Origin of the sequence: Pseudofrankia sp. EUN1h, assembly GCF_001854645.1 — a bacterium.
In the GTDB taxonomy this organism is placed as follows: Bacteria; Actinomycetota; Actinomycetes; order Frankiales; family Frankiaceae; genus Pseudofrankia; species Pseudofrankia saprophytica.
In genome coordinates, this window is the sequence record NZ_MBLN01000058.1 from 172688 (window position 1) to 288030 (window position 115343).

The following is a 115343-nucleotide window of genomic DNA, read 5'->3' on the forward strand; positions in this document are numbered from 1 at the left end:
GATGGCCGACTTCCTCGACGCGCTGCGCGCCGACCGCGCGGCCCCCGAGCAGATCGGCGACGTGCTGCGCGGCCTGCTCGACGATCCGGGCCTGGACCTGCTGTTCTTTCAGACGGAGAGCGCGGCATACGTGGACGCCGACGGCGAGCCGGTCGCGGACGTCGCCGCGGCCGCGGCCGGCCGGGCGCGGCTGCCGATCAGCCGCCGTGACGAGCCAGTCGCGTTGGTGCTGCACCGCCCGCGGCCCGACCCCCTGCCCCGGGACGTCGTCCAGGCCGGCGGGCTGGCGATCGAGATCGCCCGGCTGCGGGTCGAGCTGCGCCGCCAGCTCGCCGAGGTGCGCGGCTCCCGGGCGCGGATCGTCGCCGCGGCCAACGAGGAACGCCGCCGGATCGAGCGGGATTTGCACGACGGGGCGCAACAACGGCTCGTCTCGATCGGCCTGGCGCTGCGGCACGCGCAGCACCAGCTCGGCGGCACCGCCGGGCCGGAGCGGGCGAGCCGCACTCTCGACGACGCGGTCACGCAGCTGGGCAGCGCCATCGACGAGCTGCGCGAGCTCGCCCGCGGCCTGCCCCCGGCGCAACTCGGCGGCGGCCTCACCCCCGCCTTCACCGAACTCGCCCGCCAGTCCCCCGTCCCGGTCACGGTGCGCGTGAACCTGGTGCCCTCCGCCGCGGAGACGTCCACGCCCACCGCGATGCCGCCGACATCGGTGGCGTCGGCGGCCACCGCGACGATCACGGCTCCCGCCGCCGCGCCGTCGGCCGGGGCCGCGATGGCCGCGGCCGACGGTGACGCGACGGGTCGGACAGCGGGCGCCGGGCCTGCCGGCGCGGTCCGCGGAGACGGACCGAAGGGCGCGGGCGTCGGGCGACTGGACCGCCGAGTCGAGGTCGCCGCCTACTTCGTCGGAAGCGAGGGGGTCACGAACGCCGTGAAGCACGCGCAGGCCCGCCGGATCGAGCTGAGCGCCGAGGTCCGCGACGGCCGGCTCGTCGTCGCCGTGGCGGACGACGGGGTCGGCGGCGCCACGCCGGCAGGCGGGACGGGGCTGCGCGGGCTCGCCGAGCGGGTCGCCGCCCTGGGCGGGACTCTGCGGATCGCGAGCGGCCCGGGCGCCGGCACCGTGCTCACGGCGGAGCTGCCGTGCGGCTCGTGAGCCGTGCCGCGCAGCCGGCCGCGGCGGCTGGGCGCGAGGGCTCCCATCACCTCGGGCGGCACCAGGCGAACGCGGGAGGGGTGGCCTGCGCATGCGGGTGGTGATCGCCGAGGACCAGGTGCTGCTGCGCGAAGGGCTCGGCCGACTGTTCGAGGACGCCGAGCACGAGATCGTCGCCTCCGTCGGCGACGCGGATCGGCTGCTCGCCGCCGTCGACCAGCACCGTCCCGACCTCGCCGTCGTCGACGTCCGCATGCCGCCGACGTTCACCGACGAGGGCACGGTCGCGGCCGGCGAGATCAAGCGACGCCACCCCGCGGTCGGGGTGCTCGTGCTCTCACAGCACGTCGAGACCACGCACGCCGTCCAGCTCGTCCCCCTCGGCGGGTTCGGCTACCTGCTCAAGGACCGGGTCCTGGACGTGAGCGAGTTCCTCGCCGCGGCCGAACGGGTCGCCCGCGGCGGCTCGGCGCTGGACCCGAAGGTGGTCGCAAGCCTGCTCGCCTCCCAGCGGACCGACGACCCGCTCGCCGGGCTCACCGAGCGGGAACGTGAGGTCCTGCGGCTGATGGCCGAGGGAATGACGAACGTCGGCATCGCGCGCCGGCTCGTGCTGTCCGAGCGAACCGTCGAGGCGCACGTCCGCCACGTCCTGATCAAGCTCGACGTCCCCGATCACGCTGACGCCCACCGCCGGGTCCTGGCCGTCMTCACCCACCTCTCCCTGTCCGCGTGAACGGCTGGCCGACGGGCACCACGCCCCCGCGCTGATCGTCGCCACCGGCGGCTGCCGCAACCCCTCCGCACCGAACTCGCGTTCACGGGCTCCGCCAGCGGCGGCAACGGCGGCACGGTCCAGCTGTGGAACGTCGCCGAGCCGGACCACCCGCTGCCCGGCAGGACGCTGCGATGCGACACCACGAGGGTGTACGCGGTGGCGTTCTTCCCGGACGGGAAGACCCTGGCCACCGGCGGCGGCGACGCGACGGTCCGGCTGTGGGCGATGCCCTGACCCGATCGATCTCCGTTCCCCGGTCCCGGCGCTCGATGCCGGCCGCGCCGCGGTCAGCCGGCGGTGACGCGGCGCGGGCCGGGGCGGRCCGGCGGGGGCGCGGTCATCGGGCGCAGGCTCGCGGGTGGGTCGCCTACGGTGAGCCAGATCGGGTTCGTCAGGCATTCCATGTCGCCCTCGGTGGCGAGCGGCAGGCCCTCATGGGTGTGGCCGCCGCCCCGGACCTCGACGCGGACGTAGCCACCGCCCGGCGGGATCGGGATCGTCGCCTCGATGGTCTGGTCGTCGGACGTGACCGCCGTGGTGGACAGCGTCCCGGCCTGGGTGATGACCGTCGCGCGCATGCCGCCGGCGCGGCGGACGCGGACCTGTACGCCGACGGGGTCACCGCTGGCGCCGAAGACCTCGCCGCCGACGATCGCCCGCTGGCGCTCGCGGCTCGCCGTCAGGTAGCACTCGACGCCGTCGGGGCGGCGGGTGACGAAGCTGCGCCCGGCGCGCAGCGCGGCGATGACCGCCTTCGTCTCCAGCGCGTCGGCGTAGACGACGGTCGTCGGGGTGCCGGCCCTGAAGCCCTGCTTGGCGCCGCTCTCGACGCCGTGCAGGTCGCTGCCGCCGTTCGCGCAGACCCGCCAGCCCTTGCGCAGCATCCCGTCCCAGGCCTGCACGGACTGCTCGTCGTCCGGTCCGTACGACCCGGTCCACAGCTCGTACCCGACCGGTCGCCCGGCCGGGCGTTCCATCTCGGCACCGAACTGCCACTTCAGCCCCGGGAACGACGGGTGCGCCGCCGCGACGTAGGCACCCAGGTCACGGGCCGTCGCCAGGAACTTGTCGATACGAGCGCCGTTCTCCGGCAGAGGCGTGCCTTCCGGCGTCTGGCGGAAGTCCAGCCAGTCACCGACGTCGATCCCCGACACGGTCGCGTGGCCGAAGCTCCAGTTCGTCATCTCCTCTCCGGGCATCAGCAGGACGTCGGAGCCGGCGTCGCGGGCGAGGAAGAGGTTCTGGGAGACGACGTTGTGGTCGGTCATCGCGACGAAGTCGAGGCCGAGCTGGCGACAGGTGTTCGCCCACGCGGCCGGGGTGAGCGCCGTCTTCTGGTTCCAGGCGTCCGACGACTCGGGGGTGTGGCAGTGCAGGTCGCCGCGGTACCAGCCGGGCCGGGCCAGCACGGTACCGACCGTCGCGCCTGGAGTGAACGGCTTCGCCGGGGCCGGGCCGCCGGAGAGGGTGACCGTCACGGTGACCTGCGACGGCGCCTGGACGGCGAAGACCGGGACGATCACGGTCCAGCGGCCCGGCTCGACCGGCCCGGGCAGGAAGCTCTGCGAGGCGCTGTCGGCGGCGACGAAGAACGACGACCGCTCCTCGCCGTAGATGCCGCGGAACCCGGGCGAGCCGTAGGCCGGGCCGCGGTGGTCGAACAGGCCGATGCCGAGCTTCGCCGTGGGGTCGGCCTTGGCCATGGACACCTGGACGCGGTTGACCCCGGGGCCGACGTCGAACGGAAGGTAGACGTACTCCCCCCGGCTGGCGACCGTGCCCGTGAGGACGACCGTCCTGGTCGGCGGGAAGCTGGTGACGGTCGCCCGCGGCGTGGGACCGCCGGCGCCTGCGTCGTCCGAGCAGGCCGCGAGCCCGAACGCCGACGCACCACCGGCGAGCAGCGCCCCACCGCCGAGCCCGGCGACCGTCAGCACCCGCCGCCGGCTCGGCCCGGCCGGCGCCACCGGGCGCGCCGCGAGCGGACCGCCGGTATGCGGGCGGTCGGCGTCCGGGCGGTCGGCGTCGGGGTACCGCTCGGCGACGTACCTACGCTCGTCGGCCTTGACCGCTTCCGGGGCCAGGTCCTGGCAGGGCGAGTCGATGCCGTGATGCCCGCACATGGCATCGCAGTCTGCTCCACATCGGCCGCCGGGTCAGGCCCGCTCGGGCGGTTTGCGCGTCGCGTGGGCCGCCGTCCGCGACCCGTCCCCCTCCCGGCCACGCCCGCGCCACCCGCGTACGGCGCCCGGGCCGCCCGGGCCATACCGGAACAAGGGTGACGCCCGGGTCGTCGGCCTTGCGGCGGCGGCCCACCTGAGCGAGACAATCGTCGGGCCGAGAGCACACGTCCTGGGCGGGAGGTCGAGCCCGTCCTCGCGGCGAGGGGGGATCGTGCTCGTGAAAGGCGGTACGGAACCGGTCCGCGGCGAGCTGGCGCGGCGGACGCGCGGCGCCGCCGGGGCGGCGGTGCTGGGCGTCGCCGTGGTGGGTTACGGGTGTCCCGCGGTCACGTCCTGGCCGGCCCTGCGGGCGCGGCTGACGCCCAGGCTCGCCGGTCTCGGCCGCCGGGACCATGTGGCCCTGACGTTCGACGACGGGCCGGACCCCGCCTCGACGCCGCAGTTCCTGGAGGTCCTGGCCGCGGCGGGTGCCCGGGCGACGTTCTTCCTGCTCGGCTCGATGCTCGCCCGCTCGCCGTCGCTGGGCCGGGAGCTGACCGCCGCCGGTCACGAGGTGGCCGTGCACGGCTGGCTGCACCGCTACACCCTGCTGCGCACCCCGTCGGCGCTCTACGACGACCTCGCCCGGACCAGGGATCTCATCGAGAACGTCACCGAGCGCCAGCCGGTCTTCTTCCGGCCGCCGTACGGGGTGCTCAGCACGGGCGCGCTCGCCGCGGCACGACGGCTGGGGCTGCGGCCCGTGCTGTGGACCGCGTGGGGCCGGGACTGGAGCCCCGGGGCGACCCCGGAGTCGGTGCTGGCCACCATCCGCGGGGGCCTGGCGGGCGGCGGCACCGTGCTGCTGCACGACTCCGACTGCACGTCCGCCCCCCAGGCCTGGCGCTCGGCGCTGGGGGCACTGCCCGGCCTGCTCGGCGAGTGCGCCGGGCGCGGACTGCTCGTCGGACCGCTCAACGAGCACTTCGGGCCCGGGCCGACACCCGCCGAGCCGAGGACGCTGGCCGCGGCCTGAGGGCGGCTCCGGCCGGCGGACGGTCCGATCAGGCGGCGGCGCGCTCCAGGATGTGGACGCCGCAGGCGTTGCCGAGGCCGATGACGTGCGCGAGCCCGACCTTCGCGTTCGGGAGCTGGCGGTCGCCGGCCTCGCCGCGCAGGTGGGTGGCGACCTCCCAGACGTTGGCGATGCCGGTCGCCGCGATCGGGTGGCCCTTCGACTCCAGGCCGCCGGAGACGTTGACCGGGGTCTTGCCGTCACGCCAGGTGGCGCCGGAGTTGAAGAAGTCGACCGCGCCGCCCTCCGGGCACAACATCAGATTGTCGTAGTGCACCAGCTCGGCGGTGGCGAAGCAGTCGTGCAGCTCCACCAGGTCGAGGTCCTCGGGGCCGATGCCGGCCTTCTCGTAGGCCTGCGTCGCGGCCTGCCGGGTCAGCGTGTTCACGTTCGGCAGCACCTGGCAGGCCTCCTCCCACGGGTCGGTGGTGAGGACGGAGGCGGAGACCTTCACGGCGCGGCGCTGCTGCTCCAGGGAGAGCGTCTTCAGCTTGGCGTCGGACACCAGGACGGCGGCCGCCGCGCCGTCGCAGTTCGCGGAGCACATCGGCCGGGTGTTCGGGTAGGCGATCATGACGTCATTCATGATCTGGTCGAGGGTGAACCGCTTCGAGTAGGCGGCCAGCGGGTTCAGCGTCGAGTGGGCGTGGTTCTTCTCGGAGATCTTGGCGAACAGCTCGAAGCTGGTGCCGCCGTACTTGTGCCCGTACTCGAGCCCGATCTGGGCGAACACCCCGGGCATCGTCTCGGTGCCGATCCGGCCGTCGATCGGGCCGACGGCGCCGAACCGGCCGCTGGGCGTCCAGTCCTTCGCGTCGCCGCCGCGGCTGCCGCCGGCGAGCAGGCCCGCGCCCGCGAGCTTCTCCACGCCGACGGCCAGGCCGAAGTCGGCGTCGCCGGCGCGGATCGCCATGTGGCAGACGCGCAGCGCGGTGGCGCCGGTCGCGCAGGCGTTCGACACGTTGTAGACCGGGATGCCGGTCTGGCCGACCTGCTTCTGCAGCATCTGCCCGGAGGCCCGGCCCATGAGGCTGCCGAAGGCCAGCAGGCCCATCTCGCGCATGGTGACGCCAGCGTCGGCGAGCGCGCCCATGGTCGCCTCGGCCGCGAGGTCGATGACGTCCTTGGTGGGGTGCTTGCCGAACTTGGTCATGGTGATGCCGAGGATCCAGACGTCGTCGCTGGCCATGTCCGCCGCTCCGCTTCTTCGTGGTGTGTGGAAGGTCTGTGGGGAGCGCCGGTCAGCGCTGGGGCTCGAAGCCGAAGTTGACGGCCTCGGTGCCGGACTCGTCGGCGCCGACCGGCTGCAGCGCGAGGCGCACCTTCATGCCGACGTGCACGGCCTCGGGGGTCGGGGCGACGTTGATCAGGTTGGCGCGGACGCTGGTCCCGGCGCAGTCGACCGTCGCGGAGACGAACGGCACCGGGATGCCGGGCGCGGCCAGCGAGACGATCGTGAACGCCCGCACCTCGCCCTCGGTGGCGACGTCGGCCTTGCGGAACTCGGTGGCGAAGCAGCTCGCGCAGGCGTTGCGCCGGTCGAAGAACCGCGCCCCGCAGGCGACGCACTCGTTCGCGACCAGGTGCGGGTTGTCGCCGAGAACCAGGTAATCGACGAAGGGGATCGACTGCGGCACGGTCGGTGCTCCTAGGCGGTACGGCCCCGACGGGGCGGACAGCGAGCCGGCCCCGGGCGGGGCGAGCGGCGAGACGACGAACGGACGGTCGGACGAACGGTCGGTCGGACGGTCGGTGACGCGGGCGCGGGGCCGGGGCGTCGTGACCGGTGCCGGCCTCGCGCGGCGGCGCGACCGACCCCCGCCCGCAGAGGACGACCGAGAAACCTGGTTCTAATCCCGGCATACCACCCATCCCCGTCCCCAGCAACCACTAGGGCCGGGCGCRCGACGCCCACACCGTCGTTCCACCGAGGGGGCCGGCCTGGGCCACGGGAGGGACTCACGGCGTTCGCCGCGTCACCAGGGCCCCTCACGGCTGCGCGCCACCACCAACGTCACATCAAAGTTCATATATCGAACTCAGTGGCGAGACAAGCGAACCGAACCGCGGCCGGGAAGACCTCCACCGCGGCCATCACCCCGCGAACGCCACCCCTGGACGCGGGCGGCATGATCGGCAACATCGCCACCGCCCCCGTCCCGCGGTGGTGGCCCGCCTACCCCGCACCACCCGGCCCCGCACGCCACCAATCAGACCGACGGTAAGCGATCTGCCACGAAGGGTAAATGTTCGAAAGCTGGGTGCCGTCAGGAGGAGAGGCKATGATGGTCGGAGTCGACGAACGGCCGAGAGTGTCCGCACCGACCCGGGCGGCGAACGAGGCGACGGCCCGGGCGCTGCCCTTCGGCGACGAGGCCGACTTCGCCGACGCCCGGCGCGGGCTGATCGAGGAGGTCCCCGACCTGGTCATCAGGGACCCGTCGGGCTTCACCTCCTGGGACTCCCGGCCGTACGGGTTCCTCCGCGACGGCGCCGCCACCCCGGAGACCGTCAACCCGAGCCTGTGGCGCTACGCCCGCCTGATGGCCACCACGGGGCTGTTCGAGGTGACCAAGGGGATCTACCAGGTCCGCGGGATGGACATCTCGATCATCACGTTCATCGAGGGCGGCACCGGCGTGATCGTCGTCGACCCGCTGGTGACCGTCGGCGCGGCCCGCGCCGCCCTGGCGCTCTACCGTCGCCACCGCGGCGACCGGCCGGTCGTCGCCGTCATCCACAGCCACAGCCACGCGGACCACTACGGCGGCGTCGTGGGTGTCGTCGACCCGGCCGACGTGGCGGCGGGCCGGGTGGCGATCATCGCCCCGGAGGGGTTCCTGGAGCACGCCGTCACCGAGAACGTGTTCGCCGGGACGGCGATGAGCCGCCGCGCGATCAACATGTACGGCGCGCTGCTGCCCAAGGGGCCGGCGGGCCAGGTCTCCGCGGGGCAGGGGCTGACGAACTCCCTCGGCCCGCCGACCCTGATCCCGCCGACCCGCACCATCCGGGCGACCGGCGAGCGGGCCGAGCTCGACGGCGTGCGGCTGGTGTTCCAGCTGGTGCCGGACACCGAGGCTCCGGCCGAGATGAACATGTACCTGCCGGACCGCCGGGCGCTGTTCGTCGCCGAGACGGCGAACGCGACCATGCACCAGCTCTACACGCTGCGGGGCGCCCAGGTGCGCGACGCCCGGGCCTGGGCGCGCTACCTGCGCGAGACCGCAACGATGTTCGCCGCCGACTCGGACGTCCTGTTCTCGACGCACTCCTGGCCGCGCTGGGGCACCGACGCCCTCACCGAATACCTGACCGACCAGGCGGACGTCTACCAGTACCTGCACGACCAGACGCTGCGGCTGGCGAACGCCGGCTACACGATGCTCGAGTGCGCGGAGATGATCGAGCTGCCGCCGCGGCTCGCCGCCAAGTGGTACAACCGCGGCTACTACGGCTCGGTCAGCCACAACGTGAAGGCCGTCTGGCAGCGCTATCTCGGCTGGTTCGACGGCAACCCGGCGAACCTGCACCCGCTGCCCCCTGAGCCTGCGGGGCGGCACTACACCGAGATGATGGGCGGGCCGGACGCCGTCGTCGCGAAGGCACAGCAGTACTTCGACCGCGGCGACTACCGGTGGGTGCTCCAGGTACTCAACCACGTCGTGTTCGGCCATCCCGGCCACCACCCGGCCCGCGAGCTCGCCGCCCGGGCCTGCGACCAGCTCGCGTACCAGACCGAGAACGCGCCGTGGCGGAACTTCTACCTCGCCGGGGCCACCGAGCTGCGCGGCGGCATTCCCCCCGGCCTGCCCGCCACCAGCACGGCGAGCGCCGACACGGCGCGGGCCATGCCGGTCGACACGCTGCTCGACTACGCCGGTACCCGTCTGGACGGCCCACGCGCCTCCGAGGAGGACCCGTTCACCGTCGACCTCGAGGTGGACGGCGTGGCGGCCGGCCGCCGGCGCCTCGAGGTGCGCAACGGCGTGCTGCGCCACCGCGCGCTCGGCGACCAGGAGCCGGCCGGCGGGAGCGTGCTGCGGCTCGCCCGGCCGGACCTCGCCACGCTGCTGTCCGGCGAGGCCGCGCTCGCCGACCTGTGCGGCGACGGGCGGGCCGTCGTCCAGGGCGATTCCGGGCCGCCGGAACGGCTGTTCGGACTTCTGGTCGGCAGCTCGTTCTGGTGGGCGATAGCCACGCCCTGACGCACCAGCCGGCGCGGCCGTCGTGGCCGGCGCTGGCGAGCCCGGACGGCGCCGCGGTCCCGAGCCAGCCGGCAGGTGACGCGTCGCTGTCCGGCCGCCGCGAAACGCCCGACGCGGGCCATTACCGAGCGTGGTCGCGCCGGGGCGTGAGGATGACCACCTGACGGCGCGGGCGGGACCGCGGAACGCAGGGACGGGTGGGCGGATGGCGGGCGGCGACGGGCGCGGCGGGCGTTGCCGCCGCGCCGCGAGCCCGCCGCCGTAGCCGGCGGGCCGCCGCCGATGCCCGTCGCCGTCGCCGCGCACCTGGGGGTCGCGGCGCTGCTGCCGTTCCTCGCCCGCCGGCTGGGTGCCCGGATATACCTGCTCGCCGCCGTCGTGCCGGCCGCCGTCTTCTGCTGGCTGCTGATCGCGCGGCTCGGCGACGTGACGTCCGGCGGGCGGCCGGCGACGGTCCTGCGCTGGGCGCCGGGGCTGCGCCTGGAGATGGCGTTCCGGCTGGACCCGCTCGCGCTGCTGATGGCGCTGCTCGTGACCGGCGTCGGCGCGCTCGTCCTGTGCTACGCCCGCTGGTACCACGCGCACGACGCCGCCGGGTTCGGCCGGTCGGCGAGCGCGCTGCTCGCCTTCGCCGGCTCGATGCTCKGCCTGGTGATCGCCGACGACCTGCTCACGCTGTACGTCTTCTGGGAGCTGACGACCGTCTTCTCGTTCGTCCTGATCGGCGGGGACGGGGTGGCGCCGGCGGCGCGGCGCGCGGCGGTGCAGGCGCTGCTGGTCACGACCCTCGGCGGGCTGGCGATGCTGTTCGGCTTCGTCCTGCTCGGCGAGGCGGCGGGGACGTACCGGATCTCGGGCATCCTCGCCGATGCGCCGCCGGCCGGCGGGCTCGCGGCCGCGGCGGCGCCGCTGATCCTGCTCGGGGCGGCGACGAAGTCGGCGCAGGCGCCGTTCCACCCGTGGCTGCCAGCCGCGATGGTCGCGCCGACGCCGGTGAGCGCCTACCTGCACGCGGCCGCGATGGTGAAGGCCGGCGTGTTCCTCGTCGCGACCCTCACGCCCGCCTTCGCCGCCGCCGGCGGGTACACGCGGGTCTGGACGGTTCCGGCGGCGGCGCTCGGCGCCGTGACCATGCTGATCGGCGGGCTGCGGGCGCTGGCGGCGACCGACCTCAAACGGCTGCTCGCGTTCGGGACCGTCAGCCAGCTCGGGATGCTCACCACGCTCGTCGGCCTCGGCGGGCGGACCGTGGCGCTCGCCGGCGCGACGCTGATCCTCGCGCACGCGCTGTTCAAGGCGGCGCTGTTCATGGTCGTCGGCGTCGTCGACCACCGGGCCGGCGGGCGTGACCTGCGGACGCTGTCCGGCGTCGGCAGGCAGGCGCCGGTGCTGCTGACGGCGGCGGTGCTGGCCGGGGCGTCGATGGCGGCGCTCCCGCCGACGGTGGGTTTCCTCGGCAAGGAGGCGGCGCTCGAGGGGCTCTGGCACGGCCGGGGCGCCGGCCAGGCGGTGCTGCTCGCGGTCATGGTCGTCGGCGCCTCGCTCACGATGGGCTACACGATCCGCTTCCTGTGGGGGGCGTTCGCGACCAAGCGGGACGTGGCACCGAGCGGTTGGCGACCGGCGAGCCCGGCGTTCACCGGCCCCGTCGTCGTGCTCGCCGCCGCCGGGCTCGGCCTCGGCCTCGCGGCGCCCGCCGTGGACGCGTTCGTCGCCGGCTACGCGGACACCGTGGCACCGGACGACGGGACCGCTGCCTATCACCTGGCGCTGTGGCATGGAGTGGGCGCGGCCCTGCTGCTGACCGCGCTCGCCGTCGCGGCCGGTGTAGCCATCGTCATCGCCGAGGCACGGCTGGCGGCGGCCAGGACCAGATCGGTGGCGCCCGAGCACCAGCATCCGGCGGAGGCGGGGGGGTCGGCGTCGCCGGCCACGGCCCCCTGGAAGCAGGCAAGGCGAGCGAAGGGCCTGTTCGACGCGCAGCGGGGCTACGAATGGACGGTCACGGCCGTCGGGCGACTCGCGCTCGCGGTCACGGCGCGCACGCAGGTCGGGTCGCTGCCGATGTACCTGGCCACGGTCCTGATGGTGGCGCTGCTCGTGCCGGGGGCGGCGCTGGTGCGCGGTCTCGTGTGGCCGACGGGCCTGCCGCGCTGGGACTATCCCATCCAGCCGGCGCTGGCCGTCGTCGTGCTCGCCTCGGCCGCGACCGTGGTGCGCGCCCGGCGGCGGCTGACGACGGCGGTGCTCCTCGGTGGCGTCGGGTACGGGTGCGGCGCGCTGTTCCTCGTCGAGGGCGCGCCCGACCTGGCGCTCGCCCAGTTCCTCGTCGAGTCGCTGTCGCTGATCGCGTTCGTCTTCGTGCTGCGCCGCATGCCGGACCGGTTCGCCACCATGGCCAGGACGGGGGTGCCGCGCTGGCCACGGCTCCTGATCGCGGTGGCGGTCGGCCTGTTCGTCGGCGCCTTCGCGATCACTGTCGCCGACGTGCACCCCCAGTGGGGCCTCGCGAGCCAGGAGTACGTCGCCCGGTCGCCGTCGCAGACCGGGGCGACGAACGTCGTCAACGCGATCATCGTCGACTTCCGCGCGCTCGACACGCTGGGCGAGAGCACGGTGCTGGCGGTCGCCGCGCTCGGCGTCGCCGGTCTGCTGCTGGCCCGCGCCCCCGGCGTCCGCTCCCCGCGTGGGGGCGTCCGAGAACCGGCTGGCCCGGCCGGGGGCGGGTTGGAGGCCGCCGGCCCAGGCACGAGTGGACCGGCCGACGACGGACCCGACGAACGGTGGCTGGACGGCGCGGGCGAGCTCGGCTGGGTCTACCAGCCGGGCGGCGGCCGCACGTCGACCCGGTCGGTCCTCATGGAGGTGACGGCCAGGGCGGTGTTCCCCGTCGTGCTGGTCTTCTCGGTCTACCTGCTGTTCGCCGGGCACTCCAGGACCGGCGGCGGTTTCGCCGGCGGCCTGGTCGCAGGCCTCGCCTTCGTGCTGCGCTACGTCGCCGGCAGCCGCGACCGGGTCGGCGCGGCGGTGCCGGTCCAGCCCTCCCTGGTGATCGGCGCGGGCCTCGCCGTCGCCACCTGCGTGGCGCTCGCGCCGGTGCCGTTCGGCGGTGCCGTGCTGCGAAGCTACGTCGCCGAGGCGCACCTGCCGGTCCTCGGGCACGTGGAGCTGGCGACGAGCCTGTTCTTCGATGTCGGCGTCTACCTGGTCGTCGTGGGCGTGGTGCTCGAGCTGCTGCGCACGCTGGGCATCGGGATCGAGAAGGAGAGCGGGTCCGCTCCCGGCCCGGCCGCCGGGGACCTGAGCGTCGGGTCCGACCCCGCCCGCCGCCCGCGGCCGGGCCGCTCGCCGGGAGCTCCACCCGACGCCGCGCCGGGCCCGGGCGAGGCACGGTGACGCTGGCAGCAGCAGCCGCGGCGGCCGCGGTGACCGGGCCGGCGGGCCACGGCGTGCTGAACCTGACGTCGGTGGCCGTCGTCTCCGGCCTCTACATGGCCGGGACGTTCCTGCTGCTGCAGCGCGGGCTGTTGCGCGTGCTCGTCGGCATCGTGCTGCTCGGCCACGCGACCAATCTGCTCCTGCTGCTGGTCGGCGGGAAGAGCGGCCGACCCGCCATGTCCGGCTCGGTGCCGCCCGACCAGATGTCCGACCCACTGCCGCAGGCCATGGCGCTCACGTCGATCGTCATCACGTTCGCGCTGACGACGTTCCTGCTGACGCTCGCCTACCGGGCCTGGACCCTGCTCGGCAACACCGAGGTCCGCGACGACGTCGAGGACCACCGGATCACCGCACTGGAGGAGCGCCTGGAGGCCCAGTTCGCGTACCACTTCCCGCATCTCTCCCTGCCGCACCCGCACGCCCCGCGCCATCGCCACCCCGATGACGACCACCGACGAACGGGCCGCCCGGACGGCTCGGACGGTTCCGAGTCGGACGGTCCGGGCGGAGAGCCGCCGGGCGGAGAGCCGCCGGGCGGGGAGCGGCGGTGACGGCGCCGGAGGTGCTGGTCGTGCTACCGGTGGTCGGGCCGCTGCTCGCCGCGGGCGGAACGCTGCTGCTGCGCTTTCGCCTCCGGGCGCAGCGGATGCTGGCGCTCGCCGTCGTCGCGGCGGTCGCGGCCGACGCGGCCGTGCTGCTCGCCGCCGCCGACACCACCGGCCCGACGGTCGCGCACCTGGGCGACTGGCCGGCGCAGATCGGGATCACCCTGGTCGCCGACCGGCTCGCGGCCCTGCTCCTGCTCACCTCGGCGGTGGTGACGCTGGCGGTGCTCGGCTACGCCGTCGGCCAGGGCGTCGTCGACGAGCGGGCGGAGGGCAACAGCACGATCTTCAACGCCTGTTACCTGACGCTGGTCGCCGGCGTGGCGCTCGCCTACCTGACCGCCGACCTGTTCAACCTGTTCGTCGCGTTCGAGGTCATGCTCGTCTCGTCCTACGTCCTGATCACGCTGGACACGACCGCGGAACGGGTCCAGGCGGGCATGACGTACGTGATCGTCAGCCTGACCTCCTCGCTGCTGTTCCTGACCACGCTGGCGCTGGTGTACGCGTCGACGGGAACGGTCAGCTTCGCGGGGCTGGCCGCGACGGTGTCGGGTCTGCCGGCGGCGCTGCGGGCGGCACTCGGCCTCCTGGTCCTGGTCGTGTTCGCCRTCAAGGCGGCGGTGGTGCCGCTGCACTTCTGGCTGCCGGACAGCTACCCGACCGCGCCGGCGCCGATCACCGCCGTGCTCGCCGCGCTGCTGACCAAGGTGGGCGTCTACGCGATCGTGCGCACCCACACCCTGGTGTTCCCGCACAGCGGGACCTGGCCGCTGCTGCTGGCGGCCGCGGTCGCCACGCTGCTGGTGGGCGCGCTCGGGGCGCTGGCCCAGGAGAACCTGAACCGGGTGCTGTCGTTCCTGCTGGTCAGCCACATCGGGTTCATGCTGTTCGGGCTGTCGCTGTTCACCGTCATCGGCCTGTCCGGCGTGATCCTCTACATGGTCCATCACATCGTCGTGCAGGCCACGCTGTTCCTCGCGAGCGGGCTGATCACCCGGTACGCCGGCACGTCGATGCCGAGGCGCACCGGCGGCCTGGCCGCCGTCGTACCGGTCGTCGCGGCGCTGTTCGCCATCCCGGCACTGAGCCTGTCCGGCGTGCCACCGCTGTCCGGCTTCATCGCCAAGCTCGCGCTCCTGCAGGCCGGCTCCCGGGCGGGCGCCGCGTCGGGCCCAGGAGCCGGCGCGTTCCGGACCGGGGTGTACGTGGCAGTCGCCGCGATGCTCGTCACCAGCCTGCTGACGCTCTACGTGATGGCGCGGGTCTGGGTGAGCGCGTTCTGGCGACGCCCCCGGCCGGCGCACCCCGACCCGGATCCCGGCGACCTCCTCGTCGTCGGCACCGAGACGGTCAGCCGCCCGATGATCGCCGCCACCGCCGGCCTGGTCGCCGCGGGCCTGGTGATCCCCGTACTCGCCGGGCCCCTGTCCGGCCTGACCGCCCGCGCCGCCGCCGACCTGCTCACCCCGGCGGTCTACGAGCAGGCCGTGCTCGGTGGCAACCAGGGCCGGGAGCCCGACGGGCACGGCACGGCCAGCGGACGGGTCGGCGGCCGGTGAGCGCCGGCCCGCCCGTGGCCAGGTCCACCGGGCCGAGCCCCCGCCCACGCCCGTCGCGGCGGCGGCCGGGGGCCGCGGTCGTGACGGCCGCCCGGCGGCCGGGGCAGGTCGCCTGGCTGTGGCTGGTTTGGATGCTGTTGTGGGGGCGCCTCAGCGTGCTCGCCGCGCTCAGCGGGCTGCTCGTCGCCGTCGCCGTGCTCGCGACGTTCCCGTCGCCGTCGCCCGAGGACGCGGACGAGGACCAGGACGGCGCCGCGGCCGGGCATCGGCGGCCGCGGCCGGTCGCGGCCGGAATGCTGGCCGCCCGGCTGTTGGCCGGGCTGCTGCCGGCGAGCGTCACCGTCGCGGCGCAGCTGGTCCGCTACGGCCCCGCCATGCCGTCGGCGATCGTCGCGGTCCCGCTGCGGACCCGATCCGAGGTGGTCGCGGCCATCGTGGCCAACGCCGTCTCCCTCGCCCCCGGCTCGGCGGTCATCCAGGTCGACCGTGACAACGGCATCTTCTACGTCCACGCCCTCGTCGCCCCGGCCCCCGGCGCCGTCGAGACCGTCCGCGCGCACGCCGACGCGCTGCAGCGGCGGGTGATCCTCGCCCTGGGCCACGATCTGGTCCCACCGGGGCCGGAGCCGCGCCCGGCGCCGGGGCCACGGCCCTCAGGGAGGCAGTGATGCAGGTCGTCTACGCCATCACGCTGGGGTTGGTCACCCTCGCGGGCCTGCTGACCCTCGTCCGGGTGGTGCGCGGCCCGACAGAGCTGGACCGCGTCCTCGCCCTCGACGTCCTGGTGGTCCTGATCGTCACCGCGGTCACGGTCGAGGTCGCGCGGCTCCAGGAGGGCTTCAACCTGGCCCTGCTCGGCTCGGTGGCGCTTCTCGGGTTTCTGGGCGCGGCGGCGGCGGCCCGCCTCGTCGAGCTGCGCGGCCCGCCGGGCCCCCGCCCGCCGCGATCGGGGCAGGACCCGTGAGGGGCCTCGTCGCCGACGTCGCGACCAGTGTGCTGATGCTCGGCGGCGCGGCGTTCTGTGTGCTCGGCGCGTGGGGGCTGCTGCGCTTCCCGGACGTCCCGGCCAGGCTGCAGGCCGCGACCAAGCCGCAGACGATCGGCCTGCTCGCGATCCTCACCGGCGCCGCCCTGCAGGTCGACCTCCGGTACGGCTCCGGCCTCGTCCTGGTCGGCCTGTTCCAGTTGGTCACCGCCCCCGTCCTCGCCCAGCGGATCAGCCGCGCCGCCTACCGCACCGGCCAGCTGCGCCGCGACCTGCTGCTCACCGACGAGCTCGCGGACGGGTCCCCCGACGCGGGGCCGGGCGCGACGGGCCATTAGCTGGCTAGGATTGCGGCGGCGCCAAAGCTCCTGGAGGCCCACAGGAGGTGCGAAAACGCTCCTCCTTCGCACCTCTGGAGGCCCCGTCCCCAGAAGCACCAAGGAGGCACCGGTGAAGACGACTCTTGACTGCCCCTGCGGCACGCGCATCCAGGGCGAGAACGAGGACGACCTCGTCGAGAAGGCCCAGGCCCACCTCGCAGAGAAGCACCCCCACCTGGAGTACGACCGCGACGCCATTCTCTTCATGGCTTTCTGACCGGGCGTGCCGAGCCTGCGGGCGAGGCTCACCCAGTCGGTCGCACTGCCGCTGCGCGGCGGGGACCGGGAGTGGACGGCCGAGGCGATCCGGGCGCGTCTCGCGGCCCAGGGGACGAGCCCCACCGCCGCCCGGGCGCCGCGCTGGCTCGGCCATCTCACCCGGCACACCGTCGCCGACCGCGCCGGCTGGGCCGTCCACGAGCTCTCCCCCAAGGGCCCGCCGGCCCGGGCGGTGGACGGCGGGCCTGGCACCGACGTGACGGTGCTCTACCTGCACGGCGGCGGCTACGTGAACGAGATGCTGCGCTGGCACTGGTACCTGCTCGCGCGGCTCACCCGCGCCGTCCCCGCGCGCTTCGTGGTTCCGATGTACCCGGTGGCACCGCGCGGCGCCGCCGCGGACGTCGTCCCCGCCGTCACCGACCTGCTGTCCGACCTGGTGACCAGGGCGCGGGCCGGCGAGTCCGGCCAGGCGGGCCGGGCCGGCGCGGCGCGGGTCGTGCTGATGGGCGACTCCGCCGGTGGTGGCCTCGCGCTCGCCGCCGCGCAGGTCGCGCGCGACCGCGGCGCACCCCAGCCGGACCGGACCGTGCTCGTCTCGCCCTGGCTCGACGTGACGATGACCGACCCCGACCAGCCCGCGCTCGCCGCGAAGGACCGGATACTCGCCGTTCCCGGCCTCGCCGAGGCCGGCCGGTGCTGGGCCGGGGCCCTCGACCCGGCAGACCCGCTGGCCAGCCCGCTGTACGGCGACCTGACCGGTCTCGCGCCGCTCACCGTCCTGTGCGGCACCCACGACGTGCTGCTTCCCGACAGCCGCCGCCTCGCCGCCCGGGCGACCGCCACCGGCCTGGAGATCGACTACCACGAGGCCGCTGGCCTCCCGCACGGCTATCCCCTGTTCCCCATCCCCGAGGCCCGCGCCGCCCGCACGATCCTCGCCGCGGCGCTGCGAGGCCCGGCCCGCGGTCGGTGACCGCCGCTCCGCCGGGACCTGGCTAGGACGCCAGCACGGGGATCTCGGCGTGGACCTCGCCACCGGCCGGGCCGGGGCCCGCGGTCAGGGTGCCGCCGACCTGCTCGGCCCGCTCCCGCATCGACTGGAGACCGACGCCGGGCCGCCAGTTCGCGGCGGCCCCGCGGCCACCGTCGCGCACGGCGAGCACCAGGCGGTCCGTGCGCGCCTCGACCGTCAGCCAGACATCCGCCGACCCGGAGTGCCGGGCCGCGTTGGTCACGGCCTCCAGGACGATCCGGTAGGCGGCGACCTCGACGGCGGCCGGCAGCGGTGGCAGCTCCCCCGGCGCCTCGACCGCGACGGCCAGCGCCCGCCCGTCCGCTGCGCGCAGCCGGTTGCAGCCCTGGCGAATGGCCGCGACCAGGCCCAGCTCGTCGAGCGCGGGCGGGCGCAGGCCGTACACGATCCGGCGGATCTCGGTGATCGCCGCCGCCGTGTCGGCGCGCAGGTCCGCGAGCACGGTCTGCGCCCGGTCCGGGTCGACGGGAACGAGGTTGCGCGCGGCGTCGGCGCTGTAGGCGACGCCGGTCATGATCGGGCCGAGGCCGTCGTGCAGGTCCCGGCGCAGCCGGCGGCGTTCCTCCTCCAGCGCCTCGACCAGCTGGCCGCGCGAGACCCGCAGCTGTTCGGCCAGGGCAGCGGCGCGCAGGGCCTGGGCCAGCGGCGGCGCCACCAGGCGCAGCACGCTGCGGGTCGCCGGCGGCAGCGCGTGGACCTGCGGTGGAAGGCCGACGACCAGCGCGCCGACCCGCTCGTCGCCGACGACGAGCGGCACGGTGGTAGTGGTCATCACGTCCGGCGGGTGGGCGTGCCCGAACCGATCCGCCGCCGCGGCGGCCTCGGCCTCGGAGGCGGGGGCGGGGGCGGGGGCGGGTGACGGAACCGGGCTCGGCGGCGCGCCCGCGGAGGCGACCCGCTCGTCCTCGCTCCACAGCTCCACGTAGGGCAGCGCCAGCCCGGCGCGCAGCGCCGGCAGCCACGACGCGGGGTCGCCACCCGCGTCGAACCGCTCGCCGAGGCCCGCCAGCGCCTGCACGGGGTCGGCCCGACCGCCGAACAGCACGTCGTCGACGAGGTCCTCGATCGCGCGCAGCGCCGGCTGGAACAGCACCGCGATCATGACGCAGAGCACAGTGACGCCGCTGCGCCCTGGCGGGTGGCCGGTGATGAGCTCCAGGGCGGCGTATGTGCCGGCGGTGGTCGCGAACGCGCACTCCAGCGTCACCGTCCACGCCGACGACTTCCTGATCAGCCAGCGGATGTCCAGCAGATCCGGGTCGACGATCCCGATCACGGCACATACCGGAGGCGGCAGCGCCGCGAGCGCGAACGTGATCACGTAGAAGGCGCGTGGCAGGTCGACCGCGAACGCCTCGCCGACGAACATGACGTGCAGCACGAGAAGCGTCGTCTGCGAGAAACTCCACGCCAGCCACTGCAGCGCCCGGCGGTGCTGCCCAGCCGCTGTCACGAACCGCGCCCAGCCGGCCGACAGCAGCAGGACGACGGCGACGGCGCCGAGCGGGACGGTGGTGTTCTCGTCCACCCGTGCCAGGGCCGCGGCCAGGGCGGCGGCGACGATCCCGGATCCGGCACACGACCGCGTGATCCACCCTGGCAGCCGGCCGTCCGGGTACAGCGCCGCCGAGACCGGGGCCACGACGCCGACGGCGACGAGGTACAGAACCTCGGATACCTGGTCCGCGCCGGGCAGGCCCCAGCCCGCCAGCGTCTGCGCCGCGGCACTGGCCAGGACGAGGCCCGCGAGCGCGGCCATCGCCAGCCCGCAGCGGTTGCGGGGATCCGGGCCGAAGGCCAGGACCGCCCACGCCGTCGCCGCGCACACCGTCCCGAAGATCAGTGCGCCCACCCCGCGCCAGCCCACGCCGCCGGGAGCCCACAGGCCGAGGACGGCGAGGACGACGAGCACGGCCGCCACCCCGACGGGGCCTTTCGGCAACACCCGCCGCGCGCTTGGCCCGACCCACGCCCCGGTCCGGCGCGGGGCGCCACCGGGAACCGTCCCGGCCAGCCTGGTGCCCGCGGCGGCGGGTGGTGGCACGCCGGGACCCGAAGCCAGGGGCTCGGTGTCGGCGTGCGAGGCGTCCGGCGCCAGGGCGTCCGCGGGCCTGGGCTCGGGCGGCACGGGTTTCGGCGGCGCGGGTTCCCCGGACACGGATTCCGGCGGCGCGGATTCCGACGGCGCCCTGCTCATCGATGCGGACCGGGCGGAGTCGGCGCCGACGGGCTCCGTGAGCGCCGGTTGGCCGGTCATGCCCGGGTCACCGGCCAAGGCCCGCTTCCCGGGCCCGCACGATCGCCTCCGCGCGGGTCGCCAGCCGCAGCTTGGCGAAGATCGCCGACACGTGGTTGACCACCGTCTTCGTGGCCACGCCGAGCTCGGTGGCGATCGTGCCGTTGCTGCGCCCGGCGGCGATGAGGTCGAGGATCTGYCGCTCCCGGGCGGTGAGCTCGGGGAACGGGTCCGGTGCCGGGCCACGCGGCTCGGCGGCCTGGTCGAGCAGCCGGCGAGCGATTCCCGGGCCGAGCACCACGTGCCCGGCGGCGACCGAACGGATCGCGTGCAAGATGTCGTCCTGGGCGGCGCCCTTGAGCAGGTATCCGCGGGCGCCGGCGCGCATCGCGGCGAACACGGTCTCGTCGTCGTCGAACATCGTCAGCATCAGCACCGCGCACTCCGGGAGCGCGTCCGCGAGGCCGCGGGTCGCCTCGACCCCGTCCATGTCCGGCATCCGCACGTCCATGACCACCACGTCCGGCCGGGTCAGCTGGGCCTCGCGGATCGCCTCCGCACCCGTCGCCGCCTCGCCGGCCACCTCGATGCCGCCCACGGACGACAGCAGGGCCGCGATCCCGCGGCGGACCACGGCATGGTCGTCGGCGAGGAGCACCCGCAGCGGGGCCGTGGCAGAGATGGTCATGCCTGATGATGACGCCGGCGCGCTCCCGTTGTCCCTGGGAACCTACCCACCCGTCTGGGAGCCTGCCCCCAGACGGGTCGGGCGAAATCCGGGACGGCTGGGAGTCGGGACGGCTGACACCCGCGCCCAGGCGGCCGACCATGGACCGGTGTCGCCCAGCGGACCGGTGTCGCCCAGCGGCAATGGAACCCTGTCCACGCGCCCGCCCCTGTCGCGGCTCAACCGGGCCGGGCTCGGCCTCGCGACCGCCCTCGGCGTCCTGAACCTCGCCGGCCCCGCGCTGCCCCTGCCGAGCTTCGCCGCGAGCGGACCGGTCGCGGCCACCCTCGCTTTCTCCGTGCTGATGGGCGTCATCACCGTGGTGAGCGTCGTCATCCTGCTGACCACCAGGTCGCGGACCGCCTTCCGGGTCGTCGCGGCGAGCAGGATGTTCTCGGTGCTCACCGCGATCCCGGCGTTCTTCCGTGACGTCGTCCCCTCGGGGCTCGTCGTGTCCGCCGCGCTGTGGGTCCTGGTCAACGTGGTCGCGGTCGAGCTGATGGTGGAGCCGGGCAGAGCGCCGCTGCGGCTCCGGCGGAGCTGACGGACCGGCGACCGGCGATGACACCCGGCGAACCGGCTCGAACAGACGGACCACCGGCCGGCCCGCGGCCCGGTTCCGGTGGAGCATCGATCGTGAGCCCAGGGCTCCGCCGGCGAGCCAGGGCCGGGCTGGCCGTCGCGGCCGTGCTCGGCGTGGCGGACCTGCTGGTCCTCGGCCTGCCCGGTTCCGCGGTGGACGGCGACAAGCCCCCAGCGAGCGTGCTGGTGTTCGGCGCCCTGATGGGCGTGGTGACGCTTGGCTGCCTGGTCGTCGCGCCTGCTCGCCGCTCACTGGTCGCTGTGTGGGTCGTCGCGGCGAGCCGGGTCCTGTCGGGACTGGGCGCCGTTCCCGCCCTGTTCACGGCCGGCGTCCAGCCAGGACTGATGGCGCTCGCCGCGGCCTGGGTCGTGCTGAACCTGCTGACGGTCTGCCTGCTGGTGGCGCCGTTGCCGGGCCGGTCCGGCGTCCCCTGATCGGCGCCGTCCCACCGGGCCGGTAGCCGGTGTCGCCGGACGCCAGGCGGGCGGGCGGCCCGCCAGACGCCGGGCCGACGTCTGGCGGGCCGACGTTTGGCGCGCTGGCATCCGGCGCGATGTCGTCCAGGCGACGTCGGGGCGCGGAACCGGTGGCCACGGGCATCCGTTGGGCCTGGTGCGGGTTCGCCCACGACCCTGTGCCCCCGGGTCGGCCGGGGTCCTCCCTCCCGGAGAGCGCGCTCGGCTCGCCGCCTGCGTATTCCCCCACCGCGACGGCGAGCCGAGCGCCCGAGAAGGGCCCGCTGGCGGCCCGGCCAACCCCTCGGTGATCGCAGTTTGTGCCCTGCCGCTAGAAGACGCCGGGCCAGATCGTGACCGCCGAAAGGCGCAGACGGCGATCAATCAGGAGGATGGGGAGGCCACGGGCAGCGGGGGTGTGGTGTTCGGAGCGCCGGCGGGGGTGACCGGGGCGGACCAGTCGATGTGGTGGCGCACCGGCCAGGCGAACGACTCCGGGTTCATGAGCTTCATGGCGACGGGCATCATCAGGTCACGCAGGACGCGGGCGGCCGGGCCGGCCGCCTTGTCGCTGTTGGTGCGCTGCGCCATCTTGATGATCCGTTCCACGCGGTCGCGGCGCATTCCCTCGTAGGTCGCGAACGCCTCCCGATACGGCAGGTCGCGCAGACAGCGGGCCAGTTCGACGGCGCTCTCGATCGCCAGCGAGGCACCCTGGCCCGAGCTCGGTGACGTCGCGTGCGCGGCGTCCCCGATGAGGACGACGCGGCCGTGGTGCCAGACCGGAACCGAGGGGATGTCTTCCATCCCACCAACGGTGACGAGTTCGGCGGGGTCGGTCCGGCTGATGAGGTCGATCGCGCGCAGCCGGTCGTCGGCGAACGTCTCGCGCAGGACCCGCAGCCACTCGACGGCGCCGACCGCGCGCGCCTCGGACGCCGTCATCGACGCCGCCCGCGGCAGGTTCGCGAACCAGCCACCGGAGCCGTCCGCCGCCAGGACGTAACCGAAGAACGCCCGCCTGCCGAAGACGAAGTGCATCTCGCTGCCGGTCGGGTCGATCCGTGCCGGGTCGACGGGCCCGGCGGACAGGCGGGCGCCGAAGCCGAGCAGGCCGACGTAGCGCGGCGACGGCGCCACCGGGTCGATCAGCGAGCGGACGGCCGAGCGGATTCCGTCCGCGCCGATGAGGATGTCGGCGCTGGCCCGGTTCCCGTCGGAGAACACCGCCGTCACGCCGCCGGCGACGTCCGTGCCCGTGTCGTGCTGCTCGATGGCGACCAACTTCCTGCCGTGCTCGATCCGGGCGCCGTGGTGGGCCGCCGCGTCGTGCAGCGCCCGGTACAGCTCCGGGCGCCAGACCAGCAGCTGGTCCGGCAGGCCCGCCGGCGAGCCGAGCGAGGCGAGCCGGCGGCCCTTGCCGTTGCGCATCACCATGGCGGTGATCGGCGTGCCGACGGGTTCGACGATTCCGCCGAGACCCGCGGCGGCGAGCGCGTCGACCCCGTTCGGCGCGATGCTCAACGTTCCGCCGACGCCGTCCGCCATGGTCTCGTACGCCTCGTACACCGTCGCCTCGATGCCGGCCTTTCCGAGGGCGACGGCCGCGACGGGACCCGCGATCCCGCCGCCGATGACGATGGCGCTCCGAATTCTGGACATGGCAAGTTCCGCCTTTCAGGCGTTGAGGGTGCCGAGGAGGTCTTGCGCGGCAGCGGGCAGCGCCGCGGCGGGTGCGGCCGGACGGCCCGGCCCGGCCGGTCAGGGTTTGGCCAAGCGCCGCACCGGCCCACGGGCGCCTCGCGGATCTCCGCTGGGCGGACAGCCGGGCTGGACACCCACCGTGATCGAGCGTGCGCGGCTGAACGGGTCGTGGAGGGCCGAACGCCAGCCGGCTGGAGTGAGGGGGCGTCCCACCCGGCAGGCCCGAGCGGTGGGCATCCGCCCAGGGGATCCCGCAGGTGCGAACCGTGGCGGATCAGCGACCCTATAGCGCCAATGATCTGACGCGGTCCGGTGGTGCGGGTTCAGACTGTGGCAGATCAGCGACCGTATAGGGTCGCCCAGCTGCCACGGAACGGACGTTCCGAGCGACTATGCGGGACCAGCCGGGCCCGTGGTGGGCGCGGCGGGCGTGGTCGGCGTCGGCGCCCCGCCCGCGGCCATGGCCTCGTGGAACTGGGCCCAGGCGGAGGCCCAGCCGGTCTCGGGGTCGGCGATGCGAGCGACGAGACGCTCGACGAACCCCGCCTCGGTGTCAACCTGGGCGAGGCGGTACTCCTCCTCGATCAGGAACAGCTCCGGGACGCCGGCCACCAGCGCGTCGTCGACCATCTTCTGGATCTCGGCCCGCCGCTCGGCGAGACGAGCCAGCCGCGCCTGGAGCAGGCCCGTCACGTCGATCGGGTGCAGTGCGCCGATCAGCGACAGCGCCGAGACGAAGCTCGGGTACTCGTGCTCGGGCTCCGCCACCAGCTCGCGCAGCCAGTCACGCAGCTCGGCGCGGCCGGCGTCGGTGAGGGCGTAGACGGTGCGCTCAGGGCGCTGGCCCGCGCGGGTCGTCTCCACCTCGGTGATGAAGCCGGCCTTCGCCAGCTGCTGGACGACCATGTACAGCGAGCCATGGTTGAACTTGATGCTGCGGGCGTCGCCGTTGTCCCGCAGCATGCGGGAGAGCTCGTAGGGGTGCATCGGGCCCTGGACCAGGTAGGCCAGGACGGCCAGCCCCAGCAGATTGCCGACCTTGCGCCGCGCCGCCACCCGGTTCTCCTCCCGCCACCTTCGCCACCTCCATCCTGCCCTGCCGGCCGACGCGACCCCGACTGTTCGATTTCAACTATCCAGTTCTGACTAGTCGGTGTCAACTAATTTTGAGAGCGTCAGCCATCCAAGGCGGAACGACGCAGGACCACGCATGACGAGGCACGACGAGGCACGACGGCGCCGGGCAAGGCCGTACGGACGAGCCGGCGCCGCGGACGCCGACGCGGCCTCGCGTCAGCGCAGGGCGTCGTCGAGGAAGGCGAGGATGCCGGGGAGACGATCGGCGAGTGGGAAGTCGGGGCCGTGGCCGGCACCGTCGACGATGCGCAGGTCGGCGGCGCCGCCGGCCGCGCGCAGCGCGCCGGCGAACGCGACGGACTGCTGGTAGGGCACGGTGCAGTCGGCGGTGCCGTGCTCGAGGAGGAACCGTGGCGGGGTCCGGCCGGCACCCAGGTGCGTGGCCGGGCTCGCCGCGCGGACGAGGTCGGGCACGGTGGTGATCTGGTGGCCGAGAAACCGCGACTCGGGCGAGCCGGCGGCGTCGTGGACGGCGGCGCCCGCCCCGCACCGGGGGTTGGCGGTCAGCTGGCCGTCCATGGTGGGAAAGTCGACCGGCCCGTACAGGTCGACGACGGCGCGCACCGCGCTCGGGACGTCGACGTTGCCGAGGGCCTCGTCCCCGGGGAACGGGAGGTCACCGGAGGTGCCGAGCATGGCGGCGAGGTACGCCCCGGCGGACTCGCCGAAGGCGGCGAACCGGCCGGCGTCGAGGCCGAGGCGGGGGGCGCCGGCCCGCAGCCAGCGGACCGCGGCGCGCACGTCGTCCACCGCCGCCGGGTACGTCGCCTCCGGGACCATCCGGTAGTTCAGGCTCGCGACCGCGTATCCGTGCCCGACGAGCGCCCGCACGTGGACGTCCATCTCACCCTTGTCCCCGAACGCGAACGCCCCGCCGTGGATCAGCACCACCAGCGGCACCGGGCCGCCGTCCGCGGCCGGCGCCGGCCGGTACAGGTCGAGCCGCTGCGCCGGCGACTGCGACGCGTACGCCACGTCCAGGTCCTGCCGCATGCTGGGATTCTCTCCCGCTGATCCTCCGGCCGAGGCCGAGCCGGCCGGCACGGGGCCGAGCGGCGCGGCGTCGCCCGGCCCGCCGCCGCCGGCCGTCCCGTCGCAGGCCGCCATCGCGACGGCGACCAGCGCGCACGCCGCCGCCAGCAGACGCGCCGTGAGCGCCGTGACGGCGCGGTCCCGGCTCAGCCGGCCCTCTCGGCGAGACGCTGGGCGTGCGCGCGGTGGTGGAGGCGGACGAGGTCCTCGACCTGGGAGCGCAGGGCGAGGAAGGCGGAGCCGCGGCGGGTCGCGAGATCGCGGTCGCCCGGGAGCCGGACGGGGATGTCCGCGACGACCCGGCCCGGGTCGCTTGCCAGGACGACGACCCGCTGGCCGAGGAAGACCGCCTCCTCGACGTCGTGGGTGACCATGAGGACGGTCGTGCCGGTGTCGGCCCAGACCCCGCGCAGGAACAGCTGCATGTCCTCCTTGGTCTGCACGTCGAGCGCGCCGAACGGCTCGTCGAGCAGGACGACCCGCGGCTCGCAGGCGAGCGCCCGCGCGATGGCGACCCGCTGGCGCTGGCCGCCCGACAACTGCCCGGGCAACCGGTCGGCAAAGGGCTCCAGGCCGACCTCGCGCAGGTACCAGGCGACGCGGCGGCTCCGGTCGGCGCGGGAGAGCGGCAGCAGTTCGAGGCCGAACGCGACGTTGGCCGCCGTCGTGCGCCAGGGGAACAGCGCGCCGGTCTGGCAGACGAGGCCGCGGTCCGGGCCGGGGCCGTCGACGGGCCTGCCGTCCAGGGTGACCTCGCCGGTGGTCGGGCGCAGCAGGCCAGCGGCCAGGCGCAGCAGCGTCGACTTGCCCGAGCCGCTGGCGCCGACGATGCAGACGAACTCACCGGGCTCGACGGCCAGGTCGACGTCGGCGAGCGTCGGGACCGCCGTCCCGGCGGACGCGTCCCCTCGCCCGCGACGGGGGCGGCGGCCCTTGCCGGCGTGGAAGTCCATGCCGACGCCGCGCAGCCGCAGCGCGCCGCCCGCCGCACCGGTGGCGGAACCGCCGCTGGCACCCGCCACCGCCGGGTCCACGACAACGGCAACGGACTCGGATACCGCGTCGGCGGCCTTGACCAGACTCGGGGACGCGGACGGCCCGGCGGGCGCGGTCGGCCCCGCGGGGGCGACCCGGTCGAGGGGTCCGGGCGGGGCAGCGGTCTTCGCGCGGTCGCCGCCCGCCTGCTGGGGTACACCGGTCACGTCGCCCACCTTCCGACCCGGTCGCGCAGGATGCGCAGCAGGATGTCGATCGCGAGGCCGATCACGCCGATGACGACGAGCACGGCGAAGATCTTGTCTGTCTGCAGGAAGCGCTGGGCCCGGGTGATGCGGTAGCCGAGGCCCGAGGTGGCCGCGACGAGCTCGGCGACGACGACGAAGTTCCAGGCCGCGGCGGCGTTCACCCGCATCGCGTCGATCATCCCGGGCAGCGCGTACGGCAGGATCACCTTCCAGGCGATCTCGTGCTGGCGTGCCCCGAGCGTCGCCGACACCTCCAGCAGGTCACTCGGGATCCGGCGGACGACGTCGGCCGTCATCAGCGTGTTGAAGAAGACCACGCCGATCACCAGCAGCGCGATCTTCGACGACTCGCCCAGGCCCAGCCAGATGATCAGCAGCGGGATGAAGGCGCTCGCCGGCATGTAGCGCAACAGGCCGATGACCGGTTCGAACAACGCCTGGGCCCAGCCCATCGACCCCATCGCGAACCCCAGCGGCACCGAGATCGCCACCGCGATGAGGAAGCCGAGGCCGACCCGGCGCACGCTCGCGGCCACGTCGGAGGACAGCTCGCCGGAGCGGGCCATGTCGATCCCGGCGTTCCACACCGCCAACGGCGACGGCAGGAACGTGTCGTCGACGGCGCCCGAGGCGGACAGCACCAGCCACACCGCCAGCGGCACGACGACCGACAGCACCCGCAGCACCCACCGCGTCGACGGCGACACGTCCTCGCCCAGCTTGGGCAGGCGGCCCGGCCGCGCCGCCCGCCGCCGCGGCGGCGGCCCCCAGTCCCGACCAGCCGCCGCGGGCCGGGCGGGGAGACCTTCTGGGGGCGCGGCAGCGGGGGCTGGCGCCACCGCCGGCGGCGCCTCGGCGCCGCTCACGAGGCTCGCCCCGGGCGGCGGTTCACGTCACTCACGTCGGACCTGACTTTCTCTCCCTTGTCGGCCACCGCCGCCGTTCGCCACCGTCGCCCGCGGGGACGGCACGGGCACGCGGCGCGCGCCCGTGCCGTCCCCGCGGGTTTCCGGCGGTCACCACGAGCCTGGCGGCCTACTTCACGGCCTTGATGAACGTGTCGTCGAGCAGGCCGTCGAGCGAGGGCGCCTCGTCGACCAGCTTGGTGCTGACCAGGAAGTCGGAGATCTTCTTGGCCTGGTAGTCGAGGTTCGCGTCCGTCGAGCCGGGGGCGAACGCCGCCACGTTCTGGTCGAGGGTGAAGATCGTGGTGCCCTTGTCGTACGACTCGTAGTCCGCGACCGAGACGCCGGCGCGCTTGGCCATGATCCCGTAGGCCTCGGTCTTGTTCGCCTGGATCCACTCGATGGTCTGGAACCAGGCGTTGACGAGGCCCTGCACGCCCTGCGGGTTGTCGGACACCAGCTTCTTCGAGACGACCAGGTGGTCGGGAATGGCGCCGGGGAAGTCCGCGGAGGTGGCGATCGCCTTGCTGCCGGCGAGGCCGAGCGCGGTGGTGGTGAACGGCGCGAACACGCCGACCGCGTCGACCTGGCCGGCGACGAACGCCGCCGCGGCCGYGTCGGTCAGCAGCGGCTTGAAGGTGACGTCCTTCTCGGTGAGGCCCGCCTTCGCCAGCGCGAGCAGCAGCAGGTAGTGGTCGACGGTGCCCTGCTCGGCGGCGACCGTCTTGCCCTTCAGGTCGGCGACGCTGTTGATACCGGGCTTGGCGATGATCTGGTCGTTGCCGGTGGAGTTGTCGTTCGTGAGGACGATGGTCTCGTCGGCGCCGCCGGCGACAGAGGCGAGCGTGTCGTTGAGGGTCTGGCTGTTCGCGTCGACGTTGCCGGTCGCGAGCGCGTTCAGGCTGTCGGTGTAGCTGTCGAAGTACTTCAGGTCGACCTTGACGCCGTTCTTCTCGAAGAAGCCCTTCTCCTGCGCCACCTGCCAGGGGAACCAGCCCGGCCAGGCGCTGAACGCGAGAGTGATCGGCTTGGCCGCCGAGCCGCCGGCGGGGGCGTCGGAGCTGTCGTCGGAGCCGCCGCAAGCGGCGGCGACCAGCGCCACCGACAGCATCGCGGCGCCGACGCCGAGTGCCCGCCCGCGGCGGGGCCGGGCGGCGGAGACTGTCGAGACGGTGGAGCCGGCCGGGCGGCCGGAAACGGAATGGTTGCGCCTACCCTGACCCTGCAGGCCGCGCAGGACGTTGCGAAACACGGACCGGTGTCCTTTCGAAGCAAGCCGACGTGCGGATACGAATCTGTTGCCGGGCCGGGCCACCCGCGGCCGCGCGACGGTGGCGGGGCCGCGCGCGGCCGGAGGGTGGAGGGCCAAGAGGTCGAGGCCGTGGGGTCGAGGGGCGGAGGGCAGGAGCGGGGTCAGGCGGTCGCGGGGCGCTTGGGCAGGTGGCCGGCGCGCACCAGGCAGCCGAGGGTGTCGCAGATGACGCGGGTCGCGATCAGTGCGGTGATCTCGGCGTTGTCGTACGGCGGTGAGCACTCGACGACCTCGATGCCGGCGAGCGGTTTCGCGTCCGCGATGATCTGGATGAACTTGAGGACCTCGCGCGGCAGGAAACCGCCGGGCTCCGGCCAGCCGGTGCCGGGGACGAACGCGGCGTCGAGGCAGTCGACGTCGAACGACAGCCAGACCGCGTCGGTGCCGTTCCAGGCGACCTCGAGCGCCCGCTCGGCGGCGRCCTCGATGCCCATCTCCACGCAGTCGGTGACCGTCATGATCGTGGTGCCGCGCTCGCGGCCGACCTTCACACCGGGCCGGGGTGCCTGCCAGCCGCCGATGCCGATCTGCACGAGGTTCTCCGCCGGCACGTTCGGCAGGTCGGTGGCGTGGAACCAGGGCGTCGTGTGCATCCGCTCGTCGAGATCGGTCTCCTGCGTGTCGACGTGGCGGTCGAAGTGGATGATCCCGAGCTTGCCGCCGTCCAGGTTCTCGGCGACGCCCTTGGTCGTCGGGTAGCCGATCGAGTGGTCGCCGCCGAGGACCACCGGGAAGGCGCCGGAGGCGTAGACGTGCGAGACGGCCTTCGTGATCTGGTCGAAGGTCTTCTCGATGTTGGCCGGAATGGTGAACACGTCGCCGACGTCGGCGATGGTGATGGACTCGCGCAGGTCGACGCCGAGCTCGAAGCTGTACGGGCCGTAGAGCGCGGAGATCTTCCGGATGCCCTGCGGGCCGAACCGGGTGCCGGGGCGGTAGGTCGTGCCGCCGTCGAAGGGCGCGCCGAGCACGACGACGTCGTACTCGCCGCACCTGCGCACATCCTCCACGTAGGGCGCCTTCAGGAACGTGTTGATGCCGGCGAAGTGCGGCAGCTCTCCCCGGGAGAACGTCGGGATACGCCGGTCGACGATGGAGTCGGCGCCGGGCAGGCCGAACTCCAGGCCGCGGGCGATCTCCTCGTCCCATTTCGTCGTCGGCAGCGCCTGTTCGGCCGCGACGGCGTAACGGGCCTCAGGGCCGTAGTTCTCGTGCAGCGCGTCGGTCGAGAAGCCCTCCGGAAGATGGCGGTGCGGACGGCCGTGACCATGGGAGTGGGAATGCGGATCGCCCACGGAACTCCTTATGGCGGAGCCCGGCTGGAGGCAGCCAGGCCTGGCTGGCCTCCCGGGCTTTTGTCCCGCCGTGGAACGGCGCGACCGCGTCGGCGTGCCCTTTCCCGCCCGGACGCCGACTGGCCGCCCCGTCTCGCCTCTCGGTCCAGGCTCGCTCTCGCGACGGAACCCTAGGCGCGCCCCACCCGTGGTGAGTCGAGATCAGCAAAGCCCTCCGGTGTCACCGAATCCGAACACCGGTGTTGCGACTTCGTGAACATCCGGGCCGTCGGCGCCGTACGAGGCTCCCGGACCGGCCTGGGAGGGCAGGCGGAGCAAGCCAGTCCGCCCAGGCCGGGTCAGGCCAGCCTGGTCGCCGGGCCAGGCCGGCCCTCGCCCGGCCTGGCCGGCGCGGCCTTAGGCGTAGGGCGGGCGCAGGTCGAAGATGGTGCGGCGGACCTCGTCGATGGTCTGGTCGAGATCGGCGATCGCTGCGGACAGCCGGCCGGTGCCCGGCTCGGCGACCAGGCGGACCAGCGACTGCAGCCGCAGGCCCACTGAGAACAGCCGCTGGATGACGAGGTCGTGCAGCTCGCAGGCGATCCGGTCGCGGTCCTCGAAGACCGCGAGGCGGGCGCGGTCCTCCTGCATCTGGGCGAGCTCGACGGACGCGGCGACGATGTTGGCGACCGACTGGACGAAATGCGCCTCGTCCTTGGTGAAGTATCGGCGGGCGCCGCTGTGCGCCGCCAGCACGCCGAACGCCCGGCTGCCGACGCCGATCGGCGCACCGACCGTGGCCACCGTGCCATCGCCCTGCAGCCAGCCCTCCGGGGCGATGTCCGCGTGGCCGGACAGGTCGTCGATGACGAGGGGCTGGCGGGAGGAGAGCACCTTCGAGACGTACGAGCCGGGGGCGGCGGAGACCGCGCCGGCGGCCCAGGCCCCGCCGACGCGGCCATAGCAGGCGCGCACATGCGCGTGGACGTCGCCCGTCAGCCGGGTGCCGGGGCCCACGTCGGCGTCGGCGTCGGTGGCCTTGGTGACCACGACGCCACCCGAGCCGGCCGCGGCCTGCTCCTGGGTGTCGCCGAACGGGCCGCCGCGGGCCCGGCCGCTGGCGGACGAGGCCGCCTCGAGGCACTCGATCAGGTCGCAGCGCTCGACCGCGAGCGTGGAGGCGACCAGTTCGACGGCCTCGTTCAGCAGGGCGGGCACGTCGAGCGTGGTCAGCGCACGCTGGCCGAGATAGGCCAGCGCCGCCTGCTGGCGCTCGGCGCGGCGCAGGTCGGTGATGTCGGAGAACACGACGGCGACCCGGGTGCCGCCCTCGTCGCGCAACGGGATCACGGTGGCGCGCAGCGAGCGCACCGGGCCCGCGGAGGTCAGCTGCGCATCCCCCGTGGCCGGCTGTCCGGCTGTTGGCTGTCCCGCTGTTGGCTGTCCCGCGCCGGCGTCCTCGGCGGCGGTCGCGGAATCGTCGCCACCGGCGACGTCCGCGCGCCCAGCGAGCACGTCGAGCACGTCGAGGTCGCCGATCTGGGCCTGCTGGGTGCGCCGGGCCGTGGCGACCAGGCCCCACTCGCCACCGAGCGCGGGCCCGCCGGCCGCGGCAGGGCGCAGCTGGGTGGACAGCACGTCGACGGGGTCGCCGGCCTGGGTGCGGGTGCCGACGAGCCGGTCGACCACCTGGGACGCCCGGAGCACCGTCAGGTCGGGGTCGTAGATGACGACACCGACAGGCAGATCGTCGATCTTGCCGCCGGTCGGCACGAGCTCCAGCAGCGCGCTCTGCTCGCCGGCCATCTCCGCCCCGAAGCGGGCGTCGGTGACGTCGATGATCGTGCCCATGTTGCCGACGACCTCGCCGGCGTCGTCGCGCAGCACCTTCGCGCGGATCTGCACGCGGCGGTAGGTGCCGTCGACGATGCGGTAACGGGTCTCGTGGTGACAGTGGTCCGCGCCGCCGACGACGACCGCCATGAACAGGGCGATGGTGTGCTCGATCTCCTCGGGGTGGACATAGGAGATGAACTGACTTCCGAGGCTCTCGGCGATGCTGAACCCGGTGAGCCGGGTCCAGGCGGGGTTCAGGTAGGTCCAGCACCCTTCGGCGTCCGTACGGAACACGACCTCGGAGAGGCTGTCGAGCAGGTTCAGCGCGTCCAGCCCGGCCGCCATCGACGTGCGGGCGGGCGGCGGCGTCGGGCCGTCCGGCACCGGATACCCGGCCGTCGGCGCCGGCGCGGCGGGCGCGGCCGTCGGTCCCGGCGGTGGCACCGGCCGCAGTGAGGTGCTGGGGGCGGCGGGCGCGGCGCCGGCCGCGTCGGCCATGGTGGCCTGCCAGGCGCCGAATCCGCTGGCGACGTTCGGTCCGGTGGCGTCCGGGCCCCCCGCGGGCGTGTCCTGCGCCGTGCTGGCCGCGTCGGCCGGCTGGTCCGTCGTTTCGCCCGTCCGCCCGGCCCCGGCACGCACCGCGTCCGTCATGCCCACGCCATCCCCAGACTCCCCCGGCCCCGGCAAGGTCTCGGTCAGCACCCAGCGGTTCATCCCCAGCTAGACGCCGCACTCAACAGTGCGTGTCTCGATACCGTTCGACACCGTACGCGCCCACACCCCGCCCGTCACGACACGGGTCCGGATCCGTGCAGTCCCACACCCGTTTCGCACCTTAGGGCYGACGCGCCGGGACTTATCCCGGGCCGGCGCCGGCGACGTACCACGACGGGCCACACGGCCGCGGCTGATTCGATCAAAGGCACGACACCCCCCGGGCGCGGCTCTCCCACCGGCCGGGCGGCCGGAATATCCCCGCACACGRCATTTCCCGGAGATCAGATCTCCTTACAGATTATTGTTTTCACCATCCCGGTCCCGACCCCTCACACACCTTGGTGCCAGGGACTGGTGGAAATCACCCAGCCCATTTTGGGGGACGTTTACCTGTCCCGCGAACAAACGCGGGACAATGGGTGGAGTAGTCCACGGGTGGTCCCCCTCGCGGCGCATTACCGCCATGGATTTCCGGCCCTAACGTTGGCGCCATGTMATTTTCGACCAGGCGTGAGCGGCACATTCCCAGGCACCGGGCGCCGGCGCGCCGGTCCGGCGCGCGAACGTCGGCGGCCCTCGTCCTCGGGGTCGCCGTGGCTGCGACGGCGACCCTCGGTGGCGGGGCGGCGCGGGCGGACACGCCCGTGGCGCTCACCGGCATCCCCGCCTACCAGCCGTCGCTGTCGGCCTGGTACACCCCGGACCAGATCAACCACTGCCTGGGTGGGAATCCCGACTGCGTCTCCGTGACGATCGCCCGGATGAACGAGATGCTGGGCGGGCTCGCGGCGACCTGCGACCACCGGGCACCCTTCGCGCTGGCCTACCTGCGCACGACCCAGCAATACCAGCGGGCCGCCTCGACGCCCGGGTTCTTTCAGGACCCGGCGTTCGTCAACGTCGAGGACGTGTTCTTCGCTTCCTATTTCTTCAACGCCTACGACAACTGGAACGCGGGCAACACGTCCGCCGTGCCGCGGGCCTGGCAGGTGGCGTTCTCGGCTGCCCAGAACAAGAGCGTCTCCGGGCTCGGCGACATCCTGCTCGGCATGAACGGCCATATCAACCGGGACCTGCCCTATGTGCTGGCCGGCCTCGGCCTGGTGGCGCCGGACGGGACGAGCCGCCACGAGGACCATGAGCGGGTCAACATCTTCCTCAACCAGGTCGCCGAGTCCATGCTCGACGAGGCCGCCACCCGGTTCGATCCGACAATCAATGATCTGAAAAGCCCCTACGGCATCACCTACACGGTGTTCATGCAGATCATCGCCGGCTGGCGGGAGGTCGCCTGGCTGAACSCCCGCCGGCTGGTCGGCGCGTCGACTCCKGGGCAACGTGCCCTCGTCGAGGCGTCCATCGAGCAGACCGCCGCCGTCACCGCCATCGCGCTGCGCACGGCGTTCACCTACCTGCCGCCGCTGACCGCCCTCCGCGACGACTACTGCGCCAGCCACCACGGCTGACACGCCCCGCCGAGATGGCCCGCCGGACAGCCCGCGACGAGGCAGGACGGGTGAGTCGTTGGGCACACGCCTGTCCGGCGGGCCCGGGCGCGGGAGACGATCGCGGATGGCGTGAAATGCGCCGTGTACGGCCCGGTCTGGAGGTCGCCGGGCCGGGTGGGTGTGAGGTGGGAGGAGAGCCACGGTGAGGGCACCGGCCCGGGAGTACCCGGAGACGCGGATGCGGGTGGGGCCGATCGACCGGGGCAACGGCATGCGGGTGCCGATGCCGGTCGGGCCCTGGATGCTGGCCCCCAGTGGTGACCAGACCGTCGCCGCGCTCGGCGTCATCGTCGACGACGCGATCGGGATCGAGGTCCACCACCAGCGGCCGGCCGGCACCCACTCGGTCACCACGGAGCTGTCGGTGGACGTCGTGCTGCCGCCGCCGTGGGCGGGCCCGGAGCTCGTGGCCACGTCGCGGCTGGTGGGCGCCGGGTCGGCGGACGGGGTGTCACGCGGCGAKGTCCGCGACGGCGACGGGCGGGTGGTGGCGATCGCGAGCGGCCGCAGCCGGTTCGTGCCCGCGACGGGCATCCACGCCGACGTCGCCGAGGTGGAGCGCGAGCCACCGGACCGGATCGAGCCGGCGGACCACCGCTCCATCCTCGAGGTGCTCGACATCGCCGACCTGGAGCGCTCGCTGACGTTCGACTTCACTGGGGGCGCCGACACAGGCATTCGTCTCCCGTCGCCGGTGGACCGCCAGGGCGCCGACACCCGGGTCCCCGCCCCGCGTCCGACCGCCGACGACGACCGGCCGGTACAGGTCGCCGCGGCCGCCTCCCACAGCGGGAAGGCCGCGGGCGCCACGCTGGCCGAAGGGCCGGCGCTGTCGGCACCGTCGGCGCGGCCGGCGGCGCCGATGGCGGCTCGGCTGGTCGTGCCACCGGTGGAGGCGTTCGGCAACGCGAGCGGAACGATGCACGGCGGCCTGCTGTTCGCCTGCACGGACCTGGCCGCGGCGGGGCTCGCCGGCGCGCTGGGCTCACTGCCGGCGACGGACTACACGACGTCGCTGCGGCTGAACCTGCTGCGCCCGGCCCTGCTCAGCGAGCCGGTGGTCTTCACCGCCCGCGTCGTCAACCGCGGCCGCTCGGTGAGCGTCTACCGCGTCACCTCCCACGGCGCCGCCGGCCGGCCGTACACCGTCGCCACCGTCACCCGCTCCAGCCGGCCATGAGCGCGGGCGCCCCGGCTCCCGGCTAGGTGAGTGGGGCGATCACGAGGTTCTTGACGCCGCCGGTGAGGGCCAGCTCGTAGCGGTCCTTGCCCGACGCGCGGCCGGAGGGCCAGCTTCCCTGGGGGCCGAGGTGCTCGCCGTCGACGACGACCTGGCTCGCGCCGCCGCGCAGCCGCAGGTCGACGGGCACGCCGGCCGGCCGCTCGATGCGCAGCCCCTTCGCCCCGCCCGTCACCGAGATCCGGGCGGGCGGGTGCGGCGGGCCGAGGCGCAGCGCCAGGTGGTTGACGCCCCCGGTCAGCGAGAACGACGTCATGGCGAGCCCGGCGGTGTCGACGGCGAGGTTCTCGGCGCCGCCACGGACGTAGATGGACCAGGAGACGCGTGGGCTGAGCGTCAGCGTCGACGCCCGGCTTCCCGGGCGCCACAGTGACCGGTTGCGGCCGAACTGGATCCGCACCTCGGTCTCGTCCGGGCGGGTGGTGACCTGGCTGGTCGGCGCCCCGCCCAGGAAGCTGCCCTGGTAGAGGCTGTCGCCGGGAAGGTCCGCGTCGCCGGCCACGATCGCCAGGTGCCTGGCCCCGCCGGCCAGGAGCAGCCGGGCCCGCGGGGCCGCGCCCAGCGGCGCACCCAGCGTGACGGGCGAGGCCGTGGTGGCCGGGCCGTCGCGCAACGACTGCGTCTGGTCGCGCAGCATCTCGGTGGTCGCGGCCAGGAAGCGCGCGATGGTGCGCTGGTCGGCGGGGCTGAACGTCGTCTGGATGGTCGCGGCGGCGTCGGTCATGGGGCCGAGGAGCACGTCGAGCGCGGCGACCCGCTCGGCGACCGCCGTCACGATGACTCGCCTGCGGTCGCCGGGGTCGGGCGCGCGGGTGAGGAAGCCGCGCTGTTCCAGGCCGTCGAGCACCTTGGTGATCGCGCCGGTGGTGAGCCGGGTGGCCGCGGAGAGCTGGCCGGCCAGCCGCGGGCTGGACCGCAGGATCGTGAGCACGGCGAGCTCGGTCGGTGTGAGCCGGGCGCGCACGCCGGCGGCCGCCTGGAACAGCTGCGCCGCGGACACCAGCTCGCGCAGCAGCGCCTCCAGGTCGACGTCGCCGTCCCGCGCCGGGCCGGCTGTCACCGCCGGCTCCCGACAGACCTTGACATCTTGACTGGCACTCTCCCACTATCGCATTGTCTCACTCGCTCAGACAAGTTCTTGCTCAGACAAGTCTCGCTCACAGGTACTCGCTCACCCGGGTACTCGCGCAGAGAAGACTCCACGCTGGCCCACGGCCAGGCAGGAGGACCCGGCCGCCTCACGCCGCTGCGCACGCTCGGCAGGGTCCGAAACCGTCGGTGGCAGTGGTCACGATGGCGTCCAGAGCCTGGAGAGCGGCTGGGTCCTCCGCCCCCCGACGAACGGACGTCACATGATCGCCACCCACGCGCTGCGCCGGGAGTTCCGCCGGTCGAAGCGCGCCGAACCTGTCGTCGCCGTCGACGGGATCGACCTGTTGGTCGACCCGGGCGAGGTCTTCGGGCTGCTCGGCCCGAACGGTGCCGGCAAGTCGACCACGATGCGCATGCTCACGACGCTGCTGCCGCCGACCTCCGGCACCGCGATCGTCGCCGGCCACGACGTGGCGCGCGAGCGAGCCGCGGTACGCCGGCGGATCGGGTTCGTCGCCCAGGGCGGCGGCACCGACTCGGCCGAGACCGCGCGCGCCGAGCTCGTCATGCAGGGACGCGTGTTCGGCCTGTCGAAGGCCGACGCGCTCGCGCGGGCGAATGAGCTGCTCGGCCGGTTCAGCCTGACCGACGCGGCCGACCGGCGCCTCGGCACCTGGTCGGGCGGCATGCGCCGCCGGCTCGACATCGCCATCGGGCTGGTCAACTCCCCCGAGCTGCTGCTGCTCGACGAGCCGACCACCGGGCTGGACCCGGCGAGCCGCGCCGAGGTGTGGGCCGAGATCCGGGCGGTCCGGGAGGCGGGCACGACGATCCTGCTCACCACGCACTACCTGGAGGAGGCCGACGAGCTCTGCGACCGGGTGGCGATCATCCACAAGGGCCAGGTCGCGCGGACCGGCAGCCCGGACGAGCTGAAGAGCCAGGTCGCCGGCGACAGCATCGTCGTGACCCTTCCCGCTGGCGGCCCCGAGGCCGTCGCCCCCGCGGTGCGCGATCAGCCCTGGTGCCACGGTGCCGACCAGGTCGACGAGAAGACGCTGCGCGTCTTCGTCGACGACGGCTCCCGCGCCGTCACCGACCTGCTGCGCCTGCTCGACGGCCTGTCGACCCCGGTCATCACGCTGACGCTGACCCGCCCGAGCCTCGACGACGTCTTCCTCACCGCCACCGGCCACCCACTGGCCACCGCCGGCGTCTGAACCTGTCCAACGGCTGCCGGCCACGCGAGGCTCCGCCATCATCGCGTGGCCTTTGGCCTGACCGCCGCCCTCGCCCCTGAAAGGGAAGCCGCCTCATGCGCTTCTTCTCCGACGTCCGGCTCACCTATGCCCGCGCATGCCGCGCGGTACTGCGAGAGCCGAGCTGGATCATCATCGGTCTTGCCCAGCCCCTGTTCTACCTCTACCTGTTCGGCCCGATGCTCGACAACAGCGGGGTCACCCGCGGCTGGCCGGCGGGGACCAGCAGCTGGGACGTGTTCATCCCCGGCCTGCTGGTGCAGCTCGTCCTCTTCAACTGCGCGTTCAACGGGTTCGCGCTGCTGTCCGAGATGCGCCAGGGCGTGCTGGAGCGGCTCTCGGTGACACCGATCAGCCGGCTCGCGCTGCTGCTCGGCCGCGCCGGCCGGGACGCGACGCTGGTCATCATCCAGGGCGGGATCCTCGTCGGCCTCGCCGTCCCGCTCGGGCTGCACGTCCACACCGGACTGATCGTCGCCGCCCTGGTTCTGCTGGCGCTCGGCGTCGGCCTGTCCTGCCTCGGCTACGGCCTCGCGCTCATCCTGCGCAGCGAGGACGCCCTCGCCCCCGTGGTCCAGGGCGTGTCGCTGCCGGTACTGCTGCTGTCCGGGGTGCTGCTGCCGCTCACGCTCGCGCCGGGCTGGCTGGACGACACCGCCGAGGCCAACCCGCTGCGGCACACCGTCGACGCCGTCCGCGCCCTGATGCTCGGCTCCGGCCGCGCCTGGCTCGGCATCGTCGTCACCCTGGCACTCAGCGTCCTGCTCGTGGTCTTCGGCACGCGCCGCTTCAACACCACCGAGGACATGCGCATCACCTGATCCCTTCAGGGCAACTGCAGGGTCAGTGTGGGTGGGGCGTCGGCTGGACGACAGTCCGGGGCCGGCGGGGCGAGCGACGATGGGCAGGTGGACATCAGGGTGCGCCCGCCTGCGGCCCGGCCGGCCAGGCTCACGCGCAGGCTCGCGTGGGCGAGGCTCGCGGCCGTCGGGCTGGTGCTGGCCGCGCTGGCGGTCGTCGTGGCGGGGTGTGGTGGGGGCGGCGCGTCCGCGTCCGCCGGCACCGGCCGGGCTGGCGAGGGCCCGGTGCCCGCGCAGCTGCGGTTCGACGCCGCGACGGTCGACGGTGGCCGGATCTCCGGGGCCTCCCTCGCAGGGCGGCCGGCGGTGCTGTGGTTCTGGGCGCCGTGGTGCCCGATCTGCCATGGCGAGGCGCCGGAGATCGCGCGGGTGGAGAAGAAGTTCGGCGACAAGGTCCAGTTCGTCGGCGTCGCCGGGCTCGGGACCGTCGGTGAGATGCGGACGTTCGTCGCCGACACCGGCCTCGGCACGTTCCCGCACGCCGTCGACGCCGACGGCAGGCTGTGGGCCTCCTTCGGCGTCGACGAGCAGCCCGCGCTGTCGTTCATCACGGCCGATGGCAAGGTCAAGACCCTGCAGGGCCTGCTGTCCGAAGCCGAGCTGAACATGTACACCGAGCAGCTGGTGACGAGCTGACAGGCGCCGGCCGACGACCGCCCGCCTCGCGCTCGGGCTCGCGCGGCGAGCGCGGGTCGACGGGCGCGGGCTGATGGCCGGGACGCCGTACGCGCTGGCGTTGACGGCCGGGATGGTGGCCGCGGTGAACCCGTGCGGCTTCGCGCTGCTGCCCGGCTACGTCTCGCTGGTCGTCGTCGACCAGGCTCCGCCCGCCCGTCTGGGGGCGCTGCGGCGGGCCGCCGGGATGACGGCGGCGATGACCGGCGGGTTCGTCCTGGTGTTCGGCCTGTTCGGGCTGGTCGTCACGCCGCTGGCGTTGTCGGTCGGGCGATGGCTGCCATGGGTGACCCTCGTCGTCGGTGTCGGGCTGATCGTGCCCGGCATCGCGATGGCCGCCGGGCACGAGGCCTGGGTACGGCTGCCGAAGCCACGGTCGGCGCGGGTCGACGGGACCGTCTGGTCGACCGCGCTGTACGGGGTGTCGTACGCGCTCGCGTCGTTGTCCTGCACCGTCGGGCCGTTCCTCGCGGTGACGACGTCGACCTTCTCGTCGGCGAGTCTCGCCGCGGGGGTGGCCGTGTTCGTCGTGTACGCCGCCGGGATGGGCCTGGTCGTCGGTGTCGTCACGGTCGCCGCCGCGCTCGCCCGCGACGGCGTCACCCGCCGGCTGCGCCGCGCCCAGGCCTACGCCGGCCGGGCCGGCGGCGCGCTGCTCGTCGCCGCCGGTTGCTACGTCGTCTACTACGGCGTCTACGAGCTGCGGGTGTTCGGCGGCGCGGACGCCACCGACCCCGTCGTCCACGCCGCGACCCGCCTGCAGGGCACCCTCGCGGACTGGGTCCGCGCCGCCGGCGCCACCACCCTGCTCGTCGCCCTGATCGCCCTGGTGACGCTCGCCATCGGCCTGGCCGTCGCGGCCCGGCGCCCCTGGACCCGGGTCCGCCGCGCCGACTCCCCACCGGCATCTGAGCCCGACGCCCCGATCCGGGTGTCGGATCGTGGCCAGCGGTGGTGAGGCAGTCGAGATTGGGGTGGAATCGGCGTCCTCGGCCCCGATATCGCCTGCCTCGTCGTCTGATCGGATGGATGTTGGCCTGCTCGCGCACATCGGAGGCGACCTCCGCGGGACGAGGCTGACTGCCGCGGAGAGTCCCAGTCGCGTTCAGGTCGGTCGCACCGTCTGACAGGGCGCCTCCGGCGACCTAACGTCTGATGGACACAGCCGGGGCGGGGAGGGGCGGGCGTGGGCGTGGGCGTGGGCGTGACGGTTGCTCAGCTCGCCGAGCTCGTGGACGCGCTGCCGGCCGGTGTGGTGGCCACGGAGCCCGACCTGCTGGACAAGTACCGGCGGGACCGGGCGGCCGACCCGGACGCCGGGACGCCGCTCGCCGCGGTGCGGGCGGAATCGACCGAGCAGGTGCAGGTGGCGGTCCGCTGGGCGGCGCGCCACCGGGTGCCGGTCGTGCCCCGCGGCGCCGGCACCGGCCTGTCCGGCGGCTCGTCGGCCGTGGACGGCGGCATCGTGCTCTCGACGGAGCGGATGCGGGCCGTCCGCGTCGACCCGGCGACGAGGATCGCGGTCGCCCAGCCGGGGGCACTGAACGCCGAGGTGAAGGGCGCGGCCGCCGAGCACGGGCTGTGGTACCCGCCGGACCCGTCGTCGTTCGAGATCTGCTCGATCGGCGGCAACGTGGCGACCAACGCCGGCGGGCTGTGCTGCGTGAAGTACGGGGTGACGACGGACTACGTGCTCGGCCTGCAGGTGGTGCTCGCCGACGGCACGGCCGTCCGGCTCGGTGGGCCACGGCTCAAGGACGTCGCCGGCCTGTCGCTGACCAAGCTGTTCGTCGGCAGCGAGGGCACCCTCGGGATCGTGACCGAGGCGACCCTGCGGCTGCTGCCCGCCCAGCCGCCGACCAGCACGCTGGTCGCGAGTTTCCCGACCATGGCGGCGGCCACGGCCGCGATCCTGTCGATCACCTCGGCGATGCGCCCAGCGATGCTCGAGCTCATGGACCGGACGTCCATCAACGCCGTCGAGGACATGCTGATGATGGGCCTGGACCGCGCCGCCGCGGCGCTGCTGCTCGCCCGCACCGACGCCCCCTACCGGGCGGGTGAGCAGGAGCTGCGCGCCATGGCCGCCGCGTGCGAGGCGGCCGGTGCCAGTGAGGTGCTCGCCACCGACGACCTGGACGAGGGCGAGGCGTTCGTCGTCGCCCGCCGCGCCGCGATCACGGCGGTCGAGCGGCTCGGCCTGGTACTGCTGGAGGACGTGGGTGTCCCGCTGCCCCGGCTGCCGGAGCTGGTCACGGGCATCGAGGCGATCGCCGCCGCCCGCGACGTCACGATCGCGGTGATCGCGCACGCCGGCGACGGCAACACCCACCCGCTGATCGTCGTCGACCCCGGCGACGCCGCCGCGGCCGAGCGGGCCCGGCTCGCGTTCGGCGAGGTGATGGACCTGGCGATCGGCCTCGACGGCACCATCACCGGCGAGCACGGCGTCGGCCGGCTCAAGCGACCCTGGCTGCTCCCCCAGGTCGGCCAGGACGTCCTCGACCTGTCCCTGCGCATCAAGCAGGCCCTCGACCCGCTCGGCATCCTCAACCCCGGCGCCGTCTTCGCGCCCCGACCGGATTCGCTGGCCGGCGGGGTGTCCAGCCGGCAGACTTCCTAGCTGGCAAGGTTTTTGGTCGGCCGGGTTCCTAGGCGGCGCGGTCTCCTGGTCGGCGCGGTTTCTGGTCGGCAGAGCTCCTCGTCGCGCCTCGTCGGCGGAGCTCCTCGTCGGCAGGGTTCCTAGGTCGGCGGGTTCCTCGCCGGACGAGAGGTGGGCACGTGGCCGAGGTGGAAACGCAGCTGCCGTTCATCGACGAGCACACGACGGTCGTCGACGCCACCCCCGAGGACGTCTGGCTGGCCCTCACCGACCGGCTGGACCGGTCCTTCCGCGGCGCGGGCGCGCAGCGCTACGCCCGCGCGGTCGGCTGCGCCAACTGGGCGCCGTCCGGGCCGCGACCACTCGCCGTCGGCTCGACGATCGTCGGCTTCCGGGTCGCCGCGGCGGTGCCCGGCTCCTACCTGACCCTCGCCGGGCGGCACCGCTTCGCCGACTACACCCTCGCCTTCCGGCTCGACGACGCCGGCGCGGGCCGTATCCGGCTGCGCGCCGAGAGCAGGGCCGCCTTCCCCGGCGTGCCTGGCCGGACCTACCGGCTCCTCGTCATCGGCTCGCGCGGCCACGTCGTCGGCCTGCGCCGCCTGCTCGCGGCCACCCGCCGCCAGGCCGAACGACCCGGCCCGGCGGGCGCTCCCACCTCGCAGATCGACTAGCGCCGGTGGCCCACACGACGACGCGCCCCCCGCCAGCCGAGGCTGGCGGGGGGCGCGTCGCGTGAAGCCGGATGCGACCGGTGCTCAGGCGTCGAGGCTGATGCCCAGCGCCGTCTCCATGCTGGCGTGGCGGTGGTGCAGACCAGGCTCGTTGCGGCCGAAGACGAGCTGGGAACGCCCGCCGGAGGCCATGCTGGCCTGGACCTTCGCGGCCAGCGGGTAGTCCTCGTCGCGGACGCTGGCGTGGGCGTAGGCGAAGATGTCGTCCGCGCCCGCCCGGCCCGCCTCGTCGGAGGTGTCCAGGGTGGTGGCATTCTGGTGAACGGTCACCGAGTTGCCGGCCCCGCTACCCGGGTAGACGCGGAAGATCTCACCGTTGATGAACGTCACCGACATGACGATGTTCGGGAAGATCGCATAGATAACCACGAAGTAGTGCAGTGGCTCCCATTCGCTCTCCGGCTTGTCCGCGAGCTCGGTGATGTTCTGCATCGGGAAGATCAGCCGGTGATGCGGACCATAGGTGTCGAACAGCGCGCAGTTGCCGCGGACCAGCAGCGCGAACGTGTTCTTGTGCACCGTCGGGAAATGGTAGTTCTCGCCGAACGTGTCCAGCGCGAGCTTCCAGTTCACCGGCGCGTCGAGGACCTTCTCGCCGACCGAGTTCCAGTCGCCGATTCCCCAGGACGCCAGCTCGGGGCCGAGCTCGCCGAGGTGGCCCTCGATGTCCAGCGGGCCGCCATCCGGGTCGAGTCCGACCCACAGGAAGCCGGCGTGGTCGGCGGCCGGCAGCTCGGTGAGGCCGGGCTTGTTGGCCATCGTCTGCGGAAAGCCGTCCCGGCCGGGGCAGGTGACCAGCGCGCCCTTGTTGTTGTAGCTCCAGGCGTGGTACGGGCAGGTGAACCGCTCGGCCTCGCCGTCGCCCTCGGCGACCTGGGCCTGCCGGTGCGCGCAGATGTTCTGGAACGCGCGGACGGTGCCGTCGTCGTCGCGGGTGAGCAGCACCGGGACGTCCATGACCGTCTTGGTGGTGTACGTCCCCGGACCGGGCAGCTCGGAGCGGTAGCCGACCAGCTGAGGAGAGCTGCGCACGAACTCGCGCTCGCGCTCGAACAGCTCCTCGCTGGTATAGATCGCGGCCGGAATGATGCGCTCGCCGGGCGTCATGTCCGTCGTCTTGTCATTTGCGATCTTCAGCGCTCGCCGCGTGATGTCAATGAGCTCGTTGCGGTCGATCGGAAGCCTCCCTGGCGCGGCGATGATGAATTCGTGATCAGCGAGCGATCATGACCGCCGACGCCGTCGGCGAGCCTGCTGGCGTTTCGCGGCGGCACCTTTGCCCCCCTACGCCCTACCTTAACGCCAGGTCATACGCCCAGCTTGACCGGCATCTGACATATCCGTCCCGGCGCATCCGCCCTTCCCGGCCGGGCCATCCGACCCGTCCCGCCCAGCCCAGGTGGCCCAGCCACGCGACCAGGGCACCTGCCCTCCCGGCGAACCCGCTCCGGCAGACGGCCTCCAGACCCCGGCTCACCGCCGTGTCGGACAGCTGACATGACCACCCGATGCGCCACGAGTTCCGTGTCCGAGCGCGAGGAAAGTCACCTCCCGACCGCGTGGTCGCCGGCGGAGCGCGAACGATCCCGGCCAGCGGCCGCCACGCCCGGGCACAGGGCTGCCCAGAGGGCCCGCGAGCTGTGCGCGACCGCTTCGTTGCTCTGGGCACGATCGGGGCAGACTCCGCATGTGAACCACACGCGACACGATGAAGAGGTCGTCAGATGGGTGCCCAGCGAGCGACGTCAGGTCGGGATCCGCCGGAGGTGGAGCGGGTCGAGCTGCTTCATGCGTCGGAGCGGACCCGGGTGACGCGGCTGGTGTTCCCGACCGGGAGTGTGATCCGCAAGGAGCCGCTGGGGCCGGACGCCCGGCAACGGCTGCGGCACGAGGTGGCCATCCTGGAGCGGCTGTCGGGAGTCGAGGGGGTCGCGCAGCTGGCGCACGGAACGCCGCCGTACCCGGGATCGATCCTGCTGGCCGACGTCCGCGGCACGGCTCTGTCCGAGCGGGTGACTCCCCTGGACATGGCCACGCTGGTCGATCTGGCCGAATCGCTCGCGCGCGCCGTGGCAGAGATGCACCGCCGGGGCGTCGTCCACCGGAACATCCATCCGGCGAACATCGTGGTGGGTGACGACCTGCGTATGCCATGCCTGATCGATTTTGCATTGGCTACCACATTTGGGGCGGTCCAGGGCGGGTTCGTCCATCCCAACGAGATCGTCGGGACGGTGCCCTATCTGGCGCCGGAGCAGACTGGCCGGACCGCCCGCCCGGTCGACCAGCGGGCAGACCTGTACACGGTCGGCGCGACCCTGTACGAGCTGGCCACCGGCACGCCGCCGTTCGGCACCGGCGACCCGCTGCGCATCGTTCATGACCACCTGGCGCGGAGGCCGGCGCCGCCGACGACGGTAAACCCCGCGGTGCCGGCCCCGGTGTCGGCGATCATCATGCATCTGCTGGAGAAGGAACCGGATGATCGGTACCAGGGCGCCGACGGCCTGACGCACGATCTCGCCCTGGTGCGCCGCGGCGCCGCGCCCGCGCGTCCTGGCGAATGCGATTTTCCGGCGCGGCCGCTGATGCCGTCCCGACTGTCCGGGCGCGCGGAGGAGATCGGGAAGCTGGCAGCGGTGTTCGCCGAGGCGATGGCGGGCCGCTGCACCGGGCTCCTCGTCTGCGGCGCGCCGGGGGTGGGCAAGACGTCACTGGCGAACGAGCTGCGGCCGATCGTGGCCGGCAGTGACGGCTGGTTCGTGTCGGGCAAGTTCGACCAGTATCGCCGCGACCAGGACTACGACGGGGTCCGGCAGGCGTTCCGGGCGCTGGGCCGGCTGTTGCTCGCCGAGCCGGAGGACCAGGTGGCGGTCGTACGGGACCGGATGCTGCGGGCGTTGGGACCGAACGCCGGACTGGCCGTCGCCGTCGTGCCGGAGCTGGCGGCGCTGCTCGGGGTCCTCCCGAAGCTGGGGGACCCGATGACCGCGCAGGCGCGAGCGGTACGCACGTCTCTCGAGATCCTCCGCGCCGTCGCTTCTCGCAAACGGCCGGTGGTGTTCTTCGTCGACGACCTGCAGTGGGCCGGCCGGACCCCGCTGGGCCTGTTCGACCTGGTGCTCGGCGGCGAGGAACAGGTCGAGGGGGTGTTGCTGGTAGCCGCCTACCGGGAGGGCGACGTGGACGCCGCTCATCCGCTGGCGCCCATGATCGCCCGCTGGCGCCGCCAGCCGGCCGGTCCGCGTCAGCTGCGGCTGGACAACCTTCCCCCTGAGGGCCAGGCGGCCCTGGTGGCCGACCTGCTGCACCTGGAGCCCGCGGCCGCCACGAAGCTGGCTGAGATGATCGTGCCAGCCACGGGCGGCAATCCGTACGAGACGGTGGAGCTGCTCAACGCGTTGCGCCACGACGGCGTGCTTGCCGGCGGCGAGGGCGGCTGGCGATGGGACCGGACCAGACTGCGCCGCAGGCTGGCGCGCGCGGACGTGACCGGGCTGCTGGCCGCCTGCCTGGCCGCGTCGCCGCCGGCGACCAGGGACATGCTGGCGGCGATGGCCTGCCTGGCCGGCCGGGTGGAGTTGGACCTCCTCGAGGCCGCGACCGGGCTGACGGCGGGCGAGGTCTCCGGGCGGCTCGCCCCCGCGTTCGCCGACGGCCTGCTGGTGCTGGAGACCGAGGACCCCCAGAGCATGCGGTTTCGCCACGACCGGACGCAGGAGGCCGTCCTGGGCGACCTCACCCCGCGGGAGCGGCAGACCATACGGCTGCGCACGGCCCGGTGTCTGGCCAACCGGCCCGAGTTCTTCGCCGTCGCCGCCGAGCAGTACCTGCACGTGGCCGACGCCGTGCACGCACCCCGGGAACGGCGGCTGGTGGTCCGGCTGTTCCGGCGGGCCGCCGACCAGGCGCGGTTGCTGAGCAACTACCCGCTGGTGGAGCGGTTCCTGACCGCGGCGGTCAGGTTCATCGACCCGGCCGACACCGACCAGCTGATCGCGGTCCGCACCGACCGGCACGCCGCCCTGTACAGCCTCGGCCGGCTGGAGGAGACGAACGAGGAGTACCAGGCCATCAGCCGGCTGTGTACCCACCCGGCGCAGCGCACCGCCGCCACGGTGGCGCAGGTCAGCAGCCTCACCAACCAGGGCCAGTTCAGCGAGGCGATGCGCCTCGGCCTGGACCAGCTGCGGCAGCTCGGCCTCACGGTCCCGGACCGGGACCACCTGGAGGAGGAGGTCGACCGCGGGCTCGACGCGCTCTACCAGTGGATCGACCAGACCACCGAATCCGATGACCTCTGCCGACCGCCCATCACCGACCGTTCGCTGCTCGGTCTCCTCAGGCTGGTCAACCGGATCATGCCCGTGGCGTTCTTCTGGGACCAGCCGATGATGGCCTGGCTGACCGTGACGACGCTGACGATGTGGGCACGGTACGGCCCGGATCCCAGCATGCTCGGCCCAGCCGGCCATATCGCCAATTTGATCATCCCCCGCAGGCACGACTACCGCGTCGCGCACCGCGTGATGCGACGGATCATCACGGTCGGCCTGGACCGCGGCTACGAGCCGGAGGTGTGGCACGCGCAGTTTCTGTACACCGTGAGTACCGGCCACTGGTTCGGATCACTCGAGGACAACGTGTCCGTGACACGGCGGGCGTCGGAGGGCCTCGTCCAGGGTGGTGACCTGCAGAACGCATGCTGGACGCACTACGCGCTGCTGTACGACCTGCTGGACTGCGCACCATCGCTCGAGATCTTCGCCGCCGAGCTCGACGAGGCCCTGGCCATCGCCGCGCGCACCGGAAACGGATACGCCGAACAGATGTTCGGACCATGCCGCTGGCTGACCCGGGTGCTGCGCGGCGAGGCCGTGGGATCAGCGGCTGACGAGACGGCCCAGCTGAGCATGCTCGCGGACAACTCCTTCATCGTCCTGCACCTCCACGTCAGCCGGGCGATCGCCGCGGCCATCCTCGATCGTCCGGAGGAGCTGGCCCGGCACACGACCGCGGTCGCTCCGTTGCTGCCAGCCTTCGAGGCGCAGTATCAGGTGGCGGTGGCGCGCGTGCTGCGGGCTCTCGCGCTGGCCGCGCGGGCCCACGCCGCCCAGGCGGACCAGCGCGGCGCCGAGCTGGCCGAGATGGACGAGTCGATCGCCTGGCTGGCCACGCGCGCGGCCGACGCCCCGGTCAACTTCCTGCACCTGCTGCGCCTGATCGAAGCGGAGCGGGCCTGGGCAGCCGGCGACCTCCGCGAGGCGATCTACACCTTCGACCTGGCGCAGCGCGAAGCCTTCACGCGCGCACGCCCCTGGCATCGCGCACTCATCGCGGAACGTGCCGCCCGGTTCTACCTGGCCCACGGCGTACGGCACGTCGGCCACGCGCTGCTCGCCGAGGCTCGCCGCCACTACGCGGACTGGGGTGCCACTGCCAAGATCAGCCAACTCGACTGGGCCTACCCGGAGTTACGAGCCGAACCCGGCGGCGCGTGGCCGGCCACGCAACCACCGGTCGAACCCACGGCCACCCGATCCGTCGTCACCGCCGGGACCCTCGACCTGCTCGGCATCGTCGCCGCCTCTCGGGCCCTCAGTTCCGAAACCACCGCCAACGGCCTTCGGGCCAAGGTCGTGGGAATCCTGTCGGCGATGACTGGCGCCACCGGCGTCCACCTGCTCCTGCGCGACGACGAGCGGGAGGGTCACTGGTCAGTGCCCGTCGGAGACAACGAAGCCGTCTCGCTCGACGGGGCCGGCTACCGGCGCATGCTGCCGCCCTCGGCCATCCGGTACGCCGAACGCACCCACGAACCGCTCGTCAGCACCGACGCGACGCGCGACGACCGGTTCACCCGCGACCCCTACTTCGCCGGCCTGGACCGCTGTTCGCTCCTGGCCATACCCATCATGATCCGCGGCGAGCTGCGCGCCATGCTGCTGCTGGAGAATCGGATGATCCGCGGAGCGTTCACCACGGAGCGACTCGAAGGGATCATGCTCATTGCCGGGCAACTGGCCGTCTCTCTCGACAACGTCATGATCTACGCATCGTTGGAGCGCAAGGTCGCCGAGCGCACCCGGCAACTCGCCGCCGCCAACCGGCGCCTGGAACAGCTCTCCGTCACCGACCCGCTCACGGGGCTGGCCAACCGTCGACGTCTCGACGAGATCCTGGACGCCGAGTGGTGCCGAGCCAGGCACCAGGCAACGCCCGTCGCGCTCGCCATGGTCGACATCGATTACTTCAAGGCCTACAACGACCATTGCGGGCATCCCGCCGGCGACCGCTGCCTCCAACGCATCGCCGCCTGCCTCGCCCGCAGCACTCGCGACACCGACCTGGCCGCCCGCTACGGCGGCGAGGAGTTCGCCGTGGTGATGCCAGGCGCGGACCTCGACACCGCCGAGCGCATCGCGGAGCGACTCCGCGCCGCCATCCATGAACTGGCCGAGCCGCACCCGACGCCACCGGGCGGGATCATCACCGTCAGCATCGGGGTCGCGGCGACCACGCCAGCGTCCGACGACGACGTGAAAGCGTTCGTCGACCTCGCCGACAACGCTCTGTACCAGGCCAAGGATGGCGGGCGCAACCGGGTGGAAACGGCACTTCCTGGCCCCGCAGCCCGGTAGGACACACAAAGTCGCGGGGCCCCGGTGATCGTCTCCCGGGCAGCCCCCGCGACCCGCGGGGCATTGCGCGGCGACAAAGAAGACGGCCGTGCTGGCGCGGTACGGGGGGATCCGCGCCAGCACGGCCGGCAGTGCCACCATCATGCCGGAAGCTCGGCCGAATGTCGATACCTTCAACATTTTTGCCGCCAAGCAAGCCCGAGGGCGTAGTCAGCCGGGCCACGCCCGCGGCGCCCGGGCGCAGCTAGCCGACGGCCTGGATGATGGGCTCGATGGCGGGCTCGGGGACCATCTCGAGGGCTGGCGGCGAGGACGGGAACGGGCGGCGGGGCTCGCGGACACCGGCCGAGCCGTCGCCGCGGCCACCGATCCACAGGCGTATCGGCGTGCCGGACGCGACCCTGGCGCCAGCCTCCGGGGCCTGGCCGGTGACGAGCGCGCCGGAGTCCGGCTCGACCTCGACCAGCCCGATGCCAGGCTCCGTCGACAGGCCCACGGCGACGGAGGGGAAGCTCCAGCCCGCCAGCACCGAACGGGCGTCCTCCCACGTCCGGCCGACCACGTTGGGCACCACGATCGTCTTGCCCGACCGACGCCGTGACCTGCGACTGGAGCCGCCCGCCTCGTCCTCGCCGGCGCCGGCGGTCGAGGCCGGCTCGGCTCCCGCCGCGGGCGGGGCCTCGGTCGCGTCCATGTCCGTCATGATCTGCCGGGCAAGGTCGCGCGCCAGCCCGATCTGATCCGCGACCGCGGCGTCGATGGGCCCCGGGAGCCCGGCGGGGTCCACGGCCGGTTCTGGGGCCGGCTCGGAGGTGAGGGGCGGGAGGTTCTCGTCGAGGTCACGCCAGCGCTCCCAGGCCGACTGCCGGGTGACGCCGAGCCGGGTGGCGATCTCCGCCCACGACTTGCGGTGGAAGCGGGCGGCGCGGACCGCCTCCAGCTCGGTCTGGTCCAGCAGCCGCCGCAGGGTGCCGATGTCGGTCAGCGCGCCGAGCGCCGCCTCCCCGTGGTCGGTGCTCCCGGGGCGGCCGAACACGCGGTCGCGCCAGGTGTCCAGCCGCTCCCACGCCCGGCGGCCCTCGTGCCACGGACCGCTCCTACCCTTGGCCATGCATGTCAGGATAGCCTGACAATCGCGACCTGGGTAGGGGTTCAGGGGTCGAGCGCGGGGCCGCCGCCATACGGGCGCGTCAGAATCTCCATGCCGTGGCCGGAGGGATCCAGGAAGTACAGGCCGCGGCCGCCGTCGTTGTGGTTGATCTGATTCCGCAGCCGTCCGTGCGGGTCGGCGTAGTAGACGACCCCGGCTCGCTGGATTCGCGCGAAGGCCGCGTCGAACTCCGGCTCCGACACCTGGAAGGCGTAGTGCTGGGTGGTGATGTTCTCCGCCGGAGCCGTCGCGAAGTCCAGCGTGACGCCGTTGCTGGTGGCGACCGGGATGAACGGGCCCCATTCCGGGCCTACCTCGAGGCCGAGGATGCCGGCGAGGAACTCGGCGGACTCCCGGTTGTCTCGGGAATGCACGATCGTGTGGTTCAGGAGGACAGGCATGCGCAGGTCTCCGTGGGCGTTCCGGCGCCTCCATGCCTCACCCGGCCGGTGACCGGCACGCGGCGCCAGAATCGAGCCTATGCGCGACCGGGCCCGCGCACCCGCGGCACGGCGGAGCGTTCGGCGCGGGTAGGGTAGCCTGCGGCGCGGGACGAGTCGTCCGCTCTCGGGCGGCTTGCCCGGTCCTGGTCGGACCCGTGTTTGGTTGGACTCGGTGCTGGTCGGAATGGTGGCCCATGACATCTTCCGTTGGGCGCCTGCGTGCCCCGGGGCCCCGAGATCCCACGACGATCGGTCCATACCGAGTCCGCGCCCTGATCGGCGAGGGCGGCATGGGCCGGGTCTACCTCGCGAGCTCACCCGCCGGCCGGCTCGCGGCGGTCAAGGTGATCAGCCCGGCCGTCGCCGGTGACCCCGTGTTCCGGGAGCGGTTCCGCCGGGAGGTCGCGGCGGCGCGCAGGATCGCCGGCGCGTTCACCGCGCCCGTGGCGGACGCCGACCCGGACGGCCGACAGCCCTGGCTCGCCACCCAGTACGTGCCCGGGCCTTCGCTGCGCGACGCCGTCGAGGTGCTCGGCCCGCTGGAGCTGGAGACCTGCTTCATGCTGGGCGCCCGCATGCTTGAGGCACTCATGGCCGTCCACCGGGACGGCCTCGCCCACCGGGACCTGAAGCCCAGCAATGTCCTGCTCGCCGCCGACGGCCCGCGGCTCATCGACTTCGGGATCGCCCGGGCCGCCGACCAGACGACGCTCACCCGCACCGGCGAGGTGTTCGGCACCGCCGCCTACATGTCGCCCGAGCAGGCGATGGGCGACGAGGTCGGCCCCGCCTGCGACGTGTTCGCGTTCGCGCTCGTCCTGATCTTCGCGTCCACCGGCCGCGATCCGTACGGGTCCGGCGACCCGGCGGCATTGCTGTTCCGGATCGTGCACGACCTGCCGGACCTGCGCGACGTGCCCGCGGCGCTGCGGGAACGCCTGCGGCCCTGCCTGGCCAAGGATCCGGCGGTCCGCCCGGCCCCGGCCACGCTGCTGAAGCTGTTCGCCGCCGATCTCGGCCCGTCGCCGGCCTGGCCGCCCGGGGTGGCCCGGCTGATCCGGGAGCGGGAGGCCGAGATCGCGGCCTGGCTGCCGGCCGCGCCCCGCTCCCCCGCGCCCGCCGGCGCGGCAAGGCCCGCGCTCCCGCCCGCACCCGCCTCCCAGCCCGACGCGGCCCCGGGACCGGGACCACGACCTCCGGTTCCGCCCGGCCCGGCACCGCTCAAGCCGACCCGGCGTGAATCGCCACCGCCGGGCGCGGCGGAGCGGCAGGTCGCGGTCCGCCCGGTGCCGGCACTGCCAGCGCCACCAGCCCCGCGGGCACTGCCGGCACCCCAGCTACCACGTGCACCCCAGCTACCGCAGGCACCGCAGGCACCGGCCAGGCTGGCGCCGTCAGCCGGACCGGCTGTCCTCGTGGGGCCGGGCGCCCAGCGCCCGCCGGTACCGGCGCCGGGTTACCCGCCAGTCGCGCCGACGAGGGTCGCCCTGTCCGAGAACGGCTCGGACGAATCCTGCGTCTTCACCGGCAGACGGTGGCCCAACGTGGTCGCCGGAGTCTCGGCACTCCTGGCCGTCGTGCTCGCGCTGATCACGGTTCTGGTCTGCCTCGGCACCCTGGGCAGCAAGGACCCCGCCGTCGGGGCCGGGGCCAGGCTGGTCGGCACGATCCTCGGCGCGGGTGCCCTGTTCTTCGCCGTCACAAGCCTGCGGCGCGCGGTGTGGCGGCTTCACCTGGCGTTCCGTCCACCCTGCCTCTCCGTCACGCCGGGCGGCATCCAGGCGCGGGCGGGCGGGCGCCACTACGACATCCCGTGGTCGCAGGCACGCGGCGCCCGGGTCATCCGCCTGGGCCAGCGCGAGGTGGTCGCGGTCTGGCCGACGCCGGAGTGGGCGCTGCGCACACCCCACGTCGACCGCCCCGCCCGGTGGATCCCGCGCAACCGCAGCCTGTGCATCTGGCGAAGCCCGGCGATGAACTGCGACCTGCTCCTCGACGTCCGCCTGCTCTACCCGGCCACCGCCCAACGCCTGACCACAGCCATCGCCGTCCTGGCCAGCCGCTACGCCCCCCACCGCTAGGCCGTCCCGGGCCTCCAGGCCCGCCCCGAGGCCGCCTGACCTGGGCCGGCGGTCCGATCATTCGCTGTCCGGTACGCGACCCGAGCCGGGAAGGCTCGGGGAAGAGGCGCGAGCGACAGTGGGCGGCATGGATCGACTGCGTATTGCTGACCTTGGGACCGTCCTGTCGGTGTGGGCGCATCCCGATGACGAGACCTATCTGGCGGGCGGGCTGATGGCCGCCGCCGCGGCGAACGGCCAACGGGTGGTGTGCGTCGCCCTGACCGCTGGCGAGCACGGCACCGACGACCCCGCGACCTGGCCACCGGAGCGCCTCGGCGCGGTGCGCCGGCTCGAGGCGGACGCCGCGATGGCCGTGCTCGGAGTCCGGGAGCACCGGATCGTCGGGATGCCCGACGGCGGGCTGGCGGGCTGGGGCCCGGTCGGGGCGCGGCTGGTCGCCCAGGTGATCGACGAGGTGCGTCCCGACACCGTCGTGACCTTTGGACCGGACGGGACGACCTTCCACCCCGACCATGTCGCCGTGCATCGCTGGGTACGCCACGCCTGGGAGGAGAGCGGTCGTGGTTTCCGACTGCTGGAGGCGGCGTGGACGACGGAGGCACTCGAACGCTTCGCGGACCTGCACGACGAGTTTCGGGTGTTCATGACCGACGGCCGCCCGGCCGGAGTGCCCGCGGAGGCGCTGTCCGTGCGCGTCGCGCTCGACGGGCCCGAACTCGACCGCAAGGTGGCGGCACTGCGGGCGATGGCGAGCCAGATCGGACCGACCGTCGACGCGTTCGGCCTGGCCCGGTTCACCGACTGGGTGGCCGAGGAACGCTTCGTAGACGTGGCCGTCACCGCCGACGAACCGGCCATGGCGTCGGCGTCGGCGGGCAGCGAGGCGCCGGCGGAACCGGAACTGGCAGCGGTCGGCTAGGGATAGCCGGATGGTTGGACGGCGGTCAGGAGGGCGGCAGCGTAGGAGAAGCGGGCGCTTTCCGGGGAGCAGACGAGGATCTTGTCGCCGGAGGTGAGCCGGCCGGACCTGACCAGCTCGTCGAGCATCAGGTAGACCGACGCCGAACCGACGTTGCCGACCCGGTCGAGGTTGGTGAACCAGGCGTCCGCGGCAATGCCGATGCCGGCCGCCGAGAGGCCTTCCCGGATCTTTTCCGCGAAGAAGGCCGACGACAGGTGCGGCAGAAACCAGGTGACGGCGGCCGGGTCGAAGGCCCCCCGGTCGACGAGACCGGTGACGAATTCCACGGCCTTCGGGACAATGTGGCGTTCGAGCAGCTTCACGTCCTGCCGGATCGCGAATACGCTTTCGGCCATCCACCCCGCCGGGTCGAGGTCGTGGTAGCCGATCAGTGTCGATCCTGACTTCACCCCGCCGGCGTACATGCAGGGCTCCAGCTCGCCGGCGAAGGAGACCATCTCGACCCACTCGACCTTCAGAGAGGTCCTCGCGGGATCCGGTGCCGGCTCCATCAGGACGGCGCCCGCACCGTCGCTGAGCATCCAGCGCAGGAAGTCCTTCTCGAAGGCGAGGTAGCCGTTCTTCCGAACCTCCTGAATCCTCTCCAGCTCGGCCGCGAACTTGTCCGCCGTCAGCTGCGCCGAGATGCGCTCGGACCCGGTCGCGACCGCGTTGGTCGCGCTGCCGGACCCGACCGAGAGAAACGCGGTCTTCAACGACTGCATGCCGGCATTGCACGCGCCGGAGAACGAGTAGGTCTCGACCGGTCCGATACCGAGCTCGCCGTGCACCATCGACGCGTGGCCCGGGAGGATCTGGTCGGGCGAGGTCGTTCCGCAGGCGAGCAGCCGCAGCTTGGCCAGGTCGTCGCCCGGGAGAAGGGCCCGGACCGCCCGGGCCACGAGCGCCGCGTTGGTCAGCCGCTCCCGCCCAGGCCCCAGTGCGTAGTGCCGGCTGGTGATGCCGTTGCGGCCCAGGATGATCCGCCGGATGCGCGACGGCCGTCCGCCGACCATGCCAAGGTAGGCCTCGATGTCGTCGTTGGCCACGGGATCGTGGGGAAGGAAGCTCGCCGTCCGGGTGATGTAGACGTCGTCCACCTGGCTCCGATCAGGGACTCGTCATGCCGTCGCCATACCGGCAAAAGCGCGGGAACGGGCCGAGTGACGGGGAATTGAACGACTCGAAGGATCCGGCGGCCACGAAATACGGCGCCGTCGGCGAACAAAAAGCTAGGTGCGAGCGTCGAGGCGGTCAATCTGGTTGACCACGCCGTGAGCCAGGTCATAACCACTCCGCCGCCCGAAGCCCGGCCCGGGCGGCGACCGGGGTCTTTCCTGAGATGCGGAGCGCCCGCCTCCGGAGAGTGAAAACGATGCGACCACGACGGTCGATCCGTACGCTTCGCATTTGTTCACCAACGCCCGCTGCCCACCAGCGGGCCACATTCACCGTTCGCCACCGGCGCCCGGTGCGGGCGGCCGCCCAGTGCGGCTGGCGAGGCCCAGGCGTCCGGCGGGGTGACTACCGGCGGGGTGGCGGCAGCAGCCCGAGGCGGGCGGTGATGGCGCCCAGCTGGAAGCGGCTGGTCACGCCGTGCTGGACATAGAGGTCGGCGACGTCGCGCCGGACGGTGCGTGGGGTGATCCCGAGGCGGTCGGCGACGGCCTGGTCGGTGTGCCCCTGGGCCAGCAGCGCCAGCACCGCCCCGCGGCGTGCCTGCTCGGAGCCGTCGGCCGGCGGCCGCGGACCGTTCAGCGGCTGCGCGTCCTTGTGCACCCGCTCGACCAGGTCACTGATCACCGCCAGCGGGCCAGGCGCGCGCACCAGCAGCGCACCCTGACCAAGGTCGTCCGGGTCGACGGGCAGGACGGCCTCCCGCCCGTCGACGATCATCACCCGCATCGGCACGAGGGCGCTCTGGCGCACCCAGCCGACCGCCGGCAGCCGCCCACCGCCCAGCGCCCTGGCCGCCGCCACCTGGTCGGGCGTCCACACCGAGGCGACCCGCACCCCCCGGCCGGCCGCCCTCGCCAGTCCCTGCAGCATGTCCACCGCGGCCGGTCGCGGCGGGGTCGGCCCGGACAGCAGGAAGCCGATCTGGGTGGTCGCGTTCTCGACCAGCTCGGCGATCTGCACCCACACCTGGTGCGGGTCGAGGATCGCGGCCACCCCGTCGGCGTTGTCGGGGCGGCGACGGCCGCCGACGTAGTCCGACAGCAGCCGGCTGCGGTACAGCGCGGTCCGCTGCGCGACCAGCGCCGCCTCCCGCGCCTCCAGGGCACGCTCCCGCGTCGCGTGCTCGACATACAGCGCTATGGAGGGGTCCTGCGCCTCCCAGCCCTCGTCGATCTTGCGCAGCAGCCCACGCCCCGCGAGCCGGTCGACCTCGGCCGTCACCTTCTCCACCGGGAGGCCGGCCCGGTCCGCGAGCATCTCGATGGTGGCCCGGTGGTGGCCGGCGGCGGCGCGGAAGACTGCCAGGCCCGTCTCATCCAGCCCGAACAGCGCCTGCTCGTCCCCCGGCACCACGATCCCCCACTCCCCAGCCGTCACGGAAGGGAACCGCCGCCCCCACCCGCCGCACCACAGCCGACGGCGGGCGTAGCGAACTGACGACGCCTGGTCGCACGATGGCGTGGCGGGCAGGTTAACGCAGGAAACGTGGGCGAACGATCCAAATCGGAAGCCATATGCGCTCACCGCGACTGGATGACCGTTTTGCCGTGAATAAACCACTATGCCCCGGGCAGGAAACGTCGACGATCACCCGCGTGACGGCGCCGCGGCGGCGCCCGGGAGGCGCCTCGAGCGTCACGCGCGGGACGCCGCCAGGCGGGCGAAGGCCGCGCCGAGATGAGGGCCGGCGCGGCCACGAGACACGGCCGCGGGCGGCCCGAAGTTGCGCCGCCGCGGCCGCCAATGCCGGTGTCATCTTGCTCACAGGATGGCTTGCGACCCAAGATCGAAACGATACCCAAACGACCAGAATGCCGGAGAAAACCATCGGCGCAGAAGCCGACGGCAATCCCGGCGGCACCAGCGGTAAAGTCCCCACCAAATAGGGGTCTCGACCGCCCCCTCCCAATGTGCTAACGGAAGCCGTCGAACAGTCCGTGCTGAGGACGAGAAACCCCCGATGGCAATGCACCGGAGACCACCTCTCCCCCATTGACGTTCGGCTATCGTGACCAACAGGACCACACGGTGGTATCGATCGGGAGTCGGCGCGTCACCGGCCGCTACCTGAATTCGCGCTGGTAGACCGACTTCGATGCCGCTCCCATGCCGTTGGTCACTCGCACGGGGGGCTGGATGGACGGTGCACGAAGCACCGATGAACTAGGGCACCTTCTTGGCATCGTCGCCGCCTACGCCACCGACTATCTGACCCGCACGGCGCACGACCCGGTCGCTATCCGCGCCACTACCGCGCAGTTGCGCGAGTGGTTTGGTGGGGAGCTGCCGGCCGCCGGCGCGGATCCGGCCCAGCTCCTGCATTCCTTCATCGCGGCCGCGGAGCCCGGGATCTCACCGTCGACGTCCGGGCGGTTCTTCGGTTTCGTGACGGGTGGCGCGTACCCGGTGGCGGTCGCGACGGAGTGGCTCACCACCGCGTGGGACCAGACTCCGGTGCTGCACACATCCAGCCCGACCGCGTCCGTGGTCGAGGAGACGGTCGCCGGCTGGCTGGTCGGGCTGTTCGGGCTGCCGGCCGCGACCTCCGTCGGGATCACGTCGGGATGCTCGACGGCGAACCTGACCGGCCTGGCCGCCGCCCGTCACCAGGTCCTCGCGGACGCCGGGTGGGACGTCGGGCACCAGGGGCTGTTCGGCGCGCCGACTCCCCGGGTGCTTACGAGCCGGGGCTGCCACGTCACCGTCTCGCGGGCGCTGCGGCTGCTCGGCCTCGGTGGGCAGATCCACCTCGTCGACACCGACGACCAGGGCCGGATGCGTCTCGACCATCTCGCCGACCTGCTCGCCGCGACGACCGGGCCGCTGATCGTCTGCGCCCAGCTGGGCAACGTGGACACCGGGGCGGTCGACGCGCTGGCGGAGATCTGCGCGATGACCCATGCGCACGGCGGCTGGGTCCACGTCGACGCGGCCTTCGGCATGTGGGCCGCGGCGAGCTCGCGCCTGCGCGCCGAGCTGCCCGCCCTCGCCGGGCTCGCGCGGGCGGACTCGTGGGCGACCGACGCGCACAAGTGGCTCAACGTGCCGTACGACTGCGGCGTCGTGCTGTGCGCCCACCCGGAAGCGCACCAGGCCGCCATGCGCGCCCGGGCGGACTATCTGCCGGCCGGGCCGGCCGGGTCGCGGGACCCGGTGGACTACACCCCGGAGATGTCCCGGCGCGCCAGAGCGCTCGTGCTGTGGACGACGCTGCGCCACCTCGGCGCGGACGGGGTGGCCGAGCTGATCGAGCGGTCCTGCCTGCTCGCCCGGCGGATGGCCGGGCGGCTCGCCACCGTCGACGGCGTCACCGTGGCCAACGAGGTCTCGCTGAACCAGGTGCTCGTGCGGTTCACCACGCGCCCCGGCGCGGCGACGGGTGGGACCGGCATCGTGACCGACCCGGCCGCCGACCCGGCCGCCGAGGCGGCGGATGACGCCCACACCGAGGCGGTCGTCGACGCGTTCCAGCGGGGCGGGGTCGGCTGGGCGAGCCCGACCCGCTGGCAGGGACGAACCATGCTGCGGCTGTCGGTGTGCAACTGGCAGACCGACACGGCCGCGGTCGACGCCGCGGTGAGCGCCCTCGTGGATGCCCACCTGCGCCTGCGGTCCCGCCACCAGCCCGACGCCGCGCGGACGCTCGCGCGGCCACCCTCCCAGCCCGGCTCGCCCGACCAGGATCTCGTCACGGAAGGAACGGCATGACGTCGCCGGAGATCGTGCACACCTCGGACCCGGACCTGCCCGCGGTCGTCGAGACGCTGTGCCTCGCCTTCGACACCGACCCGGTGACGGAGTGGAACTTCCCACGGGACCTGGCGAACCGGGCCGCGCTGATCGAGGGCTTCTTCCGGGTCACCGTCGGGATGATCCTCGACCACGGCGGCACCGTCGCGACGACGACGGACCATGTGGCGATCGGGGTCTGGTCGCCACCCGGCGAACCCACGCTCACCGAGGCCGAGGCCGCCGACTACGCGGACGCCCTGTTCAAGGCATGCGGCGAGGGCGGCGAGCGGGCGGCGATCATCATGCAGGCGCTGGACGCCGCCCATCCGGCCGACCTGCCGCCGCATTACCACGTGTTCTTCGCCGGGGTCCGTCCCGGGCACCAGGCGCGCGGCCATGCCCTGGCGGTGACCCGGACCCTGGCCGCGGTCACGAACGCGGCCGGGGCCGGGGTCTACGCGGAGGCGTCCAACCTGCGCAGCCTCGCCCTGTGGGAACGGCTCGGGCTGCGCCGAATCGGCCCGGAGATCACCCTGCCCGACGGCGGCCCGTCGCTCTACCCGATCTGGGGCGACCCCGGCACCTGGTTCACGTAGACCGCGGAGCCCCCGCAGCCCCGATCACTCACTCGGCGGGCCCCGATCGCTAAAGGGAGACGGTCAGCCTGGAGAAGCCGCGCAACGTGAGGTTGGGTCGGAACTCCGGCTCCTCGTCGGTGAGCGCGATGTTCGGGAAGCGCTCGAAGAGCCGCCGGACGGCGGTCTGGGCCTCCATCCGTGCCAGCGCCGCGCCGACGCAGAAGTGGTGCCCCAGACCGAAGCTGAGGTTGCGGTTCACCCTGCGCCGCACGTCGAACGTCTCGGCGTCCTCGAACTCCGAAGGGTCGCGGTTGGCCGCCGCGATCAGCGGCACGACGCCCTCCCCCGGTCGCAGCACCACGTCGCCGAGCCGCATCTCGCTGGTGATGGGCCGCGCCCGCATCATGTGCACCGGCGGGTCGAACCGCAGCACCTCCTCGATCGTCGTGCGGATGAGCGACGGGTCGGCGCGCAGCAGGGCGAGCTGGTCCGGGTGGCGCAGGAGCTGGTAGACCGCGTTGGTGATCAGGTTGGTGGTCGCCTCGAAGCCGGCGATGAGCAGCACGCCGGTGTTCGTGAGCAGCTCGTCCTCGCTGGCGAGCCGGCCGTCCTCGCCCGCCTCGATGAGCCTGGTGATCAGGTCGTCGCCCGGGTCCCGGCGGCGCCGCTCCAGCAGGCCCGCGATGTACCCGCGCATCCGGTGGACGGCGGCGAGGCGCTGGTCGGCGGGAACGCCCGGGTCGACGGAGCGGGCGATCTCGTTGCCTATGTCGATGAACTGTTCCCGGTCCTCCGGCGGGGCACCGAGCATGTCGCAGATGACGAGGATCGGCAGCAGCGAGGCGTACTGGGCGACGACGTCCACGGTCGGGCCGTCGAAGTCGTCCATCAGCTGCTCGACGAGGTCGTTGATCGCCTGGCGGCTGCGCTCGACGCTCGGAGCGGTGAACGCATAGCTGATCAGCCCGCGCAGCCGGGTGTGCTCCGGCGGGTCGGTGTCGAGCAGCGACCTGGTACGCCGGATCGCCTCGAGTTGCTCCGCGCGCTCGCCCGGGTCGGGCGAGAGGGTCTGCTGGACGCTCGGGGACGCCGTCACGTCGTAGCTCAGCGCCGCGCTGCGGAACATCGTGAAGCAGTCGGCGTACCGCGAGAGGTACCAGACCCTGTCGGGCGATCGCCACGCGGGCGCCTGCTCCCGCATCCTCCTGTAGACCGGGTACGGGTCCCGGCGTAACTCCGGGCTCGACGGGTCGAACAGGATCTCTGCGCTGGTGGTCATCGCGGCGGCTCCTTGACGTGGTCGAACGCCGGGCCGGCGGGCACCGGCGCCAGCGGACCGAGGCAGCCGCAACGTAACAGAGTGAGCGGTCACTCGTTCGAGAGTCTGAGCGAGTGCCCGATGCCGGCGCGCACGGCTGGCGGAAATTCAGCGGCGGTGTGCCGCGGCCGGTGATAACGTGCCGCTCGGACGATGTAGTGCCCGGGCCTGGTCGCAGCTGGCGATCGTCCCGGGCCGGACGGTGCGGAGGTGGGGTATGGCCGCCACGGTGGCTGTCGCGTTCGCGCGCCCTCACTCCTTCCGACCGTCCACCGTCACCGGCTGACCACCACGCCGCGCCCGGACCTGGCTGTTCGCCCGTCCGCCGCCGGTCGCCGGGGCATTCCCCGAGGGGTTTCCTCCGTTGCTCGCGTTTCCCGCTGATGGTCGTGCCTCCCTGCCCGACCGTCCGCACCCGAACCACGCCCGTACCGACATCAACACCGATACCGATACCGATACCGATCACCCGCGGCCCGGCCTCGATCTCGGCCTCGGCGGCGAGGGCCTCACCGCCTATGGCTGGGACGCGGGCTGGGAGGACGTGTTCGCGTCCTACCGTGCCGCCGGCCTCGTCCCGGGCCGGGTCACCCGCGTCGACCGGGGAGCCTGCGAGGTGGTCACGGCGGACGGCCGCTCGTGGCCGGCGACGGCGCCCACCGGGCCGGACGGCCCCCGGCCACCGTGCACCGGGGACTGGGTGGCGCTGCGTCCCGACCCGGGCCCCGTCGCTGGTCCGGCCGGGCGCGAGGCCCTGGCCGTCGCCGCGCTGCTCCCCCGGCGGACCGCGCTGGTCCGCGCGTCCTCGTCCCGGCGGTCCGACCCGCAGCCGCTCGCCGCGAACGTCGACGTCGTCGCCGTGGCCGTGCCGCTGACCGCCCCGGTGAACCTCGGCCGGCTCGAACGGCTGGTCACGCTCGCCTGGGAGAGCGGCGCCCGCCCGCTGGTGGTGCTGACCAAGGCCGACCAGGCGGGCGGCGCCGGGTCCGAGACCGCCCGAACGGCCGAGGCCGACGCCACCGCGGCGGCACCCGGTGTCACGGTCGTCATCACCAGTGCGACCGACGGGACCGGGCTGGACGTCCTGGCCGCCGTCCTCACCGGCACCTCGGTGCTGATCGGCACGTCCGGGGCCGGCAAGTCGACGCTGACCAACGCGCTGCTGGGCGTCGACGCCCAGCGGGTCAGCGCGGTGCGGTCCGCCGACGGCAAGGGCCGGCACACCACGGTCCGCCGCGAGCTGCTACCGCTGCCCGGCGGCGGGGTGCTGATCGACACTCCCGGGCTACGCGGGGTCGGGCTGTGGGCCGTCGAGGACGGGTTGAGCCAGGCCTTCGCCGAGGTCGAGGATCTCGCCGCCGACTGCCGGTTCGGCGACTGCGAGCACCAGACGGAACCCGGCTGCGCGGTGCTCGCCGCGATCGACGACGGGGTGCTGCCGGCCCGGCGCCTGGCGAGCTACCGCCGGCTGCTGCGGGAGAACGCCTACATGGCGGCTCGTGGCGACGCCCGGCTGCGCGCCGAGCAGGAGCGCCAGTGGAGATCGATCAGCAAGGAGCAGCGGCGCATGTACCGGGAACGCGGCCGCTAGGAAGATCGCCAGGACTGTACCCGGATCCGAACTCCGAGCCGCCGCCAGTTCGGATCCGGGTACGGAACTGCTGATCAAGCTCGCGAGCATAACGTGGGAGGTCAGGCGCCAAGGTGTATTCGCCCCGGTGGGAGCCCACGGGAGGCGGCGGGAGGCAGAGCGTCGACGCTCCGTCCGCGGGTCGGCGGGAGCGGTGGCCTGCCGAGGCGGATCGCGGGGCGAACGAAGTGCCGACGTCGAGAAAACGGAGCGTGCTGTGGCATTACAGCGGGTCGAGATCGGGCTGGTCAGCACGGACGAGGCGTTGGTCGACTTCTTCGCGGACGTGTTCGAGCTGGAACGGCTGCCGCCGATCGGGTCCAGCTCCGGCATCGTGCATCGCGTCCAGGCACCAGGCGTGGCGCTGAAGGTAATGGTGCCGTCCGTCCCACCCAGCCCCGCCGAACCTGTCGGCTTCTTCCTCGGCGCCACGGGTCTGCGCTACCTGACGATGTACGTCACCGACCTCGACGGAACCCTCGAACGCGTCGCGGCCCGCAAGGGCCAGGTCCTGCACGGCCCCATGGACATCGGTCCCGGCGTGCGTATCGCCGTCATCCATGATCCCGACGGCAACACCATCGAAGTGGTCGAAGGCGCCCCACCGCCCGACGGCGCCGCCGCGCCGCGAGATGATCGCGGCGAGGCGTGACCGCGGCGTCTCGATCTCGCTCGGCGAGGCATGTCGATCCGCGGCCGCGCCGTTCGACCTGTGGGTGAGAGGGGTCGAGAAGCGGCCCCCGGACCAGGGAGACCGAAGATGGCCAAGTACATGTTGATCATGCGAGGCACCGACGAGTCCATGGCGAAGATGATGGACACGCCGTTCGAGCAGATGCTCGAGACGATAGGTCGCTTCAACGAGGAGCTGATCCGGGCCGGCGTGCTCGTCGCGGCCGAAGGGCTGGACGACCCGAACCAGGGTGTGGTGGTCGACTTCAGCGGCGAGACGCCGGTGGTGACAGACGGTCCGTACGGCGAGACGAAGGAGCTGTTCGGCGGCTACTACATCCTCGACGTCGCCTCGAAGGAGGAGGCGGTCGAATGGGCCAAGCGGATGCCGGCGATGTCCGGCTCGAAGTGCGAGATCCGCCGCGTGCCGGGCATCGACGAGTTCCCGCAGGACAACGAGTGGATCGTCATGGAGCGGGCGTGGCGGGAGCGGACCGGCCAGCTCTGATCGCCGAGGCTTCCGGATGACCGAGGCTTGCGACGGCCCGCCGGGCGCCGCGTCGGCGAGTGCCGACGCGGCGCGGCGGGCCGTCGAGGCCGTCTGGCGGATCGAGTCGGCGCGGATCGTCGGCGCGCTGGCCCGGCACACCAAGGACTTCACGCTCGCCGAGGACGTCGCGCAGGAGGCGGTGGCGGAGGCGCTCGTCACCTGGACACGGGACGGCACACCCGCGAACCCGGTGGGCTGGCTGCTCACGACCGCCAGACGGCGCGCCATCGACAGCTTCCGCCGCCGGTCGGCGCTCGACGAGCGGTACGCGACCCTCGCCGGCCAGCTCGGCGAGGGCGAGGCGAGCTCGGGCGCGGCCCCGCGGAGGCGGGCGGACGAGGACCTTCCGTGGGATCCGGACCGGGTCGACGACGACGTCCTCGCGCTGATGTTCGTGGCCTGCCATCCGGTGCTCTCACCGGAGGCCCGGGTGGCCCTGACGCTGCGCGTCGTCGGGGGGCTCGGGAGCGAGGAGATCGCCCGCGCGTTCCTGGTGCCCGTGCCGACCGTCCAGGCCCGGATCACCCGGGCGAAGAAGACGATCGCGGCCGCGGGTGTGCCGTTCGAGCTGCCACCGGTCGAGGACCGGCGCGAGCGGCTCGGCGGTGTGCTCAGCGTCCTCTACGTGATCTTCACCGAGGGCTCGACCGCGACGTCCGGCGACCGCCTGTTGCGCCCCGACGTCGCGTACGAGGCGATCCGGCTGGCCCGGATGCTGGCCGCGCTGCTGCCCGACGAGCCGGAGGTGCACGGGCTGCTCGCCCTCGTCGAGCTCACGGCCGCCCGGTTCCCCGCGCGCGTCGGGCCTGACGGCGAGCCGGTGCTCCTGGAGGACCAGGACCGGCGGCTGTGGGACCGCTCCGCGATCCGCCGTGGCCGGGCCGCCCTCGACCGGGCCTCGACGCTGGGGCGCGGGCTCGGTCCGTATGGCCTGCAGGCGGCGATCGCCGCCTGCCACGCGTCGGCGCCCTCCGTCGCGGCGACGGACTGGGAGCGTGTCGTGCTGCTCTACGAGGCGCTCGGCCGGGTGGCCCCGTCCCCGATCGTCGAGCTCAACCGTGCCGTCGCCGTCGCGATGGCGCACGGACCGCGTGAGGCGCTGGTCCTGGTAGACGAGCTGGTCGCCTCCGACCGTCTGTCCGGGTCGTACCTGGTCCCGAGCGTGCGCGGCGAGCTGCTGCGCCGGCTCGGCCGGACCGCGGAGGCGCGCGCCGAGCTGGAACTCGCCGCCCGGCTGTGCCGCAACACCCGCGAGCGGTCGGTCCTGCTGCGCAAGGCGGCCGCGCTGTCGTGACGTGACGTGACGTCCGTCGACAGCCTCGCTGGCTCCGCCGAAACGGGGCTGGCTTTGGTTCTGGTCGTCGGTTCACGACCCGGTACAGTGCCCCCACGGCGGTACGTCACCGGTCAGGCTGCCGCGCGAGGGAACGGACGTATGAACGACCCTGCCAAGCGGCGCTCCGAACCCGACACCAGACAGCGGCTGATCGACGGCGCGCTGGAGGCAGTCCGCACGCGCGGCATCGCGGGAATCTCGGCGCGGACCGTCGCCGCGACAGCTGGTGTGAACCAGGCGTTGGTCTTCTACCACTTCGGAACGGTGGACGGCCTGCTCTCCGCCGCGTGCCAGTCCGCGACCGCCGAACGGGTCGAGTTCTACCGCGAGCGGCTGGCTGCCGTCGGCTCGGCCCAGGAACTGCTGCGGCTCGGCCAGGAGCTGCACGAGATCGAGCGTGGCCATGGGCATGTCACGGTGCTCGCCCAGCTTCTCGCCGGGGCGCAGGTCGACGCCCGGCTCGCGGACGCCGTGCGCGCGGCGCTCGGGCTGTGGACCACGGAGATCGAGGCAGTGCTCCGCCGCCTGTTCGGACAGTCCGCGCTTGCCGACGTCACCGACTTCGCGGGCCTCGCCCGCGCGGTCTCGGCCTCGTTCATCGGCCTGGAGCTGTATGAGGGGGTCGACCCGGACGGCGCCTCGGCCGCCACCAGCTCGCTCAACAGCCTCGCCGCGCTGCTTGACCTCCTCGACAGCTTCGGCCCAGTGGCGCGACGGGCGCTACGAAACCGCACCCGTCGCGCCACCAGGACCACTGGCTGACGCGTAAGGGACCTTTTCGGCGCCAGGGCGAGCCGCGTTGTTCATCCTGAGACACGCATCGGTCGAAGTGGGTTCCAGATCGCTGGGACGTTCCGCATCAACAGGGCGTTGTCGAGCACCGCGCTGCCCGGCGGAAACCGGTCGGGGTCGTCGAAGAACGTGGACCGCACGTTCCGGACCTCGACGGGCACCACCCGCCAGGTACCGACGGTCAGTTCGACACCATCCAGGCATGAGGTGTCGCGGCCGGCGGAGTAGCCGACCGACCCGCGCTCGAAGAAGTCCGACGCCTCGTCGAGGTCAGCGAACAACGTGCTGTCCCGAAACCGCTCGGCGACGCTGGCGTCGATGCTCACCTGGGTCGCGCCGTCCCGGCTGACGTAAGCGATGTGCAGGTCGCGCGGTGTTTCACGCACGTCGAACGACGCGGGGTGGTGAACTACCGTCAGCCGACCGCTCGCCAGGACACTGGCGGTCGATCCGGTGTCGCGACGGGCGACGTAGACGCCTTTCTCCGGCCCCTCGGGCCCGTCCCACTCGACCGCGATCCGGTAGGCGGCGTTCTCGCTACGCAGCCCGAGAGCACCCGGCAGCCAGGCGGGATGAACCCGGCCCAGCCGGATAAGGCAGATGCCCGCGACCGCCCAGCCGTCGATCTGCAGGGGGCGCATTCCCGCCGGCAGCACCGAAGCCACCACGGCAGGCGCGACGCGGTAGTTCACCAGCAGACGGCGCTCGATGACACTCGACACACGAGGTTGCCTCATGCCGGCCCCTTCGTCGACTTCCACTTAAGCGGTTGCTCAACTGAAGATTAACAGATCTTAAGCGACCGCTCAAACCTCCGGAACATCGACAGTCAGCACCGAACCGACGATCATTCCGCGAACCAGCCGACGGCGACCCGCGCGGCTCCTACCCGCCCCGCGAGGGCGCCGGTGAGGAAGTCGACGAATCCGAACGGGGCGTGGTCGTCGAGACACAGCCTCAGKAGCGCATGCGCGGCCACGACTGCCGACTCGCCACGGGGGAACAGCGCCTCTTCGTAGACGGCGAGCGCCGCCTCGACGTCGTCGGGGTGCGCGGCGACCGCCTTCCCGAGCTCGGCGCCGTCGAACGAACCGCGACCGACCGGTCGCCCAGAGGGGTTACCGCGGCCTGCCCGACCGATGAGTTTGTTCGTTCGCCCGAGTCTCTCCACCAGGACCGATCCATCTGGAGGGACGTGCGATGGGGCAGCCAGTGGTGCATTTCGAGATCATCGGGCGGGATCCCGCGATGCTGCGGGGCTACTACGCCGAGTTGTTCGGGTGGGAGTTCCAGACCAACGATGCGGCCACCGAAACGGTCTCCGAGCCGGGTAACTACGGGTTCGTGGACGAGACCACGGCCAGCGGCGGGATCAACGGTGGCGTGGGTGGTGGCGCGGGTTATGAGGGACGGGTTCTGTTCTACGTGGGAGTTCCCAATGTCGAGGCCGCGCTCAGGAAGGCCGAGAGCCTCGGCGGGAAGCGCCAGATGGGTCCCGAGGGCACTCCCGGAACGCTGGTGGTCGGACGGTTCTCCGATCCCGAGGGGCATGTCATCGGCGTAGCCGGCACCGAGTAGGCGAAGGGTTCCCCATGGCACGCCGGCCGCTGCCTCGCGGTGCCCGGTGCCTCCGCCTGCGCCCGTGGCTTCGACGTCGCCCTTCGGGAGGTTCGAGGTCTCGCTGATCGTGATGCTCTGGCGCGCCTCACCGTCATGACGGCTCTTCCACGCCCACCGTCGTCCTCGGGACCGGGCGCCGCATGGTGACCCACACCGTCCTGGCCACCGCGAGCACGTCGCCCTGCCGCAGCAGGGCCGAGCCGGCGATCAGCCTGCGCCCCTCACGTCTGATCGACCAGGCGACCACCTGGTACTCGTGCCCGACCGCCGGCAGTGCCGCCACGTTGACGGTCATCTGGCCCAGCAGGATGGCGGCATCCTCGCTGATGTCATGGGCTTCGATGGCGGCGATCCCACTGGGGCAGTCCAGTGCCGCCCAGGCGATCTCCGGGCGCACGCTCGGGCCGCCGTCCGCCAACGAGGCGTCCGGTGCCCATGGCGCAGCCCACAGGGGCCGACCGTGCACCAGCCCAGGGAAGATACGCAGGCCGTCGCCTCGCCCACGCCGAGTGCCGCAGACGAAGCAGGTCGGGAACTCCGGGCGTTGGAAGTAACGCGAACGGCCCTCTACCGCACGTGCCTCGGCCATCGAGACGGTGTCGGGTACGCGCAGCGCCGGGCGGTCCTGGGCTGGCGCGGCCTCGGCTATGACCGTGCCAGCGTGATGGATCCGAACCGAACCCTCGGCGCCGCCCTCGACGGTCATGGGTGTGACCAACGGCGGCGGTCGGCGCAGGGTGACCGTCACCGGGCCGTCGAGATACCCGGCGAGGAGACCGCCCAGGTAACCACCGTTGGCGCTGTCGAGCGGTCCGCAGAAGCGAGACGGGATGGTCAGGGTGTGCGGCACCGCACGCGGCGGCTGGTCGCCGGCCGCGGGCAGGGGAGCAGGCCTCAAAGCGTGTGCCATGGGGTGGACGCTAGGACCGCCGCACGGGTCCGGACATCGGGCAACATACCCGCGCACCGCCGGCTCGATCTCCCTGCTAGCACGGATGACGGGCGCGGGCATCGGGCGGTTGACCGAGCGGTCCGACCGGCGACGCGTCGCCGATGAGTTGGCAGGCCGCCGACGGTCAGTCGGTTAGGAGTAATGACGACAGGTAGCCAGCCGCTCCGGCTGACCAAGGAGGAACCGTGGGCCTCATTCACATCGACCTGTTCAGCACGCTTGACGGTGTCGGGCAGGCGCCCGGCGCGCCTGACGAGGACACGGAGGGCGGCTTCGGGTTCGGCGGCTGGCAGGCGCCGCTGTTCGACGACGTCGTCGGCCAGCAGGTCGGTGCCGGTATGGAAGGTCTCGACGCGCTGCTGCTCGGCCGGAAGACCTACGAGATCTTCGCTGGCTTCTGGCCCCACCAGGAAGACGGTGTCGACGGCGGGATCGCCAAGCTCTTCAACAGCGTGCCCAAGCACGTCGCCTCGCGCGGCAACCCGACCCTTGAGTGGGCCAACTCGGAGCTTCTCGGGCCCGACCTGGCTGTCGCGGTACGCGAGGCACGTGATCGCCACGCGAACGTGCACGTCATCGGCAGCCTCGACCTGGTCCAGACCCTGCTTACCGAGCGGCTATTCGACCGGCTGTCGCTGTGGGTCTTCCCGGTCGTCCTCGGGGCCGGCAAGAAGGTCTTCGCGCACGGCGCCGTACCCGCGAACCTCACGCTCACCGAGCCACCTGTCACCTCGACCACCGGCGCGGTGCTGCTGCGCTACGCCCTCACCGACGGCACCCCTGGCACCGGTGACATGACGCGAGACGACCGCGGGGTGTAGCCCCGTCGTGGCCGACACGGTCGATGCGGCCGCGCGCCGCGGCCTCCGGCTCCTCGATGTGGTCGAGCAGGTCGAGAACGAGGCCCATCGATCGCGGTGTAGTTCAGGCAGAGCCCGGCACGCAGCCGCTGGATGCGCGCGATCGGCATCGCCCCTATCGCCTCAGGACGCGCTGGCGAAGTCCACGTTCTGGGTCTCGACGGTGCCGGCCGTGCGGCCCGGGGCCGTCTGGTAGGTCCAGTACAGGTTGGTGTGGGCGATGACCGCCTCCGGCGGCGGGGCGCCCCACGCCGTGGTGTCCTCGGTGGTGTGGGCGTCGCTCACCAGCGTCGCGTCGTACCCCCGGGCGAGCGCGCCGTGCAGCGTCGAGCGGATGCACTGGTCGGTCTGGGCACCGACCACGATGAGCCGCCCGACCCGCAGCCCGGCCAGCACGACCGCCAGGTCCGTGTCCTCGAAGGAGTCGCCGTAACGCTTCTCGATGYGCCGCTCCTCGTCACCCGGGCGCAGCTCGGGGACGATTCGCCAGCCGTCGCTCTCCGGCACGAGGTGCTCGTCGGTCTGCTGCACCCAGATGATCGGCACCTGGTCCCGCCGCGCCTTCTCCACCAGATAGGCCATGTTCGCGATGGCCGCGTCCCGCTGGTACGCGTCGTTGACGACCGCGTTCTGCACATCGATCACGAGCAGCGCGGTGTTCGGCCGGTCTGGAAGTGTGGTCACTGGCCGCCTCCTCGTGTGGATCTCCAGCACTAGCCACCGTAGCCCGAGCCACCGACATATTCGACCGATTTGTCGGGGATCGGACCGCCGTCAGCGGACCTAGCGAGGCCTTCTGGTCACTCTGCGTCCAGGTCCCGCAGGTTGGTCCTGGCCAGCTCGACGAGCTCGTCCCCACCGCCGGACACGATCGTCCTCGTCGCGTACAGGGTGAAGCCCTTCATCTGGCCATACGTGAGCTTCGGGGGAAGCGCGAGCTCGTGGCGGGCCGTGTGGACGTCGACCAGCGCCGGGCCGTCGTGCGCAAACGCTGCGGCCAGCGCCTCCTCCAGCTCGCTCGCGCTCTCCACCCGCGCGCCGAACAGACCGGCGGCGCGGGCGATCCCGGCGAAGTCGGGGTTGTCGAGCTCCGTGCCGTAGGTGACGATGCCGCCGGCCTTCATCTCCAGCTCGACGAACGACAGCGCGCCGTTGGTGAACACCACGACCTTGACCGGCAGCCGCTGCTGGCGCAGCGTGATCAGCTCGCCGAGCAGCATCGCGAGGCCGCCGTCGCCGGACAGCGCGATGACCTGTCTGCCCGGCTCGKCCGCCTGCGCGCCGATGGCCTGTGGCAGGGCGTTCGCCATGCTGCCGTGGTTGAACGAGCCGATCAGCCGACGGGTGCCGTTCATGTGCAGGTAGCGGGCCGCCCAGATGGAGGGCGTGCCGACGTCGGCGGTGAAGACCGCGTCGGCGGTGGCGAGCCGGTCGACCGTGGCGGCGGTGTACTGCGGATGCAGCGGGGTGCCGTCCCGACCGGGGCGGGCCAGGCGATCCAGCCGGGTCCGAGCCCGCCGGTAGTGCGCGATCATCCGGTCCAGGTGCGCGGAGTCGCTCTTGACGGCGATCAACGGCAACAGGGCGTCGATCGTGTCCCTGACGGTGCCGACCAGCGGCACCTGGACCGGCACCCGGCGGCCGATCTGCTCGCCCCGCACGTCCACCTGGATCACCGGGACGCCCTCGGGCAGGAAGGGCCGGTAGGGAAAGTCGGTGCCGAGCATGACCAGGGCGTCGCAGTGCTCCATCGCCCGATACCCGGAGCTGAACCCGATCAGCCCGGTCATCCCCACGTCGTAGGGGTTGTCGGGTTCGACGACGTCCTTGCCGCGCATCGCGTGCACGACCGGCGCCTTCAGCGCCGCGGCGAGCCCGACGAGCTGGTCGTGCGCGCCGGCGCAGCCCGCGCCGGCAAGGATGGTCACCCGGCTGGCGGCATTCAGCACTCGCGCCGCGTCCGCCAGCGCCGGCTCGTCCGGGCGGACGACCGGCCACACGGCCCGCACCGGCGCCGGCGCGGGACCCCCGGCGGCCTCGGCGAGGAAGATCTCACCGGGGACGATGATCACGGCGACCCCGCGACGCTGCAGTGCCGCGCGCATCGCGAGCTCGAGCAGGCGCGGAAGCTGCGCCGGGATGCTGGCCAGCTCGCAGTAGACGCTGCACTCGCGGAACAGCAGTTCCGGGTGGGTCTCCTGGAAGTAGCTCCCGCCGATCTCCTCCCGCGGGATGTGCGCGGCGATCGCCACGACCGGCACCCGACTGCGGTTCGCGTCGTACAGCCCGTTGATCAGGTGCAGGTTGCCCGGGCCGCAACTGCCCGCGCACACCGCGAGCTCCCCGGTCAGCGCCGCCTCCCCGGCCGCCGCGAACCCGGCCGCCTCCTCGTGCCGGACGAGCTGCCAGGAGATCGCGCCGTCGCGGCGCAGGGCGTCGGTGAACCCGTTCAGCGAGTCGCCAGGGATCCCGTACACCCGCCGCACTCCGGACACCCTCAGCGTCGTCACCATCACGTCGGCCACCGTGGTCGCCATCGGCTGCTCCTTGCCACGAACCGGCCATGCGGGCGGGAAGGCGCCAGTCAGGGCGGTCACGCCCCAAGCCGGTTGGACCGTCATCCGCCGACGTCAGTCAGCCATGCCGCCGATGTCGGCCGACCGGGCCCGGAGCCCTGACAGGGGTGTCGCGTGCGCGGCCTCGCGGAAGCGAGGTCCGGGCTCCTGTTCGGCGGCGCCGCCATCATTCTGCGGGGGTCCAGTCGATTGTGCTGGCCCAGCTCTCCGCTCGGGTGATGATCTCGGTGACGAGCGGGCCCTTGGCATCCGCGCTGTCATGATCCCCGCCGTGGGCAGCGCCGCTCACCGCCGTCCCGCGGCGACGGCGCGATCGCGACGCGGTCCGGATGGCTCATTCGCGCCTCGACGGGTCCGGGTCGAGAAGCTCACGGATCAGGGCGTCAGCCACCCATTCCTCGAACGCGTCGGGCGCCCAGCCGGACTCGACGACCAGCTCGCCGTAGACGCCGGGGGCGGCGAGCGCGCGGTAGATCGCCTGGGCCTGGGGGACGGGGACGCGCAGCGCGCCGTCGAGCGAGGCGACGATCATGTCCATCACCTGGTTGCGGCCGGCCAGCTTGGCCTGCAGGAGCGCCCTGGTCTCGGCGTCCTCGTCCGAGGCGGCCGCGAAGAGGGTCACCACGTCGAAGCCGGCCTCGTACAGCGTCCGCAGCCAGTGGGCGGCGGCGCGCAGACGCGACCTGGGGTCGGGCTCGGCGACCGCCGCCTGGGCGAGCTCACGGGCGCGGGCCTCTTCCAGCCATCGTTCGCAGATCGCCGACAGGATCTCCCGCTTCGCACCGAAGGCCGAGTAGACGGTCCGGGCCGCGACGCCGGCCTCGGCGGCGATCGCGTCCATGCTCGTCGCCCGGTAGCCCCGAGCCGCGAACAGGCGGCGGGCCGCCTCGGCGATCCGCTCGCGGGTCTGCTGGGCCTGAAGTTGTCGGTAGCTGGACGTGTTGACAGGCGGAGCCACGTGGGTACAGTAGCACTGCTTTCGATGCAGTAGTACTGCATCGACGGCAGAGACAGCGCAGTGAAAGCAGTTCAACTGCATCAGACGAGAGCCCGCGCACCCGGTACCGATCATGAAAGGAAGCAGGCTGTGGAAACCGAAGCGAACAAGCGCACCGTCCGCCGCGTCTTCGAGGAGGCCTTCACTCAGGGCAACCTCGACGCCGTCGACGCGTGCCTGGCCCCCGACGCCGTCGACCGTCATCCCTTCGCCGAGGACGAACCCGACTTCCGCGCGCACCTCAAGGGCACCATCCGCATGCTGCGCGCGGCCCTGCCCGACCTGGAGACCACGGTCGAGGATCTGATCGCCGAGGGCGACCGGGTCGCCGCCCGGGTCCACCTGACTGGCACCCACACCGGTGGGCCCCTGTTCGGGGCCGAGGCCACCGGTGGCCGGGTCGCGGTCGAGCAGTTCCACATCGTCCAGTGCGACGACCAGGCCCGTGGTGTCCGGCACTGGGCCTACGTCGGCATCGACCAGCTCCAGCGTCAGATCGCCGCGACGCCCGGGCGCTGAGGCCACCACCCTTCACATCCGGCGGCGGCCCTGCCCGGGGCCGTCGCCGGGAGGAGCCCATCATGACCAGGCCCACCAGCGCCGATACCCCGTCATCCGTCTCCTCGACCGACGCCGCGACCGTCGACCGGCTGGTCCGGGAGCAGTTCGCCGTCATCGAGACCGGAGACCTCCGCCTCGCCGACACCAACGTCACGCCGARCTTCGTCAACCACCATGACCATGTTCAGGACGTCGACTTCTCACGATGCCGGGTGTCGTCTGCACGCCCCACATCGGCTACGTCACCAGGGACGAATGGGAGCTGCAGTTCGCCGACGTCTTCGACCAGATCAACGCCTACGCCGCCGGCACGCCGATCAACGTCGTCAATCCCGAAGCCCTCCGGTCCGCCCGTCACGACGAGCGTCCTTGTACACCCATGGACACGACGTTCTTTCGCCGTCGCCAAGGGCACCAGATCGATGATCTATATCACCCTATGAATCCAGTTGGGTACCACTCGCTAATCAGGGGTACGACCGCCCCAGGCGGCCGGACCGTCGGTGCCCTTGTCCGCATCGAATCGGGGCCGGCGGGAGGGGGACTGGCTGCGGATGGGCAACGGCGCAACGACATCAGCCGATCCGCGGACGGGTCCGGATGCGCGCCGGTTCGCCGTCGGGCTCGCCGGGTTCGCGGTGGCCGTGACGGTCTGCGCGCTGGTGTTGCCCGCCGGCGAGGCATTGACGGCCGTCCGCGTGGCCAACGCCACGGCCGTCGTCGTCAGTACCGGCGTCTGCGCCTGGGCGGCGAGCCGTCATCACGGGATCGAGCGGTGGTGGCGCGCGCTGATGTGCGTGATGCTCCTGATCGGGGCGGTGATGACCGTGCCGTACCTGTTTCTCGTGGCGGAACAGGGGCAGGCGATCCCCAAATACAACGCCATCGCCCTGCTCATCTTGCTTCTGCCCCCCGCCTCCGGGCTGGCCGGGCTGATGCTCTACCCGTCCGAGCCGTTCGACGTCACCATTCGGGGTCCGACCGGACGCCATGACCGCTACTGGCTCCTGGTGATCGTCCTGGACAGCCTCATCGTGACCGGCGCGCTCGCGCTCCTGGCCTGGATCGTCATCCTCCAGGGCGTCGTCCGTCCCGGTATCCGGTCCCCGACGGTGCTGTATTCCTTTGGGCTGACGGCGGTCTCGCTGGTGCAGGTGCTCGCCGTGATTCTCGTCCTGGCATTCCGCCGGCTCCGGCGCCCGAGTGGCCTCGTCGTGCTCGGCCTCGGGCAGCTCGCGTGCGTCTTCTCGCTGTTGGTCCAGCTCGACGTCCAGGTCCGCGGGGCGACGGACTACACGCACCTGTTCGATCTCGGCTACGTCGTGGGGCCGCCGATGATCGCGTTGGCCACCCTGTTGCCGACAACGGCGTCGGCATCGGCCCTCGGACCGGGGGACGCCGACCGGCCCGAGGCGCCCGCCCGTAGTCCACGGCGCCGCTGGTGGCAGGCCGCGTTGCCCTACCTGCCGCTCCTGACCGCCAGCGGATTCGCCCTGGCCACGATCTCGCAGCAACGCGGGCTGACCGTGGAGATGTGGGGACTGCTCTTGCTGCTGTTCCTCACCCTCGCCCGCCAGGTGGTCACCCTGGCGGACAACCTCCGGCTGGTTGACCGGGTCGAGGAGGACCAGATCGCCCTGCGCCACCTGGCCTTCCACGACCCGCTGACCGGGCTGGCCAACCGTGCGCTGTTCACCGACCGGCTCGCGCACGCCCTGAACCGGCAGGCCCGGGCTCCCGGCCGCCTCGCCGTGCTCTTCTGCGACCTCGACGGCTTCAAGCACGTCAACGACACGCTCGGGCACGCCGCGGGCGACGAGCTGCTGCGGCTGACGGCCCGTCGTCTGCGCGCCGCCGTGCGCGCCGCCGACACCGTCGCCCGCTTCGGCGGCGACGAGTTCGCGATCCTGCTCGAGGCCGACGACCCGGCAGAGGCGGCCCGGCGGCTCACCGACGCCGTCAGGGAACCGTTCCTGCTCGCCGACACCTACTACGTCGTGCGGGCCAGCACGGGAATGGCCGTGGTCGAGCCCGCCGCCGAGCCGGTCACCGCCGAGACGCTGCTGCATCACGCCGACCTGGCGATGTACACGGCCAAGGCCAAGGGCGACGGTGGCCTGACCCTGTACACCCCGCGGCTCGCCTCGCCGGACACCCTGTCCGCGCTGCACACGGCACTGGGGGCGGCGATCCGCGGCGACCCAGCCGGCGGACGTCTCGAGGTGGACTACCGGCCGATCGTCGAGCTCATCAGCCGGACCTCGGTGGCGCACGAGGCCCGGCTGACCTGGCACCATCCCACCCTCGGCACGGTGCCAGCCGACCGGATGCTGACCGCCGCCGCCTCGGCCGGCCTCGCGCCCGCCCTCGACGATCTGCTGCTCCAGACTGCCTGCGCTCACGCCGCCGACCACCAGGACGCGGCGGGCGGACCACTGCCTGTCCACATCCCGCTGTCCACGGCCCAGCTGACCGGCCGGGACATCACCCGGCAGATCCTGGCCGCGATGGACACCACCGGTGTACGGCCGCAGACGCTGGTGCTCGAGCTCGTGGGCACCTCCCGCACGCCCGATCTGCATGCCACGGCGCGCTCTCTCGGGCGCCTGCACGACCTCGGAGTGCGGATCTCGCTGGCCAGGGTGGGCACCACCGACACCGCCCCGGACGCGCTGCGCATCCTTCCCGTCGACATGATCGTCCTGCACGAGTCACTCATCGCGGCGCTCACCGGGACGCGGCACGAGCCGGCCACGGCCGCGCTCTCGCACGGCTACCTGACCGCGGCGCTCCGACTCGGGCTGACCGTGATCGCCGATGGTGTCGCCGACGAGTCCACCGCCGCCCGCGTCCACGGCATCGGCTGCCGCCAGGCAGCCGGCCGGCTCTTCGGCGACTGGCACCCCGAGCGGTCCGGTGGCCTGGCCGCGATCCGCCCCCGTCGTCAGTCACCGATCGAGCGGCTGTAGCACCCATCCCTCTACCCCCGGGGTATATACGCAGGGTATACGCTCAGGTTATATTGCTCGCATGAGCGTCCCCCTGACCCTCCTCGGCCTGCTCGAGCGCGAGCCCAGCCACGGCTACGACCTCAAGCGCGACTACGACACCTTCTTCAACCGCGGCAAGCCCCTGCCGTTCGGGCAGGTCTACGCCACACTCAGCCGCCTCACCCGCGACGGCAAGATCGTGATCGGCGACGTCGAGCCGGGCGTCGGGCCGGACCGCAAGCGCTATGTCATCACCGACCTCGGCGCGACCGAGGTCGACACCTGGCTGACCGAACCGGTGGAGCCCGAGCCCAACCTGCAGACGGTGCTGTTCAGCAAGGTCGTGCTGGCGCTGATGCTGGGCCGCCCCGCCGAGGAGTACCTCGACACCCAGCGCGCCGCGCACCTGCGGCGGATGCAGGAGCTCACCACGGTCAAGCGCGGCGGCGACCTCGTCGACGCCCTGCTCGCCGACCACGGGCTGTTCCATCTCGAGGCCGACCTGCACTGGATCGACACGACGGCCGTCCGGCTGGACGCCCTGCGTACCGTGGTGACGGCATGACGGCCGGTGGGGGCGTGACAGCCATCGAGGCGCGCGACGTCGTCCTGTCGTTCGGCGAGACCCCGGCGCTGCGCGGCGCGAGCCTCGCCGTGGATGAGGGCGAGATCGTCGCCATCATGGGCCCGAGCGGCTCCGGCAAGTCCACCCTGCTGCACTGCCTGGCCGGGATCCTCGTGCCGAGCGCCGGCGAGATCCACTTCGGGGGCGACCGCGTCGACCAGCTGGGCGAGAACGAGCGCAGCGTCCTTCGCCGGGACCGGTTCGGGTTCGTCTTCCAGTTCGGGCAGCTCGTGCCGGAGCTGACCGCCCAGGAGAACGTCGCGCTCCCGTTGCTTCTCGGCGGCATCCGGCGGGGGGCGGCGATGGCCGCGGCCCTGCCCTGGTTCGAGCGGCTCGGCCTTGCCGGACTGGAGCGGCGCCGGTCGGGTGAGCTCTCCGGTGGTCAGGCGCAGCGGGTGGCGCTCGCCCGCGGCCTCGTCGCCCGGCCGAGCGTTTTGTTCGCCGACGAGCCGACCGGAGCGCTCGATTCCATCACCGGCGAGCAGGTCATGAACCTGCTCGTCGACTCGGCCCACGAGCAGCACACCACCGTCGTGCTCGTCACCCACGAGGCCCGGGTCGCCGCGTACGCCGACCGGCAGGTCATCGTGCGCGATGGCAGGGTGAACGCGCTGGTGCACTCGTGATCCGGTTCGCGGTGCGGCTGTCGGTGGCCGGCGGGCGGGAGGCCCTCGTCCGGCTGGTCATCATCGCGGGCGCGGTGGCGCTCGGCGTCGCCATGCTGCTCGCGCCTGTCGCGGGCCTGAACGCGGTGGGCGCGCAGAACCAGCGGTACGCCTGGCTCAACACCGCTGCCGGCCCGGCGGCCCGCGGCGGCGACGGGATGCTGTGGCTGATCCGCGGCGACTACTACCACGGTCGCACGATCGGTCGGGTCGAGGTCGCCGCGCTGGGATCGGACGCGCCGGTACCGCCGGGCATCCCCCGGCTGCCGGGCCCCGGTGAGTACTACGTCTCCCCCGCGCTGGGCGAGCTGCTACGAGCCACGCCCGCGGCGGAACTCGCCGACCGCTTCCCCGGCCGCGGGGTCGGCACCATCGGCAGGTCGGCGCTGCCCTCCCCCGACTCGCTGCTCATCGTCCTCGGCCGCCCACCCGCGGACCTCAGGGCGCTGGGGGCGACCCGGGTCACGCAGATCATGACCACCACGCCGAGCGCCTGCCGCGACTGTTACATCGGGTTCAACGCCGACATCATGGCGGTCACCCTCTCCGTCGTCGCCGTGTCGCTGCTGTTCCCGGTGCTCATCTTCATCGGCACCGCGACGCGGCTGGCCGCAGCCCGCCGCGAGCAGCGCTTCGCGGCGATGCGGCTGGTGGGCGCGACGCCGAGGCAGATCTCGCTGCTGTCGGCGGTGGAGTCGACGCTCGCGGCCGCCGTCGGCACCGCCGTCGGGTTCGGCCTGTTCCTCGCGATCCGGCCAGGGCTGGCCGGGATAGCGTTCACCGGCGAGCGGTTCTTCCCCGCGGACCTGTCGCTCACAGCCCTGGATGTGCTGCTGGTCGCCCTCGGGGTACCGGCCAGTGCTGTCGTGGCGGCCGGGCTGGCGCTACGCCGGGTCCGGATCTCGCCGCTCGGCGTGACGAGGCGGGTCACGCCCCGCTCGCCGCGTGCCTGGCGGGTGTTTCCGCTCGCCGCCGGGCTCACGGAGCTGGCCTTCTTCATCGGTCGGCGGCCCGACGCGACGAGCGGCCAGCTCATCGCGTACTTCACCGGCTTCGTACTGATCCTGATCGGGCTGCTGCTGGCCGGGCCGTGGCTCACGATGCTGGCCGCCCGCCTGCTGGCCGGCCGGGCGAGCCGGCCGGCCGCGCTCATCGCGGGACGGCGCCTCGCCGACGACCCGCGGGCCGGCTTCCGGTCGGTCAGCGGCCTGATCGTCGCGCTGTTCGTGACCAGTGCGGCGACCGGGGCCATCACGACGTTCGTCGCCAACCGCGGCGCGCCCCGCACCGACTCCGTGGCGACGACGAGCGTGCGTAAGATCTTCTGGCCCGAGGATGGCCCGGCGCCGACGGCGGCCCAGCTCCCCGCCGGGCTCGGGGCGATCCCCGGCGTCCGCAATGTCACGTTGGTCCACCGGGACACCGACCCGGAGAAGTGGCGACCAGTGATCACGTGCGCCGAGCTGGACCGTCTGGCGGTCTACGGCCGCTGCCCGCCCGGCGCCCAGGTCGCCACCGTCGCCCCCGGCCTCGTCGGCTCGGCCAGCGCGGGAATCGACGCCATCGAGGCGGTCGACGTCACGCCCGCCGAGGTCACGCGGATGCCCATCCTGTCCGTGGTCGTCGACACCACCGACCAGGCGGCGTTCGAGCGCGCCAGGACCATGCTGGAGAACGCGTTCCCCCAGGGACAGCTGCCGGCGAGCGAGGGCGAGTGGGAGGCCGACGGCGCGCGGCCGCTGGTGCGGTTCCAGCAGCTGGCGAACGTGGTCATCCTGTGCAGCCTGCCGATCGCGGGCTGCGGGCTGGCGGTCAGCGTGGCCGGCGGGCTCAGCGACCGCAGGCGACCGTTCAGCCTGCTGCGGCTGACCGGGGTGCAGCTCGCGACGCTGCGCCGGGTGGTCGCGATCGAGAGCGTGGTACCGCTGCTGGTCACCGCCGCCGTGGCGATCGGCATGGGGTTCCTCGCCGCGCAGCTGTTCCTGCGCGCGCAGCTCGACTACACGCTGGTCGCGCCGGGCTGGGTGTACTACGCCGTCGTCGCCGGTGGGCTCGCGCTCTCGCTGGCGGTCATCGCCTCGACGCTGCCACTGCTGCGGCGGATCACCGGCCCGGAGACGGCACGCAACGACTAGCCGGACAGGCCTTGGCCCGGCTGTCCGGTCCGATGGCCACCCGGTCCGCCGGGTGGCCATCATGGTGCCCGTGGTGGACGGTGTGACGGCGGCGGCCGTGGAGTCGGAGATGACCAGCGAGCAGGTCGGCCGCTGGCTGGCGGTTGCCGGCACGATCGCCGGGATGGTGCCGCCGGGCGCGGTTCGGGTTCTCGTCGACGGCTCCGGGGCCGGGGCCATGCCCGCCCTGCTCGCGGACCGGCTGGCGGACCGGCTGGCGGACCGGCTGCGCGCGGACGGTCGCCCCTGCCGCCGGCTGGCGGGCGCGCCGCCGGCGGCGGCGAACGGTGGCACGACGGGCGGCGAGGACGACGCCGACCTGGTGGTGCTCGCGGACGGTCCGCGCTGGCGCGCCGAGCCGGCCGGCGGCGAGTGGGATGTCGTCGTCTGGTTGCGATCCCGCTCGGCGCGGCGCGACGACCGCGACGACGAGCGTCGCCCGGACGTCGTCGTCGACGTGGACGACCCGGCGTGGCCGGTGATCAGGCGCGTCGCGTCCCGGCTGGCCGGCGACGGGAGCTGGCATGTCAGCGAGAGCCAGGCGTTCTTCGGCGTCCGCGCGGCCACGTGGGACACGAAGTTCKGGGACGACCTGCCCGCGTACGCCGCCGCCGTCGGCGAGATCGGGCTGCGCCCCGGCGCGGTCGTGCTCGACGCGGGCTGCGGGACCGGGCGCGCCCTGCCCGCGCTGCGCGACGCGGTCGGACCGGCCGGCACGGTGATCGGCCTGGACCTGACCCCGGAGATGCTCGTCGCCGCGCGGCATGCGGGCCGAGACGCCGACGTGGCGCTGGTGCTCGCCGATGCCCGCCGCCTGCCCATCCCCACCGGCACCGTCGACGCGGTCTTCGCCGCCGGCCTCGTGCACCATCTGCCGGACGTGCCCGGCGGCCTCGCCGAGCTCGCGCGGGTCAGCCGCCCCGGCGGACGGCTTGCGATCTTCCATCCCTCGGGCCGCGCCGCCCTGGCGGCCCGCCACGGCCGCGCCCTGCGCCCGGACGAGCCGCTCGCCGTCACCCGCCTCGAGCCACGGCTTGCCGCCACCGGCTGGCGCCTGGACAGCTATGACGACCCGCCGCACCGCTTCCTCGTTCTCGCCACCCGCGAGTAGGACTGGTCACCGCGAGCGGCGACGAACGCCTGTCCGGATCCCTCAGACCGGATCCTGGACCGGCAGCGGCAGTGGCCGGGGCGGGACGGGGCTGGACACGACGATGGAGCTGATCGTCTGCCCATATGCCAGGAACCGGTCGAGGACGGATTCAAGGCCCGCCACGGTCGGGGCGTGGACCTTGAGCAGGAAGCAGTCCTCGCCGGTGATGCGGTGGCACTCGCTGACCTGATCGGTCGTCCGGGCGAGGGCGGCGAGTTTCTCCAGCCGCCCGGGTATGGGACGGACTCGGACGAACGCGGCGACCGGTAGGCCGACGGCCGCGGGGTCGACGTCCATGCGGAATCCGGTGATCACGCCGTTGCGCCGCATGCGCTGCACGCGCTCGGTCACCGCCGGGGACGACATGCCGACCCGACGGGCCAGCTCCGACATCGCGATCCGGGGATCGGCGTGCAGCTCGGCGAGCAGGCGCGCGTTGACGTCGTCGATCCGCTCGTCGTCATATCGACGGTCAGCCACCTAGATCACCTACATTCCGAAGGAAGTTCCCGAGCAGGGCCTTCGATCACCCATGGAGTAGCTGGCTCCAGGCTTTGAGAATAGATCCGTGGCAGCGTGCGGCGGGGTGACGGCGACGATCCACGGCCCCAGCCGGGTCGGACGCACGGTCGGGGCACTGCCACCCGCGTCGTTCTTCGGGGTCAGCGCGGTCTTTCACTACCTGGGCCCGTCACTGGCTGTGCTGCTGTTCGCCCGGGTCGACGCCCTGGGTGTGGCCTGGCTGCGCATCGCCTCGGCCGCGGTCGTCTTCGCCGTCTGGCGGCGGCCCTGGCGGGCTCTGCGCCGGTTGCGCGGGCGGGACCGGTGGGTGCTTGTCGGTCTCGGCGGCGTGCTGGCCGGCATGAACTCGCTGTTCTACCTGGCCGTCGACCGCCTTCCGCTGTCGACGGTGGGGGCTGTCGAGTTTCTCGGCGTCGTCGCGTTGGCCGCCGCCGGCGCCCGGACCCGGCGCAACGTCCTCGCGCTCGCGCTGGCGATCGCCGGGGTGCTCGTCCTCACCGATGTCCGGCTGGCCGGACAGCCGCTCGGGTTCGTGTTCGCGTTCGCCAACTGCGCCGGGTTCATGCTCTATGTGATGCTCGGTCACCGCGTCGCCACCGCGAGCGCCGCGGCCGCCGACGACCACGCTCCCGAGCCGATGGGCGGCATCGACCAGCTCGGCGCGGCGATGCTGGTCGCGGCGTTCGCCGCGACGCCCGCCGGCATCGCCGCCGCCGCGCCCGCCTTCACCCATCCGGTCTGGCTTGTCTGGGGCATCGGCGTCGGCGTCTGCAGCTCGGTCATCCCCTACGTGGCCGACCAGCTGGCGATGGCCCGACTCCCCCGGGCCACGTTCGCGCTCATGCTCGCGCTGCTGCCCGCCGCCGCCGCGGTGATCGGCCTGGCTGTCCTCGGCCAGGTGCCGACCTGGCGCGACCTGGCTGGCATCGCCCTCGTCATCACCGGCGTCGCCGCTCACCAGCCCGCGGGCCGGCCGGTGGCGGCGTCCCACGAGCCCTCTCGGCGGGTTCCGCGAGACCACCGGCACGGGCGAGGGCGGGCGGGCCAGGGCGAGAATGGGGCGGTGAGCGCTGACGAGCCGGCGGAGGTCCGTCTCGAGCGGGTGGGAGCCGAAGTGACGCTGCCATTGCGGCAGCGGGTGCTGCGGCCACACCAGACGGTCCGTGACGTGGCGTTCCCGGGTGACGACGAGCCGGACAGCGCCCATGTGGTCGCCGTCCTGGCGGACGGGACCGTCGTCGGGACCGTGTCGGTGCTGCGGGAGGCGGCGCCCTGGGGGGCGGCTGGCTGGCGCCTGCGGGGCATGGCGACCGACGAGGCGATGCGCGGCCGCGGGATCGGGGCCAGGCTGTTCGCGGCCGTGGTCGGCCACGTCCGCGACCAGGGCGGCGGGCTGCTGTGGTGCAACGCCCGTGTGCGCGCCGTCCCCTTCTACGAACGGGAAGGGCTGCGCACGCGGGGTGAGGTGCGGGAGGAGCCGGGCATCGGCCCGCACGTCGTCATGTGGCGGGACGTCTGACCTCCCCCAGCGCGGTCCGCATGGTCGCGCGGGCGGCGAACCGGCCGGCGCCCAGGGTGAGCAGGACGACGACGACGGCGACCAGTGGCGCGATCCACAGCTGGGCGTCCGGGACGACGCCCTCGTGGCGGGCGACCGAGAAGGGGATCACGGTCGCCAGCGAGCCCAGGGCGCCGAGCACCAGGCCCACGACGGCGACGACGGCCGCCTCCGCGACCACGGACCGCCTGACCTGCGTCGGGGTGGCGCCCATGAGCCACAGGCGGCGCAGCTCGGCCCGGCGGTCGGCGACGCCGGCGGCGAACGCGTTGACGACCATGATGGCCGCGAACAGGGACGCCATCCCGACGACGACGTTGTTCAACAGGTTGATCGTGTCGGAGTCCTCGGTCCCGCCGGGCAGGGTACGGGTGTCGATGCTGACCAGCATGAGCGTGCCGATCGCCGCCGACGTCAGCACGATCACCGGGGCGAGCACGGCCGCGAGCCGGTGCGCCCGCCGCCGGGCGTTGTACGCCGCGAGGTAGCCGGCGCCCCGGCCGCGGAGGCCCGTGACCACCCCCGCGAGCGGGGCCGACAGCCAGCGCAGCAGCAGCGGCGCGAGCAGGGCCAGGCCGAGGCCGACCAGGATCGAGCAGCTCCCGCTCGTCTGCATCGCCGCGTACGGGTCGTCGGAGTTCGCCGTCACGGTGATCGTCACGACGCCCCCGCCGATGCCGTAGGCGATCAGGAGCAGCGCCCCCACCACCCGGTACCAGCGCATCCGGCCGGTCTCCGCGTCGCTGTCGCGCAGCGTCACGCCGGCGGGCGCGCGGGTCGCCCGCCGGGCCGCGACCGCCGCCGCCGCGACGCTGGTGAGCACGACCAGACCGGCCGCGGCGCCAAGGGACGCGGGCCCCGCCGCGTACCCGACGGAGGCCGAGACGAGGTGGCCGCGCAGCAGGTCGAGCAGCAGCCAGCCGGTGCCGGCGGCGAGCATCGCGCCGACGAGCGCGCCGCAGGCGGCGACGGCCAGCGCCTCCCGGCGAATCAGCCGGCGGGCCTGGCGCGGGGTCGCGCCGAGGGTGCGCAGCAGCCCGATCTCGCCGGCCCGCCGCGCCGCGGTGAGGCCGACCGTCGAGGCGACGGAGAAGAGCACGATCAGCGTGCCCCAGCCGCCGACGACGGCACCCATGATGATCAGAGTCTCCCGGTCGGCGTCCCGGTCCGGCGCGGTGGGGCCGAGCGCGAGCGCGGTCTCGACCAGGGTGGCGAACGAGCCGATCAGCGCGGTGCCGAGCAGGACCGCGAGGAAGGTCGCGACCTGCGCGGTCATCCGGTGCCGCAGCGACCGGAGCGCGAGACCCGTCAGCCCGCTCATCGCCGCGCCACCCGCTCGTCGAGGTGGGCGGCGTGGGCGGCGACGACGTCCGCGGTGGGCGCCTCGATCCGACCGGCGACGCGGCCGTCGACGAGGAACACCACCGCGTCGGCGTAGGCCGCGGCCACCGGGTCGTGGGTGACCATGACGACCGTCTGGCGGAACTCGTCGACGCACGCCCGCAGGAGCGCGAGCACGTCCCGGGCGGTCGCCGAGTCGAGCGCGCCGGTTGGCTCGTCGGCGAGGACGACCGCCGGGTCGGTGACCAGGGCGCGGGCGATCGCGACCCGCTGCCGCTGCCCGCCCGACAGCCGCCCGGGCAGGTGGTGGGCGCGGTCCGCGAGCCCGACCAGGTCGAGCAGGCCGCGCACCCGGGCCCGGTCGGGCCGCCGCCCGGCGAGCCGCGGCGGCAGGCCGACGTTCTGCTCGGCCGTCAGGTAGGGCATCAGCTGGAAGTCCTGGAAGACGAAGCCGATGCGCTCCCGGCGCAGCCGGGAGCGGCGGTCCTCGTCCCAGTCGGTGACGTCCGTCCCGGCCACCAGCACCCGGCCGCCGGTCGGCCGGTCGATCCCGGCGGCGCAGGACAGGAAGGTGGACTTGCCGGAGCCGGAGGGGCCCATCACGGCCGTGAAGGTGCCGCGGGGGAAGGCGAGGTCGACGCCGTCGAGGGCGTGCACGGTTCCCGCGCCCGCGCCGAAGGTCCGGGTCAGGCCCTGTGCCTCCAGCGCTGAGGCGACTGGCGGGGCTGTCATGAGATCACTCCAGGCGAGTAGGCCGTTCGTGGCGGGTAGCGACACTCACGCTAGAAACGGGTCCGCCCGCGCACGAGGGGCCTGAACCGCCGCCGTGGGTGGGCCTAGCCCCACCGTCCGCGCGGGCGGCCGACGACGTGCCGTCGCGGATCCGCGTCCGCACCTGGCGAGGGCCGCCGACGGCCACAAGGCAGACGAGATCGGCTACGGCATGACATGCATGAGGGCGTCCGACCCCGGCGGGCAGAGGCGGGCGCCCCCGGTCGACCGGACCCACCAGATCATCACTGAATGAATTCGGTTGATTGCGGTAAGCTACCGGTGGGATGCAGTGATGTCTGGACTCCGCGGCGTCGACGCCGCAGACAGGCTGTGGCGTCCGACCGGTCTGGGCCGCGCGCCACGGTTGTTCCGGTATGCCGTCGTCGCCTCCGTAGCGCTCCTCGGGCTCGATGTCGCCCTCGCGGCGCTGCTGGAGCTGCACACCGCCCGAGTCGCCACGGACCTCGTCAACGCCACCCTCCAGCTCGCCGCCGCGATCGCCTGCTTCTGGTCCGCCCGGCGGGTGCATGGCGCGGAGCGCCGCTGGCGGGTGCTCATCGCCATCACCGCCGCGGGCGGGATGTTGGCGAGCCTGTCGGTGATGCCGGCGCTCCTGGCCGGCCGCATGCCCCACCAGGGCGGCATCTCMGCCGGGTACGCCGCCTTCCTCGTCCTCTACGTCCTGGCCCTGGCCGGTCTGCTGTCCCTGCCCACCGACCGGGTCGGTGAGCACGGCGGCGATCTGGGCCGGCGGCGGCACAGCGCCTACCGCTGGTACACGATCACCCTGCTGGACTGCATGCTGATCGTCGGCTCGATCGTCCTGCTGCAGTGGGGGATGACGCTCGCCACGCTCGTCCAGGCAGGCCACCACACCGAGACGTTCGAGCTCGCCCTGATCCACCAGGTAGCCGGTCTGATCCTCGCCGCCGCGGTTGTGCTGATCGCCACCTTCCGCCGGCCGCGCGCCCCGGTGGTACTGGCCCTGCTCGGCACCGGCCTGCTGGCCTACGCCGTCACCACCAATCTCATGCCCTACGTAGCGGCGGTGCATGGGCTGGAGCTGCCGCCCTGGGGCATGGTCGGGTTCGCCCTCGCCTATCTGCTGATCTTCCTCGCCGCGCTCGCCCCCGTTCCGCGCCCCACGCACCCGGACGGCCCCGCTCCACCCGGCCCGCGGGCGATGTGGGCACACGCCGTGCTGCCCTACGCGACGCTCGTGGCCGCGGGCCTCCTGGTCGTCGACAAGCGGCTCGCCGGGGTCCGGCTCGACCTGTTCGAGACCTACGGCATGATCGCGCTGGTGGTGGTGGCCCTGATCCGACAGATGGTCACCGTCGCCGAGAACACCCGGCTGCTCACCGAGACCCAGGAACAGCAGGAGCAACTGCACCACCAGGCATTCCACGACCCCCTGACCGGCCTGGCGAACCGGGCGCTGTTCACCCGACGTCTACAGCGGGTCCTCGCCTGCGCCCCCGATGGCGACGGCACCAGGATCACCGCCGATTACGCCCCCGACACACGAGTGTCCCTTCTGTTCCTGGACCTCGACGGCTTCAAGCGGGTGAACGACACGTTCGGCCATGCCGCCGGCGACGAGCTCCTCAAGATCATCGCCGACCGGCTGCTGACGGAGACCCGCGCGGTCGACACCGCCGCCCGTCTTGGCGGCGACGAGTTCGCCGTCATCCTCGACGGCGGCGGCCCTGACGACCCCCGCCACGTCGGCGAGCGGCTCGCCGTCGCCATCCAGGCGCCCTGCCTGCTGGTCGGACAGCACTACACCCCTAGCGCCAGCCTGGGCATGGTCATCCTCGACAGCGTCGCGTCCCGGCCCACCAGCCCCGACGTCCTGCTCCGCCAAGCCGACCTGGCCATGTATACGGCCAAACGGGGACGAACGGGGACGGTCGTCGTCTACCACCCCGCCCTCGCCGAGAGCGCCAGCTGAGTCCTGGGACCGGCGGGGCGGCCCCGCCGACCTCGCCGGCCGGCATGGGCGCCCGGAGTAGCCGCGCGCTCAGGGGCTGTCGGGCACACTGTCAGCCCGGCTGGCCGCCGGGCGGCTGACCGCCGGGCATGCCAGCCGTCTGACCGTTGCCCGAACTGGTGGTGGTGTCGACACCGACGGCGAGGGTGACGGTGTAGCCGGCGGTGGTGGAGCCGGTCACGGTGGCGAGTTGCTGGGCGCCGCCGTCGTCCCCGAACACGTTGTCGCTGGTGAGGCTGACCTTGGAGAGGTTCGCCACGGACGCCTCGTAGCCAGACTGCGCGTAGACCTGGTCGCAGATGTCCTTGGGCAGCGCGACTTGGGACGTGGCGATGGCCTTGCTGGCGTCGGTGATGCTGGCCTGGTCGGGGTAGACCTCGAAGTGGATGTGCGGCCACCGTCCGCTGTAGCACGCCGGGAAGATGCTGGTGAAACGCACCTTGCCGCCCGTGTCGGCGACCTGGACGCCGCGCAGGTAGTTCTGGTCGGTGACGCCCTGCGAGTACATCGAGTAACGGCCCTCCCGGTCGCAGTGCCACACGTAGACGGCCACACCGGTGAATGCGCCACCACCTGCGAGGTCGGCGATCGTCAGTTCCAAGGTCATGGGGACGCCCTTGGCGGTATCCGTAGCCGTCCCGAAGCTGGACCGGATGTCGCTACGCACGACGCCGCTCTGCTGGAGCACGTCGGGACCGTTGGAACCGTCGCCGGGGTACGGACCCGCCGTCTCCTCCGGGATCTCCCCCGACGCGCCGCTCGTTGACGTGGACGCCGTCGCACCGGCGGTCGTGGACCCGGCCGTCGCGGCACCGGCGGTCACGCCCRCCGACGTGCCGGAGCCTGACCCGCACGCCGCCAGGCCCGCCGTCGCCGCGCCGAGCCCCACCATGGTCAGAAGCCGCCGCCGGCTCAGCAGGGTGCCAAGGTCGAACGCGAGTCCCTGGTCGACGACATCCTCCGCCGGCCGGGCGAGCGGACGTCCCTCATAGGACGAGATCCCATCGGTCCGCTGTTTCCTGGTCACGCGCGTCCTCCTGTGACGATCGGATGGTTCCGCGCTTCACAGCATCACAGGATCAACTTTGCCCCGGCTGTGCGCTCGCTGTGCTGCGCCTTTGCAACCTCCCGTCCACCCCCGGCGACGTCCGGGCATCTCGGCACCCGGCAGCGCGGCGTCGAAGCCGCCACCGACGCTGGCACGTCGGCTCGCCGGTCCTCGTCATCGGCCTCGCCGCGGGCGGCGGCCTCGCCGCGGGCGGCGGCCTCGCCGCGGGCGGCGGCCTCGCCGCCCTTCTTACCGCCACGACCCTCGCGACCCGCCGCCGGCGGCGGGTCGCCCGAACCACCAGGCGCGGCGCTCACCGGACCTGACCGTGCCGCTCGCCGCGCCTCCCCGCCGCTCACCGTGCCCCTCGAAACCGCCGTCCGCCGGCTCGTCAACGCTGGTCGCCGCGGGCGGCGGCCTCGAGGGCCGGGGCGACCGCGGTGACGCTGATCGTGTCCCCGTTCGGCACGGCACCGTCGGGCTGGCGCAACAGCCACGCGACGACGGCACCCACCGCTTCGGGAGGCCGCCCGTACTCGGCGACCCAGCGCAGGTCGGGGCGGGCGAGCACCCGCTCGGTGGCGACCGGTCCAGGCTCGACGTTGAAGCACCGAATACCGCGCCCGCCCAGCTCGGCGGCGATCGCGCCGGCCATCCGGTGGAAGCCGCCTTTGCTGCACCCGTAGGTGACCGCCCAACCGCCGGCCGTGCCCGGGCCACTGCGCGGGTCGGTCGTCCCGGCGGCCGAGGTGATGCCGACGACCGTGCCGCCGCCCGCGTCGACCATCGCCCGGACCACCCGCTGGGTGAGCAGCAGCTGCGCGGTCAGGTTGGCGTAGATCCGGCGTTCGATCTCGGTCCGGCTCACGTCGAGAAAGCCGGCGTCGCCGCCCGGCCCGACGTAGATGGCGTTGTTGACGAGCACGTCGAGCCGGCCGAACGCGTCGAGCACGCCCTCCACCGCCGGGGCCAGCTGGTCGGCGTCGAGCAGGTCGAGCCGCACCGGCACGACCCGGGCGCCGAGCGCCGCCRCCTCGGCCGCCGTCGAGTCCAGGCTGCCCGGCAGGCCATGGGGGCGGTCGCCCTCGCGGACGGTGCGCGCCGTGATCGCGACGTCGTAACCGTCGGCGGCGAGGGCAAGTGCGACGGCCCGGCCGATGCCGCGGCTAGCACCGGTGACCAGCGCGGTGGGGCGCCGGCCCCGCTCGCTCCGATCGCCCTGCTCGTCGCGCGGCTGGGTGCCCTGCTGGGCAGCCGGCTTGGCGACCGACTGGGCAGCGGGCTGGGTACCGGCCTGGGTGGCCGTGGACTCGGTGGGCTCGTATGCCGTCATGACTCGGGAAGCTCGGGCGCCCAGGAGACGCCGTTGATGTGGCTGCCGCCGTCGACGAAGAGTGTGTTGCCGGTCAGGTAGCGGGCGTCCTCGCTGGCAAGGAACACGGCGACACCGCCGATGTCGGCCTCCGGGTCGCCGAGGCGTCCCATCGGGTTCATGGCCGCGGCGCCGGCGAGCAGCGCCGGGTCCTGCTGAGCGAGCCGTTCGAAGGCGGCCGACCGCGCCGCCGGGCAGATGACGTTGGCGACCACCCCGTACGGCGCCCATTCCCGGGCGGCCGTCCGGGTGAGGGTGCGCAGCGCCTCCTTGGCGGCGTTGTAGTCGAGCGAGCCGACGTGCGCGTTCACCCCGTTGAGCGAGCAGATGTTGACGACGCGGCCCCACCCCTGCGCCTTCATCAGCGGGAACGCCGCCTGCATCGCCCAGAACGGCCCGTAGAAGCCGACCCGCAGGGCGTGGTCGAGCTGGGCATCGGTCTTGCGTTCGGCCCGGCCGAGTCCGCCGCCGCTCCAGGCGTTGTTGACCAGCACGTCGACCGTGCCGAACTCGTCCTTGGCCGTGTTCACCGCGGCGACCACCTGGGCCCGGTCGCTGACGTCGGTGAGCACGAACCGGACGTCACCGCCGACGTCCGCCTCCAGCTCGGCCGCCGTCGCGCGCCCCAACGGCTCGTTGTACTCGGCGATGACGACCTTGGCTCCCTCGCGCAGGAATCGGCGGGCGATGCCGCGCCCGATCCCCTCCCCCGCGCCGGTCACGATCGCCACCCGTCCCGCCAGACGACCCGTCGGACCTGTCACCGGTACTCCTTCGCCCTGACGTCACGCGGACGGGCGGACCGTACGGGCCGAGACCTGGCGGGGTCAATCGTTTCTGATGACCCGTCAGATCTGGCGACGGGCGCGGCGGGGCTCCGGCCAGCCGAACGTGCGCGAGATCCGGGTCCATACGATCGGCGTTGTCGACGTGACCGACGATCCACCTTCGCCGGATAGGGGCAGTCCGATGCTCTGGCGTCACCTCAAGGCACAGCTGATCGTCCAGTTGTGCGGCGGCCTGGTCGGGCCGATCTTCCTGCTCGTGTACTTCTCGACCGGCCCGGAGAATCGTCATCTGCTCTCGTGGATGCTCGTCGCGGGCCTGCTGATCACGGCGATCGACGTGGTGGTCGCCATGCTGCTGGCTCGCGCCGACACCAGCGCGGTCATGCTCATCGGCCGGGCGGCCTTTCCCGGTCGGGCGGGCTTTGCCGGTCGGGCGGCGTTCCTGGGCCAGGCAGTCACCGGAACCGGCACGCGGGCCGCCGAGCTGGAGCGTGACGGTGTGCTGGCGCTCGCCCGGATCACCGGCATGGCCGAGACCGGCATCAGCGTCAACGACCAGCCGCTGGTCGGGATCCGCCTGCGCGTCGAGGGACCGGGCTTCGCGTTCGACGCCCAGGAACAGGCGGCTGCCGGGGTGACCCGCATGGCCACCCTCAACGCGCGCAAGGTCGTCGTCCTCGTCGACCCGGCCACCCAGGCCGTCGCCATCGACTGGGACCGCAGCGCCCTGGTCAACGGCCAGGTTCTCGCCCGGTTCACCCTCGCCGAGGACGACACGGCCTATGACCTGACCGGCCAGGCCGGCCCGCTGCTGGAGATCCTGCGGATCCTGAAAGCCCACGACATTCCGTTCGACCGGATGGTCGACGCCCGCTCGAACCCGGACCTGCGCGACCAGCTGCGCGCCGTGGTGCGACAGGCCACGGCCCGCGAGGGCACGGCCCGCGAGGGCACCGCGGCCTGGTCCCCGCCGACCACCGACGCCGACGGCGCGCCCACGTTGCTGACCAAGCCGAAGCGGCCCGCGGCCGAGCGTCTGCGCGAGCTCGACGCGCTCCGCGCCACGGGCGCCATCAGCGACACCGAGTACACGACCAAGCGCGACCAGATCATCGCCGAGATCTAGCCGCCTCCGCCTTGCGCCCCTGACCCGCTCGGCGACCCGAGGGCTTCGCCGGGCAGGTCGGCCGAGTTCGCCCACGCCCGGGCGCGATGGCGAAAATCCGCCAGACACACCGGACCGTCGATCGAATGATGAAGGCATGACCACCGCGATCACCACCGCCTACCGCCTCCGGCCGATCGATCCTGACGACGCCGACCGGCTGCGTGCCGAGCACCCGGACGCGCCGGTGTACGCCGTCGACGCCCACCCGGGCTACCCGTGCCGGCAGTGCCTGCGGGACGCGGCCGTGGGCGAGGAGGTGATCCTCGTGTCGCACGATCCGTTCACGGCCGACAGTCCCTACCGCTCGGCGAGCCCGATCTTCCTGCACCGCGCCCCCTGCGAGCCACCTTCGGACCTTCACGCCCTTCCGGCGCAGCTCGCCGGCCGGCAACTGTCCGTCCGCGCCTTCGACGGAGACGCGGTGATGATCGACGCGGCTGTGATCGCTGGCACCGACCTCCCCGGGACGCTCGACCGCTTCTTCGCACTCGAGGCGTGCGACCACGTCCACGTGCACAACGCGAGCCGTGGCTGCTGGGCCACCCGTGTCGACCGCGCTCGCTGACCAGCGAGACCGCCTGCCTTCCGAACCATGAAAAGCGCGCCTTTGTCACCGTTGTCACCGCTGTCACCGCTTGGCGGGCAGCTCGCCACAGCTGGTCGCCGGCTCGCCCCAGACCGGGAATGCCGTCCCGCGGCCAGGTGGTTGCGCAGGCATGACGACGATCGGACTGATCGGAAGCGGGAACATCGGCTCGACCGTGGCCCGGCTGGCGGTCGCGGCCGGCCACGACGTGGTGCTGAGCAACTCGCGCGGTCCCGAGACGCTGGCCGGCCTGGTGGCCGAGCTGGGTCCCCGGGCGCGGGCCGGCACCGCGGCCGAGGCGGCGAGGGCCGGCGACCTGGTGGTCGTGACCATCCCGTTGCGGGCCTACGAGAGCGTTCCGGTGGAGCCACTCGCCGGCAAGATCGTGCTCGACACCTGCAACTACTACCCGCAGCGTGACGGGCAGATCGCCGAGCTCGACGACGAGAGCACCACGACCAGCGAGCTGGTGGCGCGCCACCTGCCCGGCTCGAAGGTCGTGAAGGTCTTCAACAACATCTACTTCAAGCACCTGCTGTCGCTGGCGCGCCCGGCCGGGGCGCCGGACCGCTCGGCGCTGGCGATCGCCGGGGACGACGCCGACGCGAAGGCCGCGGTCGCCGTGTTCCTCGACCAGATCGGCTACGACACGGTCGACGCCGGCCCGCTCGCCGAGGGCTGGCGGTTTCAGCGCGACACGGCCGCGTACGCCGGGCTCTACTTCGGTCCGGATGGACGCGCGGGCGACGCGGGCGAACCGATCGACGGCGCTGCCCTGCGCACCAAGCTCGCCGCCGCCCGCCGCTACGCCGACACCGCCGCCGGCTGACCCCAGAGCGGATCATCCGCAGACGCCACAGCCCACCATCCACCGCGACCGCCGATACCTGACAAATGGGCACCGCCTGGGCGGGTTACCCCACGGGTACGGTCGATAACTAGCGGCAGTCGGGACGCAACCCGTCCGGTCGCGGTGGCCAGCCGGAGTTTTCCGGCATCGCCTGGTAGGGCAGGTGCGGGGCGGACGCCAGCGGAGAGCCCGCGGGCGCGGACGCCACGGCCGAGACCGGCGACGCACGATGCGGACGGGACGGCCTCGCCAGACTCTGCGACCGCATCCTCACGGACGTCGCCGGCCTGGCCGGCGGCGAGGACGACCTGCGCCTGCTCGCCGTCGCAACTCCCTGACCCACAGGCCGTCCTCGGGCGCCGGCGTCGCGAGGTTCGAAAAGCTGATCGTCGTTCCTGCCTTCCGGTGGTCGCCCACCAGACCAGGTCAGGCCTTAAATTGAATCTCGAACCAGTGCCGTATGTGTTCGTCGGTATGAGTACGGCCGATGCGGATTGCCTCGCCGATCAGCACACGGAGATCTGCGGGGTAGTAGTCCTCGTTCCTGAGAGTCAGCTCGCGCAGGACGAACCGGCGCACGGCAAGGTCTTCATTCGACACGAACTCGCGCAATATGGCTTCACGCCATGCTGCGCGCAGGTCCGCCAACGACGCCCATTCCGCCGGATCCACCGGCTCCATGATCCCCACTGCGTGGGCTTTGTGCCGCCAGGGCATGCACGTCCAATACCATGCTCGAACCGCGCCGGCACGCTCGGCATTTGTCCCGCCGCGGAGGAAGCCGAGCAATGCGGTCTGGACCCGACGCCGGCCGAAATTTTCCACGGCCGGCCTGATGAACTGGGCGTTGAAGCTTGGATCCGGCTCATAGACCCCTGCCCGGACAAGTGCCTCGAAGAACTGTTCCGGCAGCTTGTCGTGCTCTCGCAGTCTGCGCCGGATGGCAGCCCTGGCCGCGTGTTGCCAGGCCCGGGTCCCGGGCTCCGTCGGCCGGATGTCCGCGCGGACGAGGCTCGCAAGATCCACCAGATGACGGCGATATATGGCGGCGACATCCCCGGCGCACGGGGGTCGCGGCTTGGGTGCCTCCGGGGGCCGCTCCAGTGCGTTCGCTGTTTCGTCCGCGTTCATGGCCATCCATGTCGAACAGGTCCGTGTCGGCGTTGGGGTTTCGCCGGCCCACGTCGCCGGTCTGCCAGGCCGTACCTTGATCTCGCGCCTCGGGACACGCTGGATCCAGCTTGCGAGGTGCCCCAGCGACGTCTGCCTGGCACCCGCGACGGCGGCCCAACCAGCGTGGCAGTGACGCAGGCCCAACCCCTCCGTGATCGCCGGTTGCGCCCTGCCATGGCTGCCAGCGGGGCCAGGCCATGGCCACCGGAGGGCGCGAACAGTGATCAAGCCTCAGGCCGACCACCAGGGCAGCGATGGTGAACCTCACGTCGGCGTTCCTGGCCGAATCCAGTCAGAGCCTGTGGCGCCCGTAACGGCCCATCCGGCGCCACAGGCCATGGCTCGATCCCATGCCGACGGAAGGACAACCGACGCCGGTGCCGGCGTCGGTGCCCCGACGGACGTCGAAAATCAGGTGCAGGCGTTCTGCAGCGCGGTGCCCGCGCTGATCAACGGGGTGTTGTCGGGCATCTGCGGCGTGGTGGAGGTGGAACTGGAAAGGTTCCCGACGAACGTGCCCAGACCGTCCATCGCCTCGGCGACCTGCAGGCCGGCCGTCTTCACATCGCCGCTCGCGCCGTTGGCCGTGGCCCGGATCGCGGCCGCCTGGTCGTGGTAGGTCTTCGCCATCGCGGTGGGATCATTGACCTGCGACATACTGGTCGTGCCGAGATCCTGGATAGCCTTCTGCATCGACGTGCAGGCAGCGGCGTTGTCACCGCTGCTCGAACAGGCCGCCGTCAGTCCGAACATTCCCGTGAGGGTTCCGACCGCGATTGCCGTCGACAGGCGGYGGGGTGCACTTGGCATGTGACGTCCCTTTTCGTTGCTTTTGGGAGGAATCTGCGCACACGGTACACCGCCCAAACCGGGCAGCCTCAGCGGCCTCACGTGCGGCCGGCGCGCATGGCCAGCTCAGGCACCGAGAAGGCGTCGCCGGGCGACGGCCTGCAGAAGTCACCTATCCACATGTCGGGTTTCCGACACGCGGATGCGTCACCATCCCGTCCCGCGGAGGTGGGGCCGGGGCCGAGCCCTCAGCGTTTGTGCCCGACGGCGAAGACGCGACGGAACGGCAACAGCACTCGGCCGGCGTCGTCGACTGGGAATGCCTCGGCCAGGCGCCCTTTCAGTTCCCGCTCGAACGCGGGGCGCAGGTCGGCCGGCAAAGCGGCGAGGGTGGGCCGCAGGCTCGTTCCGGAGATCCAGGTGAAGACCGGGTCGGGTCCGGTCAGCACGTGCAGGTAGGTGGTCTCCCAGGCGTCGGCGATGAGGCCCTCGGCGGCCAGGGCACGCAAGTACGCCGCCGGGTCGTGCGCGGCCCCCGCCTCGACGTCGGCCGTGTGGGCGGCATACGGCGGCTCGGCGGCGAGCTGGGCGCCCAGCGTGTGGCTCGGCGCGGCGAAGTTGCCCGGCACCTGGAACGCGAACCAGCCGCCCGGCGACACCGCCCGGGCGAGCGCGGGCAGGAGATCGAGATGGCCCGAAACCCAGTGGAAGGTGGCGTTCGAGACCAGCACGTCGACGCTGCCGGCCGGCGCGGCGCTCACCCAGTCGCGCAGGTCGGCGACCCGCCAGGTGATCCGCTCGTCCGTGGCCTTCGCGATCATCGCCGAGCTGCTGTCGACGCCGACGACGCGGGCCGCGGGCCACCGGTCGGCGAGCAGGGCGGTCAGGTTGCCGGGGCCGCAGCCCAGGTCGACGACGGTGGCCGGCTCGGCCGAGACCCTGGCCATCAGGTCCGCGAACGGCCGGCCACGCTCGTCGGCGTAGGTCAGGTAGCGGTCCGGGTCCCAGGTATCCGCCATCGCAGCCTCCAGGCCACCCGACTTCAGAGCAGTAGCAGGCTAACCCTCATGGGCTCACCGCGCTCCGGCGGCCAGCCAGGCGTCGAAGGTGGTGGGCATGATGCGGGCGCCCGCGCCGGGCAGCATGGCGTTGCCGGCCATGCCGAGGCCGTGTACCCCCTCCCACGTCGGCACGAGCCGGATCTCCCGGCCGCGTGCCGCGTAGGTGCGCCGCGCCATGTCGACCAGGTCCTGGGTCTCAGGGCCGGCGATGTCGAGCCGCTCGCGCCGGGGCTCACCGACGGCGGTCTCGGCCAGGACCGCGGCGACGTCGGCGGGGGCGATCGGCTGCATGAGCAGCGGTGCGACGACAGCGGTGCCGTCCCGCTCGGTCCAGGAGGCGACCATGGCGGCGAAGTCGTGGAACTGGGTGGCGCGCACGATCGTCCACGGCACCGGTCCCCGCTCCACGGTGGTCTCCTGCGCCAGCTTCCCCGCGTAGTGCGCGTTCGCCGGCGGCTCCGACATGCCGACGATGGACAGCGGCACGTGATGCCCCACCYCGGCGCGCTGTTCCGCGGCCAGCAGGTTCGCGGTGGTGGTCGTGAAGAAGTCGACGACCGTAGTGACGTCCTGTGCCGGGGTGTTCGAGCAGTCGATCACGGCCGCCACGCCGTCCAACGCCTTGTCCAGCCCCTCCCCGGTCAGGACGTCGACGCCGAGTGACCGGGCGACGTCGACCACCTCGTGCCCGCCGTCCCGGAGGACCTCGCTGGTGAGCCGCCCGATCCGGCCTGTGGCTCCCACTACCGCCACCCGCATCGCTACCTCCCGCACGTCTGGCTATTGCGGAGAAAACATATCCTAAATCTCCTAGATCCCGCCACCTCCGATACGGTGGCGGCGTGAGGCTGCCGGAGAGCACCGAGTGGCTGTTGCACTGCGCCGTCACGCTCGCCCTGCTGAAACCCGGGCAGGCGGCCTCCGCCGGCCAGCTGGCCGGCTACTACGACCTGCCTCTGCCTTCGCTGGCCAAGCAGCTTCAGGCGCTCGTGCGTGCCGGCGTGCTCACGGCGACGACCGGCCCGCGAGGCGGGTTCCGGCTGGCGCGGGACCCAGCGGACATCACGGTCCTGGAGGTCGTCGAGGGGGTCGACGGCGCCGCCGCCCCCTACCGGTGCCGCGAGATCCGGCAACACGGCCTCGGCGCCCTGCCCACCGAGGACTGCGCCGCCCCGTGCGTCCTGGCCACCACCATGGCCCGGGCGCATCAGGCCTGGCGCGACAGCCTGGGCTCGGTCTCTCTCGCCGACATCGTCAGCGACCTTCCACCCGGCGCCCCCGGCCGCACCCGCCGGTTCCTTCCCGGGCGGTGAGCCGCCCGTGCCTCACTGATCGCTAGCGCACGGTGAAGTCGCAGGCCAGCCGCTTGACGCCGTTGATGAAGCTGCTGGCCAGCCACTCGGGCTCACCGACCGCCCGGATGTCGGGGGCCTGGGCGAACAGCTCCCGCCACATCACCGAGATCTCCCTGCGGGCCAGGTGGGCGCCGAGGCAGAAGTGCGGGCCGGCGCCGCCGAAACCGAGGTGGGGGTTGGGGTCGCGGCGGACGTCGAACCGGTCGGCGTCGGCGAACACGGCCTCGTCGCGGTTCGCCGACGAGTAGAACAGCAGGACCTTGTCGCCGGCGTGCAGCCGCTGCCCCGAGACCTCGACGTCCTGGGTGACCGTGCGGCGCATCCAGCGCACCGGGCTCGACCACCGGACGATCTCCTCGACGGCGGTCCGGCTCACCCCCGCCACGTCGCCCCGCCAGGCGGCCCGCTGCTCGGGGAACGCCGTCAGCGCGAGGAGCGCGTGGCTGATCGCGGTGCGGGTGGTCTCGTTGCCGGCGACCAGCAGCAGGATGAAGAACGAGGCGATCTCGCTGTTGTCGAGGCGTTCGCCGTCGACCTCGGCGAGGGCGAGCGCGGTCGTGAGGTCGTCGGTCGGCGCGGTCCGCCGGCGCGTCGCCTCCTGGTTCAGGAGGTCGGCGAGCTCCGCGCCGGCGCCGAGCAGGGCGGCCACGATGTCGGCGCCCTCCGGGACGTAGTCCGGGTCACCGGAGCCGAGGATCACGTTCGTGCAGCGGAAGACGTCGCCGTACCGCTCCTGCGGCAGGCCCATCATCCGGCAGATGACCTCCAGCGGGAGCCGGGCCGCGACCCGCGAGACGAAGTCACCCGGCCCCTTGGCGACCAGGTCGTCGACGATCGCACGGGCGATCGCGGCGATGTCCTGCTCCGTCTGGGCGATGATGCGCGGCGTGAAGGCCCGGGAGACGATGCGCCGCAGCCGGTGGTGCCGCGGCGCGTCGAGGTTGATCATCCCGCCGAAGAACTCGAGGAACTCGGGCGGCAGGTCCGGGATCGAGGTCGCGCCGCGGGCCGAGGAGAAGGTGCCCGGCTCCGAGCTGATCCGGACGATGTCCGCGTGCCGGGTGGCCGCGTAGTAGCCCGGCCCGGTCGGGATCAGCTCGCTCACGGACGACGGCTCGCGGTAGAACGGCAGGCCCGGCCGCCCGCGCAGCCGGGTGAACGCGGCGTCTATCTCGGCACGAGGCCGGACCCAGAAGGAGAGGTCGGAGAGGTCGACGTCGTCGACCGCCCGAATCGGACCGGCACCGGTGGCGGCTGACATGACTCTGCGTCCCTCCTGACGTGCGGCTGACCTGCCCTCTTCCGCTGCCACCATCTACGCGTCCGCGACGCTTCGTCGTCCCGGCGCGCCGCCCGCCGACGACGAGCCGTGGCCGTCCGGGTTCACGCCATCCGGCGAGGCCCCGGTCCCCGGTAAGTGTGACCTGGATCGCAGGACCTGGTGATCGGAAACGGCATACAGGTCTCCACGAGTCTCGCGTTCCGGTTCGGCGGCGGCCTTCCCCGAGCTGGTCGCCGGGTGGGTCAGTCAGCCGGCGGCGCGGCGCGCCCGGGCCTCGAGCCCACTCGGGGCGAGCAGGATGGCGGCCAGCGCGGCCAGCTCGACCACCGGCGAGACGTGGCTGCCCAACCACGGCACAGCCAGGCAGACCAGCGCCGTGACGGCTCGCGGCCCCGCCGGCGCGAAGCGCAGCGCCCGACGGAACGCGGCCGACCCGAGCGCGAAGGTCGCCGTTCCGATCGCGATCAGCATGGCGGAGGCGGTCGATCCGCGGGCCAACAGGTCCTCGCTGGACAGTCGGATGCCCGCCGCCAGCAGCAGGACCCCGAAGATCATTATGTAGTGGGCAAGGAAATAGCCGGTGATGGCCAAGATTGGGCGCCGCCGCGGGTCGGCGTTCCGCATGGCCGTGACCGCCCGGTCGTCGTCCCCGCCGAAGTACCACCACCACATGACGGTGAGCACGACGAGCCCGGCCAGGGCCCCGGCTATCAGGCGCGGGACGATCCGGCTCTCCTCGCTGGCCAGGGCCACCCCGACCAGCGACTCGCCGAGCACGATGAGAATCACCAGGCCGTGCCGCTCGCCGAAATGGGCCGCGTTGATGTCGAAGTTGCTTTCCAGCCGGACGAGGAACGGCGTCACCACCTGGACCAGCGCGGCCATCGTCCACAGCACCGGCACGACCCGTCCACCACTGAACCCGGCGGCCAGAATGAGACCGGTACTGAGCAGGTTGGACGGCAGGAACCGGGCGACCGCCCGGTAGGCCGCCCGCCCGGTGAACATGATGAACCCGGCGGCGTGGACGAGAATGACGGCCAGGTAGGCAAAGCCGAACGTGATCCCGCCACCGTGAAACGCGGTCGGCACCGCCATGGCGACGACGAAGAACGCGGCCATCCCGAACAGCAGCACCGCCCGACGGCCCGAGGTGTTCGGATCGTTGGTGTTGGTCAGCCACGCGAAGCCGCCGTACATCCAGAAGATGACCGACAGCTCGACCGCGGCCCGTCCCACCCCGGCCAGATCGGCCGACCGCACGATCACGGCCGTGGTCTGGGTGACGGTGAAGACGAACACGAGATCGAAGAACAGCTCGGTCGTCGAGACCCGGGACGGGGCGATCGACGGACGGCTCACGTCGGTCACGCGGGAACCGGACCCCTCCCAGCCAAACGACCCCAAGTTGCCTGCCTCGGCGACCCGCTGGTCCGCCGGCCTCACCGGCACTGGTTCGGGCAGGCCTGCCCGGTCGTCCGGACGGTGCCATGCGTGATCCTCCTGCCGGCGACCGAGCCGCTGCCTGCCCCCGAAGCTCTGGACGTGACCGGCGGCGCGGAGCGACATTCCCACTCTAATCACCGCGATCTGCCCCCGGGCATTCACCGACCACATGTCGCGGCCTGCTGCCGTGTCCGTGGGGAACGGTCGGCCGGCCGTCGCCACCGCTTCGGGTTCACGCCAGGCCGTACATGAGCACGGCGGTGCCGAACGGCGCCCCGCCGCGGCCGGTCGGTATTACTGGGTCTGACTCTCCTGTCGGCGTCGCCCGCGGCCGACCCGGTTGGTCGGTCGGCGCACCGAGGGCATGGTCCCGTCGTGGGCTTCCCGTGAGCACGAGCGCGGTTTCCCGCCACGGCCGGGAGGAATTCCCGCGCCGTTCGGGACCGGTCGCGGTGCGCACCGTGAACGTGATTCACCCGGCGGCCGGAGACGTCCCAGTGGACCATCAAATATGAAGCCCGTCTCACCCCTCCGCGAACATGATTCATTTCGCGGTGATGGACCTGGCAGGGACGCCACGGAGTTCCCTCCGTTCCCGCCGGCCGGTCCACGGCCCGACCCGGCGACACGGTCAGGCCGGGTTAGTCCCGGTGAGCCGGACGAGCAGGACGGCGATGTCGTCCTGCTGGGGTTCGTCGCCCGCCGCCTGCCGGGTGAGCGCGTCGGCCAGTCCGTCCAGGTCGGGGTGGGCGCCGCCCGCATGGCCGGAGACCGGCTCAGGGGTGTGGCCGGCGAGCAGGGCGGCGGCCTGGTCGATGCCCTCCTCGATATCCCGCCCACGCCGCTCGACCAGCCCGTCCGTGTAGAGGAGCAGGGTCGAGCCGGGTGGCACCGAGAGGCTCGCCTCGCCGCGGCCGCCGGCGTCCATGACGCCGAGCAGGAGCGAGTTCGCGTCGGCGAGCGGCTCGACCGTGCGCTGCCCGGTGCCGTCGACGGTGCACAGCAGCGCCGGGAGATGCCCGGCGTTGGCGTAGCTCAGCGTCGCCCCGCCGCCGGGGTCCGGCGCCAGGACGGCGTAGAAGACGGTCGCGAAACTGTCCATGCCGAGTCCCTGGACGACCCGGTCGAGACGCTCGAGCACCTCCCCGGGCCCGGCCAGCTCCCAGGCATAGGCCCGCAGCATGCTGCGCAGCTGCGCCATCGTCGCCGCCGCGGGCAGGTCGTGGCCCATGACGTCGCCGATGGCGATTCCGACCCTGCCGTCGGGCAGGAGCAGGACGTCATACCAGTCGCCGCCGACGCGGACCGTGTCGCTGGCCGGAAGGTACCGGGCGGCGAAGGACAGGGCGGGCACGGTTGGCATCTCGGGCAGCAGGCTGCGCTGCAGCGTCTCGGCGACCGTGTGGGCGCGCACGTACAGGCGGGCGTTGTCCAGCAGCAGGCCGGCGCGCCGGCCCAGGTCGACGGCCAGGTCCAGGTCGTCCCGGTCGTAGCGGCGGCCGGACGCCGCGGTCGTGATCAGGCGAAGCACGCCCACGACCTGGCCGCGGGCCAGCAGCGGTACCGCGAGAAACGAACGCGGTCGCATCCGGCGGTAGGCGTCGAGCTCGGCGGCGCTGGTCGCGGACCGCACCATGTCGTCGTCACGGACCTCGGGCACCAGGACCGGCCGACCGACGGACAGGACCCGGCCGACCAGTCCCCATCTGGTTCCCGGCAGGCCACGGGCGGCCTCGCCCGCCAGGAAGTCGGCCTCGATGCCGGGGTCGAGACCGGCGAGCGCGGTCCGGCCCGACTCGTCGCCCCAGGAGGCCAGGTCGACCACGGCCAGGTCGGCCAGCCTCGGCACCAGCACCCTGGCCAGGGCCCGCAGGGCGGCCGGCCCCTGCCGCAGCGCTCCCGACATGACGTCGGTGACCTGTCCGAGCAGCTCCAGGCGGTCGTGCGCGGCCCGTTCGACCCGCGCGGCCCATTCGGCGGTGGACCGCGCCTGCTGCTCGCGGACGAGGAGTTCCTCCCGCCGGGCCCTCGCCTCGACCCGATCTGTCACGTCGCTCTGCACGCCGACGAAGTGCGTGAGCCGTCCGTCCCGGTCGAGGACGGGGGCCAGCGCGATCTCGCTCCAGAAGGTGCTGCCGTCCTTGCGGTAGTTGAGGATCTCGACCCGGGTGGGCCGGCGCTCCCGCTGGGCGGCGCCCAGCCTGGCGGCGGCCGCCGGGTCGCTGCGCGGGCCCTGCAGGAAGCGGCAGTTTCGCCCGACGGCCTCGGCGAAGGAGTAGCCGGTGATCCGGGTGAAGGCGTCGTTGACCCAGGTCAGCGGGGTGTCGGGCTGGTACGGGTCGGCGAGCGTGAAGCTCACGTCCGTGCTCCGCAGGACACGTTGGTAGAGGTCGTCAGCCGCCGCCATCCCCAGGGACCCATCCGCCGGGCCGCCGGATGCCATCCGGTGGTGCCCGGCGCGCCTCGATCGACCGGGCACCTCACAGCCCGGCGACGCACGATCATCCCACCCTTGCTCACCGTACGTGTCGTCGCGATTTCGTCGCGCATCCACTCCTCCACCTTAGGTCCGACTCGTCACGACGGCCGCTCGGCGACCGATGCCCCGCGCGGGACCTCTTGACGAGCCGAGGGGCGTCCGAGATCATCTCCCCCGCGCCACGTTTTTCTGACGGACCATCAGATTTGAACCAGTCAACAAAGGGGCATCATGACTCGTCACCACGAGCCCGCACCCCACCGTCCGGACGAGGATCCGGGCCGGAGCCACGCCTCCCGTCGGGCCGTCATCGCGGGAGCGGGCCTGACCGCGTTCAGCCTGCTGCAGTGGACGCCCGCCTTCCGGCTGACGCCGGCGGAGGCGGCCACCCCCGCGCCCCCGAACTTCCCGACGTCCGTTCCCCTGTACCTGCAGGCCTTCCAGAACTGGTCCGGCGAGATCAAGGTCGACAACCTGTGGACCGCCGCGCCCGCCTCACCCGCCGACGTGGTGACCATGGCGAACTGGGCGCATGCCAACGGCTGGCGATTACGGCCGCGGGGCGCGCGGCTGAACTGGTCACCGCTGGTGGTACCGGCGGGCGCATCGGGCGTCGTGCTCGTCGACACCACCGCACACCTCACCGCGATCACCGTCCACGCCGGCAGCCCGGCATCGGTGACCGTCCAGCCGGGCGCCACGGTGGACGCCGTGCTGGCGGCGCTCGAACCGGCCGGCTACGGGGTGACCGCGACCCCGGCGATCGGTGAGAACACAATCGGCGGAGTGCTGGCGGTCGGCGGGCGCGGGACCGGGATAGCCGCACAGGGCGAGACCCTCCCCGCCGGCCACACCTTCGGGTCGCTGAGCAACCTGGTGGTCTCCCTGACCGCGGTGGTCTGGGACGCCGGCCAGAACCGCTACGTGCTGCGCACCTTCCAGCGCGGCGACGCCGAGGCCGGCGCGCTGCTCGTCCACCTCGGCCGGGCCTTCATCACCGAGGCGACGCTGCGGGTGGGGCCGAACCGGCGCCTGCGCTGCCAGAGCTGGTTCAACGTCAGCGCCGACACGTTGTTCGCTCCCCCGGCCTCGGCCGGGGCCCAGTCGTTCGCGAGCTACGTGAACTCCAGCGGCCGGGTGGTGTGCATCTGGTTCCCGTTCACGGCGAACCCGTGGCTGCGGGTCTGGACCGTGAGCCCGAACAAGCCGGTGCTGTCCCGGCAGGTCTCCAGCGCGTACAACTTCCCGTTCAACGACATCATCCCGCAGCAGGTCTCGGACCTCCTGACACAGATCATCACCGGCGACGTCTCGCAGACGCCGACGCTGATGCAGACCCAGATCAGCCTGGTCGGTGCGGGCCTGGTCTCGACGGCGAGCTGGGACATCTGGGGCTGGTCGAAGAACCTGCTGTCCTACGTCAGATCGAGCACGCTGCGGATCACGACCACCTGCCACGCGATCCACACCCGGCGCGCGGACATCCAGCGGGTGGCCGCCGAGTTCTACGCCTTCTACAAGGGCAAGCTCGCCGAGTACCAGGCGCGCGGCCAGTACCCGATGAACGCCCCGGTGGAGTTCCGCGTCACCGGTCTCGACAATCCTGCCGACTCGCTCGTGCCCGGCGCGCGCCCGGCGCTCCTGTCACCGCTGCGGCCGCGGCCGGACCACCCCGAGTGGGACGCGGTGGTGTGGGTCGACGTGGTGAGCGTTCCCGGCACCCCGTACCAGGACCAGTTCTACCGGGAGCTGGAGACGTGGCTGCGCAGCAACTACGCCGGCGCCTACGCCGCCGTCCGGCCGGAATGGTCGAAGCGCTTCGCGCACACCGACGCCGGCCCCTGGACCGACCCCGCGGTGCTCGGCACGACGATTCCGGCGAGCTACTCCGCCGGCGCACCGGCCGGCGCCGACTGGAACGCCGCCCGGGCGATCCTGTCCGCACTGGACCCGCACCGGGTGTTCAGCAACGCGTTCCTGGACACCCTCCTACCCTGACCCAGCCGCGGCGGCCTGCCAGGCAGCACGGCCGTCAGCCGAGGGCGCGGTCGAGGTTGAACGCGGCGCTGATCAGCGACAGGTGGGTGAAGGCCTGCGGGAAGTTGCCCTGCTGCTCGCCGGTGCGGCTGATCTGCTCGGCGTACAGGCCCACGTGGTTGGCGTAGGTGAGCATCTTCTCGAAGGCGAGCCGCGCCTCGTCGAGCCTTCCGGCCCGGGTGAGCGCCTCGACGTACCAGAACGAGCAGATCGAGAAGGTGCCCTCCTCGCCGCGCACGCCGTCGGGGCTCGCCGCGGGGTCGTAACGGTAGACCAGCGAGTCGGACACCAGCTCCTCGCCGAGTGCGTCCAGGGTGGACAGCCACTTCGGGTCGGTGGGCGAGACGAACTTGGCCAGCGGCATCATCAGCACCGAGGCGTCCAGGACGTCGTCGTCGAGGTGCTGGACGAACGCCCGCCGGTTCGCGGACCAGCCGCGGCGCATGACCTGCAGGTAGATCTCGTCGCGGCAGCCCCGCCAGCGCACGATGTCGGCGGGCAGGCCACGGTGCGACGCCAACCGGATCGCCCGCTCGACCGCCACCCAGCACATCAGCCGCGAGTACAGGAAGTTCTTGCGGCCACCGCGGGTCTCCCAGATGCCCTCGTCGGGTTGGTCCCAGTGGTCGCAGACCCAGTCCACCAGCACGCAGACCTCGTCCCACAGGCCGCTGGAGATGGGCTGCCCCCACTTGTCGTAGAGGTAGACGGAGTCGAGGAGCGCCCCGTGGATGTCCAGCTGGAGCTGGTCGGCGGCGGCGTTGCCGACCCGGACCGGGGCGGAGTCCCGGTACCCGCTGAGATGGCCCAGCTCCTCCTCTGACAGCTGGCCGCGGCCGTCGATGCCGTACATGATCTGGAGCGGGCCGCGGGGGCAGTTGTCGCGCAACGTGACGCGCTCGGACAGGAAGTCCATGAACGCCCGCGCCTCGTCGGTGAATCCCAGCCGCAGCAGCGCGTAGACGCAGAACCCCGCGTCCCTGATCCACACGTATCGGTAGTCCCAGTTACGCTCCCCGCCGATCTGCTCGGGCAGGCTGGTCGTCGGGGCCGCCACGATCGCCCCGGTCGGCGCGTAGGTGAGCAGCTTGAGGGTCAGCGCGGAGCGGTGCACCATCTCCCGCCACCGCCCCCGATAGCGGGACGCGGCCAACCACCGGCGCCAGAACGCCACCGTGGCGGTGAACTCCCGCTCGGCCTCGGCATGCGGACACCCACGCGGCGCGATGTCACCGCCCACCCGGTCGAGGGCGAAGACCGCGGACTCCCCCTCCAGCAGCTTGAAGATCGTCCACACGTCCCGGCCGTCCCCGTCGAGCGGCACCGTGGCGGTCAGTGCGAGGGAGAGCGACGCCGACTCGAACAGCGTCGCGCCGCCCTCTGTCCTGACGGTGTGCGGCAGCCGGGCGTAGTCGAACCGGGGGGCCACCCGCGCGCGCATCGGAATGGACCCGCGCACGCACACCACGCGCCGGATCAGCCGGTGCCGGTCGCCCGCGCTCGCGTCGCCGATGATCGGCATGAAGTCCTGGACCTCGCCCACACCGTCCTCGGTGAAGAACCGGGTGATCAGGACGTTGGTGTCGGGGAAGTAGAACTGCCTCGACCTCGCCGGCGCGTCGGCCGTCAGCTCGAAGTGCCCTCCCCGGTCCGCGTCGAGGATCGAGCCGAAGACGCTGGGCGCGTCGAAGGAYGGGCAGCAGTACCAGTCGATGGTCCCGTCCGTGCCCACCAGGGCGACGGTGCGCAGGTCGCCGATCAGCCCGTGGTCGGCGATCGGCAGGTAGCGCGGGCCCCCGGCCCACCAGTCCTGCCCGGTCATAGACCTGTCGTTCCCCGGGCGGGCCGGCCGTGAACGGGCATCGCCGTTCGCCGTGCCGCTCCACCGTTTCGCACCGCACCGTCTCGGCGGGGTCGGTTCAGGTCGAGGGTGATCTGAAGTAGGTGGGGGGATTGGCCGCGATGTCCTGGAGCCGTTCGGGGAGGCGCCAGGTCACGTAGGCGGCGATGGTGGCTGCCCACACGGCGGTGACCAGCACCACGCCGCTCGTCGAGATCAGGGGTTCGAGGAGGGCGATGCAGACCCCACCGCGCGGCGGCGCGCATAGGTCGCGACCAGGTTTTGCGTGGGTGGCCGGCCTGGTGATGCCTGTGGCTAACGTTCCTGTGTGGTGCCGGTCTCGGTGAATCGGGCCAGCTGTTCGGTGACTGTGCCCCAGCCCTCCAGGAAGCCGAGGTCCTGGTGCCGGGCGCGGGCGGTCGGGTCGCCGTGGCGGACGACGATCCGGTAGTCGGTGCCGCTGGGATGGTCCAGGAAGGTGATCTCCGCGGTCATGGGTACCGGCGCGGGGACCGCGGGGCGCCAGGCGCTGTCGATCGCGTTGGTGAACACGAGGCGCTCAAGCTCATCGACGACCAGGAAGCAGGCGTCGAGGTGTGGGGTGAATTCGGTGCCGTCGTCGCTGAGCCGCGTCACGAAGGCGCCGCCGGGCCGTGTGTCGAGGCGGTCGACGCGGCAGAGCGTCGGAGCGGGAAGCCACCAGCGTTCGAGGCTGGCCGGGTCGGTCCAGGCCTTCCAGACAGCGGCGCGCGGCGCGTGGATGAGGCGTTCCAGCGAGAGGTCGAGGTCGTGGTTCATGCCTGCTCCTCGGGCGAGGTGACGAACTGGACGAGACGGTCGGTGCGGTCCTCCCAGCCACGCCGCTGCTCCGCCAGCCAGTTCTCGAGCGGCGCGAGGCCGTCGCGGTTGAGCTCGCAGGTGCGGACCCGGCCGGACTTCGCCGTACGGATGAGGCCGTTCTTCTCGAGCGTGCGGACATGCTTCATGAAGGAAGGAAGGGCCATGGGGAAGCCGTCGGCGAGGTCGCTGACGGTCGCCGGCCCGCGGCCGAGGCGGCCGAGCACCGCGCGCCTGGTCGGATCCGCGAGAGCCACGAGCAGCCCGTCGAGCCGCACCGAATACTGTTCCACGCGGCTAAGTATTGCGGGCCGCGATACTTAGCGCAAGAGCTAAGTGTCTGGCTCTACCGCGCGCCCTGAGCCTGGCCTGGTGCGGCCGGTGCTTCGGCCGCCGGAACCGAGGATGGTTCCGGATCTGGGGTGTCGACGAACTGGCGGGCCTGGAGGGTGAACAGGTCGTGGTAGATGCCGGGGCGGCTCATCAGCTCGGGGTGGGTTCCCTCGTCGACGACGAGCCCCTCGTCGAGCACGTAGATGCGGTCGGCGGTCCGGACGCTGGCCAACCGGTGGGTGATCAGCAGGACGATCCGGTCCCGGCCGAGCCGCTGGATCAGGCTGAACAGCGTCTGCTCGGCGCGGGCGTCGAGGGCCGCGGAGGGTTCGTCGGCGATGAGGAACGGGGCGTCCCGGTAGACGGCGCGCGCGCAGGCGATCCGCTGCCACTGGCCCCCGGACAGGTCATGACCGGCGTTGTACTGGCGGGCCAGCGAGGTGTCGTAGCCGTGCGGCAGCTTGTCGACCACCTCGTCCGCGCCGGTGGCCCGGGCGGCGGGGATGACGCTGTCCGGGCCGTCGGTCGCCAGCCGACCGACGCGGCCGACCGCGATGTTCAGCCGGGCCGACATGGGCCACTGGGTGTAGGACTGTGGGATCAGGCCGACCCGGTCCCGGACGCTGTCCGGGTCGACGTCGGCGAGGTCGACGCCGTCCCAGGTCACGGTGCCGGCGTCCGGCAGGTACAGGCCGGCGAGCAGCTTCGCCAGCGTGGACTTGCCGCTGCCGTTCGCGCCGACGAACGCGACCACCTGGCCCCGGCGCAGCTCGACGGAGACGCCGCGCAGCGCCTCGGTGCCCGTGTGCGGATAGCTGTAGGTGGCGCCGTCGACGCGGATGACGGTCGGGTTCACCGGGGCCGTCGGCGTCCGCCGCTCCGGGATCCGACGGGCCGCCTCCTCGATCCAGGCCCGGTACTCGCCGAAGTAGAGGAAGTTCTCGTAGGCGTCGTTGAGGCTGGACAGCGCGGTCGACAGGGCTCCCCGCCCGTTGCGGATCGCGAGGACCGCGGTGCCCGCCGCGGCGAGCGGCATCACCCCGGCGTCGAGGAGCAGGACGAGCATGCCGTACACGGCGCCGAGGGCGAGCCCGGCGACGCTCTCGCCGATCAGCCGGTACCGGACCTGGCCGCGGCCGACCCGCAGTTGCTCGGCCTCGTTCGCGCGGGCGAGCAGGGTGTACTCGTCGAGCAGGAAGCGCCCCAGCCCGAACGAGCGGATCTCGGCGGCGCTGCTCCGATCGATCATGTAATACCGCAGCATGTACTGCCGCCGGACCTGGCGGATGGTACCGAGCCAGGACGCGTACGCCAGCCGAGCCGAGCGCGCCGTCGCCCAGCCGTCCGGCAGGATCGACAGGACCAGCAGCGGCAGCAGGAGCGGATGCAGCACGCTCAGCACGCCGCCCGCGGCCACCATCCGCACGGCGGAGGTGAACACGTCGGCGGTGTTGTCAACGAGCTGGCGCCCGCCCGAGGCACCGCGCTCGGCGGCGTCCAGGTCGTCGACGAACCGTGGGTCGTCGAAGGCCATCACGGAGGTGCGGGTCGCGACGTCGAGCAGCCGGACCATGCAGACCCGGTCGATCCGCGGGCCGAACCGGCGCCGCAGCAGGCTCTCGACCAGGGACAGCGCGGTGCGCACGACTCCCGCACCCGCGACCAGCGCCAGCGCCGGCAGCGCCTCGCGGATCCGGTCCGGCGTCGGGCCCGCGCTCAGCAGCTCGGTGAGCGCGCCGGCCACGGCGAGCAGGCCGGCCGCCTCCGCCAGCCCGGACACCACCCTGACGGCGACCAGGGCCAGCAGCCCGGCGCGGTCGGCCTCCCAGGCGAGCGACCACGACAGCTTGAGCAGCCCCGGAAGCCGTCTGGCCATGGTGCGTACGCCGGTACGTTCCATCGTCTTCTTGTGCTTCGTCCACGCCCCGGTGGGGTCCTCGTCCTCCTTTCCGTACGTCAGGACGGGATCGTGGAGCGCGGCGCCGGGCGGCGAGCCGTCCTCCGGTGACGGACCGCTGGTCTCTTCGCCCCGCTCGGAGCTGGGAACGTCCCGCTGCGCCGGTAGCGCGCCCGTGCGGTCTGGGTTGCCGTCCACCGGTTCAGCGTCAGCGAGAACGCCGGTCCGAACCTCGGATTTTGGGGGTCTTTCGCTTCCCGCGCGCCGGTGGGCGCCCCTGCCACCATTTGCCCGGTTTCACTATCGGCTGCGTGTCCGGTCCCCGCCGGCCAAGCTCGATCCGGACGCACCGCCCGGCGACGGCGCCGTCCACGTGCCGAACCGACGAGGGAGCTTTCATGAAGGCTGTGCGGGTGTTACCGGGTGGTGGGCTGGAGGTCGCCGAGGTGCCGGTGCCGGAGGTGGGCGCCGGGGAGGTGCTGGTGAAGGTCGCCGGCGCCGGGCTGTGCCATTCGGACTGCCTGATCGCGGCGGCTCCCACGGTGTACCGGCCCGACGGAGCGGGATTCACGCTCGGTCACGAGACGGCCGGCTGGGTGGAGGCGGTCGGGCCCGGCGTGCGCGGACTGAGCGCGGGGCAGCCGGTCGTCGTGCACGCCGAGTACGGCTGCGGCCAGTGCCCGACCTGTGTCGCCGGCCACGAGCGGTACTGCCCGGTCATCAGGCCGGCGAGCGGCGCGGGCCTCGGGTTCGACGGCGGCCTGGCGGAGTTCCTCCGGGTGCCGGCGCGGACGGTGGTCGCGCTCCCCGACGGTCTCGACCCGACGGACGCCGGGCCGCTCGACGACGCCGGGCTGACGCCGTACCACGCGATCCGGTCGTCGATGCCGTGGCTGGGCGCGGGGGCCGTGGCCACGGTCATCGGCATCGGCGGGCTCGGCCACCTCGCCGTGCAGATCCTGCGCGCGCTCTCGCCGGCGACGATCGTCGCCATCGAACGCGACCCGCGCCGCCGCGAGTTCGCCCTCGAGCTCGGCGCCGACGTCGCCCTCGACCCGGGCGACCACGCGGCGGGGCGGGTCAGGAAGCTGGGTCGCTCGTCGTTCGTGCTCGACCTGGTGGGCGCCGACGAGACGCTCGCGCTCGCCGTCGCCTGCGCCGCCGAGCGCGGCAAGGTCGTCTGCGTCGGCGCCGCCCTCGGCTCCGTCCCCTTCGGGCTGATCCACGCCCCCTGGGAGTGCGTCCTGCAGAGCAGCTACTCCGGCGAGGCCTGGGAGCTGCGCGAGCTCGTCACGCTCGCCGCCGCCGGCAAGGTGCGCGTCAGCGCGAACCACATCTCGCTCGACGAGGTGCCGGCGGCCTACGAACGGCTGGACCGCTCCGAGCACGGCCTGGGCCGCACCATCGCCGTGCCGTGAGCCACCCCGGCCCGTGACCGGCCGCGCCGCCGGCGGGCCACGGCGTCAGGCCGCAGCGTCAGCGGCCCGCCGCGCCGGCCAGGGCGACGTCGAGGGTGGGTAGCACCCGCGCGGCGAGCCATCCGGGTCTGACGCCGGCCGCGCCGTCCGGCAGGCGCCGCCAGCCAAGACCGGGCGCGAGCAGGGAGAGGTCACCGGTCGCGCGCCGAACCAACGGGAACCGTTCCTCCCACCCGCCAGCATGCGGGTCGGCGCCCGCGGCGAACCCGACGACCAGCTCGGCCGGCGACGACTGACCGGCGGTGATCTCGTCCGGTCCGGTGATCGCTCCGGTCGTCAGGGCAAAGGTGTGGGTGAGCGCGCCGGCGCCATCGCTCCCGCCGGGAGGCAGGGCGGCGAGGTCCAGCGAACGGGTCTCACCCCCCAGCCGGATGTACATCCGCGCGCCGGCTCCGACGCTGGCGGGCGCGGCGGCGTTCCCCCCGGTCGCCGCCGCGGGCGGGCGGATGGTCACCCGGATCTCGACCCGGGTGCCGGTCACCTGGCGCAGCGGGACGAACGAGCCCCGGTAGCTGCCCGGGACATCCGCGTCGACGAGCTCGTCCGGTCGCAGCCGGTAGAGCGTGCGCCCGGGCATCCGCTCGGGAAGGGCGGCGACGGCGGGCCCGATGTCCGCCGCGTAGACGATGGGGCCGTCCAGCCCGGGGCTGTTGCGCAGGGTGTGGTACGGGACCTGGGTGTACCGGCTGGCCACGCCGGACGTGACGACGACCAGCGCCGGGCCGGGCAGGTCGTCCGGGACGAGCGCGTCCAGGAAGTCGTTGCCGGCGTCGACGTTGTGCTGCACGTCGATCCTGGCCTGCAGGGTGGGCACGGTGAGCGCCACGAACCCGACCGCGGTGAGCGCGAGCGCGGTCGGTCGGACGAGGCGGGTAGGCAGGCTGGCCCGCGCCGGGCGGGCCGGGCTGCTGGCCGGGCGGGCGGCGGGCGCGGCCGCCCGCCGCGTGCGCGGCCGCCCCGGTAGCAGGGTCCAGAGCCACCGGGCGCCGGCGGCGGCGAGGATGACCAGGGGCGTGAACCCGGCCAGGTGGTAGTGCGGGCCGAGGCCGTTGCGCAGGCCCGGCACGGCGAACGCCGAGCCCCACCAGAAGAAGTAGCCGGCCAGCACCGCGGCGGTCGTCGCGAGGAGCAGCAGGCGTTCGGGGCGTCGCCGGGGGGCCAGCAGGCCGACGGCGGCGAGAGCGACCAGTCCCAGGCCGCCGAAATACCAGCTCGGTGCCGCGCCCAGGGTGTCCCAAAGGGCCTGTTCGGCCGCATGCCGGGTGAACAGGAAGCTCGGTTCGGTGGGCAGGATGCGCCGCGCGCCGAAGCCGAAGGTGTCCAGCGGGTCCGAGGCCGACAGCGGCAGCCGCAGCGGCGATCCCGTCACGTGCCAGCAGTAGGCCAGCAGGACGGCGACCAGCGGCGCGGCGCCGAGGGCGGCCCAGGCCGAGCGGGTCAGCAGCCTCCGGGGGGTCCGCCGCTGCCGCGCGGCCACGAAGAGCACCAGGGGCAACATGACGAGGACCACGTCGTACGGCCGGTTGAGCAGCGCGAACCCGACGAGCGCGCCGCCACCGATGAGCGCCGGTCGTGATCCGGTACGGGCCCCGCGTAGCAGGAGGGCACTGGCCAGCGTGAGCACTGCCGCGCAGCAGGCGTAGGCGAGCGGAAGAGCCGTGTGCAGCAGGACCAGCGGCGAGAGCGCGAGGAGCACGGCGGCCACGAGGGCCGTCCAGACGTCGTCGAACAGCTCGCGGGCGAGCAGGTAGGCGCCGATGACCCAGCAGGCCGCGACCGCCGCGGGAGCGACGGTCATCGTGCCGAACAGCGCCTGGGAGACGGCGAGCAGCGCGGGCCAGCCCGGCAGGTACTTGGTGAAGACATGGTTGCCGTGGACGCCGGTCAGCCACGGCTGGAAGAACGGCTCCACCACCCGCGCGTCCAGCGTGAGCCGGCCGTCGAGCAGCATCCGCGCCTGCAGGACGTAGGCGGCCTCGTCGGCGTCGCCGGAACCGCGTGGGTAGAGGAAGGCCTGCAACAGGAGGCTGCCGACGAAGGAGCAGAGCGCCAGCAGCAGGACCGCCGCGGCCGGTGCGCCGATCCGGATCCGCCGGAGCCCCCGACGCCCTTGGAACGCCTGAAGCTGGAGCCCCTGAAGCCCACGGAGCCCTCGGGGACGCGGCGGGAGGTCCTGAGCCGGTCCGCCGGGCCCGGTCCGGGCGTCGACCGGTCCGGGCTGTGCCGGAATACCTGACTCGGGGGCGACCGCTTCGGGTGCTGACGAGTCGATGGTCATCGCGACATGCCGCGTCCGGCCCTCACCATCATGAAGGCCTCACGGCCCAACCCCGTCGTCCCCGGTCATGCGTCCGCACCATCCGTCGCCCGCCTGTCCGCCGGCCCCGTCTCACGGCATCCGTAACAACCAGCGCATTCGCGCCAACTGGGATGATAGAGAGTGCGCCAGTCCAGGCAGGAGAGGGTTCCTCCGGCCGGAAGCCGCGCGAACGCCGGGTTTCGATCAGGCGAACAGCCGCCCGCGGGACGAAGATCGCGGGCGGTCGGCAGAGTCGGGATTGCGGGTGGCGATCGCGGCGTTCAGTGCGGTGGCGAAGCCGGTCCAGGCCACATACGGCAGCAGCGCCGCCGCGGCTGGCCGGTCGGCCCGCCAGGCGCACGCCAGCAGCGCCAGGTTGGCCGCGTCCAGCGCGGCGATCTCAGCCAGCGCCCAGCGCGGGCGCCTGGCCCGGAAGAACAGCGGCGTCCAGCCGGCGTTCAGCGCGAGGTCGATCGCGAACACGCGCCGCAACCGCCGCCGCTGCTGCTCCTGGGCGGCACCATCCAGCGCACGGGCGCCGGCGAACGCGATCAGCGCGTACAGCGGGGTCCAGACGGCGGGGAACGCCGCCGGAGGCGGCTGCCAGGCGGGTTTGTCCAGAGTCCGGTACCAGTTGGAGTCAGGGCTGGTGGCGACGGCGCCGAGGGCGGCGGCGCCCGCCGTGGCCAGGCCGGTCCTGACGAGAGTCGGAACGCTCATCCTGGCCTGATACCCGGCGGACGCCCAGCATCTCCGGCACCGAGCATTCCCGGGCACCGAGCATTCCCGGGCACCGGGCGTCCCCGGACATCGGGCCCGGACTAGGTCAGATCATCGCCTGGAACATCCAGTGCTGCATCTCCAGCTCCTTGAGCGCACCGATGATCAGGTCCTGGGTGACGGGGTCCGGCTCCGCGGTGGCGTCCATCCGGCCACGCATCCGGGCGACGACCTCGGCCAGGACGTCGGTCATCAGCCGGACGACCTTCTCGTCCTGGACATAGCCGGACTCCACGCCGTGGATCTGACCGCGGTKGGCGACCGTGGCCACCTGACCGTCCGGGTTCACCCCGATGGCCACCGCGCGCTCGGCCGCCAGATCGGTGTGGCGGCGGGCGACGTCGACGACCTGGTCGAGCTGGCGGTGAATCGAGCGGAAGGTCCGGCCGGTCACGTTCCAGTGCAGCTGCTTCGCGAACAGCGAGAGGTCGATCAGATCGACGACCATGGCTTCCAGGGCCTCGCCGGTTATGGTGCGCGCGTCGTCTGACAGCGGGCTGCGAATGGCACTCATGGAGTTCCTCTCCTCGCGATGGCGGTCAGGTCCTTGTCTGGAAATGCCCGCAGAGAAGATCGTTACAGCGGCCTCGTACGCGTGACGGTGACGGGCCGGTCCGACGGTTTGGTCCCGGGCTGATACCGGACTGATACCGGACTGATGGAAGTGAGGAGAGGACGATCCGGGTCGTGGCCCGGCGCCGGGGCCGCCCGTGTCGGAACACCCTGAATGACCGGAACTCATCGCGATGGCCCTGACCGCCGAGTGCTCTCGTGCGGCACCACAGTCCCGGCAACGACCGGTCCGCCATCCCGCGTCGGCGTGTGCGGCCCAGGGGCGGTACCGGGCCGAATCGGTCCATGCCGGGCGTCGCTGACCCCACTCGACAGCCGGCTGGGGCAGACGCCCGCGACGGCCGTGTCCGGGGAGGGACGAAGACCGCATGATCCGCCGCACGGGCTCGCTGCGGCAGGTGGAATTGGGGTCCAGACCGGGTCTGGACCCCAATTCCACCTGCCCCGAGGATCTGCTCCGTCCGCGGGCGACGATCACCGCGGGCCGCGCCGTTCGTCGGACAGTCCTCCGCGACGCGAGGCGGCTGTCCTCTGGCCCGCGATCCTCGAGGTGGTCGTCGGGCGTCGTGGCGGATGTGGCGGAGTTGGGCGGCGAGTTGACGGGCGCGGGCGAGCGGCCTGACCGATTCGGGCGGCCTGGGAGTGCGGGATCGTTGCGCCAAAACGGTCACGGGCGGCTAGCATTCGCGCCATGAGCAGG

General features: G+C 72.9%; 97 protein-coding genes and 2 pseudogenes (2 of these 99 running past the window's edge). 52 read left to right on the top strand and 47 right to left on the bottom strand.

Features of this window, described 5'->3' with window-relative positions; genetic code table 11:
- The 3 genes from BCD49_RS21010 to BCD49_RS45170 all read left to right on the top strand — a co-directional run.
- Positions 1-1162, top strand: the 3' portion of a protein-coding gene (locus tag BCD49_RS21010) for a sensor histidine kinase (RefSeq protein WP_007517160.1). Its footprint begins 1025 nt before the window's first position; the window shows 1162 of its 2187 coding nt (coding positions 1026-2187); its start codon lies off the left edge, out of view; the stop codon is at positions 1160-1162.
- A 91-nt stretch (positions 1163-1253) separates the two neighbouring features.
- Positions 1254-1898, top strand: a complete 645-nt coding sequence (locus BCD49_RS21015; protein WP_071041803.1) for a LuxR C-terminal-related transcriptional regulator — start codon at positions 1254-1256, stop codon at positions 1896-1898.
- Positions 1899-2066: 168 nt separating this feature from the next.
- The gene (locus BCD49_RS45170) at positions 2067-2174 is read left to right on the top strand and encodes a WD40 repeat domain-containing protein (protein WP_269799860.1); all 108 of its coding nucleotides are present in this window, start codon (positions 2067-2069) and stop codon (positions 2172-2174) included.
- A 53-nt stretch (positions 2175-2227) separates the two neighbouring features.
- Here BCD49_RS45170 and BCD49_RS21020 read toward each other — a convergent pair whose 3' ends face one another.
- Positions 2228-4063 (bottom strand): CehA/McbA family metallohydrolase, encoded by a 1836-nt coding sequence (locus BCD49_RS21020; protein ID WP_071041804.1) that lies wholly within the window; start codon positions 4061-4063, stop codon positions 2228-2230.
- A 271-nt stretch (positions 4064-4334) separates the two neighbouring features.
- Here BCD49_RS21020 and BCD49_RS21025 point away from each other — a divergent pair, with 271 nt between their 5' ends.
- On the top strand, positions 4335-5138 hold the full coding sequence (locus tag BCD49_RS21025; protein ID WP_007517154.1) for a polysaccharide deacetylase family protein: 804 nt from the start codon (positions 4335-4337) through the stop codon (positions 5136-5138).
- Between the two features lie 28 nt (positions 5139-5166).
- Here BCD49_RS21025 and BCD49_RS21030 read toward each other — a convergent pair whose 3' ends face one another.
- Positions 5167-6366 (bottom strand): thiolase family protein, encoded by a 1200-nt coding sequence (locus BCD49_RS21030; RefSeq protein WP_007517153.1) that lies wholly within the window; start codon positions 6364-6366, stop codon positions 5167-5169.
- A gap of 52 nt (positions 6367-6418) precedes the next feature.
- Positions 6419-6814 carry a Zn-ribbon domain-containing OB-fold protein gene (locus BCD49_RS21035; RefSeq protein WP_007517152.1) on the bottom strand — a complete coding sequence of 132 codons (396 nt, stop codon included), beginning with the start codon at positions 6812-6814 and terminating at the stop codon, positions 6419-6421.
- A 645-nt stretch (positions 6815-7459) separates the two neighbouring features.
- On the opposite strand from BCD49_RS21035, the gene BCD49_RS21040 reads away from it, so the two are divergent.
- From BCD49_RS21040 to BCD49_RS21080, 9 genes are all read left to right on the top strand, one after another.
- Entirely contained in the window at positions 7460-9385 is a 1926-nt protein-coding gene (locus BCD49_RS21040) for an alkyl/aryl-sulfatase (RefSeq protein WP_007517150.1), read from the top strand.
- Positions 9386-9667: 282 nt separating this feature from the next.
- The gene (mbhE, locus tag BCD49_RS21045; RefSeq protein WP_071041805.1) at positions 9668-12781 is read left to right on the top strand and encodes a hydrogen gas-evolving membrane-bound hydrogenase subunit E; all 3114 of its coding nucleotides are present in this window, start codon (positions 9668-9670) and stop codon (positions 12779-12781) included.
- The gene (locus BCD49_RS40860) at positions 12778-13377 is read left to right on the top strand and encodes a sodium:proton antiporter (RefSeq protein ID WP_232794085.1); all 600 of its coding nucleotides are present in this window, start codon (positions 12778-12780) and stop codon (positions 13375-13377) included. Before mbhE ends, BCD49_RS40860 begins: the two co-directional genes overlap by 4 nt.
- Positions 13374-14993 (top strand): Na+/H+ antiporter subunit D, encoded by a 1620-nt coding sequence (locus BCD49_RS21055; RefSeq protein WP_083401596.1) that lies wholly within the window; start codon positions 13374-13376, stop codon positions 14991-14993. Before BCD49_RS40860 ends, BCD49_RS21055 begins: the two co-directional genes overlap by 4 nt.
- 80 nt (positions 14994-15073) lie before the next feature.
- Positions 15074-15661 (top strand): Na+/H+ antiporter subunit E, encoded by a 588-nt coding sequence (locus BCD49_RS21060; protein WP_007513786.1) that lies wholly within the window; start codon positions 15074-15076, stop codon positions 15659-15661.
- The gene (locus BCD49_RS21065; RefSeq protein WP_007513788.1) at positions 15661-15957 is read left to right on the top strand and encodes a monovalent cation/H+ antiporter complex subunit F; all 297 of its coding nucleotides are present in this window, start codon (positions 15661-15663) and stop codon (positions 15955-15957) included. Before BCD49_RS21060 ends, BCD49_RS21065 begins: the two co-directional genes overlap by 1 nt.
- Positions 15958-15992: 35 nt before the next feature.
- Positions 15993-16316, top strand: a complete 324-nt coding sequence (gene mnhG / locus BCD49_RS21070; RefSeq protein ID WP_035928675.1) for a monovalent cation/H(+) antiporter subunit G — start codon at positions 15993-15995, stop codon at positions 16314-16316.
- A 112-nt stretch (positions 16317-16428) separates the two neighbouring features.
- Positions 16429-16575, top strand: coding sequence for a DUF1059 domain-containing protein (locus BCD49_RS21075; RefSeq protein WP_007513791.1), 147 nt, complete (start codon positions 16429-16431; stop codon positions 16573-16575).
- A 6-nt stretch (positions 16576-16581) separates the two neighbouring features.
- The gene (locus BCD49_RS21080) at positions 16582-17553 is read left to right on the top strand and encodes an alpha/beta hydrolase fold domain-containing protein (protein ID WP_007513793.1); all 972 of its coding nucleotides are present in this window, start codon (positions 16582-16584) and stop codon (positions 17551-17553) included.
- A 22-nt stretch (positions 17554-17575) separates the two neighbouring features.
- On the opposite strand, the gene BCD49_RS21085 is transcribed toward BCD49_RS21080, so the two are convergent.
- Together BCD49_RS21085 and BCD49_RS21090 are read right to left on the bottom strand one after the other, a co-directional pair.
- Positions 17576-19870, bottom strand: coding sequence for a sensor histidine kinase (locus BCD49_RS21085; RefSeq protein WP_027140760.1), 2295 nt, complete (start codon positions 19868-19870; stop codon positions 17576-17578).
- Positions 19871-19877: 7 nt separating this feature from the next.
- The gene (locus BCD49_RS21090; protein ID WP_007513796.1) at positions 19878-20537 is read right to left on the bottom strand and encodes a response regulator; all 660 of its coding nucleotides are present in this window, start codon (positions 20535-20537) and stop codon (positions 19878-19880) included.
- Between BCD49_RS21090 and BCD49_RS21095 the strand changes: the two genes are divergently transcribed.
- Together BCD49_RS21095 and BCD49_RS21100 are read left to right on the top strand one after the other, a co-directional pair.
- Positions 20536-21120, top strand: a complete 585-nt coding sequence (locus BCD49_RS21095; protein WP_157845236.1) for a hypothetical protein — start codon at positions 20536-20538, stop codon at positions 21118-21120. The genes BCD49_RS21090 and BCD49_RS21095 overlap by 2 nt on opposite strands.
- A gap of 92 nt (positions 21121-21212) precedes the next feature.
- Positions 21213-21593: a hypothetical protein gene (locus BCD49_RS21100; RefSeq protein WP_007513800.1), complete on the top strand. Its 381-nt coding sequence runs from the start codon at positions 21213-21215 to the stop codon at positions 21591-21593.
- Positions 21594-21998: 405 nt separating this feature from the next.
- On the opposite strand, the gene BCD49_RS21105 is transcribed toward BCD49_RS21100, so the two are convergent.
- The 8 genes from BCD49_RS21105 to BCD49_RS21140 form a co-directional block, all read right to left on the bottom strand.
- On the bottom strand, positions 21999-23276 hold the full coding sequence (locus BCD49_RS21105; protein WP_007513801.1) for an FAD-dependent oxidoreductase: 1278 nt from the start codon (positions 23274-23276) through the stop codon (positions 21999-22001).
- 432 nt (positions 23277-23708) lie between these two features.
- Positions 23709-24374 (bottom strand): PadR family transcriptional regulator, encoded by a 666-nt coding sequence (locus tag BCD49_RS21110; RefSeq protein WP_007513802.1) that lies wholly within the window; start codon positions 24372-24374, stop codon positions 23709-23711.
- A gap of 237 nt (positions 24375-24611) precedes the next feature.
- Positions 24612-25448 (bottom strand): alpha/beta hydrolase, encoded by an 837-nt coding sequence (locus tag BCD49_RS21115; protein ID WP_035928683.1) that lies wholly within the window; start codon positions 25446-25448, stop codon positions 24612-24614.
- 185 nt (positions 25449-25633) lie between these two features.
- The gene (locus tag BCD49_RS21120) at positions 25634-26440 is read right to left on the bottom strand and encodes an ABC transporter ATP-binding protein (RefSeq protein WP_083401598.1); all 807 of its coding nucleotides are present in this window, start codon (positions 26438-26440) and stop codon (positions 25634-25636) included.
- 245 nt (positions 26441-26685) lie between these two features.
- A complete protein-coding gene (locus BCD49_RS21125) occupies positions 26686-27597 on the bottom strand; it encodes an ABC transporter permease (protein WP_007513805.1) in 912 nt (303 codons plus the stop codon).
- A gap of 169 nt (positions 27598-27766) precedes the next feature.
- Complete coding sequence (locus BCD49_RS21130; protein ID WP_071041824.1) at positions 27767-28747, bottom strand: ABC transporter substrate-binding protein; 981 nt, start codon at positions 28745-28747, stop codon at positions 27767-27769.
- 302 nt (positions 28748-29049) lie between these two features.
- Entirely contained in the window at positions 29050-30165 is a 1116-nt protein-coding gene (locus BCD49_RS21135; RefSeq protein ID WP_071041825.1) for an agmatinase family protein, read from the bottom strand.
- A 474-nt stretch (positions 30166-30639) separates the two neighbouring features.
- On the bottom strand, positions 30640-32772 hold the full coding sequence (locus BCD49_RS21140; protein ID WP_007513808.1) for a PAS domain-containing protein: 2133 nt from the start codon (positions 32770-32772) through the stop codon (positions 30640-30642).
- A gap of 494 nt (positions 32773-33266) precedes the next feature.
- Between BCD49_RS21140 and BCD49_RS21150 the strand changes: the two genes are divergently transcribed.
- Entirely contained in the window at positions 33267-34241 is a 975-nt protein-coding gene (locus tag BCD49_RS21150; RefSeq protein ID WP_083401599.1) for a DUF5995 family protein, read from the top strand.
- A gap of 184 nt (positions 34242-34425) precedes the next feature.
- Positions 34426-35463: a PaaI family thioesterase gene (locus tag BCD49_RS21155; RefSeq protein ID WP_083401600.1), complete on the top strand. Its 1038-nt coding sequence runs from the start codon at positions 34426-34428 to the stop codon at positions 35461-35463.
- Positions 35464-35485: 22 nt separating this feature from the next.
- Here BCD49_RS21155 and BCD49_RS21160 read toward each other — a convergent pair whose 3' ends face one another.
- Positions 35486-36583 carry a MarR family winged helix-turn-helix transcriptional regulator gene (locus tag BCD49_RS21160; RefSeq protein WP_007513811.1) on the bottom strand — a complete coding sequence of 366 codons (1098 nt, stop codon included), beginning with the start codon at positions 36581-36583 and terminating at the stop codon, positions 35486-35488.
- A gap of 292 nt (positions 36584-36875) precedes the next feature.
- Here BCD49_RS21160 and BCD49_RS21165 point away from each other — a divergent pair, with 292 nt between their 5' ends.
- From BCD49_RS21165 to BCD49_RS21190, 6 genes are all read left to right on the top strand, one after another.
- Positions 36876-37835 carry a daunorubicin resistance protein DrrA family ABC transporter ATP-binding protein gene (locus tag BCD49_RS21165; protein WP_007513812.1) on the top strand — a complete coding sequence of 320 codons (960 nt, stop codon included), beginning with the start codon at positions 36876-36878 and terminating at the stop codon, positions 37833-37835.
- A 95-nt stretch (positions 37836-37930) separates the two neighbouring features.
- Positions 37931-38695: an ABC transporter permease gene (locus tag BCD49_RS21170; RefSeq protein WP_007513814.1), complete on the top strand. Its 765-nt coding sequence runs from the start codon at positions 37931-37933 to the stop codon at positions 38693-38695.
- Positions 38696-38782: 87 nt separating this feature from the next.
- On the top strand, positions 38783-39370 hold the full coding sequence (locus BCD49_RS21175; RefSeq protein WP_198536006.1) for a redoxin domain-containing protein: 588 nt from the start codon (positions 38783-38785) through the stop codon (positions 39368-39370).
- A gap of 73 nt (positions 39371-39443) precedes the next feature.
- The gene (locus tag BCD49_RS21180; RefSeq protein WP_007513818.1) at positions 39444-40367 is read left to right on the top strand and encodes a cytochrome c biogenesis CcdA family protein; all 924 of its coding nucleotides are present in this window, start codon (positions 39444-39446) and stop codon (positions 40365-40367) included.
- A 228-nt stretch (positions 40368-40595) separates the two neighbouring features.
- A complete protein-coding gene (locus tag BCD49_RS21185) occupies positions 40596-42032 on the top strand; it encodes an FAD-binding oxidoreductase (RefSeq protein ID WP_007513819.1) in 1437 nt (478 codons plus the stop codon).
- Between the two features lie 158 nt (positions 42033-42190).
- Positions 42191-42685 (top strand): hypothetical protein, encoded by a 495-nt coding sequence (locus BCD49_RS21190; RefSeq protein ID WP_007513821.1) that lies wholly within the window; start codon positions 42191-42193, stop codon positions 42683-42685.
- 84 nt (positions 42686-42769) lie between these two features.
- Here the strand turns inward: BCD49_RS21190 and BCD49_RS21195 are convergent, their stop codons facing one another.
- Positions 42770-43921, bottom strand: coding sequence for an aromatic ring-hydroxylating oxygenase subunit alpha (locus BCD49_RS21195; protein ID WP_425343346.1), 1152 nt, complete (start codon positions 43919-43921; stop codon positions 42770-42772).
- A gap of 548 nt (positions 43922-44469) precedes the next feature.
- Between BCD49_RS21195 and BCD49_RS21200 the strand changes: the two genes are divergently transcribed.
- Positions 44470-49386 (top strand): diguanylate cyclase, encoded by a 4917-nt coding sequence (locus BCD49_RS21200; RefSeq protein WP_007513825.1) that lies wholly within the window; start codon positions 44470-44472, stop codon positions 49384-49386.
- A gap of 244 nt (positions 49387-49630) precedes the next feature.
- On the opposite strand, the gene BCD49_RS21205 is transcribed toward BCD49_RS21200, so the two are convergent.
- Together BCD49_RS21205 and BCD49_RS21210 are read right to left on the bottom strand one after the other, a co-directional pair.
- On the bottom strand, positions 49631-50497 hold the full coding sequence (locus tag BCD49_RS21205; RefSeq protein WP_007513827.1) for a PASTA domain-containing protein: 867 nt from the start codon (positions 50495-50497) through the stop codon (positions 49631-49633).
- A 41-nt stretch (positions 50498-50538) separates the two neighbouring features.
- Positions 50539-50937: a VOC family protein gene (locus BCD49_RS21210; RefSeq protein ID WP_007513828.1), complete on the bottom strand. Its 399-nt coding sequence runs from the start codon at positions 50935-50937 to the stop codon at positions 50539-50541.
- Positions 50938-51173: 236 nt separating this feature from the next.
- Between BCD49_RS21210 and BCD49_RS21215 the strand changes: the two genes are divergently transcribed.
- Together BCD49_RS21215 and BCD49_RS21220 are read left to right on the top strand one after the other, a co-directional pair.
- Positions 51174-53060, top strand: coding sequence for a serine/threonine-protein kinase (locus tag BCD49_RS21215; RefSeq protein ID WP_035924960.1), 1887 nt, complete (start codon positions 51174-51176; stop codon positions 53058-53060).
- Positions 53061-53187: 127 nt separating this feature from the next.
- Positions 53188-53982 (top strand): PIG-L deacetylase family protein, encoded by a 795-nt coding sequence (locus BCD49_RS21220; protein WP_106410241.1) that lies wholly within the window; start codon positions 53188-53190, stop codon positions 53980-53982.
- On the opposite strand, the gene BCD49_RS21225 is transcribed toward BCD49_RS21220, so the two are convergent.
- Complete coding sequence (locus BCD49_RS21225; protein ID WP_007513834.1) at positions 53979-55124, bottom strand: StlD/DarB family beta-ketosynthase; 1146 nt, start codon at positions 55122-55124, stop codon at positions 53979-53981. The two genes, BCD49_RS21220 and BCD49_RS21225, sit on opposite strands and share 4 nt — an antisense overlap.
- 424 nt (positions 55125-55548) lie before the next feature.
- The gene (locus BCD49_RS21230) at positions 55549-56580 is read right to left on the bottom strand and encodes a helix-turn-helix transcriptional regulator (protein ID WP_232794086.1); all 1032 of its coding nucleotides are present in this window, start codon (positions 56578-56580) and stop codon (positions 55549-55551) included.
- A 759-nt stretch (positions 56581-57339) separates the two neighbouring features.
- Here BCD49_RS21230 and BCD49_RS21235 point away from each other — a divergent pair.
- Both BCD49_RS21235 and BCD49_RS21240 read left to right on the top strand, forming a co-directional pair.
- Positions 57340-58911 carry a pyridoxal phosphate-dependent decarboxylase family protein gene (locus BCD49_RS21235; RefSeq protein ID WP_007513838.1) on the top strand — a complete coding sequence of 524 codons (1572 nt, stop codon included), beginning with the start codon at positions 57340-57342 and terminating at the stop codon, positions 58909-58911.
- Complete coding sequence (locus BCD49_RS21240; protein WP_007513840.1) at positions 58908-59531, top strand: GNAT family N-acetyltransferase; 624 nt, start codon at positions 58908-58910, stop codon at positions 59529-59531. The genes BCD49_RS21235 and BCD49_RS21240 overlap by 4 nt, the downstream gene beginning before the upstream one ends.
- A 49-nt stretch (positions 59532-59580) precedes the next feature.
- On the opposite strand, the gene BCD49_RS21245 is transcribed toward BCD49_RS21240, so the two are convergent.
- The gene (locus BCD49_RS21245) at positions 59581-60792 is read right to left on the bottom strand and encodes a cytochrome P450 (protein ID WP_007513841.1); all 1212 of its coding nucleotides are present in this window, start codon (positions 60790-60792) and stop codon (positions 59581-59583) included.
- 403 nt (positions 60793-61195) lie between these two features.
- Between BCD49_RS21245 and rsgA the strand changes: the two genes are divergently transcribed.
- The 5 genes from rsgA (at position 61196) to BCD49_RS21270 (ending at position 65781) form a co-directional block, all read left to right on the top strand.
- On the top strand, positions 61196-62422 hold the full coding sequence (gene rsgA, locus BCD49_RS21250; RefSeq protein ID WP_007513843.1) for a ribosome small subunit-dependent GTPase A: 1227 nt from the start codon (positions 61196-61198) through the stop codon (positions 62420-62422).
- Between the two features lie 256 nt (positions 62423-62678).
- A complete protein-coding gene (locus tag BCD49_RS21255; RefSeq protein WP_007513845.1) occupies positions 62679-63113 on the top strand; it encodes a VOC family protein in 435 nt (144 codons plus the stop codon).
- A 108-nt stretch (positions 63114-63221) separates the two neighbouring features.
- On the top strand, positions 63222-63641 hold the full coding sequence (locus tag BCD49_RS21260; RefSeq protein ID WP_007513846.1) for a YciI family protein: 420 nt from the start codon (positions 63222-63224) through the stop codon (positions 63639-63641).
- A 16-nt stretch (positions 63642-63657) separates the two neighbouring features.
- Positions 63658-64977, top strand: coding sequence for an RNA polymerase sigma factor (locus tag BCD49_RS21265; protein ID WP_007513848.1), 1320 nt, complete (start codon positions 63658-63660; stop codon positions 64975-64977).
- Positions 64978-65118: 141 nt separating this feature from the next.
- Positions 65119-65781 carry a TetR/AcrR family transcriptional regulator gene (locus BCD49_RS21270; RefSeq protein WP_007513851.1) on the top strand — a complete coding sequence of 221 codons (663 nt, stop codon included), beginning with the start codon at positions 65119-65121 and terminating at the stop codon, positions 65779-65781.
- Between the two features lie 41 nt (positions 65782-65822).
- Here the strand turns inward: BCD49_RS21270 and BCD49_RS21275 are convergent, their stop codons facing one another.
- Complete coding sequence (locus tag BCD49_RS21275; protein WP_007513853.1) at positions 65823-66548, bottom strand: DUF2071 domain-containing protein; 726 nt, start codon at positions 66546-66548, stop codon at positions 65823-65825.
- 110 nt (positions 66549-66658) lie between these two features.
- A complete protein-coding gene (locus BCD49_RS21280) occupies positions 66659-66982 on the bottom strand; it encodes a hypothetical protein (protein ID WP_007513854.1) in 324 nt (107 codons plus the stop codon).
- Between the two features lie 29 nt (positions 66983-67011).
- Here BCD49_RS21280 and BCD49_RS21285 point away from each other — a divergent pair, with 29 nt between their 5' ends.
- On the top strand, positions 67012-67389 hold the full coding sequence (locus BCD49_RS21285; RefSeq protein WP_007513856.1) for a VOC family protein: 378 nt from the start codon (positions 67012-67014) through the stop codon (positions 67387-67389).
- A gap of 133 nt (positions 67390-67522) precedes the next feature.
- Here BCD49_RS21285 and BCD49_RS21290 read toward each other — a convergent pair whose 3' ends face one another.
- A complete protein-coding gene (locus BCD49_RS21290; RefSeq protein WP_007513858.1) occupies positions 67523-68341 on the bottom strand; it encodes a hypothetical protein in 819 nt (272 codons plus the stop codon).
- A 227-nt stretch (positions 68342-68568) separates the two neighbouring features.
- Between BCD49_RS21290 and BCD49_RS21295 the strand changes: the two genes are divergently transcribed.
- Entirely contained in the window at positions 68569-69204 is a 636-nt protein-coding gene (locus BCD49_RS21295; RefSeq protein ID WP_007513859.1) for a dihydrofolate reductase family protein, read from the top strand.
- Between the two features lie 162 nt (positions 69205-69366).
- On the opposite strand, the gene BCD49_RS21300 is transcribed toward BCD49_RS21295, so the two are convergent.
- The 3 genes from BCD49_RS21300 to BCD49_RS45905 all read right to left on the bottom strand — a co-directional run bounded on the left by BCD49_RS21300 (position 69367) and on the right by BCD49_RS45905 (position 72777).
- Complete coding sequence (locus BCD49_RS21300; protein WP_071041808.1) at positions 69367-69927, bottom strand: isochorismatase family protein; 561 nt, start codon at positions 69925-69927, stop codon at positions 69367-69369.
- A 116-nt stretch (positions 69928-70043) separates the two neighbouring features.
- Positions 70044-71780 (bottom strand): ubiquinone-dependent pyruvate dehydrogenase, encoded by a 1737-nt coding sequence (poxB, locus tag BCD49_RS21305; RefSeq protein ID WP_071041826.1) that lies wholly within the window; start codon positions 71778-71780, stop codon positions 70044-70046.
- A 373-nt stretch (positions 71781-72153) separates the two neighbouring features.
- Positions 72154-72777, bottom strand: a complete 624-nt coding sequence (locus BCD49_RS45905) for a TetR/AcrR family transcriptional regulator (protein WP_007513865.1) — start codon at positions 72775-72777, stop codon at positions 72154-72156.
- A 129-nt stretch (positions 72778-72906) separates the two neighbouring features.
- Here BCD49_RS45905 and BCD49_RS21315 point away from each other — a divergent pair, with 129 nt between their 5' ends.
- The 7 genes and pseudogenes from BCD49_RS21315 to BCD49_RS44205 all read left to right on the top strand — a co-directional run bounded on the left by BCD49_RS21315 (position 72907) and on the right by BCD49_RS44205 (position 80942).
- The gene (locus BCD49_RS21315; RefSeq protein ID WP_007513867.1) at positions 72907-73335 is read left to right on the top strand and encodes an ester cyclase; all 429 of its coding nucleotides are present in this window, start codon (positions 72907-72909) and stop codon (positions 73333-73335) included.
- Between the two features lie 238 nt (positions 73336-73573).
- Positions 73574-73720: pseudogene (locus BCD49_RS46445) on the top strand (D-2-hydroxyacid dehydrogenase family protein); the annotation flags it as partial.
- Between the two features lie 211 nt (positions 73721-73931).
- Complete coding sequence (locus BCD49_RS21320) at positions 73932-76346, top strand: GGDEF domain-containing protein (RefSeq protein WP_051466313.1); 2415 nt, start codon at positions 73932-73934, stop codon at positions 76344-76346.
- A gap of 61 nt (positions 76347-76407) precedes the next feature.
- The gene (locus tag BCD49_RS21325) at positions 76408-76932 is read left to right on the top strand and encodes a PadR family transcriptional regulator (RefSeq protein WP_007513871.1); all 525 of its coding nucleotides are present in this window, start codon (positions 76408-76410) and stop codon (positions 76930-76932) included.
- Positions 76929-77618 carry an ABC transporter ATP-binding protein gene (locus BCD49_RS21330; protein ID WP_007513872.1) on the top strand — a complete coding sequence of 230 codons (690 nt, stop codon included), beginning with the start codon at positions 76929-76931 and terminating at the stop codon, positions 77616-77618. Before BCD49_RS21325 ends, BCD49_RS21330 begins: the two co-directional genes overlap by 4 nt.
- Positions 77615-79792: an FtsX-like permease family protein gene (locus BCD49_RS21335; RefSeq protein WP_007513873.1), complete on the top strand. Its 2178-nt coding sequence runs from the start codon at positions 77615-77617 to the stop codon at positions 79790-79792. The genes BCD49_RS21330 and BCD49_RS21335 overlap by 4 nt, the downstream gene beginning before the upstream one ends.
- 73 nt (positions 79793-79865) lie before the next feature.
- Positions 79866-80942 (top strand): class I SAM-dependent methyltransferase, encoded by a 1077-nt coding sequence (locus BCD49_RS44205; protein WP_241832368.1) that lies wholly within the window; start codon positions 79866-79868, stop codon positions 80940-80942.
- A 42-nt stretch (positions 80943-80984) separates the two neighbouring features.
- Here the strand turns inward: BCD49_RS44205 and BCD49_RS21345 are convergent, their stop codons facing one another.
- Entirely contained in the window at positions 80985-81464 is a 480-nt protein-coding gene (locus tag BCD49_RS21345) for an Lrp/AsnC family transcriptional regulator (protein WP_007513875.1), read from the bottom strand.
- A gap of 106 nt (positions 81465-81570) precedes the next feature.
- Between BCD49_RS21345 and BCD49_RS46450 the strand changes: the two are divergent.
- Positions 81571-82479: pseudogene (locus tag BCD49_RS46450) on the top strand (EamA family transporter); the annotation flags it as partial.
- 195 nt (positions 82480-82674) lie between these two features.
- On the top strand, positions 82675-83025 hold the full coding sequence (locus BCD49_RS46455; protein WP_425343347.1) for a GNAT family N-acetyltransferase: 351 nt from the start codon (positions 82675-82677) through the stop codon (positions 83023-83025).
- Here BCD49_RS46455 and BCD49_RS21355 read toward each other — a convergent pair.
- The gene (locus BCD49_RS21355) at positions 83006-84385 is read right to left on the bottom strand and encodes an FtsX-like permease family protein (RefSeq protein WP_007513877.1); all 1380 of its coding nucleotides are present in this window, start codon (positions 84383-84385) and stop codon (positions 83006-83008) included. The genes BCD49_RS46455 and BCD49_RS21355 overlap by 20 nt on opposite strands.
- Positions 84382-85137 (bottom strand): ABC transporter ATP-binding protein, encoded by a 756-nt coding sequence (locus tag BCD49_RS21360; protein ID WP_007513878.1) that lies wholly within the window; start codon positions 85135-85137, stop codon positions 84382-84384. The genes BCD49_RS21355 and BCD49_RS21360 overlap by 4 nt, the downstream gene beginning before the upstream one ends.
- Before the next feature lie 334 nt (positions 85138-85471).
- Here BCD49_RS21360 and BCD49_RS21365 point away from each other — a divergent pair, with 334 nt between their 5' ends.
- Positions 85472-87133, top strand: coding sequence for a GGDEF domain-containing protein (locus BCD49_RS21365; protein WP_007513879.1), 1662 nt, complete (start codon positions 85472-85474; stop codon positions 87131-87133).
- 91 nt (positions 87134-87224) lie between these two features.
- On the opposite strand, the gene BCD49_RS21370 is transcribed toward BCD49_RS21365, so the two are convergent.
- The 4 genes from BCD49_RS21370 to BCD49_RS21385 form a co-directional block, all read right to left on the bottom strand.
- A complete protein-coding gene (locus BCD49_RS21370; RefSeq protein ID WP_071041809.1) occupies positions 87225-88199 on the bottom strand; it encodes an intradiol ring-cleavage dioxygenase in 975 nt (324 codons plus the stop codon).
- 44 nt (positions 88200-88243) lie between these two features.
- Positions 88244-88537 carry a hypothetical protein gene (locus BCD49_RS43185; protein WP_131803535.1) on the bottom strand — a complete coding sequence of 98 codons (294 nt, stop codon included), beginning with the start codon at positions 88535-88537 and terminating at the stop codon, positions 88244-88246.
- 74 nt (positions 88538-88611) lie between these two features.
- Complete coding sequence (locus tag BCD49_RS21380) at positions 88612-89553, bottom strand: SDR family NAD(P)-dependent oxidoreductase (protein WP_071041811.1); 942 nt, start codon at positions 89551-89553, stop codon at positions 88612-88614.
- Complete coding sequence (locus BCD49_RS21385) at positions 89550-90356, bottom strand: SDR family NAD(P)-dependent oxidoreductase (protein WP_007513882.1); 807 nt, start codon at positions 90354-90356, stop codon at positions 89550-89552. The genes BCD49_RS21380 and BCD49_RS21385 overlap by 4 nt, the downstream gene beginning before the upstream one ends.
- Positions 90357-90561: 205 nt before the next feature.
- Here BCD49_RS21385 and BCD49_RS21390 point away from each other — a divergent pair, with 205 nt between their 5' ends.
- From BCD49_RS21390 to BCD49_RS21400, 3 genes are all read left to right on the top strand, one after another.
- The gene (locus tag BCD49_RS21390) at positions 90562-91506 is read left to right on the top strand and encodes an SHOCT domain-containing protein (RefSeq protein ID WP_007513883.1); all 945 of its coding nucleotides are present in this window, start codon (positions 90562-90564) and stop codon (positions 91504-91506) included.
- A gap of 136 nt (positions 91507-91642) precedes the next feature.
- Positions 91643-92113, top strand: coding sequence for a DUF1203 domain-containing protein (locus BCD49_RS21395; RefSeq protein ID WP_007513884.1), 471 nt, complete (start codon positions 91643-91645; stop codon positions 92111-92113).
- Between the two features lie 151 nt (positions 92114-92264).
- Positions 92265-92963: an NADPH-dependent F420 reductase gene (locus BCD49_RS21400; RefSeq protein WP_007513885.1), complete on the top strand. Its 699-nt coding sequence runs from the start codon at positions 92265-92267 to the stop codon at positions 92961-92963.
- A gap of 447 nt (positions 92964-93410) precedes the next feature.
- Here BCD49_RS21400 and BCD49_RS21405 read toward each other — a convergent pair whose 3' ends face one another.
- The 4 genes from BCD49_RS21405 to BCD49_RS21420 all read right to left on the bottom strand — a co-directional run bounded on the left by BCD49_RS21405 (position 93411) and on the right by BCD49_RS21420 (position 96766).
- Positions 93411-94115 carry a hypothetical protein gene (locus tag BCD49_RS21405; RefSeq protein WP_007513886.1) on the bottom strand — a complete coding sequence of 235 codons (705 nt, stop codon included), beginning with the start codon at positions 94113-94115 and terminating at the stop codon, positions 93411-93413.
- Between the two features lie 453 nt (positions 94116-94568).
- A complete protein-coding gene (locus BCD49_RS21410; RefSeq protein WP_027140766.1) occupies positions 94569-94910 on the bottom strand; it encodes a hypothetical protein in 342 nt (113 codons plus the stop codon).
- Between the two features lie 284 nt (positions 94911-95194).
- On the bottom strand, positions 95195-95965 hold the full coding sequence (locus BCD49_RS21415) for a methyltransferase domain-containing protein (protein WP_007513889.1): 771 nt from the start codon (positions 95963-95965) through the stop codon (positions 95195-95197).
- Between the two features lie 54 nt (positions 95966-96019).
- A complete protein-coding gene (locus BCD49_RS21420) occupies positions 96020-96766 on the bottom strand; it encodes an SDR family oxidoreductase (RefSeq protein WP_071041812.1) in 747 nt (248 codons plus the stop codon).
- A gap of 83 nt (positions 96767-96849) precedes the next feature.
- Here BCD49_RS21420 and BCD49_RS21425 point away from each other — a divergent pair, with 83 nt between their 5' ends.
- Entirely contained in the window at positions 96850-97320 is a 471-nt protein-coding gene (locus BCD49_RS21425; RefSeq protein WP_007513893.1) for an RrF2 family transcriptional regulator, read from the top strand.
- A 22-nt stretch (positions 97321-97342) separates the two neighbouring features.
- Here BCD49_RS21425 and BCD49_RS21430 read toward each other — a convergent pair whose 3' ends face one another.
- The 3 genes from BCD49_RS21430 to BCD49_RS21440 all read right to left on the bottom strand — a co-directional run bounded on the left by BCD49_RS21430 (position 97343) and on the right by BCD49_RS21440 (position 102497).
- Positions 97343-98623, bottom strand: coding sequence for a cytochrome P450 (locus tag BCD49_RS21430; RefSeq protein ID WP_007513895.1), 1281 nt, complete (start codon positions 98621-98623; stop codon positions 97343-97345).
- A gap of 267 nt (positions 98624-98890) precedes the next feature.
- On the bottom strand, positions 98891-100015 hold the full coding sequence (locus BCD49_RS21435; protein ID WP_157845237.1) for a low temperature requirement protein A: 1125 nt from the start codon (positions 100013-100015) through the stop codon (positions 98891-98893).
- A gap of 706 nt (positions 100016-100721) precedes the next feature.
- Positions 100722-102497 carry a SpoIIE family protein phosphatase gene (locus tag BCD49_RS21440; RefSeq protein WP_051466316.1) on the bottom strand — a complete coding sequence of 592 codons (1776 nt, stop codon included), beginning with the start codon at positions 102495-102497 and terminating at the stop codon, positions 100722-100724.
- Between the two features lie 303 nt (positions 102498-102800).
- On the opposite strand from BCD49_RS21440, the gene BCD49_RS21445 reads away from it, so the two are divergent.
- Positions 102801-104567: a cholesterol oxidase substrate-binding domain-containing protein gene (locus BCD49_RS21445; RefSeq protein WP_007513900.1), complete on the top strand. Its 1767-nt coding sequence runs from the start codon at positions 102801-102803 to the stop codon at positions 104565-104567.
- Positions 104568-104601: 34 nt separating this feature from the next.
- Here the strand turns inward: BCD49_RS21445 and BCD49_RS21450 are convergent, their stop codons facing one another.
- The 4 genes from BCD49_RS21450 to BCD49_RS21465 all read right to left on the bottom strand — a co-directional run bounded on the left by BCD49_RS21450 (position 104602) and on the right by BCD49_RS21465 (position 109711).
- Positions 104602-106428, bottom strand: coding sequence for a glycoside hydrolase family 15 protein (locus BCD49_RS21450; RefSeq protein WP_007513902.1), 1827 nt, complete (start codon positions 106426-106428; stop codon positions 104602-104604).
- Positions 106429-106761: 333 nt separating this feature from the next.
- Positions 106762-107244, bottom strand: a complete 483-nt coding sequence (locus tag BCD49_RS21455; protein ID WP_007513906.1) for an SRPBCC domain-containing protein — start codon at positions 107242-107244, stop codon at positions 106762-106764.
- Positions 107241-107576 carry an ArsR/SmtB family transcription factor gene (locus tag BCD49_RS21460; protein ID WP_027140767.1) on the bottom strand — a complete coding sequence of 112 codons (336 nt, stop codon included), beginning with the start codon at positions 107574-107576 and terminating at the stop codon, positions 107241-107243. The genes BCD49_RS21455 and BCD49_RS21460 overlap by 4 nt, the downstream gene beginning before the upstream one ends.
- 53 nt (positions 107577-107629) lie before the next feature.
- Positions 107630-109711, bottom strand: coding sequence for an ABC transporter ATP-binding protein (locus tag BCD49_RS21465; protein WP_007513910.1), 2082 nt, complete (start codon positions 109709-109711; stop codon positions 107630-107632).
- A gap of 200 nt (positions 109712-109911) precedes the next feature.
- Here BCD49_RS21465 and BCD49_RS21470 point away from each other — a divergent pair, with 200 nt between their 5' ends.
- A complete protein-coding gene (locus tag BCD49_RS21470) occupies positions 109912-110931 on the top strand; it encodes an arabinose dehydrogenase (protein WP_007513912.1) in 1020 nt (339 codons plus the stop codon).
- A 58-nt stretch (positions 110932-110989) separates the two neighbouring features.
- On the opposite strand, the gene BCD49_RS21475 is transcribed toward BCD49_RS21470, so the two are convergent.
- The 3 genes from BCD49_RS21475 to BCD49_RS21485 all read right to left on the bottom strand — a co-directional run bounded on the left by BCD49_RS21475 (position 110990) and on the right by BCD49_RS21485 (position 114584).
- Entirely contained in the window at positions 110990-113269 is a 2280-nt protein-coding gene (locus BCD49_RS21475; RefSeq protein ID WP_083401605.1) for a DUF6541 family protein, read from the bottom strand.
- A gap of 225 nt (positions 113270-113494) precedes the next feature.
- Complete coding sequence (locus tag BCD49_RS21480) at positions 113495-114010, bottom strand: TspO/MBR family protein (protein WP_007512039.1); 516 nt, start codon at positions 114008-114010, stop codon at positions 113495-113497.
- 106 nt (positions 114011-114116) lie between these two features.
- Positions 114117-114584: a Dps family protein gene (locus BCD49_RS21485; RefSeq protein ID WP_071041813.1), complete on the bottom strand. Its 468-nt coding sequence runs from the start codon at positions 114582-114584 to the stop codon at positions 114117-114119.
- A gap of 750 nt (positions 114585-115334) precedes the next feature.
- Between BCD49_RS21485 and BCD49_RS43190 the strand changes: the two genes are divergently transcribed.
- Positions 115335-115343, top strand: the 5' portion of a protein-coding gene (locus tag BCD49_RS43190; protein ID WP_131803537.1) for a hypothetical protein. The gene runs 351 nt beyond the window's last position; 9 of the gene's 360 nt are visible here — the first part of the coding sequence; it begins with the start codon at positions 115335-115337; its stop codon lies beyond the right edge, outside the window.

Coding starts and splice junctions, on each gene's coding strand:
- BCD49_RS21030 (WP_007517153.1), bottom strand. CDS start 6,366: ATGGCCAGCGACGACGTCTGGATCCTCGGCATCACCATGACCAAGTTC.
- BCD49_RS21040 (WP_007517150.1), top strand. CDS start 7,460: ATGATGGTCGGAGTCGACGAACGGCCGAGAGTGTCCGCACCGACCCGG.
- BCD49_RS21065 (WP_007513788.1), top strand. CDS start 15,661: ATGCAGGTCGTCTACGCCATCACGCTGGGGTTGGTCACCCTCGCGGGC.
- mnhG (WP_035928675.1), top strand. CDS start 15,993: ATGCTCGGCGGCGCGGCGTTCTGTGTGCTCGGCGCGTGGGGGCTGCTG.
- BCD49_RS21085 (WP_027140760.1), bottom strand. CDS start 19,870: ATGACCGGCCAACCGGCGCTCACGGAGCCCGTCGGCGCCGACTCCGCC.
- BCD49_RS21095 (WP_157845236.1), top strand. CDS start 20,536: ATGCCTGATGATGACGCCGGCGCGCTCCCGTTGTCCCTGGGAACCTAC.
- BCD49_RS21105 (WP_007513801.1), bottom strand. CDS start 23,276: ATGTCCAGAATTCGGAGCGCCATCGTCATCGGCGGCGGGATCGCGGGT.
- BCD49_RS21115 (WP_035928683.1), bottom strand. CDS start 25,448: ATGCGGCAGGACCTGGACGTGGCGTACGCGTCGCAGTCGCCGGCGCAG.
- BCD49_RS21120 (WP_083401598.1), bottom strand. CDS start 26,440: ATGGACTTCCACGCCGGCAAGGGCCGCCGCCCCCGTCGCGGGCGAGGG.
- BCD49_RS21140 (WP_007513808.1), bottom strand. CDS start 32,772: ATGAACCGCTGGGTGCTGACCGAGACCTTGCCGGGGCCGGGGGAGTCT.
- BCD49_RS21165 (WP_007513812.1), top strand. CDS start 36,876: ATGATCGCCACCCACGCGCTGCGCCGGGAGTTCCGCCGGTCGAAGCGC.
- BCD49_RS21170 (WP_007513814.1), top strand. CDS start 37,931: ATGCGCTTCTTCTCCGACGTCCGGCTCACCTATGCCCGCGCATGCCGC.
- BCD49_RS21180 (WP_007513818.1), top strand. CDS start 39,444: ATGGCCGGGACGCCGTACGCGCTGGCGTTGACGGCCGGGATGGTGGCC.
- BCD49_RS21200 (WP_007513825.1), top strand. CDS start 44,470: ATGGGTGCCCAGCGAGCGACGTCAGGTCGGGATCCGCCGGAGGTGGAG.
- BCD49_RS21205 (WP_007513827.1), bottom strand. CDS start 50,497: ATGGCCAAGGGTAGGAGCGGTCCGTGGCACGAGGGCCGCCGGGCGTGG.
- BCD49_RS21210 (WP_007513828.1), bottom strand. CDS start 50,937: ATGCCTGTCCTCCTGAACCACACGATCGTGCATTCCCGAGACAACCGG.
- BCD49_RS21215 (WP_035924960.1), top strand. CDS start 51,174: ATGACATCTTCCGTTGGGCGCCTGCGTGCCCCGGGGCCCCGAGATCCC.
- BCD49_RS21220 (WP_106410241.1), top strand. CDS start 53,188: ATGGATCGACTGCGTATTGCTGACCTTGGGACCGTCCTGTCGGTGTGG.
- BCD49_RS21235 (WP_007513838.1), top strand. CDS start 57,340: ATGGACGGTGCACGAAGCACCGATGAACTAGGGCACCTTCTTGGCATC.
- BCD49_RS21240 (WP_007513840.1), top strand. CDS start 58,908: ATGACGTCGCCGGAGATCGTGCACACCTCGGACCCGGACCTGCCCGCG.
- BCD49_RS21245 (WP_007513841.1), bottom strand. CDS start 60,792: ATGACCACCAGCGCAGAGATCCTGTTCGACCCGTCGAGCCCGGAGTTA.
- BCD49_RS21260 (WP_007513846.1), top strand. CDS start 63,222: ATGGCCAAGTACATGTTGATCATGCGAGGCACCGACGAGTCCATGGCG.
- BCD49_RS21265 (WP_007513848.1), top strand. CDS start 63,658: ATGACCGAGGCTTGCGACGGCCCGCCGGGCGCCGCGTCGGCGAGTGCC.
- BCD49_RS21270 (WP_007513851.1), top strand. CDS start 65,119: ATGAACGACCCTGCCAAGCGGCGCTCCGAACCCGACACCAGACAGCGG.
- BCD49_RS21275 (WP_007513853.1), bottom strand. CDS start 66,548: ATGAGGCAACCTCGTGTGTCGAGTGTCATCGAGCGCCGTCTGCTGGTG.
- BCD49_RS21285 (WP_007513856.1), top strand. CDS start 67,012: ATGGGGCAGCCAGTGGTGCATTTCGAGATCATCGGGCGGGATCCCGCG.
- BCD49_RS21290 (WP_007513858.1), bottom strand. CDS start 68,341: ATGGCACACGCTTTGAGGCCTGCTCCCCTGCCCGCGGCCGGCGACCAG.
- BCD49_RS21320 (WP_051466313.1), top strand. CDS start 73,932: ATGGGCAACGGCGCAACGACATCAGCCGATCCGCGGACGGGTCCGGAT.
- BCD49_RS21325 (WP_007513871.1), top strand. CDS start 76,408: ATGAGCGTCCCCCTGACCCTCCTCGGCCTGCTCGAGCGCGAGCCCAGC.
- BCD49_RS21330 (WP_007513872.1), top strand. CDS start 76,929: ATGACGGCCGGTGGGGGCGTGACAGCCATCGAGGCGCGCGACGTCGTC.
- BCD49_RS21355 (WP_007513877.1), bottom strand. CDS start 84,385: ATGAGCGGGCTGACGGGTCTCGCGCTCCGGTCGCTGCGGCACCGGATG.
- BCD49_RS21360 (WP_007513878.1), bottom strand. CDS start 85,137: ATGACAGCCCCGCCAGTCGCCTCAGCGCTGGAGGCACAGGGCCTGACC.
- BCD49_RS21390 (WP_007513883.1), top strand. CDS start 90,562: ATGCTCTGGCGTCACCTCAAGGCACAGCTGATCGTCCAGTTGTGCGGC.
- BCD49_RS21395 (WP_007513884.1), top strand. CDS start 91,643: ATGACCACCGCGATCACCACCGCCTACCGCCTCCGGCCGATCGATCCT.
- BCD49_RS21400 (WP_007513885.1), top strand. CDS start 92,265: ATGACGACGATCGGACTGATCGGAAGCGGGAACATCGGCTCGACCGTG.
- BCD49_RS21405 (WP_007513886.1), bottom strand. CDS start 94,115: ATGAACGCGGACGAAACAGCGAACGCACTGGAGCGGCCCCCGGAGGCA.
- BCD49_RS21410 (WP_027140766.1), bottom strand. CDS start 94,910: ATGTTCGGACTGACGGCGGCCTGTTCGAGCAGCGGTGACAACGCCGCT.
- BCD49_RS21415 (WP_007513889.1), bottom strand. CDS start 95,965: ATGGCGGATACCTGGGACCCGGACCGCTACCTGACCTACGCCGACGAG.
- BCD49_RS21430 (WP_007513895.1), bottom strand. CDS start 98,623: ATGTCAGCCGCCACCGGTGCCGGTCCGATTCGGGCGGTCGACGACGTC.
- BCD49_RS21440 (WP_051466316.1), bottom strand. CDS start 102,497: ATGGCGGCGGCTGACGACCTCTACCAACGTGTCCTGCGGAGCACGGAC.
- BCD49_RS21445 (WP_007513900.1), top strand. CDS start 102,801: ATGACTCGTCACCACGAGCCCGCACCCCACCGTCCGGACGAGGATCCG.
- BCD49_RS21455 (WP_007513906.1), bottom strand. CDS start 107,244: ATGAACCACGACCTCGACCTCTCGCTGGAACGCCTCATCCACGCGCCG.
- BCD49_RS21470 (WP_007513912.1), top strand. CDS start 109,912: ATGAAGGCTGTGCGGGTGTTACCGGGTGGTGGGCTGGAGGTCGCCGAG.
- BCD49_RS21475 (WP_083401605.1), bottom strand. CDS start 113,269: ATGACCATCGACTCGTCAGCACCCGAAGCGGTCGCCCCCGAGTCAGGT.
- BCD49_RS21480 (WP_007512039.1), bottom strand. CDS start 114,010: ATGAGCGTTCCGACTCTCGTCAGGACCGGCCTGGCCACGGCGGGCGCC.